Origin of the sequence: Pedobacter psychrodurus (genome assembly GCF_004331735.1) — a bacterium.
Taxonomy (GTDB): Bacteria; Bacteroidota; Bacteroidia; order Sphingobacteriales; family Sphingobacteriaceae; genus Pedobacter; species Pedobacter psychrodurus.
Genome location: NZ_SJSO01000011.1, coordinates 1 through 115,343, shown reverse-complemented (window position 1 = coordinate 115,343; position 115,343 = coordinate 1). Strand labels below are relative to the sequence as shown.

107 protein-coding genes and 5 tRNA genes (1 of these 112 running past the window's edge) are annotated in these 115,343 nt (G+C 38.4%); 69 read left to right on the top strand and 43 right to left on the bottom strand.

Features of this window, described 5'->3' with window-relative positions; all coding sequences use genetic code 11:
- Positions 1-278, top strand: partial view of a pyridoxal-phosphate dependent enzyme gene (locus tag EZ456_RS14645; RefSeq protein ID WP_131531318.1) — the final stretch only. Its footprint begins 1,084 nt before the window's first position; the window shows 278 of its 1,362 coding nt (coding positions 1,085-1,362); its start codon lies off the left edge, out of view; it ends in the stop codon at positions 276-278.
- Between the two features lie 274 nt (positions 279-552).
- Here the strand turns inward: EZ456_RS14645 and murA are convergent, their stop codons facing one another.
- The 6 genes from murA to EZ456_RS14615 all read right to left on the bottom strand — a co-directional run bounded on the left by murA (position 553) and on the right by EZ456_RS14615 (position 7,122).
- Positions 553-1,878: a UDP-N-acetylglucosamine 1-carboxyvinyltransferase gene (gene murA / locus EZ456_RS14640; RefSeq protein ID WP_131531315.1), complete on the bottom strand. Its 1,326-nt coding sequence runs from the start codon at positions 1,876-1,878 to the stop codon at positions 553-555.
- Positions 1,879-1,960: 82 nt separating this feature from the next.
- Positions 1,961-2,653, bottom strand: a complete 693-nt coding sequence (locus EZ456_RS14635) for a DUF4290 domain-containing protein (protein ID WP_131531313.1) — start codon at positions 2,651-2,653, stop codon at positions 1,961-1,963.
- Between the two features lie 408 nt (positions 2,654-3,061).
- Positions 3,062-3,559, bottom strand: a complete 498-nt coding sequence (locus tag EZ456_RS14630; RefSeq protein ID WP_131531310.1) for a SixA phosphatase family protein — start codon at positions 3,557-3,559, stop codon at positions 3,062-3,064.
- The gene (locus EZ456_RS14625) at positions 3,552-4,583 is read right to left on the bottom strand and encodes a glycosyltransferase family 9 protein (RefSeq protein ID WP_131531308.1); all 1,032 of its coding nucleotides are present in this window, start codon (positions 4,581-4,583) and stop codon (positions 3,552-3,554) included. The genes EZ456_RS14630 and EZ456_RS14625 overlap by 8 nt, the downstream gene beginning before the upstream one ends.
- Before the next feature lie 110 nt (positions 4,584-4,693).
- Positions 4,694-5,296: a DUF4254 domain-containing protein gene (locus EZ456_RS14620; RefSeq protein WP_131531306.1), complete on the bottom strand. Its 603-nt coding sequence runs from the start codon at positions 5,294-5,296 to the stop codon at positions 4,694-4,696.
- A gap of 149 nt (positions 5,297-5,445) precedes the next feature.
- Entirely contained in the window at positions 5,446-7,122 is a 1,677-nt protein-coding gene (locus EZ456_RS14615; protein ID WP_131531304.1) for a helix-hairpin-helix domain-containing protein, read from the bottom strand.
- 90 nt (positions 7,123-7,212) lie between these two features.
- Here EZ456_RS14615 and EZ456_RS14610 point away from each other — a divergent pair, with 90 nt between their 5' ends.
- Entirely contained in the window at positions 7,213-7,842 is a 630-nt protein-coding gene (locus tag EZ456_RS14610; RefSeq protein WP_131531302.1) for a hypothetical protein, read from the top strand.
- Positions 7,843-8,019: 177 nt separating this feature from the next.
- Here EZ456_RS14610 and sppA read toward each other — a convergent pair whose 3' ends face one another.
- Positions 8,020-9,786 carry a signal peptide peptidase SppA gene (gene sppA / locus EZ456_RS14605; protein WP_131531300.1) on the bottom strand — a complete coding sequence of 589 codons (1,767 nt, stop codon included), beginning with the start codon at positions 9,784-9,786 and terminating at the stop codon, positions 8,020-8,022.
- 40 nt (positions 9,787-9,826) lie between these two features.
- Between sppA and folK the strand changes: the two genes are divergently transcribed.
- On the top strand, positions 9,827-10,333 hold the full coding sequence (folK, locus tag EZ456_RS14600; RefSeq protein ID WP_131531298.1) for a 2-amino-4-hydroxy-6-hydroxymethyldihydropteridine diphosphokinase: 507 nt from the start codon (positions 9,827-9,829) through the stop codon (positions 10,331-10,333).
- A gap of 330 nt (positions 10,334-10,663) precedes the next feature.
- Here the strand turns inward: folK and pssA are convergent, their stop codons facing one another.
- Both pssA and rho read right to left on the bottom strand, forming a co-directional pair.
- The gene (gene pssA / locus EZ456_RS14595; protein ID WP_131531296.1) at positions 10,664-11,359 is read right to left on the bottom strand and encodes a CDP-diacylglycerol--serine O-phosphatidyltransferase; all 696 of its coding nucleotides are present in this window, start codon (positions 11,357-11,359) and stop codon (positions 10,664-10,666) included.
- Positions 11,360-11,448: 89 nt separating this feature from the next.
- On the bottom strand, positions 11,449-13,191 hold the full coding sequence (gene rho, locus EZ456_RS14590; RefSeq protein ID WP_131531294.1) for a transcription termination factor Rho: 1,743 nt from the start codon (positions 13,189-13,191) through the stop codon (positions 11,449-11,451).
- 425 nt (positions 13,192-13,616) lie between these two features.
- Here rho and pyrF point away from each other — a divergent pair, with 425 nt between their 5' ends.
- From pyrF to EZ456_RS14555, 7 genes are all read left to right on the top strand, one after another.
- Entirely contained in the window at positions 13,617-14,456 is an 840-nt protein-coding gene (gene pyrF / locus EZ456_RS14585; protein WP_131531292.1) for an orotidine-5'-phosphate decarboxylase, read from the top strand.
- A 65-nt stretch (positions 14,457-14,521) separates the two neighbouring features.
- On the top strand, positions 14,522-14,899 hold the full coding sequence (locus EZ456_RS14580; RefSeq protein ID WP_131531290.1) for a GxxExxY protein: 378 nt from the start codon (positions 14,522-14,524) through the stop codon (positions 14,897-14,899).
- 48 nt (positions 14,900-14,947) lie between these two features.
- Positions 14,948-15,856 carry a DMT family transporter gene (locus tag EZ456_RS14575; RefSeq protein ID WP_131531288.1) on the top strand — a complete coding sequence of 303 codons (909 nt, stop codon included), beginning with the start codon at positions 14,948-14,950 and terminating at the stop codon, positions 15,854-15,856.
- 32 nt (positions 15,857-15,888) lie between these two features.
- Positions 15,889-16,137 carry a hypothetical protein gene (locus tag EZ456_RS14570; protein WP_131531286.1) on the top strand — a complete coding sequence of 83 codons (249 nt, stop codon included), beginning with the start codon at positions 15,889-15,891 and terminating at the stop codon, positions 16,135-16,137.
- 344 nt (positions 16,138-16,481) lie between these two features.
- Entirely contained in the window at positions 16,482-17,765 is a 1,284-nt protein-coding gene (locus EZ456_RS14565) for a DUF2851 family protein (protein ID WP_131531284.1), read from the top strand.
- A gap of 52 nt (positions 17,766-17,817) precedes the next feature.
- Positions 17,818-18,033 carry a hypothetical protein gene (locus EZ456_RS14560; RefSeq protein WP_131531282.1) on the top strand — a complete coding sequence of 72 codons (216 nt, stop codon included), beginning with the start codon at positions 17,818-17,820 and terminating at the stop codon, positions 18,031-18,033.
- Positions 18,034-18,168: 135 nt separating this feature from the next.
- Complete coding sequence (locus EZ456_RS14555; protein ID WP_047799560.1) at positions 18,169-18,387, top strand: PspC domain-containing protein; 219 nt, start codon at positions 18,169-18,171, stop codon at positions 18,385-18,387.
- 57 nt (positions 18,388-18,444) lie between these two features.
- Here EZ456_RS14555 and EZ456_RS14550 read toward each other — a convergent pair whose 3' ends face one another.
- Positions 18,445-19,101 (bottom strand): ankyrin repeat domain-containing protein, encoded by a 657-nt coding sequence (locus EZ456_RS14550; protein WP_131531280.1) that lies wholly within the window; start codon positions 19,099-19,101, stop codon positions 18,445-18,447.
- Positions 19,102-19,439: 338 nt separating this feature from the next.
- Here EZ456_RS14550 and EZ456_RS25340 point away from each other — a divergent pair, with 338 nt between their 5' ends.
- The 9 genes from EZ456_RS25340 (at position 19,440) to EZ456_RS14505 (ending at position 28,899) form a co-directional block, all read left to right on the top strand.
- Positions 19,440-19,676: a hypothetical protein gene (locus EZ456_RS25340; RefSeq protein WP_205945098.1), complete on the top strand. Its 237-nt coding sequence runs from the start codon at positions 19,440-19,442 to the stop codon at positions 19,674-19,676.
- 971 nt (positions 19,677-20,647) lie between these two features.
- The gene (locus tag EZ456_RS14545; RefSeq protein ID WP_131531278.1) at positions 20,648-23,239 is read left to right on the top strand and encodes an FtsK/SpoIIIE family DNA translocase; all 2,592 of its coding nucleotides are present in this window, start codon (positions 20,648-20,650) and stop codon (positions 23,237-23,239) included.
- 61 nt (positions 23,240-23,300) lie between these two features.
- Entirely contained in the window at positions 23,301-23,951 is a 651-nt protein-coding gene (locus tag EZ456_RS14540; protein ID WP_131531276.1) for a LolA family protein, read from the top strand.
- 890 nt (positions 23,952-24,841) lie between these two features.
- The gene (locus EZ456_RS14535; RefSeq protein ID WP_131531274.1) at positions 24,842-25,114 is read left to right on the top strand and encodes a hypothetical protein; all 273 of its coding nucleotides are present in this window, start codon (positions 24,842-24,844) and stop codon (positions 25,112-25,114) included.
- 49 nt (positions 25,115-25,163) lie between these two features.
- Entirely contained in the window at positions 25,164-25,928 is a 765-nt protein-coding gene (locus EZ456_RS14530; protein ID WP_131531272.1) for an MBL fold metallo-hydrolase, read from the top strand.
- A gap of 45 nt (positions 25,929-25,973) precedes the next feature.
- Positions 25,974-26,057, top strand: a tRNA-Leu gene (locus EZ456_RS14525).
- Between the two features lie 41 nt (positions 26,058-26,098).
- Positions 26,099-26,383, top strand: coding sequence for a GIY-YIG nuclease family protein (locus tag EZ456_RS25825; RefSeq protein WP_131531270.1), 285 nt, complete (start codon positions 26,099-26,101; stop codon positions 26,381-26,383).
- A 1,083-nt stretch (positions 26,384-27,466) separates the two neighbouring features.
- Positions 27,467-28,066, top strand: a complete 600-nt coding sequence (locus tag EZ456_RS14510; RefSeq protein ID WP_131531268.1) for a HEAT repeat domain-containing protein — start codon at positions 27,467-27,469, stop codon at positions 28,064-28,066.
- A gap of 653 nt (positions 28,067-28,719) precedes the next feature.
- A complete protein-coding gene (locus EZ456_RS14505; RefSeq protein ID WP_131531266.1) occupies positions 28,720-28,899 on the top strand; it encodes a hypothetical protein in 180 nt (59 codons plus the stop codon).
- Positions 28,900-29,625: 726 nt separating this feature from the next.
- Here EZ456_RS14505 and EZ456_RS14500 read toward each other — a convergent pair.
- The 6 genes from EZ456_RS14500 to EZ456_RS14475 form a co-directional block, all read right to left on the bottom strand.
- Complete coding sequence (locus EZ456_RS14500) at positions 29,626-30,783, bottom strand: NADH-dependent flavin oxidoreductase (protein WP_131531263.1); 1,158 nt, start codon at positions 30,781-30,783, stop codon at positions 29,626-29,628.
- Between the two features lie 251 nt (positions 30,784-31,034).
- Entirely contained in the window at positions 31,035-31,595 is a 561-nt protein-coding gene (locus EZ456_RS14495; RefSeq protein WP_165501327.1) for a nuclear transport factor 2 family protein, read from the bottom strand.
- Between the two features lie 276 nt (positions 31,596-31,871).
- On the bottom strand, positions 31,872-32,507 hold the full coding sequence (locus tag EZ456_RS14490) for an SDR family oxidoreductase (protein ID WP_131531259.1): 636 nt from the start codon (positions 32,505-32,507) through the stop codon (positions 31,872-31,874).
- 19 nt (positions 32,508-32,526) lie between these two features.
- Positions 32,527-33,390: an AraC family transcriptional regulator gene (locus tag EZ456_RS14485; protein ID WP_131531257.1), complete on the bottom strand. Its 864-nt coding sequence runs from the start codon at positions 33,388-33,390 to the stop codon at positions 32,527-32,529.
- Between the two features lie 388 nt (positions 33,391-33,778).
- On the bottom strand, positions 33,779-34,678 hold the full coding sequence (locus tag EZ456_RS14480) for a DMT family transporter (protein ID WP_131531255.1): 900 nt from the start codon (positions 34,676-34,678) through the stop codon (positions 33,779-33,781).
- Positions 34,678-35,223: a GNAT family N-acetyltransferase gene (locus EZ456_RS14475; protein ID WP_131531253.1), complete on the bottom strand. Its 546-nt coding sequence runs from the start codon at positions 35,221-35,223 to the stop codon at positions 34,678-34,680. The genes EZ456_RS14480 and EZ456_RS14475 overlap by 1 nt, the downstream gene beginning before the upstream one ends.
- A 72-nt stretch (positions 35,224-35,295) precedes the next feature.
- Here EZ456_RS14475 and EZ456_RS14470 point away from each other — a divergent pair, with 72 nt between their 5' ends.
- The 4 genes from EZ456_RS14470 to EZ456_RS14455 all read left to right on the top strand — a co-directional run bounded on the left by EZ456_RS14470 (position 35,296) and on the right by EZ456_RS14455 (position 39,785).
- Positions 35,296-36,162, top strand: a complete 867-nt coding sequence (locus EZ456_RS14470) for a LysR family transcriptional regulator (RefSeq protein ID WP_131531251.1) — start codon at positions 35,296-35,298, stop codon at positions 36,160-36,162.
- 197 nt (positions 36,163-36,359) lie between these two features.
- Positions 36,360-36,914, top strand: coding sequence for a YciE/YciF ferroxidase family protein (locus EZ456_RS14465; RefSeq protein ID WP_131531249.1), 555 nt, complete (start codon positions 36,360-36,362; stop codon positions 36,912-36,914).
- Between the two features lie 13 nt (positions 36,915-36,927).
- Positions 36,928-39,120: a catalase gene (locus tag EZ456_RS14460; RefSeq protein ID WP_131531247.1), complete on the top strand. Its 2,193-nt coding sequence runs from the start codon at positions 36,928-36,930 to the stop codon at positions 39,118-39,120.
- A gap of 56 nt (positions 39,121-39,176) precedes the next feature.
- Positions 39,177-39,785, top strand: a complete 609-nt coding sequence (locus tag EZ456_RS14455; RefSeq protein WP_131531245.1) for a hypothetical protein — start codon at positions 39,177-39,179, stop codon at positions 39,783-39,785.
- Here the strand turns inward: EZ456_RS14455 and EZ456_RS14450 are convergent.
- Positions 39,763-40,269, bottom strand: coding sequence for an ankyrin repeat domain-containing protein (locus EZ456_RS14450; RefSeq protein WP_131531243.1), 507 nt, complete (start codon positions 40,267-40,269; stop codon positions 39,763-39,765). The two genes, EZ456_RS14455 and EZ456_RS14450, sit on opposite strands and share 23 nt — an antisense overlap.
- Positions 40,270-40,436: 167 nt before the next feature.
- Here EZ456_RS14450 and EZ456_RS14445 point away from each other — a divergent pair, with 167 nt between their 5' ends.
- Genes EZ456_RS14445 through EZ456_RS14415 form a run of 7 tightly spaced genes read left to right on the top strand, consistent with a single transcriptional unit; the run spans position 40,437 to position 47,354 of the window.
- On the top strand, positions 40,437-40,817 hold the full coding sequence (locus EZ456_RS14445; protein WP_131531241.1) for a transmembrane 220 family protein: 381 nt from the start codon (positions 40,437-40,439) through the stop codon (positions 40,815-40,817).
- A 19-nt stretch (positions 40,818-40,836) separates the two neighbouring features.
- The gene (locus EZ456_RS14440; protein ID WP_131531239.1) at positions 40,837-41,694 is read left to right on the top strand and encodes an EboA domain-containing protein; all 858 of its coding nucleotides are present in this window, start codon (positions 40,837-40,839) and stop codon (positions 41,692-41,694) included.
- A gap of 26 nt (positions 41,695-41,720) precedes the next feature.
- Positions 41,721-42,707, top strand: a complete 987-nt coding sequence (locus EZ456_RS14435; RefSeq protein WP_131531238.1) for a TatD family hydrolase — start codon at positions 41,721-41,723, stop codon at positions 42,705-42,707.
- A gap of 4 nt (positions 42,708-42,711) precedes the next feature.
- The gene (eboC, locus tag EZ456_RS14430; protein ID WP_225876550.1) at positions 42,712-43,596 is read left to right on the top strand and encodes a UbiA-like protein EboC; all 885 of its coding nucleotides are present in this window, start codon (positions 42,712-42,714) and stop codon (positions 43,594-43,596) included.
- 27 nt (positions 43,597-43,623) lie between these two features.
- The gene (locus EZ456_RS14425; RefSeq protein WP_131531236.1) at positions 43,624-44,787 is read left to right on the top strand and encodes a 3-dehydroquinate synthase; all 1,164 of its coding nucleotides are present in this window, start codon (positions 43,624-43,626) and stop codon (positions 44,785-44,787) included.
- Positions 44,788-44,790: 3 nt separating this feature from the next.
- Entirely contained in the window at positions 44,791-45,996 is a 1,206-nt protein-coding gene (gene eboE, locus EZ456_RS14420; protein ID WP_131531235.1) for a metabolite traffic protein EboE, read from the top strand.
- Positions 45,997-46,004: 8 nt separating this feature from the next.
- Positions 46,005-47,354 (top strand): alkaline phosphatase family protein, encoded by a 1,350-nt coding sequence (locus EZ456_RS14415; protein ID WP_131531234.1) that lies wholly within the window; start codon positions 46,005-46,007, stop codon positions 47,352-47,354.
- 380 nt (positions 47,355-47,734) lie between these two features.
- Here the strand turns inward: EZ456_RS14415 and EZ456_RS14410 are convergent, their stop codons facing one another.
- The 3 genes from EZ456_RS14410 to fucP all read right to left on the bottom strand — a co-directional run bounded on the left by EZ456_RS14410 (position 47,735) and on the right by fucP (position 51,627).
- Positions 47,735-48,517 carry an L-fucose dehydrogenase gene (locus EZ456_RS14410; RefSeq protein ID WP_131531233.1) on the bottom strand — a complete coding sequence of 261 codons (783 nt, stop codon included), beginning with the start codon at positions 48,515-48,517 and terminating at the stop codon, positions 47,735-47,737.
- Between the two features lie 153 nt (positions 48,518-48,670).
- On the bottom strand, positions 48,671-50,308 hold the full coding sequence (locus EZ456_RS14405) for a UxaA family hydrolase (RefSeq protein ID WP_131531232.1): 1,638 nt from the start codon (positions 50,306-50,308) through the stop codon (positions 48,671-48,673).
- Positions 50,309-50,316: 8 nt separating this feature from the next.
- Positions 50,317-51,627 (bottom strand): L-fucose:H+ symporter permease, encoded by a 1,311-nt coding sequence (gene fucP, locus EZ456_RS14400; RefSeq protein WP_131531231.1) that lies wholly within the window; start codon positions 51,625-51,627, stop codon positions 50,317-50,319.
- Positions 51,628-51,841: 214 nt separating this feature from the next.
- Between fucP and EZ456_RS14395 the strand changes: the two genes are divergently transcribed.
- Positions 51,842-52,711, top strand: coding sequence for an AraC family transcriptional regulator (locus tag EZ456_RS14395; RefSeq protein WP_131531230.1), 870 nt, complete (start codon positions 51,842-51,844; stop codon positions 52,709-52,711).
- 507 nt (positions 52,712-53,218) lie between these two features.
- On the opposite strand, the gene EZ456_RS14390 is transcribed toward EZ456_RS14395, so the two are convergent.
- Entirely contained in the window at positions 53,219-54,178 is a 960-nt protein-coding gene (locus tag EZ456_RS14390; protein ID WP_131531228.1) for a GlxA family transcriptional regulator, read from the bottom strand.
- Positions 54,179-54,313: 135 nt separating this feature from the next.
- Here EZ456_RS14390 and EZ456_RS14385 point away from each other — a divergent pair, with 135 nt between their 5' ends.
- From EZ456_RS14385 to EZ456_RS14320, 14 genes are all read left to right on the top strand, one after another.
- Complete coding sequence (locus tag EZ456_RS14385) at positions 54,314-54,805, top strand: DinB family protein (protein ID WP_131531227.1); 492 nt, start codon at positions 54,314-54,316, stop codon at positions 54,803-54,805.
- A 3-nt stretch (positions 54,806-54,808) separates the two neighbouring features.
- Positions 54,809-55,315 carry a DinB family protein gene (locus EZ456_RS14380; RefSeq protein WP_131531225.1) on the top strand — a complete coding sequence of 169 codons (507 nt, stop codon included), beginning with the start codon at positions 54,809-54,811 and terminating at the stop codon, positions 55,313-55,315.
- A 14-nt stretch (positions 55,316-55,329) separates the two neighbouring features.
- On the top strand, positions 55,330-55,749 hold the full coding sequence (locus EZ456_RS14375) for a hypothetical protein (RefSeq protein WP_131531223.1): 420 nt from the start codon (positions 55,330-55,332) through the stop codon (positions 55,747-55,749).
- Positions 55,739-56,125 carry a DUF1801 domain-containing protein gene (locus tag EZ456_RS14370; protein ID WP_131531221.1) on the top strand — a complete coding sequence of 129 codons (387 nt, stop codon included), beginning with the start codon at positions 55,739-55,741 and terminating at the stop codon, positions 56,123-56,125. The genes EZ456_RS14375 and EZ456_RS14370 overlap by 11 nt, the downstream gene beginning before the upstream one ends.
- 373 nt (positions 56,126-56,498) lie before the next feature.
- A complete protein-coding gene (locus EZ456_RS14365; protein WP_086545469.1) occupies positions 56,499-56,876 on the top strand; it encodes a DoxX family membrane protein in 378 nt (125 codons plus the stop codon).
- 100 nt (positions 56,877-56,976) lie between these two features.
- Positions 56,977-57,408, top strand: coding sequence for a DUF2147 domain-containing protein (locus EZ456_RS14360; protein ID WP_131531219.1), 432 nt, complete (start codon positions 56,977-56,979; stop codon positions 57,406-57,408).
- 7 nt (positions 57,409-57,415) lie between these two features.
- Entirely contained in the window at positions 57,416-58,435 is a 1,020-nt protein-coding gene (locus EZ456_RS14355; RefSeq protein WP_131531217.1) for a WD40/YVTN/BNR-like repeat-containing protein, read from the top strand.
- A 152-nt stretch (positions 58,436-58,587) separates the two neighbouring features.
- Positions 58,588-59,403: a TerC family protein gene (locus tag EZ456_RS14350; RefSeq protein ID WP_131531215.1), complete on the top strand. Its 816-nt coding sequence runs from the start codon at positions 58,588-58,590 to the stop codon at positions 59,401-59,403.
- 104 nt (positions 59,404-59,507) lie between these two features.
- Entirely contained in the window at positions 59,508-60,212 is a 705-nt protein-coding gene (locus EZ456_RS14345) for an HAD family hydrolase (RefSeq protein WP_131531213.1), read from the top strand.
- On the top strand, positions 60,199-61,035 hold the full coding sequence (locus EZ456_RS14340; RefSeq protein ID WP_131531211.1) for a phosphoribosyltransferase family protein: 837 nt from the start codon (positions 60,199-60,201) through the stop codon (positions 61,033-61,035). Before EZ456_RS14345 ends, EZ456_RS14340 begins: the two co-directional genes overlap by 14 nt.
- Positions 61,036-61,037: 2 nt before the next feature.
- A complete protein-coding gene (locus EZ456_RS14335; RefSeq protein WP_131531209.1) occupies positions 61,038-61,592 on the top strand; it encodes a TerD family protein in 555 nt (184 codons plus the stop codon).
- A 4-nt stretch (positions 61,593-61,596) separates the two neighbouring features.
- Positions 61,597-62,211, top strand: a complete 615-nt coding sequence (locus EZ456_RS14330; RefSeq protein ID WP_131531207.1) for a TerD family protein — start codon at positions 61,597-61,599, stop codon at positions 62,209-62,211.
- Between the two features lie 27 nt (positions 62,212-62,238).
- Positions 62,239-63,336, top strand: a complete 1,098-nt coding sequence (locus EZ456_RS14325) for a toxic anion resistance protein (RefSeq protein ID WP_131531205.1) — start codon at positions 62,239-62,241, stop codon at positions 63,334-63,336.
- Between the two features lie 7 nt (positions 63,337-63,343).
- Positions 63,344-64,306, top strand: a complete 963-nt coding sequence (locus EZ456_RS14320) for a hypothetical protein (RefSeq protein ID WP_131531203.1) — start codon at positions 63,344-63,346, stop codon at positions 64,304-64,306.
- Positions 64,307-64,894: 588 nt separating this feature from the next.
- On the opposite strand, the gene EZ456_RS14315 is transcribed toward EZ456_RS14320, so the two are convergent.
- Together EZ456_RS14315 and EZ456_RS14310 are read right to left on the bottom strand one after the other, a co-directional pair.
- Positions 64,895-65,758 (bottom strand): dienelactone hydrolase family protein, encoded by an 864-nt coding sequence (locus tag EZ456_RS14315; RefSeq protein WP_131531201.1) that lies wholly within the window; start codon positions 65,756-65,758, stop codon positions 64,895-64,897.
- A 62-nt stretch (positions 65,759-65,820) separates the two neighbouring features.
- Complete coding sequence (locus EZ456_RS14310) at positions 65,821-66,825, bottom strand: phosphotransferase enzyme family protein (protein WP_131531199.1); 1,005 nt, start codon at positions 66,823-66,825, stop codon at positions 65,821-65,823.
- 108 nt (positions 66,826-66,933) lie between these two features.
- Here EZ456_RS14310 and EZ456_RS14305 point away from each other — a divergent pair, with 108 nt between their 5' ends.
- Entirely contained in the window at positions 66,934-67,524 is a 591-nt protein-coding gene (locus tag EZ456_RS14305) for a 2OG-Fe(II) oxygenase (RefSeq protein WP_225876549.1), read from the top strand.
- Positions 67,525-67,997: 473 nt separating this feature from the next.
- Here EZ456_RS14305 and EZ456_RS14300 read toward each other — a convergent pair whose 3' ends face one another.
- From EZ456_RS14300 to EZ456_RS14270, 7 genes are all read right to left on the bottom strand, one after another.
- Positions 67,998-68,939, bottom strand: a complete 942-nt coding sequence (locus EZ456_RS14300) for a helix-turn-helix domain-containing protein (RefSeq protein WP_131531197.1) — start codon at positions 68,937-68,939, stop codon at positions 67,998-68,000.
- 25 nt (positions 68,940-68,964) lie between these two features.
- Positions 68,965-70,065: an efflux RND transporter periplasmic adaptor subunit gene (locus EZ456_RS14295; protein ID WP_131531195.1), complete on the bottom strand. Its 1,101-nt coding sequence runs from the start codon at positions 70,063-70,065 to the stop codon at positions 68,965-68,967.
- Positions 70,066-70,078: 13 nt separating this feature from the next.
- Positions 70,079-73,363, bottom strand: a complete 3,285-nt coding sequence (locus tag EZ456_RS14290) for an efflux RND transporter permease subunit (protein ID WP_131531193.1) — start codon at positions 73,361-73,363, stop codon at positions 70,079-70,081.
- Between the two features lie 13 nt (positions 73,364-73,376).
- Complete coding sequence (locus EZ456_RS14285) at positions 73,377-74,768, bottom strand: TolC family protein (RefSeq protein ID WP_131531191.1); 1,392 nt, start codon at positions 74,766-74,768, stop codon at positions 73,377-73,379.
- 574 nt (positions 74,769-75,342) lie between these two features.
- On the bottom strand, positions 75,343-75,762 hold the full coding sequence (locus tag EZ456_RS14280; RefSeq protein WP_131531189.1) for an SRPBCC family protein: 420 nt from the start codon (positions 75,760-75,762) through the stop codon (positions 75,343-75,345).
- 131 nt (positions 75,763-75,893) lie between these two features.
- A complete protein-coding gene (locus EZ456_RS14275; protein WP_131531187.1) occupies positions 75,894-76,415 on the bottom strand; it encodes a protease in 522 nt (173 codons plus the stop codon).
- A gap of 304 nt (positions 76,416-76,719) precedes the next feature.
- Positions 76,720-77,913 (bottom strand): SGNH/GDSL hydrolase family protein, encoded by a 1,194-nt coding sequence (locus EZ456_RS14270; RefSeq protein ID WP_131531185.1) that lies wholly within the window; start codon positions 77,911-77,913, stop codon positions 76,720-76,722.
- Positions 77,914-78,055: 142 nt separating this feature from the next.
- Between EZ456_RS14270 and EZ456_RS14265 the strand changes: the two genes are divergently transcribed.
- A complete protein-coding gene (locus EZ456_RS14265; protein WP_225876548.1) occupies positions 78,056-78,586 on the top strand; it encodes a peroxiredoxin in 531 nt (176 codons plus the stop codon).
- A gap of 341 nt (positions 78,587-78,927) precedes the next feature.
- On the opposite strand, the gene EZ456_RS14260 is transcribed toward EZ456_RS14265, so the two are convergent.
- Positions 78,928-80,019: an AI-2E family transporter gene (locus tag EZ456_RS14260; RefSeq protein ID WP_131531183.1), complete on the bottom strand. Its 1,092-nt coding sequence runs from the start codon at positions 80,017-80,019 to the stop codon at positions 78,928-78,930.
- Between the two features lie 184 nt (positions 80,020-80,203).
- Here EZ456_RS14260 and EZ456_RS14255 point away from each other — a divergent pair, with 184 nt between their 5' ends.
- Positions 80,204-81,022, top strand: coding sequence for an alpha/beta hydrolase (locus EZ456_RS14255; RefSeq protein WP_131531181.1), 819 nt, complete (start codon positions 80,204-80,206; stop codon positions 81,020-81,022).
- Positions 81,023-81,347: 325 nt separating this feature from the next.
- Positions 81,348-81,602: a hypothetical protein gene (locus EZ456_RS14250; RefSeq protein ID WP_131531179.1), complete on the top strand. Its 255-nt coding sequence runs from the start codon at positions 81,348-81,350 to the stop codon at positions 81,600-81,602.
- A gap of 396 nt (positions 81,603-81,998) precedes the next feature.
- Here the strand turns inward: EZ456_RS14250 and EZ456_RS14245 are convergent, their stop codons facing one another.
- The gene (locus EZ456_RS14245) at positions 81,999-82,703 is read right to left on the bottom strand and encodes a FadR/GntR family transcriptional regulator (protein WP_131531177.1); all 705 of its coding nucleotides are present in this window, start codon (positions 82,701-82,703) and stop codon (positions 81,999-82,001) included.
- Positions 82,704-82,878: 175 nt separating this feature from the next.
- On the opposite strand from EZ456_RS14245, the gene EZ456_RS14240 reads away from it, so the two are divergent.
- The 8 genes from EZ456_RS14240 to EZ456_RS14205 all read left to right on the top strand — a co-directional run bounded on the left by EZ456_RS14240 (position 82,879) and on the right by EZ456_RS14205 (position 96,023).
- The gene (locus tag EZ456_RS14240; protein WP_131531175.1) at positions 82,879-86,157 is read left to right on the top strand and encodes a SusC/RagA family TonB-linked outer membrane protein; all 3,279 of its coding nucleotides are present in this window, start codon (positions 82,879-82,881) and stop codon (positions 86,155-86,157) included.
- Positions 86,158-86,174: 17 nt separating this feature from the next.
- On the top strand, positions 86,175-87,716 hold the full coding sequence (gene nanU, locus EZ456_RS14235; protein ID WP_131531173.1) for a SusD family outer membrane lipoprotein NanU: 1,542 nt from the start codon (positions 86,175-86,177) through the stop codon (positions 87,714-87,716).
- A gap of 72 nt (positions 87,717-87,788) precedes the next feature.
- On the top strand, positions 87,789-88,736 hold the full coding sequence (locus EZ456_RS14230; RefSeq protein WP_131531172.1) for a dihydrodipicolinate synthase family protein: 948 nt from the start codon (positions 87,789-87,791) through the stop codon (positions 88,734-88,736).
- Between the two features lie 69 nt (positions 88,737-88,805).
- Positions 88,806-89,963 (top strand): hypothetical protein, encoded by a 1,158-nt coding sequence (locus EZ456_RS14225; RefSeq protein WP_131531171.1) that lies wholly within the window; start codon positions 88,806-88,808, stop codon positions 89,961-89,963.
- Entirely contained in the window at positions 89,960-91,189 is a 1,230-nt protein-coding gene (locus EZ456_RS14220) for an MFS transporter (protein WP_131531169.1), read from the top strand. Before EZ456_RS14225 ends, EZ456_RS14220 begins: the two co-directional genes overlap by 4 nt.
- Before the next feature lie 14 nt (positions 91,190-91,203).
- Positions 91,204-92,757 carry a sialidase family protein gene (locus tag EZ456_RS14215; protein ID WP_131531168.1) on the top strand — a complete coding sequence of 518 codons (1,554 nt, stop codon included), beginning with the start codon at positions 91,204-91,206 and terminating at the stop codon, positions 92,755-92,757.
- 5 nt (positions 92,758-92,762) lie between these two features.
- Complete coding sequence (locus EZ456_RS14210; RefSeq protein WP_131531167.1) at positions 92,763-94,835, top strand: GDSL-type esterase/lipase family protein; 2,073 nt, start codon at positions 92,763-92,765, stop codon at positions 94,833-94,835.
- A 6-nt stretch (positions 94,836-94,841) separates the two neighbouring features.
- The gene (locus EZ456_RS14205) at positions 94,842-96,023 is read left to right on the top strand and encodes an AGE family epimerase/isomerase (protein ID WP_131531166.1); all 1,182 of its coding nucleotides are present in this window, start codon (positions 94,842-94,844) and stop codon (positions 96,021-96,023) included.
- Positions 96,024-96,076: 53 nt separating this feature from the next.
- On the opposite strand, the gene EZ456_RS14200 is transcribed toward EZ456_RS14205, so the two are convergent.
- Both EZ456_RS14200 and EZ456_RS14195 read right to left on the bottom strand, forming a co-directional pair.
- Positions 96,077-96,160 (bottom strand) — tRNA-Leu (locus EZ456_RS14200).
- 70 nt (positions 96,161-96,230) lie between these two features.
- Positions 96,231-96,303 (bottom strand) — tRNA-Gly (locus EZ456_RS14195).
- Between the two features lie 615 nt (positions 96,304-96,918).
- On the opposite strand from EZ456_RS14195, the gene EZ456_RS14190 reads away from it, so the two are divergent.
- Positions 96,919-97,299, top strand: coding sequence for a pentapeptide repeat-containing protein (locus EZ456_RS14190; protein ID WP_131531165.1), 381 nt, complete (start codon positions 96,919-96,921; stop codon positions 97,297-97,299).
- Between the two features lie 107 nt (positions 97,300-97,406).
- On the opposite strand, the gene EZ456_RS14185 is transcribed toward EZ456_RS14190, so the two are convergent.
- From EZ456_RS14185 to EZ456_RS14175, 3 genes are all read right to left on the bottom strand, one after another.
- Positions 97,407-97,490, bottom strand: a tRNA-Leu gene (locus EZ456_RS14185).
- A 68-nt stretch (positions 97,491-97,558) separates the two neighbouring features.
- Positions 97,559-97,634 (bottom strand) — tRNA-Gly (locus EZ456_RS14180).
- A 94-nt stretch (positions 97,635-97,728) separates the two neighbouring features.
- The gene (locus EZ456_RS14175; protein WP_131531164.1) at positions 97,729-98,217 is read right to left on the bottom strand and encodes a regulatory protein RecX; all 489 of its coding nucleotides are present in this window, start codon (positions 98,215-98,217) and stop codon (positions 97,729-97,731) included.
- Positions 98,218-98,278: 61 nt separating this feature from the next.
- Here EZ456_RS14175 and EZ456_RS14170 point away from each other — a divergent pair, with 61 nt between their 5' ends.
- From EZ456_RS14170 to arsC, 3 genes are all read left to right on the top strand, one after another.
- On the top strand, positions 98,279-100,738 hold the full coding sequence (locus tag EZ456_RS14170) for a bifunctional UDP-N-acetylmuramoyl-tripeptide:D-alanyl-D-alanine ligase/alanine racemase (RefSeq protein WP_131531163.1): 2,460 nt from the start codon (positions 98,279-98,281) through the stop codon (positions 100,736-100,738).
- Positions 100,739-100,862: 124 nt separating this feature from the next.
- The gene (locus tag EZ456_RS14165; protein ID WP_205945096.1) at positions 100,863-101,453 is read left to right on the top strand and encodes a DUF502 domain-containing protein; all 591 of its coding nucleotides are present in this window, start codon (positions 100,863-100,865) and stop codon (positions 101,451-101,453) included.
- Between the two features lie 10 nt (positions 101,454-101,463).
- Complete coding sequence (gene arsC, locus EZ456_RS14160; RefSeq protein WP_131531160.1) at positions 101,464-101,808, top strand: arsenate reductase (glutaredoxin); 345 nt, start codon at positions 101,464-101,466, stop codon at positions 101,806-101,808.
- Positions 101,809-102,065: 257 nt separating this feature from the next.
- Here arsC and EZ456_RS14155 read toward each other — a convergent pair whose 3' ends face one another.
- The 4 genes from EZ456_RS14155 to EZ456_RS14140 form a co-directional block, all read right to left on the bottom strand.
- Complete coding sequence (locus tag EZ456_RS14155; protein WP_131531158.1) at positions 102,066-102,560, bottom strand: hypothetical protein; 495 nt, start codon at positions 102,558-102,560, stop codon at positions 102,066-102,068.
- A 25-nt stretch (positions 102,561-102,585) separates the two neighbouring features.
- On the bottom strand, positions 102,586-103,086 hold the full coding sequence (locus EZ456_RS14150) for a hypothetical protein (protein WP_131531156.1): 501 nt from the start codon (positions 103,084-103,086) through the stop codon (positions 102,586-102,588).
- 196 nt (positions 103,087-103,282) lie between these two features.
- On the bottom strand, positions 103,283-103,990 hold the full coding sequence (locus EZ456_RS14145) for an LOG family protein (protein ID WP_086545514.1): 708 nt from the start codon (positions 103,988-103,990) through the stop codon (positions 103,283-103,285).
- A gap of 18 nt (positions 103,991-104,008) precedes the next feature.
- A complete protein-coding gene (locus EZ456_RS14140) occupies positions 104,009-105,517 on the bottom strand; it encodes a sodium:solute symporter (protein WP_131531154.1) in 1,509 nt (502 codons plus the stop codon).
- A gap of 228 nt (positions 105,518-105,745) precedes the next feature.
- Here EZ456_RS14140 and recR point away from each other — a divergent pair, with 228 nt between their 5' ends.
- The 4 genes from recR to EZ456_RS14120 all read left to right on the top strand — a co-directional run bounded on the left by recR (position 105,746) and on the right by EZ456_RS14120 (position 109,061).
- Positions 105,746-106,363 (top strand): recombination mediator RecR, encoded by a 618-nt coding sequence (gene recR / locus EZ456_RS14135; protein WP_131531152.1) that lies wholly within the window; start codon positions 105,746-105,748, stop codon positions 106,361-106,363.
- Positions 106,363-107,103, top strand: coding sequence for a PI-PLC domain-containing protein (locus EZ456_RS14130; protein WP_131531150.1), 741 nt, complete (start codon positions 106,363-106,365; stop codon positions 107,101-107,103). The genes recR and EZ456_RS14130 overlap by 1 nt, the downstream gene beginning before the upstream one ends.
- Before the next feature lie 55 nt (positions 107,104-107,158).
- Positions 107,159-107,977, top strand: coding sequence for an SDR family oxidoreductase (locus EZ456_RS14125; RefSeq protein WP_131531148.1), 819 nt, complete (start codon positions 107,159-107,161; stop codon positions 107,975-107,977).
- A 223-nt stretch (positions 107,978-108,200) separates the two neighbouring features.
- Complete coding sequence (locus tag EZ456_RS14120; protein ID WP_131531146.1) at positions 108,201-109,061, top strand: alpha/beta hydrolase; 861 nt, start codon at positions 108,201-108,203, stop codon at positions 109,059-109,061.
- A gap of 583 nt (positions 109,062-109,644) precedes the next feature.
- On the opposite strand, the gene EZ456_RS14115 is transcribed toward EZ456_RS14120, so the two are convergent.
- Positions 109,645-110,586: an ion channel gene (locus EZ456_RS14115; protein ID WP_131531144.1), complete on the bottom strand. Its 942-nt coding sequence runs from the start codon at positions 110,584-110,586 to the stop codon at positions 109,645-109,647.
- A gap of 342 nt (positions 110,587-110,928) precedes the next feature.
- Between EZ456_RS14115 and trpD the strand changes: the two genes are divergently transcribed.
- The 4 genes from trpD to trpA all read left to right on the top strand — a co-directional run bounded on the left by trpD (position 110,929) and on the right by trpA (position 114,820).
- Complete coding sequence (trpD, locus tag EZ456_RS14110) at positions 110,929-111,918, top strand: anthranilate phosphoribosyltransferase (protein ID WP_131531142.1); 990 nt, start codon at positions 110,929-110,931, stop codon at positions 111,916-111,918.
- Positions 111,912-112,544 carry a phosphoribosylanthranilate isomerase gene (locus EZ456_RS14105; protein WP_225876547.1) on the top strand — a complete coding sequence of 211 codons (633 nt, stop codon included), beginning with the start codon at positions 111,912-111,914 and terminating at the stop codon, positions 112,542-112,544. Before trpD ends, EZ456_RS14105 begins: the two co-directional genes overlap by 7 nt.
- Before the next feature lie 165 nt (positions 112,545-112,709).
- Positions 112,710-113,891 (top strand): tryptophan synthase subunit beta, encoded by a 1,182-nt coding sequence (trpB, locus tag EZ456_RS14100; RefSeq protein WP_205945095.1) that lies wholly within the window; start codon positions 112,710-112,712, stop codon positions 113,889-113,891.
- 161 nt (positions 113,892-114,052) lie between these two features.
- Entirely contained in the window at positions 114,053-114,820 is a 768-nt protein-coding gene (gene trpA, locus EZ456_RS14095) for a tryptophan synthase subunit alpha (protein WP_131531141.1), read from the top strand.
- 257 nt (positions 114,821-115,077) lie between these two features.
- Here trpA and EZ456_RS25335 read toward each other — a convergent pair.
- On the bottom strand, positions 115,078-115,343 hold a 266-nt coding region (locus EZ456_RS25335; protein WP_205945094.1), incomplete at its 5' end, for a hypothetical protein.

Below are 115,343 nucleotides of genomic sequence, written 5' to 3'. Positions count from 1 at the left end.
TGAATATCTCTCAAATTCCGGTAACACAGCAAGGAATGATTGTGGGTAAAATTGCAGAAAGTGATATATTAAGTGCACTGCTTGAAAATCCAGGCTTAAAATCGGCCGCAATTTCAGAAATCATGACGGCTACTTTCCCATTTGTTGATTTGAATACCTCAATTGATAAAATTTCTTCATTGATCAATAAAGAAAATTCTGCTGTATTGGTTGAAGATGAATCAGGTAAGATCGAAATTATCACACAGTACGATATTATTAACGCAATATCGGGGTAGGAAATAGATGTAAGATGGGGAATGTGGGATGGATTAGGGGGGACTAGATTAATCGTCATTTCGAGCGTAGCTGAGAAATCTATTCGCAAAAATATAGTTTAAAGATCTCTCTCCCGAATGTTCGGGACTGTGCTCCATCCGATAGCTATCTGATCGAGACGGCAATCAAATAGTAATAAGGAAAAGTCATAAAAATGCCCAAGTAAAATTTTTACTCAGGCGTTTTTATGTTATGTATTTTCACTTTAAGCTTTAGTCTTTCTGCTCTTTAAGCTTAATGACTCGGTGCATCTGCATTAACACGCTTAATCTGCGCACCTAAGGCACGTAAACGGGTGTCGATGTCCTGGTAACCACGTTCAATCTGCTCGATGTTATAGATGGTCGATTTACCTTCAGCAGATAAAGCTGCAATTAGCAGTGAAACTCCGGCTCTGATATCAGGAGAAGTCATGCTGATTCCACGAAGTTTATATTTTTTATCGATACCGTTAACCGTTGCGCGGTGTGGATCACATAAGATAATTTGAGCACCCATATCAATTAGTTTATCCACAAAGAATAAACGGCTTTCGAACATTTTCTGGTGGATTAAAACGTTTCCTTTTGCTTGTGTAGCTACAACCAAAACAATACTCAATAAATCAGGCGTAAAACCTGGCCAAGGAGAATCGGCAATGGTTAAAATCGAGCCATCGATAAAAGTATCGATTTCGTAATGTTTTTGAGAAGGAACATAAATGTCATCGCCACGACGTTCTAATTTAATTCCGAGTTTTTTGAAAACCTCTGGAATTACACCCAATTCATCATAACAAACGTTTTTGATGGTGATTTCAGATTCTGTCATCGCTGCCATGCCAATAAAAGAGCCAATTTCGATCATATCCGGCAGCATTCTATGTTCAGTTCCACCTAAAACACTAACACCTTCGATGGTTAATAAGTTAGAGCCAATACCCGATATTTTTGCGCCCATGCGGTTAAGCATTTTGCAAAGTTGCTGTAAATAGGGTTCGCAGGCGGCATTATAAATGGTGGTAGTGCCTTTAGCTAAAACAGCTGCCATCACAATATTTGCCGTTCCGGTTACCGATGCTTCATCTAACAAAATGTAAGCACCCTGTAAATTGGTTGCATCTACGTTAAAGAAAGCTTTTTTGCTATCGTATACGAATTTTGCTCCTAATTTTTCGAAACCGATAAAGTGTGTGTCCAATCTTCTACGGCCAATTTTATCACCGCCCGGTTTAGGGATTGCTGCTCTACCAAAACGCGCCAACAATGGCCCAACTATCATAATCGAACCACGTAAACCACCACCTTTGGCTTTAAAAGTATCAGATTCAAAGAAATTCAAATCAATATTTTTAGCTTCAAAAGTATAGGTATCTTTATTAATCCGCTCAACGGTAACACCTAAATCGCCAAGTAATTCAATCAGTTTGTTTACATCCTTAATATCAGGAATATTGCTGACGGTTACTTTCTTTTCGGTAAGCAATACAGCCGATAAAATCTGTAAAGCTTCATTTTTGGCTCCCTGAGGGGTGATTTCGCCTTTTAATTTAATTCCGCCTGTTATTTCAAATGCGTTCATATATTTTTTTATTTAGTATCAGGTATCAAGTATATTAGTGTCGGGCTTTAACCTTCCACCTTCTACCTTTTACACTTCACCTTTAATATTTAGGTTTATTGTTGTTGTTCGGCCTGCGGTTATTGTTGTTATTATTTTGACGGTTTTTTCCGTTGTTGTTATTATTGTTGTTGCTTCTTCCGCGGTTATTGTTGTTGCTATTGCTTTGACGTGGATTTTGCGCCCTAAATTCAACTTTAGCAAGGTTAACACCCTCGTCAAGAGATAACAATCCGCCAGAAAGATATTTTAAATCCTTAATAATGGTATCATCACTTACATTATCCTTATTCCAGGTAACATAAGCCATTTTCATAAAGTTCGCGATTCCCTGAACCATTGCTTTTTTCTGCTCTGGATTTTCTTCACGCATGGCTTTCTCAATCAGATTTTCAACCGTTTTACCATAGTGTTTGTAGGTAATTCTTTGTTGAGGATAGGCTAGTGGCTCCGGTTTAATGTAAGCGTTCTCAATTAATGGTTTTGGGTATGGACTATCTACATCAATCTGGTAGCCAGAAATAATGTGCAGGTGATCCCAAAGTTTATGCTTGAAATCGGCAACATCACGCAAATGTGGTTGCAAAAAACCCATCAGGTCGATAACGGCCTGGGCATATTTATTACGTTCTTCAATGGTTGGTAATTCGCAGATATACTTCACCATGTTTTGTACGTTACGGCCATATTCAGATAAAATTAAATGGCTACGCGTAGTATTATAATCAAAATTCATGTACAGATAAATTAATGGATAAATTTTCTGGCGATACGAATTATGAAATAACCAGAAGAGTTTAGGTTATGAATTCACCGAAATGTCTATTGCCAGATTTTCGTTTTATATATTCAAAGATAATAAAAATATTTTATTTCGGGTATTCTTACCTGATTTGTTATATTTTAAATGGGCGCATTTTTTTTTGGAAATGTTCGTCAGTACTTCTTGGCTTATTCAGCCCTGCTATCCCTACTGCCGAAGAAGGATCGGCATTCGTCCCATCGGGTTTGTTTAACAGTGGATTATGCTTGTCGGGAAAAACCTTTCTAACGCCAATTTCCGTGTAATCTGTGCTTCCGTGGCAAGTTATTGACTGGTTATTAGCCTTAATGATCTTAATCCCTTAATGATGAAAAATCAACTTTAAACTTCATCACTATTTTTCGGGTAATCAAAAAACACCAATTCTCCTGTTCCTTTGCTTACCATTTGCCACGAATCAAAAGGAAAAGAGATTAATACCATACCTGCAGTAGGGATGTTGTAAATATCGGCATCGCATAACTCATTCGCAAAATCTGTAAAACCTGGGTTATGACCAAACATCACTACTTTTTCGGCCGCATCATCCAAGCCATTAAGCACTTTAAACAGAGCAGAGGTATTGGCCTCGTAAATAGATTCTTCGAACTGGATCTGATCAATATTGTAGGCTTCTGCAAAATATTTGGCTGTAGATTTGGCTCTTTTCGCCAGACTACTTACCATTAAATCTATTTTGAAACCTTTATTAACCAGTCTTTCAGCCATTTCCGGTGCATTTTCTTTGCCACGTTTGTTTAGCGGCCGGTCGAAATCTTTTAAATCTAAATTTCCCCAATCCGATTTGCCGTGACGAACTAAAAGTAATTGCTTAGCCATTTAATTTCTCTTTAATTTTATCTACAATTGTTTCAGGTTTAATTAAGTCTATGCAGTTTTCAACACCACAAAGGCAGGGTTTGTTTCCATAAATTGAATTAGGTCTACTAGGATGATCAATCTGGATACAATCGCTCTCCAATTGTCCGTACCCTAAAAAGCCCGCATAGGGATGTGTTGGCCCCCAAATAGATACTACAGGTACACCAACAAGCGATGCCATGTGCATGCCAGATGAGTCCATACTTAACATTACATCTAAGTTCGAGATCATGGCAAGCTCCTCTGTTAAGTTAAAATTACCGATTAAATTATAAACGTTTTTATACGTTTTAGTCCAGTTTTCGGCAACTATTTGTTCTGTTTTACCACCACCAAATATGAAAAGTTCGTAGCCCAGTCTGTTTAATGAGGCAATTACCTCTTCCATTTTTTCAAAAGCATATACTTTATAAACGTGCTGCGCGAAGGGAGATATGCCTACTTTTTTGGTGGTTTTATTAGCAAATAAATGATGTGCCTTTACTGGAATTTCTTGCGGAGCGTTATTTAATTTATGACTGAGTTTAACATTAAATCCTAATTCGCGAAATACATCAGCATAACGCTCTACGGTTTTTCTGATGGGCTTAAAAACTTTGTTATTGTTACGTGTTAATCTTTTTTTCTCTGCTCTTCCTTTATCTATCCGCCTAATTTTTGTGCCCGTTAGCCTAAAAAAAGTAGAAATTGCTCTACTTCTTAAATTGTCGTGTAAATCGGCTATCGCGTTTGGCTTATAGCTGCGGAGCTCCTGATAGAGTTTGTATAGGCCGTCAATTCCTTTGTGGATGGTTTTAGGCTGGATAGGGTGGAAGATCAGATTAGGTATGCCGTCGAAAAATGGCTTAAAAGCAGGTCTACTCACCATGATGATTTCTGCAGATGGGTTTTGCTCAGAAAATTCGCGTAAAACAGAGGCTACCATGGCCACATCGCCCATAGCCGAAAAGCGTAAAACAATAATTTTTTGGGTTGCGGCCATAATGTTTTACCACGAAGGCACAAAGAGCACCAAGGCATTCTTTGTGTTTTTCGTGTCTTTGCGAGTGATTAATTTTTATACTTTTCGCTTTAGCCTTTCAGCTTTAGTCTTTAACCTTTATTATACAACACCGGATTTAAACTCGGGTCGTTATACATTTTCATTTGTTTATATACTTTCATGTATTTTTTACCTGCCTCAATATCGGCCAATAATTCGTCGATACTGTTTGATAAATCCTCGCGTTGCGATAACAATACATTTAATTTAGTCTGGCATTGTTCACGGTGCTCAGCTGATGCACTTTCGCGTTCAGCCTCTTCCTGCATATGGTAAATTTTTAGTGCCAGTATAGAAAGCCTGTCTATTGCCCATGCAGGACTTTCTGTATTGATTTTTGCATCTGGCAAAGCTGAAATTCCCTGGTAAAGGTTTAAGAAATAACCATCAATAAATTCAACCATATCGGTTCTTACCTGGTTTTGTGCATCTATGCGCCTTTTCCAGCTCAAGCCTTCAACAGGATCAATCTGCGGATTGCGTACTACATCTTCCATGTGCCACTGGGCGGTATCGATCCAGTTTTTAACGTAAAAAAGATGCTCTAAACTTTCGGCATCGTATGGGTTTTCAACCGGATGGTCAATATCATCAAACTTATGGTAGTCTGTAATTACTTGATTAAATATGCGGTTGGCAATTTCACTTATCATGGGGCAAAGATATTAAAAGATTAAATAGATTTTCCTTTCGGTTTGATTACACAGATTTAGATATTACACAGATTTCTTTTTAGTAAAATTTAAAACAAGATAATTTAAGACCTGTTTTTCGCTAACCGCTAACCGCTAACCGCTAACCGCTAACCCTTCTTCGCATTAAAATACGCGGTTATCTCTTCTAATGAAAAAGCATTCAAACATTTTTCAGCACTTAAACCACCTTTACGGGCCACTAAAATACCGTACTGCATATCGTGGAAACCTTCGGTACGGTGGGCATCTGGATTTACGGAAAGTAAAACGCCTTTTTCTAAAGCATAACGGTGCCAGCGCCAATCTAAATCCAAGCGTAAAGGATTTGCATTGATTTCGATCACTACCTTGTTTGCTGCACAAGCATCAATAATTTTTTTATAATCTATCGGGTATCCGGCTCTGCTTAATAATAAACGGCCAGTCGGGTGTCCTAAAATGGTGGTATATGGGTTTTCGATAGCTTTTAACAAACGTGCAGTCGCTTTGGCTTCTTCCATGCGTAAATTGCTGTGAACAGACGCTACAACAAAATCGAATGTTTTTAAAATATCATCCGAATAATCCAATGAGCCATCACTTAAAATGTCGCTCTCGATGCCTTTGAAAATTTTAAAAGGAGCCAATTTTTTATTTAGTTCATCAATTTCCTGGTGTTGACCAAAAACACGTTGCTCGTTTAAACCTTTTGCATACACAGCGGTTTTAGAGTGATCGCAGATGCCTAAATATTGAAGATTTAAGTTCTCTTTACAATATACGGCCATTTGTTCTAAAGTATGTACGCCATCGCTCCAGGTAGAGTGATTGTGCAAACTGCCTTTCAAGTCTTCATATTGGATTAAAGTTGGAAGTTTATTTGCTTTTGCTAGTTCAAGTTCGTCGAAATCTTCACGAAGCTCAGGTTCGATAAAAGATAGGCCAGCTTTGCTGTAAATTTCTTCTTCATTTGCAAAGGGTCCTTCACCAGCTAATGTTAGCACTTTTTCTACATGTTCGGTATTTCCTGTTAATTTAAACCATTGCCAATAGAATTCAGCTTTTTTAACAACATGGATTTTTATCCTAAATCCTGCTTCAGTGGTGCAGATAAAAGAATTTTTGGCTTCTATGAGCGAAAGTGGCTCGAACGTAGGTAGGTTCTGTTTAACAGCATCGATTTGTGCTGTACCAACTACAATTTCCAATTCATCAATAATCTCACATGCACGGCGGTACTGACCGGCGAAACCCAAAAGTGCATCAGTATCAATTTTTGCAGTCCAATCAGAAAGCTGGGTAAATAAGGTTTTAGCAAACCCTTCAACCTGGGCATATAAAAAGCGTCCGTTGGCAGCCAATTTAAATTCGATGGCATTTTTAATTTCTTCCTGCGTTTTTAAACCAAAACCTTTGGCTTCAATTAAACGGTTCTCGTTGCAGGCGTAATATAGTTCACCAATGCTTTCAATCCCGAGATTATGCCAAATAATAGAAATCTTTTTCGGACCGATGCCTTTAATCGCCAGCATTTCTACTACACCTTCTGGCGTTTTCTGGATGATCTCGTTAAGTTCTTTCAGTTCTCCGGTTTGAAGAAGCTCTATGATTTTGGAAGCCAGTCCTTTACCAATACCTTCAATTTTATCCAGGTCATCTAAGGGTTTGTCTTTTAATGCAAAAGGCAGTTTATCTACTTTAAAATAGGCATTTGCAACAGATTTAATTTTGAAAGGATTTTCATCATGCAGTTCCATAAGCTGCGATAACAGGCGTAAGGTGCGGGCGATGGTTTTGTTTTCCATAAGGAGGTAAAATTAGGAAATAATGCCTCAAATCTTTACCGCGCTCCTAAAATTATAAACACAATTTTATTAAAGCGTTGTTTTACACTGATGAAATCTATAAAATTTGCGCTTTTGGGATTAAGTATAAGCCTGGTGGCTTGTCAATCTGCCAATAAAACAGATCAGAACAAAACAGATTCTATAAGTAATTTAACATCGGTCACAATGCAACCTGTTGATGAAAGATTTTTGATTGTGGCTGGTCGTTCAGTGGGCGAAATTACACTTGGAGAAGACATGGAGCAGGTTGGGATAAAATTGGGCAGGCCAAATGCAGGTGATGCCGCAATGGGAAAAGCCTGGGGGATTTGGTATAGCGACGATTCGACTGGGAAGCATCCCAACGAAATTGCCGTATATTCTTCTTATCGCGATACAAGTATGCTTATAAAAGATGTGAAAGAGATCAGAATTACCTCCAATAAGTTTAAAACGCAAGATGGTTTGGCAACAGGTATTACTTTGGAAGATACAAAACTAAAATTTCCGTCTATCAAAAAGCTTTCTTCCTATTTAAATGAAGATAAAGATACTGTAACTGTTTACGATGCCCAAAAAGATGGGATTGGATTTGAATTTTTAAAGGGGAAAAGCATTTCTTTAACCGTTCATCGGGCAAATACTTCGGTTAATGCAACTTATTTAACGCTGCACCCTGAGTGGAAACTGATTGAGTAGGGATGATGTGAGATGTGAAATAGAAGAGGTAAGATGAATGGTTACTTGGATCATGGTTTGATGGTTCATGGTTAATTGCTTATGAGGGTAACCTCCATGACTATTAACTATTTAACTATGAACCATCAATCCTTTTATATAAATCCTATTATTCCATCATCCATTTTCCATCTTACATTATTTAATTACTGCTTCAAATGGCATTCTGGCCTGAATGCCAGAGCTTGCAATTACCTTTTTCATTTGTTGGTAAAGCATATAATTATCGCCAAGTTCTTGTTTGGTGTAATAGGTTTTAATTCTATCTGTACCTTCATCCATTAACGATTTCCAAGGGTCAATTACATCTGGATATTCTACAACCTTATAATTCTTTAATTTAGCTTTTTTAGCAGCCGCTTTAATTGCATCGTTAAAACTTCCGATTCTATCGGCCAAGCCAATTTGAACGGCATCTGTTCCAATCCAAACGTGGCCACCGCCTATGCTATCGATGTAAGCTTTGCTTTTCTTTCTGCCATCGGCTACACGACTTACAAAACCGCTGTAAATCCTGTTTAATTCATTTTGAATGATGAATCTTTCACCTGCAGTCATAGGGCGATTAGTAGCCATAATATCGGCATACTTTCCAGTTTTAACGCCATCAAATGTAATTCCCAGTTTGTTGGTCATTAAATTTTGGAAGTTCGGGATAATACCGAATACACCGATAGAACCCGTAATGGTATTCGGCTGAACAAAAATACTGTCAGCAGCACAACCAATATAATAACCGCCTGATGCCGCAACATCGCCAAAGGATGCAATTACCGGCTTTTCTTTTTTGGTTAATACAATTTCTCTCCAGATCACGTCCGAAGCCAATGCGCTACCTCCCGGAGAGTTTACGCGTAAAACCACCGCTTTAATATCGTCGTCCAAACGTGCTTTTCTGATTGCTCTCGAAATACGTTCCGAACCAATCTGGTTGTCAGAACCTTCGCCACCATTAATTTCACCATTGGCATAAATTACTGCCACTTTATCTTTTCCTTCGCCAGTATCTGTATTGTTTTTGGCGTAATCGTTAATCGTAACCGAACGGATATTTTCACCTCTGGTTCTTCCAGATAATCCTTTCAATTCTTCTAAAATCTGATCTTTATATTTTAAGGCATCGATCATTTTAAAGTTTACCGCATCTTGTGGCTGTTGTACTTTGTAATTATCGGCAATGTTATAAAGACTGTCTTTTTGAATATTTCTGCTTTGTGCAATATCGGTTAAGAAAGTATTGTATAAACCGCCAACATAAGCGGTAACCTGTTTGCGGTTATAATCACTCATTTTATCTAAAATAAAAGGCTCAACAGCACTTTTGTAGTTTCCTACGCGAATGACCTGCATTTCTACACCAACTTTTTCTAACGTTCCTTTAAAGAAAGTTAATTCAGAGCTAAAACCTTTAAATTCTAAAGCGCCTTCGGGATTTAAATATACTTTATCGGCCACAGAAGCTAAATAATAAGCACCTTGCGTGTATACTTCGCTGTAGGCAATAATTTTTTTGTGAGATTTTTTAAAATCTATCAGTGCATTTCTAACCTCGCGCAAAGTTGCAAAACCAGCATTCGGACTGCTCACATTCAGGTAGATACATTTAATATTATCATCTGTTTTGGCTTTTTGTATTGCTTTCAAAAAATCGTTTAAGCCTATACCATCTTTTTCTTCACCACCAACAATAGGTAGGTTTCCAAATGGATTTCTGGGTGTACGTTCAGTAATCGCTTGGTCTAAATTTAGAAACAGTACCGAATTGTTAGACACAACAACTGTTTTATCACTATCAATGGATGATATTGCACCTACAACAATTAAGAAGCAGATGATAAATATAATTACCATCGATAAGAAAAAGCCCAACATAGAGGCAAATAAATACTTAAAGAATTCTCTCATTTAAATGTTTTAATTTTGTGTTGTAAAGATATAAAAATACATGATGCTTAATAAAGCTTTAGAGTACAGCACTGCTTATTTGTTACTGGGTGGGAATTTGGGCGATAGGAAGGCGAATTTGAAAAAAGCCATCGAACTATTGAACGATAAAATTGGTAAGGTAATAGCCATCTCATCTCTTTATGAGACCGCTGCATGGGGTAAAACTAACCAGCCTGCTTTTTTGAACCAGGCCGTAGGTTTACAAACTAATTTAAGTGCTGTAGCAGTTTTAGATCTTGCACTAAGTATTGAACAGGAGTTGGGCAGGGTGAGGAAAGATAAATGGGGAGCGCGCTTAATTGATATCGATCTTATCCTTTTTGGAGATCAAATCATCAATATTCCAGACAAACTTCAGGTGCCGCACCCACACATGCAAAGCAGGAAATTTGTCATGGAACCATTAGCAGAGATTGCGCCAGAGGTGGTACATCCTGTACTGGGAGAAACGATGCTCAATATTTGCAGAAATATTAAAGATCCGCTTGAGGTTAAAAAGCTTTAACGGTATCAAATTTTGACTGAATGCTTGCCGGCCAACACCCTTTTAATTTTTCTTGCCTTATGGAAATGATCAAACATTTTTATATTATCCATCTACTAGGCTATTAATGACAGATTCCAAAGAGCGGTCGTCATTCCCACGCAGGTGGGAATCTTAAAAGCTCCGGGCAAATCTCGCCAAAGCATTACGATTCCCAATCAAGTTGGGAATGACGCTACGGTACGTAAATGTCCTCTACACTCCAATTTCCTGAACAACTGATTCCTTTTGATGATATTTTTTATGGATTTTCTACTGAGTAAATATCATTCCTGTTCACTCGAAACATAATTAAATTTTATTATTCGCGGTAGCCCCTCTAAAATGCAATACCGATAAAGCAATATATAATACCAAAACAAAAGGTATTGCCGCAAATTTTAGAAAAGCAATTAATATAGCTGATAGGATGAGGAAGATAAACTTGATTTTATTTTTCGCCCAGCTTAAATCGCTGAATTTTAAGGAGAATATTTTTATTTCGCTCACTAATAAGAAACTTGTAATTGCTATAATGGCAATCAATAAAATACTAGAGGAAATGATCTGAGGATAATCAGCAGCAATAAAAGGCAACGAACAGATAAACAAAGTATTCATCGGTGTATTTAAACCGATAAAATCTTCAGTTTGCCTTGCATCGTTGTTAAATTTGGCCAATCTAAGTGCAGAAAAAATAGTAATGATAAATCCGAGATAGGGAAGGTACTCAGATGAATAATCGCTTGCCTTTAAAAGTTGAAACATGATTACACCTGGTAAGAACCCAAAACTTACCATATCAGCCAAAGAATCAAGATCTTTTCCAATAGCCGATTTTACATTTAATAAACGCGCAACCATGCCATCAAAAAAATCGAAAATTCCAGATAGAATAACGAAATAAGCTGCGGTTTCTAGATTGCCTTTAAATGCAAAAACGATTCCGATACAACCAGAAAAAAGGTTTGCACAGGTAATCGCATTAGGGATGTTTTTTTTTAGCATGGCGTCTAAGGTGTAGGGTTTAAGGTGTAAGGTTTAAGCATCCGAACAGGAAACCTTTAACCTTACACCTTTTACCTTTAAGCTTTATCTTAGCTGTTCATCGAAATTAAGAACTCTTCGTTACTTTTTGTTCCTTTTATTTGAGATTGAACAAATTCCATCGCCTCTTGACTATTCATATCAGCAAGGTGATTACGTAAAATCCATACACGCTGCAGAATATCTCTATCTAGTAATAAATCATCGCGGCGGGTACTTGATGCCGTAATATCGATAGCAGGGAAAATACGTTTGTTAGATAATTTACGATCTAGCTGAAGTTCCATGTTACCCGTTCCTTTAAATTCTTCGAAGATCACCTCATCCATTTTAGAACCTGTATCGGTTAAAGCAGTAGCTAGAATAGTTAGTGAACCACCATTTTCGATGTTACGTGCCGCTCCGAAGAAACGTTTTGGTTTGTGTAAGGCATTCGCATCAACACCACCTGATAATATTTTACCCGATGCCGGTGCAGTGGTATTATATGCTCTGGCCAAACGTGTAATCGAATCTAATAGGATTACCACATCATGGCCACTTTCTACCAAACGTTTTGCTTTTTCTAAAACAATGTTAGCAATTTTAACATGGCGCTCAGCCGGCTCATCAAAAGTAGAGGCAATTACCTCAGCCCTTACACTACGTGCCATATCGGTAACCTCTTCCGGGCGCTCATCAATTAATAAAATAATTAAATAAACTTCCGGGTGGTTTTTGGCAATCGCATTGGCAACTTCTTTCAATAAATTGGTTTTACCTGTTTTTGGTTGAGCTACAATTAAACCACGTTGTCCTTTACCAATTGGCGTAAATAAATCCATAATACGGGTAGAGTAGTTACTGTTATCCGTAAATAAATTTAATTTTTCTGTTGGGAAAAGTGGCGTTAAATAATCGAAAGGAACACGGTCGCGAACCTCAGCAGGGATTCGGCCATTAATAGTTTCTACGCGAACCAGGGGGAAATATTTTTCACCTTCTTTTGGCGGACGGATGCTACCTTTTACAGTATCACCAGTTTTTAAGCCAAAAAGTTTTATTTGAGACTGAGATACATAAATATCATCAGGAGAAGTTAAGTAGTTATAATCCGCAGAACGCAAGAAACCATAACCATCAGGCATAATTTCTAAAACACCCTCATTGGTAATTACGTTATCGAAATCCAAGTTAGAGTAACTGTTTTCGTTTTTGTGGTGATTGCCACCGCCCGGTTGTTTTTGCTGGCGGTTTTCGTCACGTTGCGGTTTTTCCTGCTTTTCTTTAGGCTCTTGTTTTTGTTTCGGAGCAACTGGAAGTACTTCTGCACTTTCTTCTATTAAAGCTGAGATTGGTTTTACACTTTCTTCAGATTCAATAATTCTGTCTGGCTGCCTTTCTGGCTGTTGTTGATGTTGAGGCTCGTCAAATAAAGTTACGGAATCTCTTCTTCTTTCAATTGGCGCAGCAGGCTCATCTTTCGTTAACCTTGCTCTTTTTTTAACAGGCTTGTCGGCTGTAGTCGCAGCAGGTTTATCGGCTACCACTGTAGGAGCAGCGGCTGCAGCTGCGGCCGCAACTTTTGGTACTTTTGCAGCTTTGGTTTTAGGCGCAGGAGTAGCTGCAATAGGTTCGATTTCGCTATAAGGATCTGCACCAGCTTTAGCGGCATTTATAATTTCTTGTTGGTGTAAAAGTACTTCAACAAGATCGATTTTTCTTAGGGAGTCGGCACCTTCAATGCCATAGCTTTTTGCTAGCTCACGTAATTCTGTTGTGAGCTTATCATTTAATTCTGTTTTACTAAACATTCTAAATATATATGTTTCAAGAAATTTTTCATTTGTTTATAACGGATGTTTTCTGTTATAAATCTACACAGGCTTAAAAATATTTGTGTTAACCTAGGCCCTGTAGTTTCATTGTGTATAAATTCTTAAGGCTATAAAACATTAAATGAGTTCATTATGGAAAATGCTCAAATTGTTTCATAATTGTTTATAAGCTGAATAAAAAGCCAAATGGGCCTTTAAAAAATGGTAACAAAAAACAAGTCTTGATAAATTTTTCTGGGATATTCAGATAAACGATTGAGAAATTATGTTGCAATGGTATGTATTTGAAACGTAATCTGCAAGCAAAAGTTTAAAATGTTTATAAAAATAATTAATGTGAGCATTATTTTGTCGCTCAGAAAACTTAAAAATCTTCATATTTGCAGCAAATAAGCCCATATATGACTAAGCAACAACTTTTCGAGCAGATACAAAAAAAACGTTCATTTTTATGTGTCGGATTAGATTCTTCGTTAGATAAGATACCAAAACACCTGTTAAAGTATGAAAATCCAATTCTGGAATTCAATAAACAGATTATTGATGCCACGAAAGATTTGTGTGTAGCTTATAAACCGAATACTGCTTTTTATGAGTGTTACGGTAAAAAAGGTTGGGAAACCTTAATCGAAACCTGGAAATATATTCCGCAGGATATTTTTTCTATTGCCGATGCCAAACGTGGTGATATTGGCAATACTTCTGCCATGTATGCCGAAACCTTTTTCAATGCTGCATCGTCTGAGATGAGTTTCGATTCGGTTACTGTTGCGCCTTATATGGGAAGTGATTCGGTAACTCCTTTTTTAACTTTTAAAGATAAATGGGTAATTCTATTGGCTTTAACTTCGAATGCCGGTCATGCTGATTTTCAATTGCAGGAAATTGGGGAAGATAAACTTTTCGAAAAGGTACTTAAAACATCGCAAACCTGGGCTACAGATGAGCAGATGATGTATGTGGTAGGTGCAACCCGCGGCGCCGCTTTTGGCGATGTACGTAAATTAGCGCCAGATCACTTTCTTTTGGTGCCAGGTGTTGGCGCACAGGGTGGAGATTTAAACGAAGTGTGTAAGTATGGCTTAAATTCGCAGTGCGGATTGCTGATTAATTCTTCAAGAGGAATTATCTATGCCAGCCAGGGAGAAGACTTTGCAGAAAAGGCCAGGGAAGAAGCGTTGAAACTTCAAAAAGAAATGGAGCAGATTCTTATTGCTGCTGAATTAATTAACCACAGATAAAAAAGATAACCACAGATTTGGGTTTTTCAACACTTGTGTCGAAATATTTTTTATAAATTGGTTTCATGGATAATCTAAATGAAATCACTGAAAAAATAATTGGAGCTGCATATAAAGTTTCAAATACTTTAGGTAGTGGTTTTTTAGAAAAAGTGTATGAAAATGCATTATTCATTGAAATTAAAAAAGCTGGATTAACCGTCACAAAACAACACGCATTACAGGTTTTCTATGATGATCAAGTTGTAGGAGATTATTTTGTCGACTTATTTATTGAAAATGAAGTTGTTGTTGAACGAAAAACGGCTAAAGCAATAACCGATATCCATCAAGCACAATTAATGAACTATTTGATCGCTTGTAACAGACGCTGTGGTTTAATCATAAATTTTGGTAAGCCAAGAGTTGAAATAAAAAGAATGCTCAACGGCTATAATCTCTAAAACATCTGTGTTTATCCGTGGTCATCTGTGGTTAAACATATATCAATCATGAAATCAAAAATAGATCTTAAACTCATACTCGCCCTATTTGGTGTGGCACTGATATGGGGCACAACATATTTAGGAATACGTGTGGCCGTAGAAAGTATTCCGGCTTGGTATGTAACAGCCATCCGTCAGGCTGTTGCCTCCTTAATTATATTGATCCTCTTAGTTAAGCAGAAAGAATTAAAATGGATTGGGTGGTCTAGCTTTAAACGGCAGATTCTTTTGTCGATATTAATGGTGGTAATTGCCAATGGGATGACGACAGTGGCCGAAAAAACTATTCCAAGTGGATTGGCCTCCTTAATTAATGCTACCTCGCCATTACTTGTATTTATTGGCTGTGTGTTTCTGGGGATTCAAAAAGCAAGTTTAAAAGGTTTTGTTGGTGTATTTATTGGCTTTTTGGGGATTGTGTTTATTTTTAGGGATGGCTTGAACGATTTGCTCGAGCCTGGTTACCGCAATGGCATTATATCTTTGATAATTGCCGTTTCTGGTTGGACGATCGGTACCATCTATTCGAAAAAACACAGTGGCAAACCACAGTACATCTTTTTAAACCTCTTTTATCAATTTGTATTTTCGGCTATTATTCAGTTGGGCTTAGCTAAGGTGTTTTCTGGCGAAGCTGATGTGAGTTCCTGGAAGACAGAAAGTATATTAGCCACGGTTTATTTAGCAGTTTTTGGTTCCGTTTTGGGCTATTTCTGTTATCATTATGCACTAAAAAAGGTTTCAGCTTCTGAAGTTTCCATCTTAACCTATTTCAATACCATTATTGCGATATTTTTAGGCTGGTTGATTTTAAACGAGGAGGTTGGTTTAGATTTGATTGTTGCAACCGTTTTAATTATTGCAGGCGTTTTTATTACCAATTATAAAAAGAAGGCTGAAGTTAAAGTGACCTAAAATTATTATCTTTAAATATTAAGATAACAGTTATGAAAGATTCATCAGGAAAAATAAGCTTTGAGAGATTAACTGAACTGGTTAGGGCATTAACAATGGAAGAAAAACAAAAACTGATCAATACCTTAAAGGAAGAAAAGCAATTTGTTGTTGAAGAGGCTGCTGTTGCTTATGTAAAGAAAGATCAAGTATCATTTGATGAAAAATGGGCTCAAAGTATTTCTGCAGAAGAATTTGAGAAATCCGCCCATGAGAACATACAAAAACTACCTTGGAAATAGCTGTAAATTTTCATCCTTCGGTGCTCTTGTATTTTAATCAACTAATTGATAATTGTTTCATGAGAGATACTTTTCCCATAAAGAAAGTGCCTTAAACTATGTTTCAAAAATAATTTATAATGTTGAAAGAACCATTCATAACAAAAAACATTATACCTCTCCCAATTCACTTCTAAAATTTGGGAAACATTATATTCATTTCAATATGAACCCAAATACAACCTGGTATTTTGTATTTGAAAAAAGTAAGAATAGGTATTTAATTACATACGTGTTTAATAATTATTCTACAGAAGCGAAAGATTTAAACTACAGATTTTAAAAATAATTTACTATCTTGAAGAATGAATTTTCCAGAAGAATTTCTTCATTACGTATGGCAGTTCAGGTCGTTTGATTATAACGGGCTGCAAACTGCTACTGGAGAAAGCTTGAAAATTATCAATCCAGGTTTGCTTAATAAAAATGCTGGTCCGGATTTTTTTAATGCAAAAATCGAAATTGGCGATACCATATGGGCAGGCAATGTGGAAATCCATCTCAAATCTTCCGATTGGTTAAAGCATAATCATCAAATTAATACAGCATACGAAAATGTGATCCTACATGTTGTTTATGAGCATGATGTGGAAATAAAAAGAATAAATAATTCCGTTTTGCCTGTCTTGAAGCTAAAAAACAGGATTTCTGCCGATCTCATCAAAAAATACGAAAATTTATTTCTCACCTTAACCGATTTTCCTTGCATTGCGCAAATAGGAAGGGTAGATGAAATAATTGTAAATTCTTTTTTATCAAGGACCTTAATTGAACGTTTTGAGCAAAAAACAGCTCCTGTTACCGAAACCTTAAACGAACTGAATGGGAATTGGGATGAAACTTTTTACCGTTTCATGGCGCGTAATTTTGGTTTCAAAGTAAACGCGCTGCCCTTCGAACTGTTTGCCAAGGCCGTTCCACAAAATATTTATGCCAAGCATAAAAACAATCCGCATCAAATAGAAGCATTGGTTTTTGGTGCTGCAGGATTTTTGAACGATCATTTTGAAGAAGAATATCCCCGAAAGTTAAAAACCGAATTTCAGTTTCTCCAAAAGAAATATAAAATTACACCAGTTGAAGTTTCGATGTGGAAATTTATGCGGATGCGCCCTCAGAACTTTCCCACGGTTCGTTTGGCGCAATTTGCAGCACTAATTGTAAAAGCTAACCATCTTTTTTCTAAAATTATGGAAATAAAGAATGTGGCTGAGCTGCGTAACTTATTTGAAAACCTGCCGGTAAATGACTACTGGAAAACACATTATCATTTTAAGAAAGTAGCCTCCTCAGTAAATATCCAGATCGGGAAAACATCTGTAGATAATGTCCTGTTAAATACGGTAGCCTTGTTTTTATTTGCCTATGGCAAGCACACGGCTACGCAGTTTTATATCAATCGTGCAATAAAGTTGCTCGAAAGCTTGCCGGCTGAGCAAAATGCAATTACCGATAAATTTACAGAAGCGGGAGTGAAGATAGCGAACGCATTTGCCTCTCAGGGGATTTTGCAGCTAAAAAAGCAATATTGTGATGAGAAAAAATGCCTATCTTGTGGTATTGGAATTAAAATTTTAAAGCAGGCCTAACCAGATTCTGATTTCTAATAAAACTTTCTACCCTAAAATCTGTTTTTATATTATGGAATTTCCACACGAACTAAAAGAACTATATCCTAATCAGATTATTGAGGTTAGGGGTAATGCCGATGCCTTAACTGTTATTTTAAACGGAGATGTCGATATCCATAAATTTAAGGCAGAACTGATTAAAAAGTTTTCAGGACTGGAAGAACAACAAACGCTTTTTATTAAACACGAAGATAAACAGGATTTCGAAAAATTGGTTTTGGAATAATAGAGATCGGATATGCTATTGAAAATTTAACCGATTATTATTGCTAAATTAGAGTTTGGAAATCAAATTATGATTTCGGTTTCTAATGATCTTATCTTGTGGTATTGTTATTAAGATTTTTAAAATAAGCTTAAAATGTTCCAAAGAATTATAACTTATTTCGAACAGCAGAGTTTTGGGGTTTCTACTTATTTGGCCAATAAGCTGAATATGAGTACAGCTAAAGTCCGTCTGTTTTTTATTTATTCGTCGTTTTTAGCGGTGGGTTTTCCAATATTATTTTATTTTTTGGCAGCCGTTGTGCTCGATATCAGGACGTACATGAAAAGAATGCGGTCGAGGATATGGGAATAAAATGTAAACGGTAGTATGGATGATGGTCGCTAAATCAGACTCTTGACTCCAGACTAATTAATCGTCGTCTCTTAAAATCGCTGCAATTTCGTTGAAGCCTTTTTCTGCGGCTAAATCTGCAGGTAGTTTTCCGCCTTCCATACGCAGAGAAACTTCTGCGCCGTGTTCTAACAATAAAATAATCAATTCTATATTTCCTAATTGTGCGGCAGTATGTAAAGGCGCTAACCCTGCTTTCTGACAAACATTCGGATATGCGCCCGCATCTAACAGCATTTTAGTGATGTTGAAATTATTGGCTGCAACTGCCGAGTGGATTGGAAATACATTAAAGCCATTTTTTGATGCCAGATTAACCTCCGCGCCTTTTAAAACCAGAAAACGGGCTAAGTCTTCATGTCCGAAATAGCAGGCTAAACCAAGCGGTGTAAAGCCATCTTCAGAAAATTCGTTTATACTCTCCGGGTTTTGAAAAATCAATAAGGTAGCGGCGTCGAATTTACCAACTGCACAGGCTTCAAATAAGGTTAAATTATCTACAAACTCAGCAATTAAGTCGGCTATTTCTTGCTTTTTGTAATAACAAGCCAATAATAGCGGCGAAATGTGGTGGGAGGTATCAACATTTGCCAATTTTGGATTTTCAACCAAAATTTCTTTTACTGCTTGTAAATTTCCAGCCTCAATTTGTTCTTCGAGTTGCGCTATGCCCATAATATTGTTTCAAAAATCGCTTTAAATTAACTAAAATTAAGGAATTGTAAACTTTAATGCCTAAATATATATAGTGTAAAGCAAATTAGCAAAAATCAGAGCTTGCGAGTTCTTTAAAAGGGTTGTTAGCCAAAAATTGCCACTATTAATTAATAAGGGCGTTACCCAAGCTACGCAGGGGGCGGGCTTTGCAGGGCTGCGCTTCGCTCCGGTATCGATGAAGGATCGGTACTGAACCCTTACAGTCCCTAATGCAAAACCTACTGTTAATCAGGGGGATGCCTCACAAATGTAGAATTGTCATCCTGAGGTTAATTAATTGTTTAAAATCAATATGAATGACATACAATTGTTTTCTTTTGTCTTACGGCGCGGTCTTGCCTCGACTCACCGCCGCCGAAGGGCTCTTTCTTTTTGGCATCAAAAAGAAACAAAAAATGCCGGCTGAAAATTTTTCTTTTGAAGGCAGTTGTGCGGCTAGAACGGTGCAGCCCGAAAAATTTGTTAGGCCGGATTTAAGTAGAACGTGGATACCGTGCTATGGCTTAGCTGGATGGAAATGCGAAAGTAGTTAGATGCTGATTAGTAATAATTAAAATAACGTCAATGGTAGCTTGTCGAAGGACCTGTTTTTAAATGCCTTACAGGCGTTTCGACAGGCTCGACGTGACAAATTAAAAGCGAATACAATTTATGATACAGTCTCTTAATCGCAGTTAGTCTTAAAGCCTAAGTATTACAGACCTGAGTTAAATAAACCTGATAGAACGAAAAGCCCGGAACGAGGTATCCCGATTCATCGGGAAGGACTTGAAGTGATAGCGGGACTATCGCAACCGAAGTACACAGAACCCTGCTTTTCAAAATAAGATGAACCACCTAAGTCACCTATTAGGTCTGGGTTCGATATATAATATACCTTTAAAGATCTCCTGTAGATATTTTTAACTCTTTGTCGTCACCCTGACCTGTAGCGCAGCGGAAAGCTACGCAGTAAACCGAGCTTTAAGCGAGCTCACCGAAGGTAATTTATTTCAGGGTCTATCTAGCAGGAAAGATGCTGACCACGAAGTAGCTATTAGGCCTTTAAAGCTATAAAAACTACTAATAAAACAAGTTCAGCAGGACGATCGCGTCAGGAAAATGAGGCTAAAAATTGGTTGCTATGAATAAAAATTAATAGAGCTGAAGTTAGAAGGTCTTTAAATAAAAATCCCGTTTAACCTCTCCAGGCAAAACGGGATAAAACCTAAAACAAAATCCGTTTCATTTGACAAAACGTAACAACTTGTGTGTTGTTAAAATAATAGACAACAATTTCTGTTTAAGGTTTAATGCCTGATGAATATTTTTATTTAATTTAAGGCAGATTATAAAACCAATAGATAGAGGTGCAAATTTAGCTCTTCTTGAAAATAGCGAGTGGTATGATAAAAAGCCCTAATAGCAATGCTTACAATTTGTGATTATTTTTTTTGTTAGGCTTTCGTTAATGCTGCGCAGTTTTATCTAAGTTTGTTCAATATTAAATTATTTAGGATAGAAAATGTCGGTAAGGGGTAACCAGTTTAAAACCAATACATTCAGAGATAAAGGTGCAGAAAGTGCACCCGGCAGATCATCATCAGGTCGGCAGCCGAAAGAAAAAAGAGATTTTTTGCCAAGCTTCGATTTGGCAGATGGCCGTGCAGTTAAAATTGTAGGTCTGTTTTTTGTGATATTGTCATTATACTTTTTAATTGCTTTTACTTCGTATTTATTTACATGGCAAGATGATCAGAGTTATGTAATCGACGCAAATGGTGGTTGGGGCAATCTTTTTAAAACTACAGAAGAACTAAAAGAAGCTGGCGTTTCCATACCTGTAGTTCAAAACTGGTTAGGTAAGTTTGGCGCCTTGTTATCGCACCAGTTTATTTACGAATGGTTCGGTATTGCATCTTTCTTGTTTGTTTTGGCCTTTTTTATTATCGGTTACCGTTTGTTGTTTAAAGTTAAAATCCTTTCTATCTCTAAAACATTAGGTTATAGCTTTTTCTTTTTATTGTTTATTTCCTTAACCTTAGGTTTTACACATAGTTTTTGGTCGGAATCGCCACATTATTTAGAAGGTGAGTTTGGGTATTGGAGTAATAAATTATTAGGTGCCCAAATTGGCGCTGCCGGGGTTGCCGGATTAATCGCTTTTGCCGGATTAACCATATTAATCATCGCGTACAATATCGATTTTAAGTTTCCTGAACGTAAAGAGAAAGAAGTTTACCTGGATAACGAAACCCCAGATTATGTAAACGACATTAGAGCGCAATCAGTAAAAAACAATACTTTCGACGAACCTTCAGCGCCCATTGAATTTCCGGTACGTGATAAGCCAGTAGGTAACGAACGTAAACAACAAAATGTGGTATTACAGCCAAGCCGTTTCGAAGAAAAAGAAGAGGAAGAAACTGTAGCACCTGTAGTATTATCTCCGTTGGCTACTAATTTGCCTCTTGCTACTGCTGCGGCAACAACGCTTCCATTAACGGTAGAGCCACCAATTGAGGCTGAAAAGGAACCTGCTTTTACGATCGAAAAAACTGAAGAAGAAAAAAAATCGGATGATCTGGTTGAACAGTTTGGTAATTATGATGAAAAACTAGATTTATCTGGTTATAAGTATCCAACAATTGATTTGCTCGAAAATTACGGTACCAATAAAATTTCGGTAAATGCTGAAGAATTAGAAGCCAATAAAAATAAAATTGTCGAAACCCTTAATCATTACAATATTGAAATTGATAAGATTAAGGCAACCATTGGCCCAACGGTTACCCTTTACGAAATTATTCCGGCCCCTGGGGTAAGGATTTCGAAAATTAAGAATCTTGAAGATGATATTGCGCTTTCGTTAGCAGCCTTAGGTATCCGTATTATCGCACCAATGCCAGGTAAAGGTACAATTGGTATTGAGGTACCCAATCAACACCCAGAAATGGTGCCCATGCGCAGTATTCTAAATACCGAAAAATGGAGCCAAACCACTATGGATTTGCCTATTGCATTAGGTAAAACCATTAGCAATGAGGTTTTTATAGCCGATTTAGCTAAAATGCCCCACTTATTGGTAGCAGGAGCAACTGGCCAGGGTAAATCGGTAGGTATTAACGCCATTCTGGTTTCCCTGTTGTTTAAGAAACACCCTGCGCAACTGAAATTTGTACTGGTCGATCCGAAAAAAGTAGAATTAACTTTATTTAATAGAATTGAAAGACACTTTTTAGCTAAACTGCCTGGAGAGGCCGATGCAATTATTACCGATACCAAAAAGGTAGTAAATACTTTAAATTCACTTTGTATCGAAATGGATCAGCGTTACGATTTATTGAAAGATGCACAGGTTAGGAATTTAAAAGAATACAACGATAAGTTTGTGAAGCGCAAGCTTAATCCAAATAACGGTCACCGCTTTTTACCTTTCATTGTTTTGGTAGTAGATGAGTTTGCCGATTTAATGATGACTGCAGGTAAGGAGGTGGAGGCGCCAATTGCACGTTTGGCTCAATTAGCCAGGGCAATCGGTATTCACCTTGTTCTGGCTACGCAGCGTCCATCGGTAAATATTATTACAGGTACCATTAAAGCCAATTTCCCAGCCAGGTTAGCCTTTAGGGTGTTATCGAAAATCGATTCGAGAACCATTTTGGATAGTGGTGGCGCCGATCAGTTAATTGGTCGTGGTGATATGCTTTTATCTACAGGGAGCGACTTAATCAGGCTACAGTGTGCTTTCGTTGATACACCTGAGGTAGATCGCATTTCTGAATATATTGGTAACCAACGTGGTTATGCCGAGGCTTATCAACTACCAGAATATATAGATGAAGCAGGAGAGGGAAGTAAGGCCGATTTTGATCCTAACGAACGTGATAAGTTCTTTGAAGATGCGGCCAGACTGATTGTGATGCATCAGCAGGGTTCTACCTCATTAATACAGCGTAAACTAAAATTAGGCTACAATAGGGCCGGTAGAATTATCGATCAGCTAGAGGCTGCCGGAATTGTTGGTCCATTTGAAGGAAGTAAGGCCCGCGAAGTTTTATACCCTGACGAGTATTCTTTGGAACAGTTCTTGAATAGTATGAATAACAAAGATTAGATTAAACCAATACCAAAAAATCTACTCTAACGTTTCAAAGGAAAAACTTAAAAAAGAAAAGATGAAGAAATTAATTTCAGCATTAATCGTTGTAGTTGCTTTTACAACTTCAACTTATGCTCAAACTGATGCGAAAGCTAAAGCAATTTTAGCTGAGGTAAGTAAAAAATACAAATCGTATAATATTGTAAAAACAGATTTTACCTTCACTTTGGATAATCCAAAAGCAAAAGTAAAAGAAACCCAACAAGGCACTTTGTATGTTAAAGCCAATTCTAATAAGTATAAAGTAGCCATGACTAACCAAGAGCTATTTAGCGATGGTAAAAGCCAGTGGACTTATTTGAAAAAAGACAAAGAGGTGCAAGTGAGCAATGTAGATAATAGTGGCGATGCCATTAATCCAGCTAAGATTTTTACGGTTTACGAAAAAGGATTTAAATATGCATACACTGGTGAACAAAAAGCGGGTACCAAAACTTACCAAATGATTGATTTAACACCTGTTGACGCTAAAAAATCGATTTTTAAAGTACGTTTAAGTATCGATAAAGCAGCTAAACAAATCGCCAATGTGGTGTTGTTCGATAAAAACGGTAACAAATACACTTACAACGTAAAAACTTTTTCGCCAAACGTAAATGTACCGGAAACTACTTTTGCTTTCGATGCCAAAAAATATCCTGGTGTTGAGGTAGTAGATTTAAGATAATTGTTATTTCCGCCTAGGCGGGATGAAACCTGAAAGGTTCAGTTGGAAACAGCTGAACCTTTTTTGTTTTTATTGAATTTACATTGTTAGATGTATTGTCATGCTGATCCGATAGCTATCGGATTTATTTTATTAGCAGTTTTATTGTTTTAAAGGCCTAATAGCTACTTCATGAGCAGCATCCTTCCTTCTATTAATTGATTCCTTACGAAACAATAGTTTGCGCACAAATTGTTTTTTACCGCTCTATGCCGCGGGGCATGCTACTTTGGAGCGCCAAAGTAGCCAAAGCGCATTGTCAATCCAGCAATGTGGCTCCTCACCGCCCGCGCTCATCAAAAAAACAGCGGCACTTTGTTTTGTGTTCAATATCCTTTTAACCTGTAACGCAGCGCGTAAGAACACAAAACCACTGCGTTTCAGGCTTGGTAGTGCTACTTATTCTTTTCTACACCTGTTTTTTTGATTCTTCTGCCACTTGGGATTGACGAGCGTGCTTGGGTAAATCCTGTGGCTTTTTTAAAGCAGGCTAGCATGATGCCTAACCACTCTTAAAAAAGATTGTCATGACTGTAGAACTTAAAGTCGTGCTCTGCCGCTGTTGTCGAGCTTATTGGCACGTGCATTTTAAAAAACAATTGTTTCTTACCAACAGTTAAAAAGAGGTAAAATTCTTTAGGATAGTAAGGTTAACCCAAATTCAATAAACCTGACAGGAGCGAACACGATTCCCGACATTGGTCGGGATGAGTAAAACGGATGGCAGGGCTTTCGTAACCGATTGATGCAGCACCCTGATTTTCTAAATGTTTAGAAGTGAATACAGTGGTTGATAAATTTTTTACCGGGTATTTATGAATGCTGCGCAGATTTATCTAAGTTTGTTTCCAATGTCATTGCCACTAACAAACCATACCTTAGAGAAATTAGAAGCCCTGCTTTTTGCTATGGGTTATAAGGTTCGTTACGAGAAAGGGAACTTTAAAACGGGTTCTTGCCTGCTCGAGCACAATAAGGTTGTTGTAGTAAATAAGTTTTCGAATCTGGAAGGAAAAATTGCGGCATTAGTTGCCCTGGTTAAACAAACCAAACCTGACGAAAACCTGTTGGAAGAAAAACAACGACAATTTTATCTATCCTTACAACAAACCGAATTATTTTAATGGAGATAAAAAACTGGAATTACATCCACAGAAAAGAAAGTTTAAGCAGATGAAAGTTACTTTTTTAGGCACTGGTACATCACAAGGCGTTCCTGTAATTGCGTGTAATTGCGAAGTTTGTTTATCTGCTGATAGAAGAGATAATCGGTTAAGGACGTCGATTTTAATACAAACAGCTGATAAAACCATTGTTGTAGATAGTGGCCCTGATTTCCGTTACCAGCTTTTGCGCGAAAAGGTAAAAGACCTGGATGCCGTAATGTTTACACACGAACATAAAGATCATATTGCCGGCTTAGATGACATCAGGCCATTTAATTACCTGCTGCATAAGGTAATTGATGTTTATGCGACTGATAGGGTGCAAACGGCATTGAAAAGAGAGTTTTATTACATCTTTGCTGAAACCAAGTACCATGGTTTGCCTCAGATTAATCTTCATACTGTAACTAATGGCCAAGATTTTAAAATTGGCGAAAGCACGATTGTGCCATTTGAAGTGATGCACCATTTATTACCCATTACAGGCTACCGGATTGGCGATTTTACTTACATCACCGATGCCAAAACCATATCGGAACCAAGTTTTGAGAAAATAAAGGGAACAAAAATATTGGTTCTGAATGCTTTGCAGAAAGAACCGCATATTTCTCATTTTACTTTAAGCGAGGCCATTGCCTTTGCGGAAAGGGTAGGTGCTGAAACCACTTATCTTACGCATATCAGCCATAATTTGGGCTTACACGCGGCAGTAGAAAAAGAATTGCCGGCAAACATCAGGCTTGCATATGATGGTTTAAAAATAGAATTGTAAATCATTGTTTCGGAAATCCAAAATTAAATTATATTTGCAGCACAAACCCAGGTGGCGAAATTGGTAGACGCACCAGCTTGAGGGGCTGGCGCCTGTATGGGTGTGGGAGTTCGAATCTCCTCTTGGGTACGCTAAAAGCTTCGGTAGTACCGAAGCTTTTTTGTTTGTTTATGGCTTCAGTTTATATCCTTTTTTCTGAAAAATTAAATCGTTTTTACACCGGAAGTTGTCTGGATTTGCTACAGCGATTACAATCGCATAAGGATAAAAGTTTTACAGGTAGTTTCACATCTAAGACTGAAGATTGGGAACTATTTTTCACTATAAATGACCTTGATTACAAACAGTCTCGATTGATCGAATTACATATCAAAAAAATGAAAAGTGTAATTTATATTAAAAACTTAAAGCAATATCCTGAGCTGTTAGCTAAACTTATTGAGCGATATCGTTAAAGGCGACCCCGATAGCTATCGGGGTGGTAGACGCACCAGCTTGAGGGGCTGGCGCCTGTATGGGTGTGGGAGTTCGATCCGATAACTATCGGATCTCCTCTTGGGTACAGTTCTAAGTATGCATGCTTAGGGCATAAACCGTACTTTGAACACTTCAAAGTACGGTTTGTTTTTAAAAATCGAACTTTAATGCTATCTCAGCCTTGTTCAAAGTATTCCTGCTAAAGGAGTTTACAATTACGGGGGATTAGAAGACTACGTTTGAACTCTCAACTGATTGGTTTAGTTCACCTCGGACTCCGTTGATGTAATTTTGTTGAAATTATAAGGGTTTCCTAGGGCAACGGCTAGCATTTTCGACGCAATAATGTGCAAATCGACAGGATTGCCACAGTTTCTAAGAATGAATATCGGCAAAATCTCATGTGATAGATAGGTGGCATGAGCTCCCTCCCAATTAATCAGAGGTTTCTGGTTCGAGCCCAGGAGAGACACGGATACTCTCATTGGACAGCACAGCCTTAACGATTCTCTATGATAACAGATTCTCAATCAAATCGGATATTTCTGGAGCGAAAAAAATCCTTGATATTGACTGAAATTTGCCTTTAACTATAAACCTTTTGACAACATAGGTATTCATTTGTATTGGTGCTTACCTTTATTATTAATCTGGTCACGACCTTATCCTATGCGGTTAGGATCGTGGGCATCCATACCGGCCGGTGGCAATATCCTTTGCACTGTTTAATATTCTCGTACTGGTTTCCGGGACAGCCAAGTATAAACTAAAAAGCGGACAAGGCCAATTGTCAACTTATAGGCGGATGAGGCCCTATAGGGATAAGTTTTAATATTGTATTTATTAGAAAGCGGCAGTAATTTACGTTATATACAAGAATTGTTAGGTTATGCCAACGGTAAAATTACTTAACTTTATAAGCATGTAAATACGAAAAATCTGCACCGAATTTTAAAGCCTCTTAGATGCTTTATGAAATATTTTTGATACTTTAGGACAACAAATAGGGATGACGATGTTAGCCCCATACACAGGCTATATAAAAACAAAGATAACGAACAATGAAAGCACTACGATTTCTATTCTTTCCATTGACGATTATTCTGATTGTTGGCTGCAATGTTAATTTAAGACAGACTAATAAGTCGAAAAACGTTACAGTAACAAATACTAGTACAAATTCGGACTCAATTTCGTATACAGCTAGTTTAACAGATAAAGACCCAGAGGTTCGGAAAATAACAGTTAGCAAAATGTCATTTGGTCCAATTTTGACTGAAATTGCAAAAACAGATAAGGATCCAGAGGTTAGGAAAATAGCAGTTAGCAAAATGTCATTTGGTCCAAGTCTTACTGAAATTGCCAAAACGGACAAGGACGCAGAAGTTCGGAAAATAGCAGTTAGCAAAATTACTTTTGGACCAAGTTTGACGGAAATAGCAAAAACAGACAAAGATCCAGAGGTTAGGAAAATAGCAGTTAGCAAAATGTCATTCAGTCCAAGTCTTACTGAAATTGCGAAAACGGATAAGGACGCAGGAATAAGAAAAATGGCAGTTAGCAAAATTACTTATGGACCAAGTTTGACGGAAATAGCAAAAACAGATAAAAACCCAGAAGTAAGAAAATTAGCGTCTGAAAGACTAAGACAATTGGATTAGAAATTTCGTAGCATAAATGTATATAATTCAAAAAGGCTTCAGAAATTTTAGAGTGTTTTTGCTTTAGCTCACAAAAATTGCTACTAAAAACAAGCAGGAGTAGAATTGATGACACAGTTTAAGAACTCTTTGGGAAAATATCCGAGGCGGAGCTCCTGATTCTGGATGATTTCGGACATCATCATCCTGTAAGGCAGAAGGAATGGATATGATAGGAATATACAACATAGGAATATTGCCTCAAGAGCAACTTTACTTGAATTTATATAATAATAAAATTGGATTATCACCTTTTTTATTGAATCTTTTTTGATATTAAAATACTGTTCAATTTTTTAGCTTCCTCAGTGGTCAAATTTTTGTCCTCCAAAACATTTTTCAATTTAGCGGCATCTATTTGTGATACTACAAATCCTTCATATGTTGTATAGAGTGGGAGCTCAAAATGTTCAAAAGGATTTTACATTGCCAAAATAAATATCATTCCCATTTTCGATTACAGAATATCTTTCTTTATCATACATAAAGTATTTAAAATAACGGCTATTGCTAGCTTTTGATCCTAGAAAGGGGCGGTAGCGGGTTTAGGAAAAAAGGACAAACCAGGTTAATGGTAGCCCCAATCTAAATCGACATGCTTTCACTTTCACAGGATGTCCCCTGAAAATCAAACGTATTTGGAAGACAGCTTTTACGGACGGATAGATCAGATAAACATTCCTGATAACCTAGTGGTTCAGGTGATTAACGAGAGCCGTAAATGGGGCGACGAAAATAAGAAGCCTGATACAAGGGGTTTTTCCGAGCTGATCCGCGATTTAATGAGACCTTAGAAATCAAACAGTCTGATAGCTTCCACTGGGACAATCTGATGGGAAACAGGCTACCTTTGGAGCCAGTGAGTATCGCCATTTCGGTCGTGCTGGTGAAACGCGGGATGCAGGTCTATTCTCCTGATGAGTTGTTCGAACGATTGGATATTGACGGATCGCAACGTATTATTTTGCAGATTGTCAGTGAGCTGGTTGGCAGTGTATCGGGGTACTAGGAACTCATCTAGTATTATGATAGTTTCATCTATTTGCTTTTTCAAATAATGATATGTTCTAGTAAAAACGCAAAACTACTCTCATTCACATTTGCCAACTTTTTTGTTCTATTATAATCTGGTCAAGGTGATCGATTCTAAAATCACCTTGATTTTTAACCCCTGACTAAATGAATTTTTTTCTCTCCAAATCCTCGATAATAGGCTCAATAAGCAATAAAAAGCGATTTAAATGTTCAAAGTATTCCTGCTGATCGGTACAACCGCACTTTGAACATTTTAAAGTGCGGTTTTTTTATGCCAAATCGGTGTTTCAACGTGTCTTAGCATTGTTCAAAGTATTCCTGCTTAGGGTTCAGTCTGGTAAAGGGGGATTAGAAGATTAGCTTTGAACGCTCAGCAGTCTGATGAATATTTAAGTGCTCCGTTATAAGTTATATATGCTATTTTCATTAGTGATCAAATTAGTATGCCAGTCCTAAACCTTTTTACCACAATCTAAGCAACTTTCTCATTTGCTGACTTGCCCCTCTTTATCTTCCATCGGCACCCAGCCTTTTAGTGCTTCAAATATGGCCATTAATTTTGATGGAATTTTTTTGTCTTCTACTGTATCAAGTTCAAGAACTGAAGCAATTTTTTCCTCTTCGCCATTCAGCGTTAATTCTACCCAATCAGGGTTGATTATCAAAGTTCTGCCTATTGCCGCCATAGAAACACCATAGTCTAAAACCTGATTAGCCATCTGTGGTGTTGTAATGCCTCCGGCAACAAGAACAGGAACCCTATTGTTGACATAATTGTTTAGTACAACCGATATTGGCTCTTCTGAATGTTCTGGATCAATTGGTTTTTGATTGACGGCATCCAGCAGAGAGAAATGCAAATAATCGATCTTTTCTTCAATCAACTTATCCATCAGAATGAATGTTTCTGGAAGTCCATAAGTCTGTTGTGGAAATTCTTCTGGTGAAATTCTATACCCTATCAGAAAAGGACGATCAGCATATTTTGAAACTACATTTTTTACTTCTCTTAAAATTTCAAGGCTAAATCGCAAACGGTTTTCAAGAGAACCTCCCCATTGGTCATTTCTTGTATTAAAAAAGGGCGATATAAAATTCTGAAGCAAAAATCCGTGGGCTCCGTGAATTTCAACACCATCAAAACCGGCTTCAATTGCTCTTCTGGTGGTTTCGCCAAATGCTTTGATGATATCTAGAATTTCATTCGCACTTAATTCTTTCGGAAGATTTTCTTTTTCAAAAAGCACTATAGGGCCGCTTGAAACGGCACTAGCGCTTACCACTTCGCCATTTGGGATGAGAGCAGGAATTGCTTTGTTCCCTGCATGAAACATTTGTAGAATTGCTGGTGCTCCGCCACTTTTAGCCGCATCCGCCAGCTTCTTAAGGCTTGGGAGAAAAGTATCGTCATATCCTGCAAATTCGTGTGTAAAGCCGATGCCATTTGCTGTAACATGTGTACATCCTGTGATTACCAATCCTACACCATTTACTCTTTTGTGATAATATTCGACTTCTTCGTCTGATATAGTAAAGTCTTCATTAGATGCCCAGGTGGTCATGGGTGACATCACAATTCTGTTTTTCAAACCAATTCCGTTACTAAATAATAAGGGCGTAAATAGCTTATTGTATTTATTCATTTATAAGTTTTTTAAACGCAAAGCTCTACTAGAAGTAATATTATGCCCCTAGTAAAAACTTCAACGTAATGATTTTTGATTATTTAGCGTACAGATGAAAAAGTTTAGCAATACCTTTCCATTCTCCATTAATTTTGATCAATGAATGGAAATAGGTGAAATCTTCATCTGCAGCATCATGCCTCATTTCAACTTAGACAATTGCTGTAGTGGGTGTTTTGTATTTTGATATTTGGTGCTGAGCCAAATTTCTATTTTGTTACCTGATAAATTTTACTAATGATTTTCCAGTCGCTACCGTCTTTTACCAATGTAAACATATCTGCATATTTGTCAGGTCCAAATTGCGATTCAATTCTCACTATTGCAGCATCACCTTCTACATCCAAAGTAGTGAGTTTATAACTCGCTTCCATTGGCTCTAAAGCCGAAAATCCATCGATTAGTACTTGGATAGGAACACTCTTCAATTCTCCATTTTCTGACCATGACATCGTTGCAGTTGACGAAAATGCTGGTTTTGCAATATTACCGTCGCCTTTTCTTCCTGCTTCAACATATAAATCTATTGCTTTCAGGATGCCATTTTTTTGTTCTTGATTGTTTTGCATAACTTCTTTTTTATTATTTTGATTAATACTATTTTGACATGAAATTAATAAGCTTCCAAAAGTTAAGGCTGATAGTAATAATACTGTTGGTACTGAGGGAAACACTTTTTTTGCTATATTTCTACTATTTTCTCGTAATCCATTAATTTTTACGTCTGCAGAGTGAGAGATAGTGCCTTTTTGGTCGTTATTGTTTTGCATAATCATCTTGTTTAATTTGTTATTATTGAGACTAATACACTGCTTATTAATGACAGAATTATTAAGCTCTTTTTCTATAACAAAGGTACAATGACGAGAATTTGATGGTTTTTCTAATTAGCTCAAAGATTTTGTCTAATTAGTCCTTTTTGAGAATTGAAAATAGTGAAATACAATATGGAAGTTGCCGTAACAGGATTTAGCTATAAGGTTTTTTTAATTGCTAAATTAAAACTGTTTGGAAAACTGTGACTCAAATAATTGAATACTTGAATTTTATCGAAGTTGATTTAGTGCTACATCAATCGGAGTATCGCCGTCGTGCATCAAAATGACCTTGCCAAAAGTTAAATCATTCTCTAAAATTGAATCAAGGGTATCCACCACATTAGCAATGGAGTTAGATCCGGGGTTGGTGACATTAATTTCTATTTTTCCAGTGCCAGATTCTTCTTTTAGCGCTCCGGGTTGCAAAATTGTGTAATCGAGTTGGGTTTGAGTAGTAAGATAGAGGTCAGCATAATGCTTGGCAATATTATAATCTGTTAAGTTACTTAGGAAAGATTCTTTCCAGTGTTCCGGTTGTAGAGCAAAAACAGAACTTAGCATTATATAACGTTTAACTCCGGCTTTCTCTGCGGCTTGCATCGTTTTTATCGCTCCATGTAAATCAATCTGTAAAAGGTTTTTTCCTCTCGATCCGGAAACAAAATAAACGGCATCAAGGCTGTTCATACTTTTTGAAATGGCATCAACATCGCTAAGCAAATCAATATAAACATGCTCAATATTATCCGAATTATTTTCTGGCTTTGGATTTCTTGAACCAGCTAAAACCTGATGTTTAGCAGCTAATTTATTAACTAAAAGGGACCCAACTCTACCATTTCCTCCGATCACTAATATTTTCATAAGTTTATATTTTGATAACCTAATGCCGAAAGATACTTGGTGCCTGTCCATGAAATTCTTTGTATATCCTTGAAAAGTGAGATATATTTTCAAATCCTAAAGTGTAACCAATCTCTGAAACAGACATCATTGTGGTTTCCAGCATTTCTTTTGCTTTTTCCAATCTCTTTTCTCTTATCCATGTTGCAGGTGCAATATTGTAGATATTTTGAAAATCTCTTTTAAAACTTGACAAACTTCTACCAGAGAGGTATGCCAATTCTGAAACCGATACCGGAGATGCATAATGCTGTTCAACCACGTTGCGGATATCAGTCCTTACAGGCTCATGTAACTGAAGAATCTGTAAAAACATATTTCGATTGCATTCTGCAACATCATACAATAATTCCATGATTTTTATACGAAGCTGTCCAGGATGAACCACAGAATCATCAAAAAAATATGGCTTTAAAGATTGAGCAAATGCAACCAGACATTCGTTCATGGGATAAACGCCTGTTTTTATCTCTCCTTCAGGTTTTGATATTTTAATTTCTGAGGTAGACAAGAATGATTTCAGGAGATCATCTTTTATGCTGAACATTAAACTGTCATAAATATTATCATTTTCAGCATTTCCGAATTTATGATATTTTACAGCGGTTGCTTTTTTCAGCAAAATCATATCGTTCTTACCAAGTGTATATTCCTGTTTTCCATAATTAAGAATTACCGAACCTTCGAGGACGATGAGAAGTAAATGCTGTTCGAGGTACATTATTCCTTTAACTTCTGTACTGTGTATGCACTGCTCAATTACAGAGCAACCATCCAACATTAGGAAATTCTGTGGTGCATCGCAACCAATCAATGAAGTTGGAACTTTAATCATTTTTTTCATTTACATAGTTTTTTATGTAATACGACATTAAACAATCGACAGGGCCTGATTAATATGAATTATATTGTATCGATTACAATGCAAATCTATAATTATTTTAAACGCGTACATGTTCTTTTAAGTTCAAATATTTATACTAAATAGTCCATGTTGAACTTATCTCGTGAGATAATTATGGTTTAGATATATTTCTCCCTCTCAAATTACGTGCATTTTAAATGCAAAAGTACTCCCTTTCACATCTTCCAAATTTTTCATTCAATTATAATCTGCTCAAGGTGACCTAATCAAAAATCACCTTAATTTTTGACACCCTAATTAAATGAGAATTTTCCTCTGCAGATCCTCAATTATAGGCTCAATAAGCAATTAAGAGAGATTTAAGTGTTCAAATATTCCTTTTAAATAGCCTTAGCTCCGCCATCTGCTTTGGCATTCTCCATTTAAGTTCTGAGATCAATGTTGCCAAAAATATCATCCCGCCACCAATCAATAGTCTGGATGTAATTTCTTCTCCCAAAATAAAGTGTGCTGCAAAAGCACCAAAAATGGGTTCAAAAAGATAGATGATAGATACCCTTTCGGCGCTAATGTACTTTTGAGAAATATTAGATATGGTGTACATATATGCCGTTGAAAATAATGCGCAAAAAACAATACCAATCCAAAATGTTTCTTGCTGGGGGATCCAGGTGAGGTTTCCCTGAATAAAGGTTAATAGGAAAGTTAATATGGTACAAGTGGCAAACATGGGCACAATGGTAGGAATAATATCGCCCGCCATCGATTCCTTTTCAATCTGGATGAGATATATGGCAAAGCAAAAAGCGCCAATAATGGTATATAAATCGCCGGTTCCAATGCTAAATTGATCAGTAATCGATATTACAAACAGGCCAATTAGCGCCGTGAATGCGGCAATCCATATTTTTAGGGCTGCAGATTTTCGATAAATAAAAAGTTTAATTACCGGGATCATTACAACCGTTATTCCTGCCACAAATGAACATTGTGATGCCGATGTGTGGGTGATGCCCAGTGTTTGTAAATAAATGCCCAATACCAGCGGAATAGCCAAACTGGCGCCAGTTTTAATTGCTGTTGAATCTAATTTCTTCACCTGTTTCCAGAAAATAACCGATAAAACCATTGTAGCGAGTAAAAAGCGGTAGAATAAAAACAGAACTGGCTGATGCTGGCCAATAGCAAGCTTGGTCACTGAAAAGGAAATTCCCCAGAAAGCAGTACCGAGTATCAATAAAATTAAAAAGAGATTTCTTCTTTCCATCAGGATACTTTTAATTCTTTTTCGTTAACCAATACTTTTTTCATCATCAAATCTGTTTGCTCATCATCGCCAAGCCAGAACTTATGTTTATCGAAAGCTATAAAACCATTTTTTTCGTAGAACTTTAAAGCCCTGTAGTTTTCTTCCCATACACCTAGCCACACATAACTCGCTTGTATTTCATGGGCGAGGTCAATGGCTTTTTGGTAAAGTAGCTGACCAACTTTTTTGCCATAAAATGCTTTCAGGAGGTAAATCCGCTCAATTTCAAGTGCATCAAGATTTAGTTTTTCGGTTTGTGCCTGCCCAACGTTTATTTTTAAATAGCCAATCACTTTTCCATCAAGCAGTGCAAAATAAAATTGGGAAGCTGCATTACGGAGCTCCGCTTTCAGTTTTTCTTCTGAAAAGCCGTTTTCGAGGTACTCTTTCATGTTTTCCTCACTATTTACAGCTGCAAAAGCTTCAGAAAATGTTGTTCTCCCGATCTCCTGTAATTTTTTGAGATCTGCTATTGTTGCCCTTTCGATTGTGATATGCTCCATGGCACGAATGTAGCAACTCTTTAAATGTGATAAAATGCTATTTTTTCATTTATTAATGCGTATTTTGCATTAATGGATCTTCAGCGAATCAAGTATTTTCTGGCCCTGTCAGAACAGCTTCATTATTGGAAAACGGCAGAAAAGGTAAATATCACGCAATCTGCCCTTAGTCGCCAGATTCAGTCGCTCGAAAATGAATTGGGTTTGCAGCTCTTTGAGCGTAATAAACGTAATGTGAAGCTCACTCCAGCGGGGAAATTTTTAAAAGAAAAGTGGGAAGTAGAGCTAAATGAACTTGAGTATATCCATCAGTTTGCCAAGCAGATCCATTTAGGCGAACGCGGAACAATTACCATTGCACATCCCGATTCCATATCAGCTTCTATCATGCCCGATATTTTGGCGAAGATTACGCAGGCATTTCCACAGCTTCAAATTAAATTGGTGCAGGTTTTATATGAAAATCAGCTTGATTTTCTAAAAAATTATAAGATTGATCTGGCCATTACCAGGGATATTACCAGCGAGCAAGGCATTAAATCGAAAAAAATATATTCCGATCACCTGGCTTTGGTGGTTCCATTAGATCATGCTTTCAAAAGCTTCGAAGATTTATCTAAGGAAAGCCTTAGCGCGCAAAAATTTATCCTACCCACTAAGGATGAGGGTAGTAGCTATAGCGAGATTATTCAGGCACTTTTCAAATCTTATGATTTAGTTCCGGATGTATTCCTGCATTCAGAGTTTGGATCAACAATTATTGCACTCGTGCGGAAAGGATTGGGAATAGCCATTCTGCCCGATTCTTATATGCATCACCAAAGTCCTGGGTTGCGGTTTATCCCACTGCCTTTTAAAACCGATATATTGATCAATTGGCGGGCCGATGATCATAATCCGGTATTATCGAATATTTTAAGCCTTGTTTTCGACTGTTAAATTCCGAAAGTGTAAAACGTGTAAAGGTCTCATCTATAAGCTAAACCTGTGTGAGTCATCAATTTATTAAGTCGAATCTTAATTTTCGCATCTATCTCTTATTCGCATTAATTTTCTTCGCTTTTTAGTAAAATAATCAAAACCTATTGGCAAAAACTAGGGTTGTATGATCACTACAGAACATATAATCCTTATCTATGAAAACAAAAGAAACTGGCAGCGATCCTAAATTCGCTACAAAAACCACATCGGGAGAATCTCCAGCTTTAAATGCGCTCTTCAAAGATTCGATAGCAGATTTATATTGGGCAGAAAACCATTTGGTTAAATCGCTCCCAAAAATGATTTCGGCTGCTACAGCTCCGGAGTTAAAAAATGCCATCGAATCGCATCTTGCAGAGACCAAGGGACATGTTTCCAGGCTTGAGCAGGTTTTTGAACTTTTGGGAGAAAAGGCTATTGCAAAGAAATGCGATGCAATGGAAGGATTGACTAAAGAAGCCGAGGGGATTGTAGAAGAAACAGCGCCTGGAACTTCAACTCGAGATGTTGGAATTATTCTGGCCTCGCAAAAGGTAGAACATTATGAAATTGCCAGCTATGGTGGTTTACATCGGTTGGCTACCAGTTTGGGCCTAACGGATATTGCTGATATTCTGGAACAAACGCTTGCTGAAGAAAAACTGGCCGATAGCAAACTAACCGATATTGCTGAGAACGAAATTAATTATAAAGCTGCCAAAGAGGCTTAAAGGGAAATTAATTATGGCTAAGAAAACACCTGAAAAGAAAAGTATACCTGCTCAGCAGGAAAATGATAAAACGACTAAACTGGAATCTTTTGTTGCCGATTCGACTGGCGAATTTTTGACGACCAATCATGGTCTTCGAATTAACGATGACCAGAACTCTCTTAAAGCAGGAGAAAGGGGAGCAACACTATTGGAGGATTTTATCCTAAGGGAAAAGATTACCCATTTCGATCATGAACGTATTCCTGAACGTATTGTTCATGCACGTGGTTCCGCTGCACATGGTGTGTTTAAAGTTTATGAAGACATGTCGGAGCTTACCAGGGCTGCATTTTTATGCGATCCTGGTGCAGAAACCCCTGTTTTTGTCCGCTTTTCTACAGTTGCAGGTTCTCGTGGCTCTAGTGATCTGGCGCGGGATGTACGTGGTTTTGCCGTAAAATTTTATACCCAGGAGGGAAATTTTGATCTTGTTGGCAATAACATGCCTGTGTTTTTTATTCAAGATGCAGTTAAATTTCCCGATTTAGTGCATGCGGTAAAACCCGAGCCCGACAATGAAATGCCTCAGGCGGCATCGGCGCACGATACTTTTTGGGATTTTATTTCCCAGATGCCAGAATCATCGCACATGATTATGTGGGCTATGAGCGATCGTGCATTACCGAGAAGCTACCGAATGATGGAAGGATTTGGTGTGCACACCTTTAGGTTTGTGAATGCCAAGGGGGTTGCCAGTTTTGTAAAGTTTCATTGGAAGCCGCTTTTGGGCGTGCATTCGGTGGCATGGGACGAAGCACAGAACATTTCGGGCAAAGATCCCGATTTTCACCGTCGCGACCTTTGGGATGCGATTGAAGCAGGGGCTTTCCCAGAATGGGAGCTGGGTGTGCAGATTGTTCCCGAATCGGATGAATTTAAGTTCGAATTCGATCTTCTGGATCCAACTAAACTGATCCCCGAAGAATTGGTTCCTGTGCAACGGATTGGTAAAATGATACTCAACAGAAACCCCGATAACTTTTTTGCTGAAACTGAACAAGTGGCTTTTCATGTGGGGCATGTAGTACCCGGAATCGATTTTACCAACGATCCATTATTGCAGGGCAGGTTATTTTCTTATACAGATACGCAGCTGATCCGTTTGGGTGGACCTAATTTTCATGAAATACCGATTAACAGGCCAGTTGTTCCTGTACATAATAACCAGCGCGATGGACACATGCGCCAAACCATTAACAGAGGAAAAACCAGCTACGGACCCAATGCTATTGCAGCGAACGACCCTCAGCAGGCCAAAGTAGCAGATGGTGGTTTTGTCAGTTATAATGAGCGTATTGATGCTAAAAAAATCAGGGCCAGGAGCAGAAGCTTCTTTGATCACTTTTCTCAGGCACGCTTATTTTTTAACTCGCAGAGCGATCCGGAAAAGAACCATATTATTGATGCCTTAAGCTTTGAACTGGGGAAGGTTAAAGCCATCGAAATCCGTGAGCGTATGCTTGCCGTACTTGCTCAAATTGATAAAGGCCTGGCTACAGAAGTAGCTTATGCATTGGGATTACACATTCCGGAAATTCCATTGGCAGAATTGAATAACAGTATTCCGGCTGACGGGGAAAGGGCTGATTATGCTTCTACCAACCCAGAAAGCAGTTTGGCAAAATCGGATGCCCTTAGCATGGCGGGAACGATAAAAGATACCATAAAAACCAGAAAAATTGCCATTTTAGCCGCTGACGGGGTAGAGGAGAAATCGCTAAGTAAAGTAAAAGACACATTGGTTGCCGAAGGTGCAGTGGTGCATATTATTGCGCCAAAATTGGGCGAAATCATTTCAAAAGGTGATAAAAAGATTACGGTTGATGAAAGTTTTCTTACAGCCGCATCGGTTCTTTACGATGCTGTTTATGTTCCTGGCGGAGTAAACTCGGTAGCAACATTAGAGGCCGAAGCCAATGCCATCCACTTTTTAAATGAAGCCTTTAAGCACTGCAAGGCAATTGCGGCTGATGAAGGTGCCCTTCAAGTATTAGAATCTACCTATTTCTTTAAAAAACTTACTGCAGAATATACAGAAGAAACAGTATTGCGAGAAGGTGTTATTGTTTCTGCAGATGTTAATTTGCTAACCGATACTTTTGTGAAAATGATTGCCATGCACCGTTTCTGGGAACGTGAAAATCCCAGGAAAATACCTGCATAATACAATAGTTAATAAGTGAAAGCCCTAAAAAAGCTTTCACTTTTATCTGAAATAACATGGAAGAAAAAAATGATTTTTTAGATACTGTACCTGCGCAACATTCGGGCAGCCAGATGGATGCCGTAGAAAAACGCAAGGTTAATACCGAGTCGGAAGCTTTAGCGCTTTTTGAATCTGCATGTTTAAGGCTGCTCTCGGTAAACGATTGGGGTAATTACGCCGGAATATCTGCTTTTCAGTTAATAGATTCTCGTGGTGTCCGTGCAGAAAGAAAGGCAGCCGTAAATGATTATATTCGCATTGATATTCCTGGCCCTGGTACCCACATTGGGATGGGTTATGATTGGGTTAGCATTGAAGATATTGTACAGGTTAATGATGAAAAAACACAGCTACTTTCGATGACGGTGAGGCCTTGCGCACATCCCGTTTCTAAAACAGATGAGATAGCACATTTTTTCAAAAGTGAAGCTACTTCAACTTTTATGATCAAACGTATTGGGCTTTGTGTTTCTGCCGAAGAACATGGGCGCAATGAAATCCCCAATACTAGTGATGGCAGTTTTTATGATAAAAGCAGGAACTTTATGGTGGGGCTTGCGGCTAAACTTGGTCTTTCATATCCTCAATGGAAAAATCTGGTTAATGGGCTTTTGAAAGATTAGCTGATGCACTATACTTCTGCAACAGTTCAACGCCCGTTTCATTGCCCTGTAATGCTGCAAGATCTAAAGCATTTTGACCTTTAACATCTACAATTCCGGCATCAGCACCGCTCTCCAAAAGGATTTGTAGTACATCATTTCGGCCAAACATGGCTGCAAACATGAGTGCAGTGCCACCATTCCCATGCTGGAGATTAAGTGCTGCACCACTTTCGATCAGTAATTTAGCAATAGCTACATAACCTTTAAATGATACCCCCATCAAGGCTGTATTTCCGCCATAATCGGCAGCATTAAGGCCAGCTCCTGCTTCAATTAAAAGTTTTGCTGCTTCCAGTTGATTATTATAGCAGGCAATAATTAAAGGAGTATATCCTTTTTCATCCTGATGATTGATATTCACACCCCTACGAATCAGTTCCTTTAATACCTCGATTTCGCCTTTTCTGGCTGCGGGGATAATAAGTTCTACCATGTTCTCCATGGCTATACAACATAGGTAGATTAAAAAGGTTTCGGTATTTAATTATTAAATTGCAGTATATAATTTACATATTTTAAGCAAAAAAAGCATTCAGTTTAAATAACTTTGTTTTTTAATGAAAAGAATCGGGAAATCGATTTACCTTGTTTTAAACCAAATAATTTAAAATGCTTTTAATTATTCTCAACATTATTTTTTGCATCTCGTTTTTAGGCTTTGCCTATGTAAATTTAAATGATAACGATGCTTTTCTTTGGGTGTCTATCTACTTAAGCGCTGCAATTTGCTGCGGATTGGCTGCTGCAGGTAAAATTTACCCTTTCGCTTATCTGTTTTTAACTGCTTTCTATTTAATTTATGCTGTTATCCTGTTCTTTGCTAAAGATGGTGTACGAGATTGGATGATGAAATATAAGCGACCAAGTCTGGTTGAAAGTATGCAGGCAACAAAACCTTATATCGAACAAACCAGGGAGTTTTTTGGCCTATTGATTATTGCAGGGGCATTGTTAATCAATTATTTTGTTTCGGCGGGTATCACCAGCTAATTGATTAACCAGATACTTTATGAAACGTGATGATACGATGGCTATCCAGAAAGCTTTATTATCTATTGTAAAAAGCAATGTAAGTGCAGATAGCCAGAACTGGTTGGAGAGTATAATAGAATCGGCTGATCAAAGCAATAAGATTAGTCAGGCATTTGTGATGGTGCCGCGTAAAACAGGGAAATCGATTATTCAACTTAACAATGATCAAAAGGTTTTATTGGAAGAGGCTGGGATCAGCTATATCAGTAACTGGACCATCGATAGGCTTTGCCGCGTTTGGCTGTTAAACACTTTAAATTCAGAAGATCGGGAGAAACTTTACGCAACCGTTGAGCGCTTATTTCTTTCCGCAGAAATGAATGAGGCGGTGGCCTTGTATTCGGCATTGCCATTTTTAGCTCATCCTGAAATTTGGGTAAAACGTTGTGCTGAAGGGATCAGGAGCAATATCGGGTCCGTTTTGGAAGCGATTATAGAAAACAATCCTTATCCTTCAGAAAATTTAGATGCCGCCGCCTGGAACCAATTGGTGCTAAAAGCTTTTTTTACCGAAAAAAATATCAAGCTCATCGTTGGTTTAGATAAACGAGCCAACCTGGAACTTGCCTTAACTTTGATCGATTATGCAAAAGAACGCTGGGCTGCCGGACGAAAGGTACACCCACAGCTTTGGCGTTTGGTTGGTAAATTTATCAATGCAGAAATTTTTGAGCATCTTAAAGTTGGTTTGCAGCATTACGACCAGATTGAACAACGCGCCATTGCACTTGCTGTTTCTCAGTCCGATTATCAACCGGCAAAAGATTATATTAACACTTTTCCTGAACTTAAGTTGGCCCGCTCAGCAGGGAACTTAAACTGGGATTCATTTTAACCATTAGAAATTCAAAACAGAAATATATGTGTTGCAGTAGTTCAATTGAAAGAGATAAAGCATTGATGGGGGAGCCTGAAGCGTTCGATATCAGTGCTGTAAAGGGAATGAAATTCTTCGACCCACATGTTCACATGACATCGAGAACAACAGACGATTACCAGGCGATGGCTGATGCGGGAGTTGTTGCTTTGATAGAACCTGCATTTTGGCTGGGGCAGCCGCGTACCGGATTGGATAGCTTTAGAGATTACTATAGTAGTCTGATTGGTTGGGAGCGTTTCCGTTCTTCGCAGTTTGGCATTAAACATTATTGCACCATTGGCTTAAACTCGAGGGAGGCCAATAACGAAAGCCTGGCAGAACAGGTAATGGAAATATTGCCTTTGTTTATTTATAAAGAAGGTGTAGTGGGAATAGGGGAAATCGGTTTTGATGACCAGACTGCAGCTGAAGAAAAATATTACAGATTACAACTTCAGCTTGCTAAAGAAGCAGGCTTGCCTGTACAGGTGCATACGCCACACCGCGATAAGAAAAAAGGTACACAACGCAGTATGGATATTGCTTTGGAGCACGGCCTTGATCCGTATAGTATAATTATTGATCACAATAACGAAGAGACTGTAAAAGAGGTATTGGATAGAGGCTTTTGGGCTGCTTTTACCATTTATCCGTTTACCAAGATGGGTAACGAGCGCATGGTAGAAATTGTAAAACAATATGGCCCAGAGCGTATTATGGTAAATTCTGCTGCCGATTGGGGCATCAGCGATCCTTTGGCGGTACCAAAAACCGCTGCTTTAATGAAAATGCGTGGTTTAAGCGATCAGGATATTGAACTGGTTACTTACCGCAATGCGATTACTGCATTTGCACAGAGCGGACAAATTGATGAAGCCGATTTCAATGCGCAAAAAAATGTAGACCTCACTGAAAAATTTGAAGGTAACACCATTTTGCGTGGCGGACAGCAGCCAAGAACAGATAAATCGTCTATAATCATCAGCTAGAGTATTGAAAAAAATAATTGTCTACCTGCGCATGATGCGCCCTGCCAATATTGTTACTTCAGTAGCCGATATTTTAGCGGGAATTGCCATTTCTGGCGTTTTAAGCAGTGGATTTTCCATTCCATGGTTATCGATTGTATTTTTGGCTACATCAACAGCCTGTTTATATGGAGGAGGAATCGTTTATAACGATGTTTTTGATGCCGATCTGGATAAAATAGAACGTCCGGAGCGGGCCATTCCGAGTGGTTTGATCAGTTTACAAAATGCAACCATTTTAGGAAGTCTGTTGCTCTTTGCCGGAATTGCTTTGGCGGCGCTAAATAGTTTAACATCGGGATTATTGGCCCTTTTGGTGGCCGTTTTCGCTTTGCTTTATAATAAATTTGGTAAACACCATTCTTTTTTCGGACCATTGAATATGGGCTTATGCCGAGGGTTTAACTTGCTGCTGGGTTTGAGTATTTTGCCAGAAATGCTTTGCAGCCATTATTATTTGGCCATTATTCCTGTAGTTTATATTTTCTCCATCACCATGACCAGCCGAGGTGAAGTTCACGGAGGTCATGCTAAAAACTTATACATCGCAGCTTTTTTATATACAATTGTGATCTGCGCGATTGCTTATTTTGCTTTTGTAAACGATAGGTTGCTGTGGTCGCTATTGTTTCTGGTTCCTTTTACCTTTATGATTTTCAGGCCACTTTTAAAAGCAATAAAGCAGCCCATCGGTAAAAATATCGGCGGGGCAGTAAAAGCTGGTGTAATTTCACTTATTTTGATGGATGCGGCCTGGGCCGTAACTTTCGATGCCTTGATTTTGGCTTTTATAATTGCAGCTTTATTGCCATTATCCATGTGGCTCTCTAAATTATTCGCCGTTACTTAACCATCAAACACACATTACCAAATTGATATGGAACATTTACATCAATCCTTCACGGTACAATATAATTATAATGTTTTCTTTACCTCATCACTCTTTTTGCCTGAAAACGAACTGTTGAACAGTTTTTTAGTTAACCTAAATCCGGCTGTTGCAGTAAAGAAGATCTTATTTGTAATAGATGAGGGGGTAGCAAATGCACACAAAGAGCTTAATAACCAGATTAAAGCATACTTTGCAAAATACCCTCAAACGCAGTTAGTTCAGGATCTTCTGATCATCCCTGGAGGAGAACAGGTTAAAAACGACACTAAATATTTTGATCAGGTATTGGAAGCCATCAATATTCATGGTATCGACAGGCATTCGTTTGTTGCGGCCATTGGTGGTGGCGCTGTACTCGATATGGTGGGCTATGCGGCTACGGTCGCGCACCGCGGTATCAAACATATCAGGATTCCGAGTACCGTACTTTCGCAAAATGATTCGGGCGTCGGGGTAAAAAACGGAATTAATTATTTCAATAAAAAGAACTTTTTAGGCACTTTTTCACCTCCAGTTGCTGTTTTTAACGATGAAGTATTTTTAAGCACTTTATCCGATCGCGATTGGCGTTCAGGTATTGCCGAAGCGATTAAGGTGGCACTGATTAAAGACCGTGAATTTTTTGAATGGTTAGAAGCGAATGCTACTGCACTTGCACAACGAGATATCACAGCCATGAACTACCAGATCTGGAAATGCGCAAAACTCCATCTGGAGCATATCCGCAGTGCCGATCCTTTCGAAAACGGTTCGGCCCGCCCATTGGATTTTGGTCATTGGAGTGCCCATAAACTCGAATACCTGACCAATTTTGAAGTGAGGCATGGCGAGGCTGTTGCCATGGGTATTGCTTTAGATGCCGTATATTCCAACTTATCGGGCAGGATTAGTGCCGATGATGCACAAAGGGTAATCACTCTGATCCAGCAACTTGGTTTCGAATTAACACATCCCTTGTTACAGGTTACCGAAGGTAATAGCCCAATTTTGCAGGGGCTGGAAGAATTTAGGGAGCATCTTGGTGGCGAACTCACCATTACTTTGCTTACGGGCCTGGGTAGTGGAGAGGAAGTTCATGAAATTGATGCGAATATTTTAAAACAAGCTGCCGAAATTTTAAATAACCAAACCGCTATTATTCAACATTAAGCTATGAAATTAACTTCCGGACATTTAACCTTCTGTACCAATATTTATGCAGGCGAAAACTGGATGGCACATTTTGCCGTGTTGAAAGATAGCTTTCCGATATTAAAAGCCCAACTGTCGCCCAATGCGCTTATGGGCATTGGTTTACGCCTTTCCAATCTCGCCAGTATCGAATTGCTGGAAGAAAATCACCTGGAAACATTTAAACAATGGCTTAAGCGCGAAGGTGGATATGTTTTTACCATGAACGGATTTCCCTATGGCGGTTTTCATCATACCAGGGTTAAAGATCAGGTACATGCACCCGATTGGACGACAAGAGATCGCGTTGACTATACACTCCGTTTAGCGGAAATTCTTTCGCTATTACTCCCAGAAGATATAGATGGTGGCATTTCGACTTCGCCACTGAGCTATAAACCTTGGTTTAAGAATACTATAGAAAAGGAAAGAGCTACAGTTACTGCAAGCATACATGTTTTGGAAGTTGCTGAAGGTTTAGCAAAAATCTATAAGCAAACAGATAAAATCATCCACCTCGATATTGAACCAGAACCAGATGGTTTTCTCGAATCTGGTCCGGAATTTATCAACTGGTTTGAAAATGAACTTTTACCAACAGGAAAAACATATTTGGCGGAGCGATCGGGCTTAAATGCTACTAAAGCAGAAAATCTGATCAAGATGCACATTCGTTTGTGTTATGATGTTTGTCATTTTGCAATCGGTTATGAACCACATACCGCCATCATTAATGAGCTGCAGGAGAAAGGCATTAAAATTGGGAAAATCCAAATCAGTGCGGCATTGAAAGCAAAATTACCGGCATCAGTTTCAGAGAGAACAGCCGTATTAGATCAGCTGGGCCGCTTTGATGAGCCTACTTATCTCCACCAGGTAATAGCCAGAAAAAATGATGGCAGTTTGGTCCGCTATCCTGATCTTAATGATGCCTTGGCAGAAGGAGAAGACCTAACAGTAGCCGAATGGCGCGCACATTTCCACGTACCCATTTTTGTTGAAGATATGGGTTTGATCCAATCTACGCAGTCAGACATTGCCGAGGTGCTAAACTTGCAGAAAAACAGCCCCTTTACTTCGCATTTAGAAGTAGAAACCTATACCTGGGAAGTTTTGCCAGCAGCTTTAAAAGCGCCTTTAAATGATTCAATCATTAGGGAACTAGCTTGGGTTAAAAATTTATTATAAATAAGAACATGCACAAAACCGTTGTTATCGATATCGTAGCCTTATCTGCTTCCGTAATTGGAGCACATACACCTTTTCTTAAGCAATATATTGCAGAGCACCACATAACTACTATAGAACCTTTATTGCCGGCAGTTACCACAGCGGTACAGTCGAGTTATCTAACAGGTAAGTATCCTTCAGAAAATGGTATTGTGGGTAATGGATGGTACGATCATGCGGATAATGAAATTAAATTCTGGAAGCAGTCTAATAAACTGGTGAATGCCGAAAAAATATGGGATCAGGCTAAAAAGGAAGATCCGAATTTTACCTGTGCCAATATGTTCTGGTGGTACAACATGTATTCGACAGCCGATTTTTCGGTAACACCACGACCAAATTACCTTGCCGATGGCCGTAAATTGCCCGACTGTTATTCGCAACCGGCCGAACTGCGCGACCATTTACAAAATAAACTGGGGCAGTTCCCTTTATTTCAGTTCTGGGGGCCAGGCGCAAATATTAAATCAACGAGATGGATTGCAGATGCCTCCATGGAAACCGAAAAGCTGCATAATCCTACGCTTACCTTAATTTATTTGCCCCATTTAGATTATTGTCTGCAAAAGTTTGGCCCTGAGCTCGATAAAATCAGTACAGAACTGAAAGAAATCGATCAGGTAGTAGAAGAATTGGTGCGTTTTTACGAAAGCAGGGGCGCACGCATCATTCTGCTTTCTGAATATGGTATTGCGCCTGTAAATAACCCGATCCACCTTAACCGTTTGTTCAGGGAAAACGGTTTAATTCAGATTCGCGAAGAAAGAGGGTTGGAGTTACTCGATCCTGGTGCTTCTAAAGCATTTGTAGTGGCTGATCATCAGGTTGCACATGTGTACATTAATGATAAAAGTGTAACTGAGCAGGTGAAGGCTTTATTGAAAAATGTCCCTGAGATTGAATTGGTACTTGATAAGGTAGAACAGGAGAAACACCACATTAACCACGAGCGTTCTGGCGATTTGGTCCTTACTGCAAAAGAAAACAGCTGGTTTACCTATTATTTTTGGCTTGATGATGCTAAAGCGCCAGATTATGCGCGGGTAGTTGATATCCATAAAAAACCAGGTTACGATCCTGTAGAAATGTTCATGACCTCTAAATTAAGAGCAGGATACAAACTTTTAAGGAAAAAAGCTGGTTTCCGTTATGTGATGGATGTAATTCCACTTGATGCTACGCTGATTAAAGGATCGCATGGTAGCATTAATGTAGCCGATAAATTTAAACCTGTTCTGGTTACCTCAAAAGCAATTGATAAAACCTTATATGCACCGGATGTTTATCAGGTTATCTGGGATAGTTTAGCAGATTAAGTATTTTGCTTCTTAATTTCGTCATTGCGAACTGAAGAGAGGGACTTGCGTAGGAGTGAAGCACCTGCGAAGCAAGCTTGAATACCATTAAAAGATTAAACTACAAATGAAAAATCTTTTTTGATAAGAAATACATAATAGATTGCTTTACCGATGAATCGGTACAGGCTGGCTCGCTCATATCCAGCCTCGCAATGACACGATATTTTTAAGTTTTTTGTGTTTCGGTCTGTAAGGACACAGACCGAGGCGTTAGCATTACGTCATTCCCAAACCGATAGCTATCGGTTTGATTGGGGATCTTAATGCCAAATACTGGACGCTTTAAGATTCCCGCCTGCGCGGGAATGACGTGTCTGGTAGAATTGAGGATAAATAGTTTACAAAAGCGCCCTATCCAAGTGTACATAACCACCATCTACATGAATCAATTGGCCTGTAGTATGACTAGATTTATCTGATAATAAGAATACAGCCATGTTGGCAATCTCATCCACACTGGTCATCCTGTTTTCGAAAGGGATTTTATCGGTAATATTTTTAAGTTTTTCATCACGATCTTCAAAAGAGTTAATCCATTTCTCATATAGCGGAGTCCAGGCTTCAGCAACAATAATCGCATTAACACGGATGCTGAAGGGCAATAATTCTACTGCCCACTCGCGAGTTAAGGCATTTCTGGCACCGTTCGATGCCGCATAGCCAGATGTTCCACCTTGTCCGGTTTCTGCAGTTTTGCTACCGATATTTAAAATCGAACCTTTACTCTGTTTAAGAGCAGGTAGGGCGTGTTTGGCTAAAAGGTAATAATGCACTACGTTTTTGTGTAGCGATTCCATAAAACCTTCGTAAGTGCCGCTTTCGAGGCCAACACCATCGTTAACACCTGCATTATTTACTAAGCCATCTATTCTGCCGTATTTTGCTACTATTGCATCAACAATGGTTTTGCAGCTGTCTGGCACTGTGAGTTCTGCCGTGAAATAATCTGCTTTTAAGCCTAAATCTGTTATTTCCTGAAGCATTTTCAGGTTATCATCTTCATTTCTGCCAATAATAATGGGGAAAGCATTTTCAATGGCCAAAGCCTTCACAATTGCTGCGCCAATGCCTTTTGCACCACCACTTACCAAGATTATTTTGCCGTCTAAATTTAAATTCATATTTGGTTAATATTTTTGTTTGAATTAATTCATTACCAATTCGATAGCTATCGGATTGGTAATCTTGATAATGGGTGCTTTAAGATTCCCGCCTGCGCGGGAATGACGGATTTACGCTAGGACTTTCATTTTACCTTATCCATCTTCCCTCATTTAAAGGCTTACACCTCTTTTCCAAGGGATAAAGTCATCCTGATTGAGCTGTACAGCTTTAGGGATTTCGTCACCGCTGGCTACTTTAATACAGTATTCCAATATATCTTCGCCCATTTCGTTAATGGTTTTTTCGCCATTAATCACTGCTCCAGTGTCGATATCGATAATATCACTCATGCGTTTAGCCAAAATCGAGTTGGTAGCCACTTTAATGGTTAGGCAAACCGGATTTCCTGTTGGCGTGCCCAAACCAGTAGTGAATAAAATTAAAGTTGCTCCGGCAGCGGCTTTACCTGTGGTTGCTTCTACATCATTCCCTGGGGTACATACCAAACTTAAGCCAGGTTTAGTGGCAGGTTCTGTATAATCTAAAACATCTACAACAGGAGAGGAACCCGCTTTACGTGCAGCACCTGCCGACTTAATCGCATCTGTAATTAAACCATCTTTAATATTGCCTGGAGAAGGATTCATGTAGAAGCCAGAACCAACTTTATGTGCCAAATCATCATATTCTGTCATTAAACGGATGAATTTTTCGGCAGTTGGCTGATCAACAGATCTATCGATCATTTCTTGTTCTACACCACAAAGCTCGGGGAACTCGGCCAATAAGACCTTGGCTCCTAAGGCCACCAATAAATCGGCACAATAACCAACAGCTGGATTGGCTGAAATACCACTAAAACCATCGCTACCACCACATTTTACACCCACACACATTTTGCTTAGCGGCGCTGCTGCACGTTCTTGTTTATTAATAAACATCAATCCTTCAAAAGTACTGCGGATTGAATTTTGGATCAATTGCTCTTCGCTTTGTGCTTTTTGCTGCTCGAAAATTAAAAGTGGTTTATCAAAATCAGGATCAAGTGCAAACAAGTCGCGTTTAAAATCTTCTACCTGCAAATGCTGACAGCCTAAACTTAAAACCGTAATACCAGCCACATTGGGATGATGGGCATAAGCCGCTAATAACTTGCTCAGCGTATCAGAATCCTGACGTGTTCCGCCACAACCACCATTATGCGTGAGGAATTTAATCCCATCCACATTTTTAAAAGTGCGGCTAGCTTTATCTACTTTAGGTTCAAAACTTATACTATTGATGTCTTCTCCATTTTCGTAGGCCTGAACCAGTTTGTGGGTATACGATTTATATTTATCATCTACCGCATAACCCAACTCACTATAAAGCGATTCTTTAATGATATCCAGATTTCTGTTTTCGCAAAACACAGTTGGGATAAACAACCAGTAGTTTGCGGTGCCCACTGCGCCGTTTTTACGATGATAACCATTAAAACTGCGGTTGGCATATTTACTTACATCAGGTGCCTCCCATTTGTAATTAACATTGCGATAGGTAAATGGCTCTGCCGCATGTTTGGTATTCTCTACATTCATCCGCATGCCAGCTTTTACATCAAATTGTACCTTTCCAACTAAAACGCCATACATCATTACCTCATCGCCTGCTTTCATATCCTGCATAAAAAATTTATGCTTGGCAGGGATTTCATCAACAGTAACGTAGGTATTTCCTTCATGCAGTATTTTGGTGTCTTTAGGTAAATCTTGTAACGCAACCAAAACGTTATCAGCATTGTTAATCTTGATGACTAATTTCTTCATTGTCAATTTTATACTTCTAAACTAATTTCTTTTTCAATGTGATTGGGTTTCCATCCTTTCCAACCAAAGTAGAAAACCACTAAAAAGCATACAAAAGGTACTAAATATCCATATTGTATATTATGGGTTGCGTCTGATATTAAACCTAATATCGGTGGTAAAAAAGCGCCACCAACAATAGACATCACAATTAACGACGAACCCAATTTTGTATCTTTACCCAAACCTGCTATACCCAATGAGAATATGGTTGGGAACATGATCGACATAAAAAAGGCGACACCGATTAATGCATAAACGGTAATCATTCCGCTTGCAAAAATAGATACGAGGGTAAGAAGAGCACTGATTAATGCATAAAGCATTAACAATTTATGTGGAGCCACATATCTCATAAAAAATGTTCCTGCAAACCTGCCCAGCATAAAAGCTAAACCTGCTGCACCCGAATACCACGCTGCTTGATCCTGACTGATACCTGCAGATGAGGTGACGAAACTGATAAATAAACTCAATACACAAACCTGTGCACCAACATAAAAAAACTGCCCAATTATGGCCCAGCGCAAATGGCTATGGCCTAATACATGACCAAAACTGCTTTTTTCTTTTGAGTTTTCGTCTTCTTTAATGTCGGGTAGTTTGGTGAAAATAAACAAGATGGCTACTACAATAATTAAAATACCCAGGATTAGATAGGGCGCTTTAACCGTTGATGCTTCTTCGAGTATGTAAGCTTGTTTTTCTAAAGGAAGTAACTTTGCCAGTTGGGCATCTGTATACTTAGCTTCGGTAAAAATAAATTTACCGCCCAGTACTGGTGCGATAAAAGCCGCGAATCCATTAAACGATTGAGAAAAATTTAAACGTTGGGTAGCTGTTTCTGGCGGTCCGAGTACAGTAACGTACGGATTTGCAGCGGTTTCTAAAAAAGTTAAACCACAGGCGATAATGAAAAGTGCACCTAAGAAAAATATATATTGTGCGGTATTGGCTGCTGGGATAAACAATAAACAGCCGATGGCAAATAAAACAAGGCCCAAAATGATCCCGCTTTTATAACCATACTTGCGCATGATGTAGCCCGCAGGTAGCGCTAATAAAAAATAAGCGATAAAGACAGAAGAATCGACCAAGGTAGATTCGAAAACGTTTAACTGAAAAGCTTTGCGTAAATGCGGAATTAATACAGGATCGAGATTGTGGACAAAGCCCCAGAAGAAAAATAGACTGGTGACCAAAATTAATGGGAGTAAGTATCCCTTGCCATTTTTTGGCGTATCGGATACCTGAAAGTTCGTTGATGGAGTGTGGCTCATGTTTTATTTGGTTATAAATGGTTTAGGCAGGTTCTGCTAAAATAAAAATAGTTAAACTTCTGGCGCCAATGTTTTTGGTTAGTTGTTGCTTTACAAATTAAACCGTTAAGCGTTAATAAAAATTTAACTTTATGATCTAATTATTAAATGATATTGGCTCAATTTTTTACATTGCAAAATAATTTTGCATATTAGATTGATTTTTTAAGATTTTATGAAACCGCATTTACTTAATGTATCTACTAATTCGGTAGATTCTTTTAGCGCTCGAAGAGATATTATGCCCGATATAAACAACCGTTGGCATTACCACGCTGCATTAGAATTAATCTACGTTAGAAAAGGCAGAGGAACGCAGTTTATTGGCGATAGTATTAAAAATTTTAAGGATGGCGATGTTGTTTTACTTGGAAGCAATTTGCCCCACTACTGGCGCTTTGACCCTGAATTTTTTGATGAAACCGCAGGTGAACCAGTTGATGTTTATGCGATTCATTTTAAGGAGGATTTTCTGGGTAAGGATTTTCTCGACCTTCCCGAAAATCAGGAGATCAAAAAAGTCTTGCTGCAATCGCGGCAGGGCATTCAGCTACAAGGAACTTCAAAAGAGAGAATTGCTGATTTAATGCCACAGATTATTGAGGCTACGGGTACGATGAGGATTATAAAAATACTCGAGGTATTAACTGAAATAGCCAATTGCGAAGAAAAAAACATATTGGTTTCGCTAGGGTTTAAACCAAACTTTTTGGAGAACGAAAAAGACAGGATCCAATCTATTTATAACTATACCATCAGCAATTACAAAAATAAAATAGAGCTAAAGGAAATTGCTGCGGTAGCTAAAATTAGTCCCAATTCGTTCTGTAAATTCTTTAAAACTAAAAGTAGAAAAACTTATACACAGTTTCTGAACGAGATTAGGGTAGGGCAGGCTTGTAAATTATTGATCGAAAACGATCTAACCGTGAAAGAAATCTGCTACGACTGTGGGTTTTACAATTTTACCAGTTTCCATAAATATTTTAGGGAGATAACTGGCAAAACGCCATTGAAATACCAGCAAGCATTTTCGAAGCAATAATATTTTTGATGTTTAGTGCAACTAACAACCATTCATAGCCCCGATTGCACGGAAAGCCCGGAGCGAAGCATGAGTAAGGACTTGGAGTAAAAGCGGGACAGCTGCTTACTAAGAACCACAGGCTTTGCGCTTCAAATAGCCAAGAAGGTTGTATCATAAATATTGAATTGTCATCCTGAGAGGTTAGTTTTTGACAAAAACGTTGGAGTGATAAAGAAATTATGCGATGAATCGTCATTCCCAACTCGATTGGGAATCGTAATGCTTTTATAGGATTTGTAGGTTGCATTAAGATTAGCTTCGCTGAGCACTTCGTGGTTCCCGTCTGTGCGGGAATGACGCCTACCTTACTATAGCCTTTCATTTGTAGCGCAGCGAAGAATCTACTGCTTTTAACTATATCCTTTAAGAACAAGTATTGACTTTGATCATAGCTTTTAGAAGTATTTTTTTACTGGTTAAAGATTCTTCATTACATTCAGAATGACAACCATATTTGGTTCAAATCTACCTCACCTGAAATTTATCCCTATACTGCGTTGGTGTCATCCCGACTGATTTTCTGAATACTTTTCTAAATGCTTTTGCATCGTTGTAACCGGAGTTATAAATTACCTCTGTCATTTGCTGCGCAGTTTGCTCTAATAATTTTTTAGCGGCTTCGATGCGGGTTTGTTGAAGATACTCGATAGGCGTAATACCGATTACCTGTTTAAAGCGACGCACAATATTTCTTCTACTGGAAGGAATATCTTTAATCATTTCTTCAATGGTGGCCACATCCTGGTAATTGTTTTCAATTTTTTCTTGCGCAGAGGCAACAATATCATCATTGTGGTGGCGGATAGGCTGGAAGGTGCTAAAGTAAGATTGGTTTACGCGGTCCATATCGATAGCAAAAATCTTGGCTACCTTAACGGCCATATCTTTTCCGCAATGAAGCTGTAAAAGGTGCAGCAATAAATGAAAGGTAGAGGTTGCACCTCCACTTGTAAATAATTTTCCGTCTTGTGTTACCGTTTTATCAGCCTTTAAATGAACCAACGGGAATGCAGTAGAAAATGCAGAGCATGCATCAACATGTGTGGTAGCAGCTTTACCATCCAACAGTCCTGATGCTGCAAGTAAAAATGCACCAGTACAAAAGGTAGCAATTTCTGCTCCTGCCGTATGCTGTTTGTTTAACCATGGGATATAGCCCCTGTTGGCTCCGATGCAATCTTTAATATCGTTGGTTGCAAATGATGGAACTAAAATCAGTTCGAACTGTCCGGCTTCTTGTAATGACACGCAAGGATGCGTACTAAAATTATAATTTTTATCGTCGAGGGTAATTAAACTAATGTTAAATGGTGTTTCAAGCGCATCTTTTCTGTAAAAACCATTAACAGTATCAAATACGTCTAAAATAGCCGCTATGCTTAATAATCTGAAGTTTTGGGGCAGTAAAACACCTACTTGTATCATTTGATTAAAAATTAAGGTATCGTAAATATATAAAAATTGTCTGAAATGCCCCTTAAGATTGACTTTTACGGCAATGGTGTTCATCTGAATTAACAACTAACTTTATTCTAGTTAATTACCTAATCAATAAACGATATGAAAACCACACCAACGAGTAGCAGGATGTACGGCTTTATAGTGCTTTACGAAATGCAAACAGATTTTTTAATAAGGGCCTTGGATGGCATAGACCAAAAGGATGCCCAAAAAAGATTAGAAAAAGCAAATCATATTGCATGGATTACAGGTAGTGTTGTACATGGCCGCTATTTTTTAGCGAAATCATTCGGTATCGATATTCCCTCTATAACCGACGAACTCTTTGCCAATAACAAAGGAATTATTGATGATGCCACTTATCCATCATTGGCAGATTTTATAAAGGACTGGGCAGCAATTTCTCCAAAGTTACAAGAAGCTTTAACTCAGGCTACCGATGAGAAATTGGAAGAGAAACTCAGTATGCCCGGAATGGAGATCACGCTGTTTGAAATGATCAGCTTTAGCAGTTACCGCGAAGCGAACTGTATCGGGCAAATTGCATTGTGGCGGAGATTATTAGGATACCCTGGAATGAATTACATGTAAGCTATGGAAAAGATAATAAAAGAAGCCAACGAAACTTTGTCGGCATTAGAAAACACTTTATCAAAATTTAATACTGCGCACGTTAATGCAGTACCTTTTAAAGGAAGCTGGACAGCCGGCCAATTGGCAGAACATATGATTTTGTCTAATTCCGGTTTTCTGCAGGTAATTAATGGGCCAGTAACAGAAACTGATAAACCAGCCGATTTAATGGTAAAGGAAATTAGAAAAGATTTTTTGAATTTCAATGTGAAGTACGATTCACCTAAGGAGATTTACCCTGAAGACAGGACGTATAACCAGCCTGAATTATTGAAAAGTTTAAAGGAGATCAGGGAAGGGATATCAAATGCGGTAACTGGCTTAGATTTAACTAAAACCTGTACTGCTTATGAGCTGCCTGGGTATGGCTTTCTAACTAGGTTAGAGGCAATTTATTTCGTCATTTATCATACACAACGACACGTACATCAATTGAAAAATATTTATAACGAGCTGGATAGCAATTGATTTTAGCTAAATTTATGAGAAACAACAGGCTTAATCTACTAAATCCCTATATCGGTAAATGGAAAACAGAAGGTTTAACAAAATCGGGTGATATAATCGCTGGAACAGATACCTACGAGTGGGTTGATGGTGGTTTTTTCTTAACGCATCAGGTAGATGTAGTGCTCTGTGATAAAAAGATCCGATCGTTAGAAATTACACATTATGATGATATGGAGGATGTTTTTAGGTCGCAATCGTTCGATAATGAAGGCAATATTTCAATATCTACCCTTAAAATTTACGATGATATCATTTTAATATTTGCCGATACTGAAAGATTTAAAGGGAATTTTAAAGCCAATACCATTGAAGGAATATGGGAACAATTTGATGGTAAAAACTGGGTGCATTGGATGGATATCAAATTAACAAAACTTGCAAATGAGCAATAAGGAACGCATGCAGAAAGCAGATCAGGTTGATGATTATATGGAAAAACTCGAGCATCCTTTTAAACAGGAAATCGAACGGTTACGGAGTATCATCCTGAATTCAAATTCTAAACTACAAGAAAGAGTGAAGTGGAATTCGCCAAGTTTTTACTATATAAAGGATTTGGCTGCGTTTAATCTTCGGGCTAATGGATATGTGCAGATCATTTTTATTTTTTACGATGGAAATATGATCGAAGATTCATCTCTATTGCAAGGCAATTGGAAAGATAGGCGCGAAGCAAGGTTTTCCAGTATGGTTGATGTTGAAGCGAAACAGCCTGCGCTTGAGCAGTTTGTAAATAATTGGATTAAACTAATTGAAAACAAATCATAATTAACTATCCCCGAAGGGAGAAAACGATAAATTTGGCATTCAATGGATGGTGAATTACGATTATAATACGAAATAGTCTGGAGTCAGCAGTCTTGAGTCAATAGTCCACGGTTCATAGCCTGGCAATAATCTAAATCTCAGGTGCGATAATATAAATCCCGGGTGTGGTAATATAATAAGCGAATAGACAACATAGATGATCTTTGGCTCATGGTTGATAAGATTATGGCTATTGAGCATAAAACTATAGGCCATCAACCAAAGCGATTAACCGATTATTACACCAATGAACTAATGGCTAATTAACTAATTAACCAATAAGAACCAATAACATTTATTATTTTTAAATATAGAAACCAAAAATTAAACCACTATGAAAATTGCAGTTATTATTGTACGCGTGCTTCTGGCCGCCATGTATCTTTTTGCTTCTGTGAGCTATTTTCTTAATATCATGCCAAAGGCTCCGGAAATGACAGCGGCACAAACGAGCTTTATGACAGGCTTAATGGCCTCTGTGTACCTTTTTCCATTGATTAAAATAACCGAACTGGTTGGAGGTATACTCTTGCTTATTGGCCGTACAGCACCTTTAGCTGCACTGGTAATTTTTCCGGTTACTTTAAATATTTTTCTTTACCATGCATTTTTAGGCCCGAAAGATTTACCTATGGTTGCAGTAATGCTGCTGTTTAATTTATTCCTGTTTTATGCTTATCGGGCTAAGTACCTGCCGATCGTTTCAAAGTAAATTTTATAGTTTTTAAACTTTCTCATACTTTTTCTCTTTATTTAGTGTTTCGATATAAGGTGTAATTATTATCTTTAAAAACTAACTAGAAATAAAAAATATGAGGAAGTTACCATTTTTAATGTTGCTTTTTGTTGCTGTATCGTTTTCTGCATTTGCACAGAACAAAGATGCTGTTGTGGGCAAATGGCTTAATCCTTCAGGAGAAGGGCAAATAGAGATTTATAAAAAAGGCGATAAATATTATGGGAAATTAGCCTGGATGAAGGAACCGAATATAAATGGTAAACCTAAATTAGACGTAAAAAACCCTGACGAAAAGCTACACAAGCGTGCCTTGTTGAATCTGGAAATATTGAAAGATTTTGTTTACGATGATGGTAAGTGGACTGATGGAACGATTTACGATCCTAAAAGCGGAAAAACGTATAGCTGTAACCTATCTTTAAAAAGTAACGATGTGTTAAACATTCGTGGTTATGTTGGCATTTCACTTTTAGGACGATCAGAAACTTTTAGACGAGTAAAATAATTAATAGATGAAAAAAATTTTATGGTGCCTTTTATTGGCACCTTTTTTTTGCGCTGCGCAATCGTATTCCATTAAACCATTGAATGAAAATACCAAAACCAGTTTACGCGGGTTAAGTGTAGTATCTGATCGGGTTACCTGGGTAAGTGGGAGTAATGGATCTGTAGGAAAAACTACTGATGGTGGTATAACCTGGAAATGGTTAAAACCTAAAGGATACGAAAAAATCGATTTCAGGGATATCGAAGCTTTCGATGATAAGCAGGCCATTATTGTGGGCATTGCATCGCCGGCGTATATTCTGAAAACCGTAGATGGTGGCGAAACCTGGACAGAAAATTATAAAAATGTAGATTCTGCAATATTTTTAGATGGGGTAAGTTTTTGGGATAAAAATAAAGGGCTCATTTTTGGCGATCCTATAAATGATAAAATGCAGCTACTTAAAACCGTAGATGCTGGTAAAACCTGGCAGGATATATCTGCAAACCTTACAACTAAATTAACAAAAGGTGAAGCGAGTTTTGCAGCCAGTGGTACAACCATTAAAGCACTGCCTGGTGGCAAAACCTGGATTGCATCTGGTGGAACAGTATCCAACATTTACTTTTCACCAGATTATGGACAAACCTGGCAAGTATTTAAATGCCCGATTTTACAGGGCGAAGGCAGTACTGGTCCTTTCTCAATCGATTTTTTTAACAAAAAAACAGGTGTAACCGTTGGTGGTAACTACCTAAAAGATAAAGAAAATTCGAATAATGTACTTTTAACGAGTGATGGAGGCAAAACCTGGCAAAAGCCAAGCACACCTGTTTTAGGCTTCCGATCGGGTGTAACCTATATTAATGCTAAAACCTTAGTTGCTACGGGTACTTCAGGAGCAGATATTTCTACTGATGGTGGCCAAAACTGGAAACACATTTCTGATAAAAGCTTTAATGCTGTTCAAAAAGCTAAAAAAGGTAAACAGGTTATTCTGGCTGGGGAAAAAGGTAATATCTATCAATTGGAGATTACTAAATAAAATTTCAGTCCGATTACGTAACAGTTGTATTGATAAAGTATCTAATCAGTAAAACGATTCAATAAATAAAAAAGATTGAAGCATGGGGATTGATAAAATTTTGTTTCTTTGCTGTCAACTAAAACTTTAATTTAAACATACACACTCACTCAATGGATTTTTTGCACACGATTTTAGGTGACGATATACAGGCCGGATTATTAATTATTTTAAATTTAATTGTGATCGAAAGTTTGCTTTCGGTTGATAATGCTGCTGTTTTGGCAACCATGGTAATGGATTTGCCAAAATCGCAAAGGGAAAAAGCACTTAAATATGGTATTATTGGTGCCTATGTTTTTAGAGGTATCTGTTTGTTCCTGGCGGCATGGTTGGTACAAATCTGGTGGCTAAAACCACTTGGCGGTTTATACCTGCTATACCTGGCTTTCGATTATTTTAGAAAAAAGAATAATAAAGGCAAGGAAGAAGAAGAGGAAGTAGACAAAAGCAAAAGCTGGATTTATAAATCTACTGTTGGCTTAATGGGTAATTTTTGGGCAACTGTTGCTTTAGTAGAGGTAATGGATTTGGCTTTCTCTATCGATAATGTTTTTGCTGCTGTGGCTTTTACCGATCACATCTGGTTAATCTATATCGGCGTTTTTATCGGGATTTTGGCTATGCGTTTTGTAGCACAGGCATTTGTGAAACTGATGGAGAAATTTACCTTTTTAGAAACGATAGCATTCATCGTAATTGGTGTTTTAGGAATTAAACTTACTTCATCGTTAGTGACGCATTTCTATCCGGAATCGCCTATTTCTCATGCTATTGAAAGTGAAAAAACAGATCTTTTTGTGTCTATTTTTACAGTAGCAATTTTCATCATACCAGTAGTAACATCCATATTGTTTAACTATCCAAAAAAACACAAAAGCGATATCATAATTTCGGATGATGCCGAAAAGGTATTGGATAAATCTTAAGTTGTAAGGCTTATCTGTGATAAATCTTACAATCAAACGTTATTAATATTACAATCAAATTTGTAATATTAGAATTTATAAAACAGATTAGGAAACAGGGTGCAATGGCTTTTTACAAACATTACTCATTCGATCTTTGGTTAACGTTGATTAAATCTAATCCAGCATTTAAACAGGAGAGAACACAATATTTTTATCAAAAATTTAATACCAAGCATAAAAGTATAGCAGAAGTTGCTGTAATTTTTCGCCAGGTAGATTTAATGGTTAATGCCATTAACGAGAAAACCGGGAAAAATGTAGATGCCGATGAAATGTATTTAATGGTTATTGGCATGATCAACGATTACGATTTTAATTTTCACGATATCGACCTGGACCAGCTTTATATTGAAATGGAAGCACTCATATTTATGTACATGCCTTTGTTGTATTGCAGCGATTGCTTGGATGTGCTGGCTAAAATTAAAGAATCAGACAAAAGCTCTACAAATATTTTAAGCAATACCGGTTTTATAAAAGGTAAAACGCTTAAAAAAGTAGTCAAGCACTTGGAGATCGATCAATTTATAGATTTTCAACTGTATTCTGATGAAGTTCGGATGTCTAAACCCAATGCCGGATTTTTTCAGTTGATGCTGGATACCATCGACAGAACAAGACACCCTGGATTATTATTAAAAGAGGTGATCCACGTTGGCGATAACCCCCATGCTGATGTTCGCGGGGCAGAAGCAATGGGAATTAACAGCATGCTCATCAATTCCAATCACCTATCTATCTCAAACCTACTCTATGATACCGTATAGTTATTCACTCCATAAAATAGACAATACAGCCAATTTTGGCTTTAGTGCCGACGAGTACAGCCGTTTTAAATTTGGCGATGATCTGGTAGCCAGATCTTTCGGAAAAGATTTAGCCGATGGCTTTATCCGCTATTATTTGGCTGATAATGTAATAACCGATCAGATTGTGGTTATTTCTAGTCCTTATAGTTTTATTCCAACGGCAACCTTTGCCATGAAAAACTATTTCGTTTGCCAGCTTAACCGTTGGTTAGTCGAAAATGGTGGTTTGGCTGTACAGGAAACCAAAGTGCACAGAACCATTACCTATAAAGAAGATTATGGGGAGTTAAGTGCTGAAGAAAGGCTTTCGCTCATCGGTAACGATTCATTCCATATTGATAAAGATTTTCTGGTAGGTAAAACCCTGTTGTTTCTGGATGATATTAAAATTACCGGAAGCCACGAGCGGATGATCTTAAAAATGGCAAAGGAATATGGTTTAAAGAACGAAATGCATATGCTTTATTTTGCCGAACTGGTGAATAAAAACATCCATCCCAATGTAGAAAATTTTCTGAATTACCATCAGATAAAATCTATTTTTGATCTGGAAGAGATTATTGATAGCGGCAATTTTAGGTTTAACACCCGTATTGTGAAATACATTTTAAATACTACTTCGAGCAGTTTTAATCTGTTTTTAGAACGCCGAAGTACCGATTTTATCAACCAGCTTTACGATCTATCTTTAGGGAATAATTACCATACCATAGAGGCGTATTCGAAAAATTTACATCTTATAAAAGACTATATCAAAAACAACAATTATAAATTAATTTAAATATGGCTATTAATTTGCAAAAGGGGCAAAGAGAAAATATCGATGCTCCTAAATTTACAATAGGTTTAGGTTGGGACACCAACAGCTCTTCAACAGGTTCTGCATTCGATTTAGATGCTTCTATTTTTTTACTGAACGATCAAAAAAAACTAATTTCTGACGAAAACTTTGTGTTCTATAACAATTTGGTTTCTCCAGATGGTTCGGTTGAACACACAGGTGATAACTTAACCGGTGATGGCGATGGCGATGATGAGCAGATCAAAATAGATTTAACCAAAGCTGATGCTAAAGTAAACGAAATCTGTATTGTGGTAACCATTCATGATGCTGATAACAGAAGACAAAATTTTGGTCAGGTTAGAAATTCCTTCATCCGTATTTTTGATGCTGTAACCAATGAGGTGATCTTAAAATATGAATTAGAAGAGGATTTCTCTATCGAAACAGCAGTAGAATTTGGAAGGATTTACAAACGCGAAGGCAAATGGAAATTTGAAGCCGTTGGCGTAGGTATGAAAGGTGGCTTACAGGATTATATAAACAAATATCAATAATATTATGGCAATCAATCTTCAAAAAGGACAGCGTATCAGTCTAGAAAAAAGCAACGGTAGCAAACTTCAAAATGTTTGCGTTGGTATTAACTGGGGCGCAATTGAAAAGAAAGGCATGTTCGGTTTCGGATCATCAAAAGAAGCTGTAGATTTAGATGGAAGCTGCGCATTATATAATGAAAACAAACAACTTTTAGAGGTAGTTTATTTTGGTAACCTAAAATCTAAAAACGGTTCTGTAAAACACAGTGGAGATGATTTAACAGGCGACATGGGCGGCGATGATGGCTTAGACAACGAGATTATCACACTTGATTTCTCTCAGTTAGATGCTAGTGTAAACTATGTTGCCTTTGTTTTGAACAGCTTTAGAGGTCACGATTTTGGCACAATTCCTTTTGCTTCAATCCGCATTTATGAAGGAACAACGAAACGTGTTAACGAGGTTTTTGCTAAATTCGATATTGCTAACGGATCTAACTTTGCTGGTCACGTATCGATGGTAATGGGTGTTTTTTACAAGAAAAACGGTGAATGGAAATTTAACGCTATTGGTGAACCAACAAAGGATAAAAAACTGGAAGATACCGTTAAAACCGTAACTCAAAACTATTTATAAGCCTTAAAGCTGGTAATTGATCAAACTATGGAAACCAACCCAAACGTTACCCAAGCCCTTACTCCGGTTAAGCTGGATAAAGATGGCAATGTGGATCTCGAGAAAATAACCTCCGAGGAAACGCTTAAATACAATGAGATTGGAAAATCGTTAGAACCATCAGACGTAAATTCTATCTTGAATTACGGAAGCGATGCCCAAAACTCAATGGAAAAATACAGTAACGAGTTTTTATCGTCTGTACGGACTTATAACAGCGGCGAAGTTGGCGGTTTAATTAACGAACTGCTTACCGAACTGAACTATATAGATGTTTCAGAATTGGAACAGAGTGCATTTAAGAACTTCATTTCTAAAATCCCGTTTTTAAAGAGCCTTGTTGTTGATGTAAAGAAACTTTTCCAGAAGTATGATGTAGTGGTGAATAATATTGATAAAATCACCAACAAAATTAAAGCTGGTAGGTTAAACTCCATTAAAGACAACAGTTCGCTGCAAACCATGTTCGATAGCAATGTTGGTTATATCCATCAAATGGAAGAACTGATTATTGCCGGACAGATGAAATATAACGAGCTGAACATCAAGCTTGCTGAAATGGAAGGCCGACCTGCCGATTATCAGGATTATGAAATTGCCGATTTAAGGGATTTCATTAGCCGTTTGGATAAAAGACTGGCCGATATGAAGATTGTTCGTTTCATTATGCTGCAATCTTTAGCGCAGATCCGTGTGGTGCAGAACAACAATACCTCAATTGCAGAAAAAGCACAGTCGATTGTGTCTACAACCATTCCGGTGTGGAAAAATCAATTGACTATTGCTGTTGCTTTACAAAGGCAAAAAGCCAATGTAGAGATGCAGAAGAAAATTTCGGATACTACAAATACCATTTTGCAGAAAAATGCGGAGATGCTGAAACAAAACAGTATTGATGTAGCCAGAGAGAATGAAAAAACAGTAGTATCTTTGGAAACATTAAAACAAACTACTTCATCGTTGATTGAAACGCTTAATGAGGTTAAACAGATCCATGAAGCGGGTGCACAGAGCAGAAGGGTGTTAGATGGCGAACTTAAAACTTTGGAAACAGAGTTGAAAAAGAACGTTACGAGGGTGAGTTAATTAAAATATGGATGAATACCGCTTAAATATTATCAAAAAATCAAGTGCAGAGATCAACCGTTTACAGTTGCTCTCTGTATTTTTTGATGATGAAGTGATTTATAAAATTTACTTAAGAAGCCAGGTTATTCATCAACTTTTTGCCAACAACGAAGAACTGGAGATCGAAAAATTAGATCTTTTCCATCTTCAGTTTACCGATAGTGTGATTGAGCTGCTCAAAAAGATTAAAAAGAGCAATGAAAAAAACGTATCACTCATCTACGATGAAATTGATCTGAACGAAGAGCTTATCGATCGCATGGCAAGTGCGCTTGTCGGTCAGAAAGGTTTTCAGCAGGATAAACAAAAACAATCGCTTAAAGTCAACTTATCGCTGCGCAAGTTGTTCAGTGTATTGTCTGAGCTCAGTGCCGACTTCCCCTTTTCTAAAAATATCAACGTTTTTAGTTCTAAATACGCCAACGATTTTTATTTCGATCTCACTACTGATCAATTTGCTAAACTGATTGATTTTCAGCGTAAACAGGTATATACCAATGTTTATGCAACCATCGAGAAAAAGCTGATGGGCAAGTTGTGTAAATACGATTTTAGGACCGAATTTTACATTGGTTTAAAATCGGGCGAACTGGTAATTGAAGTATATAAATTTTTAGATATAGACAGTTATTACCTGTTTTTTCCCAGCAGAAACCTGTTCTTATTCTGCGATTTAACCATTTTGAAAGATTTGGATATGTCTAATAACCTTTCTGAGCGTGAGCGGATTGTACAAGAACTACAATATAAAAACGACAAGTTAAAAAGTAACGCTGCGGTTTTAAAAACGGCAATTCCTAATGAGGTTGTTAATTTATTAGAAGATAGTTACGGTAAAATATCAGATATCAATTTCTTAAACCACCTCAATAATTTCGATGTTCAATCGAATATTTTGAAGACCATGCTGAAGACAGATTTGTTTTAAATATAATTGTTCGTCATTGCGAGGAGGAACGACGAAGCAATCTTACAGCTAAGGGTTTATACAAGGTTAGTTAAGTTTTTGGAAATCAGTTACAGTGCTTTTCGGTATTGGCAGTCCCGCTTTTTATGCCAAGTCCTCGCTCGTGCCTCGCTGTGGGCTTTACATTGCAATCGGGTTTAAGGAGCAGAGTTAGTGGTACTATTAACGATATTCTACCTGCCAACTTTTGTTAAATAAACCCGACAGAGCGGAATAGCCCGCAGCGCAGCGAGGACTATGAGCGATGGCGGGGCCACAGCACCTATGAAACACTGAACACATGTTTACAAAATAGAGAAGTCGTCATTGCGAAGAGGAACAACAGCCTGCCCCGATTTTTCGGGGAAGCAATCTTACAAAACTCGCTAATTGATCTGATACATTCAGATTGCTTCGTCAGCCGAAAAAGCCTTCTCGCATCCGATAGCTATCGGATGAAGATTCATCAGGGAAATCTCCAATGTGAGACATAATTTGTTCAATAATAGGCTAATAGCCAAAGAAGTCAAGTTTTTAAAACTTGACTTCTTTTTTATAATTGTCTAATTACTATCTCGTTAATATTGACAGTTTCTGTTTAAACAAATCAATTGTTCTGCTCCAGGCAAGTTTTGCTGCGGTTTCGTTGTATCTCGTTGGTGAGGTATTGTTGTTAAAGGCGTGGTTTACACCATCGTAGATGTAAATTTTGTAATCAATTTTATTGTCTTTTAAAGCCTGTTCATAAGCTGGGATTCCTGCATTGATGCGTTCATCCAAACCGCCGTAATGGAGCATTAAACTCGCTTTAATTTTAGGAACATCAACTACGTTGGCCTGTGCGCCATAATAAGCAACTGCAGCCTGTAGTTTAGGATCGTTAACCGCTAACTTGTTTGCCATTCCACCGCCCCAACAAAAACCAACACAACCCACCTTACCATTTCCATCTTTCCTGTTGCGTAAATATTCCAGCCCTTTTAAATAGTTCTGTAAATTCTTTTCAGGATCTAATTTGCCGATCAACTCGCGCCCCTTATCTTCGTCTGTCGGGGTTCCACCAAGCGGCGAAAGGGCATCAACACCAAGCGCAAGGAAACCTTCGGCGGCAACACGTTTGGTTACATCAATAATATGTGGGTTTAAACCTCGGTTTTCATGAATAACCAGTACACAGCCCAAATTCTTTTTGCCCTTTGGTTTAGCCAGTACAGCTTTCATATCACCATCAGCGCCAGGATAAGTAATATTCTCAACTTCGATGTCATCACTGCTAAAATCTGCAGCAGCAGCGTAGTTATTCTCGAGCATAGGCAGAATAGTGATGGCCAATGCTGTACTACCAGCCAGGATAGCCAATTTTCTCATAAAATCTTTTCTGCTTACCTGGCTGTGGGTATACTCATCGTACAGGTTAATTATTTTCTGGTCCATCTTATTGATTTAGAATTACTATACAAGATAGAAAAGGATGTCGAGATTTGAGGCAGCATTGCCTAAAAGTTACAATACATTTCTTCCCATTTTTTAATCAACATTACACGGTGTTTGGTATATCTAGGTGTTAAAAAAGCATTCGACCAATCGTCGTAATTATCATAAAAGAATTTCAAGAAGAAGATATGAAAGGTAATACCCAGATAAGGAATAGCTTTTAATTCATCATCAGTTAATGGACGCACTTGTTGGTAAGCGTTTAGAAAGGTATCGAAATCCTTTTCTGCCTGTTCTTTGGAGATTAGGTTATTCAATTGGTGGAAGAAATAATGGTTAAGGAACGACATTAAATCGTTGATCAGGTAACCCTCGCCTGCAAAATCGAAATCAAAGAAGGTAATTTTTCCCTGCTCATTAAAATGGAAATTTTTAGGGAAAAAATCATAGTGGCAATAGCCATAACTGAATTTTGAGGTGTCAAACGCTTCGAATTTTTTTACTACTTTATCTGCGATGTTTGTCAGATAGTCAAATTCCTCAGGCATTTCTGAGAAATGTGGCTTCAAATCTCTCAATGGATCATATAAGGTGGTTTCAAAGCTGAATACAGGTCGAGGGTTATTGAGCTTTAACGAAGAAGTAGTTTGATGCAGTTTGGCCATATCACGGCCTAATTGCGTGAGGTGTGTATTTTCGAGGTCCAGAATTACTTTTCCCTCTGCGAAAGAAAACAGTATGCCGTTTCTTATACCCTCTATGGCATTAAATTGTTGGATCTGTTTTCCTTCCACATCAGTAATTGGGTAGGAAACCGAATTTCCATTTGCTTTAAGAATGTTGAGCAACTCTACTTCAGCTTCAATTTCGTTGCGTTTACGATGTGCATAGCGGTAGATTTTGAAGATATATTTCTGGTTCAGATTTTTCAGCACATAAGTATCGCTTACATTTCTGATGAGTAATCGGCATATTGTAGATGGATCTAACTGATAAGCTTCAATTAAATAATCTTTTAAAGCAGCGGCTGATAAGGTGGAGTATTGCGCGGGGAAGATATTCTGCATACGATGGCGTTGGGATTTCAAATATAAATTTTCAAAACGACATCTTAGCGATTAATTAAGACTACCTTACTCATCTTAGGCATGCTGTTTTAAGATTAAACCAATCTGTTGGAGAAAATATTTAATTGCCTTATCGATAGTTTTATCGAAGATAAAGTAGGGATTGCCGAGAACTTTTTAAGTGTTTCTTTAGCGGCACACCTTAAAGATAACCTGATGGGGTTATTCGAGAACAAAAAATTTCTAAATGCTGGTGTGGGTAACGATGCAGTAGTGAATCAGGATAAACTGATCAGGAGCGATGTAATTTACTGGCTCGATAGAAAACACCAAAACCAATACGAAAATGATTTCTTCGATTTGATCGACGAATTTGTTGCATACTTAAACCGTACCTGCTACACCAGTATCACTGGTTACGAGTTTCATTATACGCTTTATGAATCGGGTACATTTTACAAAAAACATATCGATCAGTTTCAGAATAATGGAAGTAGGCAATACTCGATGATTATGTATTTAAACGCAGATTGGAAAGTAGCAGATGGGGGAGAACTGCGCATTTATCATGTTGATGAAGAGCAGAATATCTCGCCTAATAATGGTAAAAGTGTTTTCTTTAAGAGTTCTGATCTGGCACACGAAGTACTCCTTACCCATAAACAAAGAATGAGTATTACAGGATGGCTTAAAATTTAATCTTCAATATCGACAACTGTTAGATGTATTGGAAGCTAGTAAAAGTGATCAGGTAGCTGTGGTAGCGTAAAAAAGGAACTGCTTATACAAGAGATTTCCATCCAAAGATGCGTCCTGCTGAACTTGTTTCAGCATCTATTTTTGAAATCGTTATTGATAAGGAGACTGTATCATAAGTATAGAATTGTCATCCTGTCCAAAGGACTCCTACGGAGAGCCTGTCGAAGGACCTGTTTATATCTCGAAAGGCGTTTCGACTACTTGTCCCGATTTTTCGGGAAGCTCAACGTGACAAATTCGAATGGAACTATAACTTATGATACAGCCTGAACGATCCTCTCCATAGCTTCCAGGTTTGGTTATACTCCACTCGAAATGACGCATGACTAGGTGATGAAATAAAAAAGCGCCATTTCCTCATTTCAGGATTGGCGCTTCGCATATTTAAACGACTAGGTTTAATACGATTATCATCAATTTGCACGGAAACCTTTTGGTGTGCATTGCATCTGACGTTTAAAAAATATGTTAAAATTGGCCGGGTATTCGAAACCCAAGCAATAGGCTATCTGTGCAATATTCCATTCGGTATGTTTTAGCAAGGCCACCGCTTCGGTTGCTATCCTTCTCGAAATATGCTCAGAGGTAGTTTTGCCCGTTACTTCTTTTACGGCATGGTTTAAATGATTTACATGTACCAACAAGCGGCAGGCAAAATCGTGGGCCGTTTTTAACTCCAAAATATGCTCTGTAGAACCAATAGGAAACTGCCTTTCCAATAACTCGATAAATAATGAAGTTAAACGTGCCGATGCATTATTTTGCTTAAAAATAATATCCTGAGGTTTAACTTTTAGCGCTTCGTGAACAATAAGCTGCACATAATTTCTTAGCAAATCATATTTATGGATGTAATCGCCATCCATTTCTTTCATCATTTTAGAGAAGATATCCGTTAATATTACTTCCTGTTCTTCGTTAATGTGGATTACCGGACTATCATTTATGCGCCATAATAAAGAATCGCGAAGGGTTTCGTTACGGTTATAGATAAAATTCTCCGTAAATAAACAGAAAAACCCAGCGGGTTTTGGGGAAGTACTTTCCCAGGAATACGGGATATTTGGATTGGTAAACAGCAATGCCCGGCCTTTGATTTCGATCTGCGCATCAGGGTAATGCAAAATACCTTTGCCAATGATTAGTGAAATCTTATAAAAATCTCTGCGGCTAAAAACAGATGGTACATTGCTGCAAACGGTAGTCCTGTTAAAAACATTAAAGTGCCCGATATCATTGATCATCCCTAAGCTCGGTGTAGGAATTTCTGGACGCGTGATTTTTAATTTATTATAAAAATCTTCTAATGTTTCTTTTTTTTGAAGGGTAGAAAGCTCTTGATTTTTTGATAACATATTTTAAGTGCTTAATACAGTAAAGTTAGGGTTTAATCGTCATTCCTTCGTGCATTTCCTCGGTTGGTTCTGCCACTAATTTGTCACCTTCTGTTAAATCGCCAAAAACTTCTACCTTATCGTCGGTTTCTCTACCTTTTTTTACCCCCACTTTAACCGCCTTGTTATCGGCTACTTTTAACACGAATAATCCTTCACTGGTATCCAACAAAGCTTTTTTAGAAATAATAAAGGTACTGGCGTTGGCCGGCAGGGGAATGTTCACCTCTGCAACCATGCCCGGCAATAAAATTTTTGAAGCATTTGGCACATCCATTTCAATGCGTTCAGCGCGTAAGCGTAAATCTAAGGCACCTGATAAACGCTTCACTTTAGCTATAAAGGTTTGGCTGGGTAAAGATTTAACTGTAAAACTGATCTCATCACCAGCCTTTAAATATCCGGTATACACCTCAGGAATAGAAACCGCCAAACGTAAGTTTTTCTGATCCTGCAAAGTAAACAACGGCAAATCAGATCCTTTACCTGTTGGACCCACATATGCACCTAAATTTACATTTCTGGCTGATATAATTCCGCTGAACGGTGCCCTGATGGTTAAATAATCCTGAACCGAACCTACCTCTTTATAGGCCGCTTTTGCAGCTTCGAGCTGTGCCAGGTCTGCGTTCTTTTTTGCCATCGCCTGATCGAGATCATTGGTGGAAATGGTACCAGGGGTTTTACTGGTTTCATACAAACGGTTGTAATTGGCTTTGCTGGCAGTATAAATCGCTTCCTGTGCTTTTATCCTCGACTGTGTTGCCGCCAACTGCGAAGTCATTTCTGGAGCTTCCAAAGTCATTAATAATTGGCCTTTGCTTACTTCTGAGCCGATATCAACCTTTAAGGTTTTCACAAAACTGCTTACTTTGGCATATAAATCAACTTGCTGCAAAGCAATTAATTCGCCTGGTAAATTCAGTTTGGTTGATAGTTTCTCTTTTTTAAGCTCGAAGGTGGCTATTGTTGCTTCTTTTTCTTTCTTGGCTGTTACTTTCGATTCGGAGTGCCCACAGCCATATATGGCCGTTAGCATTAAAAATCCTGTACTTAATAATCCTGTTGAAAATATCTTCCTATTCATTTGTAATGATGATTTATGCGTTTTCTTGTAAACCTTTAATGTAATGGATGCTTTCTTCGTCTTCCGGATCAAGCGATATCGAATCGGTAGTCTGTTTTCCCTGAACCCATGCAAATACCAACGGCAATATAATGAGTACGGCGAATGTTGAAGCCAATAAACCACCAATAACTGCTCTGCCCAGTGGTGAAACTGCTCCACCACCTTCGCCATGTCCAATGGCCATTGGCAACATCCCTGCAATCATCGCAATACTTGTCATAATGATTGGGCGTAAACGTAAAGCTGCTGCTTCGCGTGCCGATTCGAGTGCATTGCCGTTGTGCTTCCTTAATTGCTCAGCATTGGTGATGAGCAATACCGCATTGGCGATAGATACCCCAACCGACATGATAATCCCCATATACGATTGAAGGTTCAAGGTTGATCCGGTAAGGGTTAATAACAATAGTGAGCCTAAAATAACCGCTGGCACAGTGGCTAAAATAACCAATGGAACTTTAAAAGACTGGAAATTAGCTGCCAGCATCAAGAAAATTACCACAATGGCCACAAATAAACCTGATTGTAAGCTATCTAAAGTATCTGTTAACACTTTACTTAAACCAATGGCAGTAACATTTAACCCCCTTGGCAGTTCACCAATGGCTGCAATGGCTTTTTCTACATCTTTTGATGCTGTTCCCAAATCGGTATGGTAAAGGTTTGCCGTTACCGATAAGAAAGGCATCGCGCCAATGTTATCATTTTCACCAGCAGTAGTATCGGGAGTGATTTTGGCTACGTCGCTTAAAACTGGTCGGGCTGAGTTTTTTAACAAAGGTATTTCGCCAATATCATCTTTGCTGGTCATCTGGTTAAGTGGCACCTGAACCTGAACACTATAAGGCAAAGCCGCTTTTTCATCCAACCAGATGTTTTTATCGGTATAACGGGATGATGAAGTTGAGGCAATTAATGATCTCGAAATATCAGCCATGTCTACCCCAATCTGTGCTGCACGTGTCCTGTCGATATCGATATTTAAAGATGGATATTTAATGGGTTGTGCTAGCTGAACATCCCTCATGTATGGGATTTCTTTTAATTCCGCCAGGATTTTATTCGCATACTTTTCATTCAGTTTTTTGTTTTTACCTGCAATACGCACTTCAACAGGAGTGGGAGAGCCTTGGCTTAATACTTTATCTGTTAGTTCTATAGGCTCGAAAGAAAGTTTAACATCAGGTAAAAGTGTTTTGATTTTTTCTCTGAACTGATCCTTGAAATCGTCCATGTCTTCTTCGTAATCTTTTAAACTTACCTGGAAAACGGCCTCATGCGGACCAGCCATAAACTGATAAATCGGATTTACCGAAAATTGGGCGGGGTGCTGACCAACATAAACGGAAGAAATACCCATGTGTTCTTCGCCAACCATTTTTTTCAACTCAGCCAAAACCACATTTGCTTTTTCTTCGGTACGTTCTAAACGTGTTCCATCGGGTGCGCGTAAACGTAATTGAAACTGACTTGAGTTCACCCTTGGCAAAACATCTCGGCCAATATTAGCCAACAAGAGGGCGGCCAAACCAATAATCACCACCAGATAAAGTAGCACAACTGGTTTTCGGTAAGGCAGTATCCGATCAAGGAAACGCATAAAACGGTTCCGGAACTTATCAAAGAAACCAATTTTACCATTGCCACTAAAATCTTCACGTTCTACCAGTACTCTTTTCTGGTTCAAGGTATCTTTCTCCGATTCGAGTGTAATGCCGGTTGCTGCAAAATCAGCCTCATCCTGTGTAATCCCTGGATGATTTTTATTTCCTTTTTTAGGGTGTGCAACCATCAGCCAGTTGGCCATAATCGGTACGAAAGTTTGCGATAACAGAAATGAAACCACCATCGAAAAGCCGATGGCCAGTGCCAAGGGTAAGAATAAGGCCCCTGGAATGCCTGTCATGGTAAAGGCAGGCGCAAATACGGCAAGGATACAGAATAGAATCAAAAGTTTCGGGAAAGCGATTTCCTTACAGGCATCCCAAATGGCCAGTGCCTTGGGCTTGCCCATATCAAAATGCTGGTGGATGTTTTCTATCGTTACAGTCGATTCATCTACCAAGATACCAATGGCTAAAGCCAATCCGCTCAGCGTCATGATATTGATCGTTTGTCCGAATAATTTCAGGAACAAAACACCAGCGATAATAGAGGTAGGAATGGTGAGGATTACGATCAATGCCGCACGTTTATCACCAAGGAAGAGTAAAACCATCAACCCCGTTAATATCGCACCTATTGCCCCCTCACTGATCAGACTTTTTACGGCGTTGATTACATAAACAGACTGGTCGAACTCGTAAGAAAGCTTAACGTCTTCCGGTAAGGTATTCTGGATGTTCGGTAGGTTTTTCTTTAAATTTTTAACCACATCCCAGGTAGAGGCATCTCCGGATTTAGCAATACTTAAATATACGGAGCGTTTGCCGTTGATTAAAGCATAACCCGCTACTAAATCGGCTCCATCTTTAACAGTAGCCACATCGCGAAGCTGTAAATTCTGCACACTGCCTTTAAATAAAGGAATGGTTTCAAAATCTTTAACTTTTTTAATGGTATAATTGGTAGGAGTGATATAGTTTTTATCGCCAATCCTCACATTTCCTGAAGGTGCGGTCTGATTATTTAGCCTGATGGCTTCAACCACTTGGTCTACTGTTAGGTTATGTGAACGCAAAAGTGATGGATTCACATTGATTTCTATTGTTCTTGGACTACCGCCAAAGGGAGCAGGAGAAAGTAAGCCCGGAATAGCGGAGAAACTAGGGCGCACATAGGTGTTGGCCAAATCTTGCAGTTCATTATTGGTGCGAATAGGGCTGCTCAATACCAATTGTCCAACCGGAAGCGACGAAGCATCAAAACGGATAACGAATGGTGGTTGCGAACCTGGTGGGAAAATGGCTTGTGCTCTGGTAGATAGGGCGCTTAGCTCTGCTGCTGCCTGAGCCATGTTGGTGCCTTCGTAATAAGTAAGTTTCATTAACATTAAACCCTGCGTATTTTTGGTTTCGATACTTTTAATACCGTTTGCAAAAAGAAGGATATTAACGTACTGTTTACCAAAGTAAGCCTCCATCTGGTCGGGTGTGTAACCGCCAAATGGGTGAGCAATATAAATTACCGGAAGGTTCATCTGCGGAAGGATATCAACCTTGATCTGGTTGATGGCCCCAATACCGAAAAAGAACAATCCAGCCACTAAAACTAAGATGGATATGGGTTTGCGGAGTGCGAAACGTATTAAATTCATTTATATAGCCAGATTAAAATTCGTTGATAAATAGGTCGTAATTGCCAAGTGCTGCCGATTTTAACAACAAAGCCTGCCAAACATTGGTAAAGGCAATATCCCGATCGGTTTCGGCTCGGTTTAATGTGAAAAGTGCCTGGGTAAGATCTACCAATGTGGTGAGCCCGTTTTTGTAAAGCGTATTTTTCTGCAGATAAGCATCCGATGCAGCTTTTACCTGGATAGGTGCTTCTCTATAATTGGCCAAAGCATTGGTCAATTTGGTTTCAGCTAGTGCCAATTGCGCTTTCAACTGTTGATCAACAAGGTTATATTCTTCCTTTAAACCCTGGCTAATGTATTCTTGTGCACGTACCTGTGGACGGTTTTTAAGTAAAGTTGACAGGTTCCAGGTCATTCCTATGCCAATCAAATAGTTTCCGCGGGTAGGATTTATACCATCTGTATAACTGGTAGAATAAGCAGTTTGGTCTAAGGCATATCCTGGACTAAAACCCGAACCGCGGCCTTGCATTACACCAAAAAAACTAAAGGTTGGATAATATAATTTTTTAAAATAATTAACCTGTTGCTGGCTAACATCTACGCGGTTTTGGTAAAACTTTAAAAGTGGGTGTGAGTTTTTGATCACTGTATCTTCCAGCAGATTGCCAGGGATACGCGTAATCGAAGCGGTATCCAGATCGTATGAGGTTGCTGTTAATCCCATTAAAACGCCCAGGCGGTTGGCCTGTTCCTGTTCCAGATCTTTAGCTTTTGTTAAAGCAATTTTGGCGCTAGATACTTCGGCTTTTGCGAAAGAAGAATCTACCCCTGCAATTAATCCGTTTTTAGCCCTGATTACGGCAGTATTTTTAAACGTAACAGCCCGATCGAGATTTTTCTGTTGTGATTTGCTTAACCTTTGCGCAGCAAGCAAATTTAAATAAGCTGCAGAAACACGAATTTCCTGCTGGAATTTTTCCTGTTCCAGGTCGTTTTTGTCTCTTTGGTAAGCGGCATCGGCAATTTTAATGCGTTCTCTGATTTTTCCAAAAGTGAAGAAATCCCAGTTTACGTTGGCCAGATAAAGCCCGCCAAATGCGGCATTCCAGTTCTGTTTTTCTAAAGAAGGACCAGAGGAAGCTGTTCCCAGGCCACCAAGACCATATTGTGGTCCGTTTTGGCCGTTAATGGTTCCATAATCTTGTTGTGCACTTAAGCTGAAGTTTGGCAAATACTCTCTTTTTGCCTGTTGGATAGAAGATTTTGATGCATTTGCATAATTATCTTTTGCCTTTATGGTGCCATAATTGCTTAACGCGGTATTAACAGCTTGCTTAAGACTAAGCGTTTGCGCATTTACGCTGATGGATAGATTAATAAATGATAATAGCGAAAAATAAAATAAAGATGTACGAGACATAGTGTATAATTTACACGGCAAATGTAAATTATGATCGCAATATCAAAGTATTCGGTTCAAATCAAAAATTATGCGAATCAAATAATAATCGAATTGTTACTTAAGGGTTGATAAGGGGCAATTTATACTGCTAAAAACAACAAGGAGGCTGTATCATAAACTGTCTTGAAGTATCGTCATCTCGACCGTAGTGTTCCAAAGGAGTTCCTTTGGAACATTATGCGTTGCTCCGGTTGAGATGATGCCGATTTTTAGAATCTATAAATGGTACCCTGTCGAAGAACTTGCTTAAATATCTGGGAAGACGTTTCGACTATTGTTCCGATTCTTCCTATCGTGTGGACACAATTCCATTCATCATACGTCATTCCCGTGAAAACGGGAATCTTAAAGCTTTAGACATTGCTCATTAATCTTTCTTGTTGCATTAAGATTGCCAGTCAAGCTGGCAATGACGGTCAATGCTAAGGATATTGCAAAAGGTGTGTCCACAAGGTAGGGTTCTTCGGGAAGTTCAATGTTACAAATTCAGATGGAATTCCAAATATGATACAGCCTGTTATTAACAACGAGTTTAGGATTCCTCTGTATAACTTTTAAAATTATCCAGAATGGCTTGCCAGCCAACACGTTGCATTTCGATAGGGTTGGTAGATTCTGCATCGAAAGTTTCGGTTATCCTGGTTTGTTCACTTAATGCATCAAAAACAATGCTTACGGTTCTGCCATCTTCCATGGTATATTCGATTTTTTTGTTTTGATCAACCGTGGTGTAAGTTCCTCCGAAATCAAAACTCATGCTGCCATCTTTTGCAGCCATGGTGCTTTTAAATTTGCCACCAACTTTTAAATCGTTTTCTGAATAAGGGGTATGCCAATCGGGTGAGGCAAAACTCCATTTGGTGATGTGATCCGGATTATTCCAAAATTCCCAAACTTTTTCTACCGGTGCATTTACTGTAGTTTCTACGGTGATTGATGTGCTATTTTCCATTTTTTCTTGGTTTAAAATTGTTAAATAAAGTTATAGGAACTTTTGAAGCCTAGAAAGTGTAAATGCGACAAATTAAGGGGTGAAATGCCCCTTAATTTTTTCTGTTAGTACCGGTTAAAAATGTTATTTTGTTAATGTATATCGGTATAAATAAAGGTAACAGTATCTTTTGATACCAATCCGCTCATATTCCCACCTGTGTAAACTGCTTTATAACTTGATCCTTTTTTTAGATCGTAAGCCTTAAGCAGATCAGCATTGGCAACTAAACTATCGCCTGGATTTACCTTGGTATAACTCGATGCGGGAGGTGGCATCATTCTTTTGGCCATTGCACCTTTGTACTGCGCTTCTTCTCCTTTTTCATCGATAATGCTTAAATAGCTACTCATTAACGGTTCAAATGGTGTGTGCCAGATACAGAAACTTTTTGCAGTATCAGTGTTATTGTACACCACAAACCTTAACAATAACGGATCGCCAGAGGCTACGTTACCATTTATTTTTATTTTGACTTCCAGCGAATCGGTTTTGTTTGTAGTACCTGTTTGCGCTGTGCTTTCGCTCTTGCTGTTAGCCGTATTTCTTGTGGCCTCACTACAGGCCGAAAATAATACTAAAAGAGCAGGGATAATTAATTTGATGTTTTTCATGAGGGTTTTAGTTTATAAGCAATCGAAAATCAATATTGTTTGAATGAATCAAACTAAATCGATTAAGTATTGGCAAATATAGAATACTTATTTACAGATAAGAAATCTGTTTTTGATAGATCTCGAAAGATAATTCTGTTTGCAACGGGAATAGCGGGTTTTGCATTTGTAATGCGAAATAGGAAGTCTAATGGCGATAAAATCGCTCTTCTCGCCCATCCCCGTTACAAACGGGGGACGATATTGGGTCTCCGTGGCAAAAAACTAAAGTCTTAGCGTGATGCTAAACTAGGTGATTGGAAAACTAATTCGCATTTACTAAAAAGTGAGCGATACGGCAGGCATAACCTGTTGATTTTGGGTTGTGCTGATCGCTGATACGTACACTTAATTTATGCGTGCCGTTAGTTAGTTGATCGCCCAGGAGCAGGTACCATGGTAAATGTAAGCTCGAACTCCACTGTGTGTACAGATCAATCATTTTTTCTTCTCCATTATCTATGCGGTAATGAAGCGCTCCAGCATCCGGACCCGATAAAATAGCAATCCCCACGGCATTGCCTTTAAATATTAAATCGAAGGTACTGTTCCTTGTGCTGCTTTCGAGCACTGGGATATTAACAAAACCTGGCCTTCCTTCCAGCCCGTGGGTTGGCTTCCAGTTTTTAGTTATGCTAAAAGTATTTAAGTTTTCGGCAGAAGTAATACTGATGTATTGTCCTTTTGCATAAGCAAATTTATCAATGATTTTAGGGAGGTTACCCGTCGGTTTCTTGTTTGCATTTTTCTGATTTTCTTCCAGATAAGTTTTAATGGTATTGAAATAAAGTTGCTGGCCAAAAGGTGATGGGTGCAGGTCTTTAAAATCACTTTTCCAGGTAAATTCTCTATTGGCAATACGTTTATCAACTTCTAAAGCGATGTTAATAAATGGCAAATGGTAATATTCGGCTAAATCGCTGTGTACCTTTACTTCAGTTGGGATTTTGCCTTTATTAAAATCATCATTTTTATCTTCATCAGCAAAAGCCATCATCACGATATCCGTTTTTGGGTTTTTATTTAACGTGTGTCTGATAATGCCTTCCAAAGCACGGTGCTGGGTTTGTTCTGCCGTTTGGTTTACATGGTCATTTACAGCCGATTCTATAAATAACAGGTCTATTTTTCCACTATCGAGTACATCGCGCTGAAGCCGGAAGGCGTGTGGTAAACTGCCCAATGATGGAATACCTGCGTTGATGAATTTAAATTTAATTTGCGGATAAGTTTTGTTTAGATAATTACGCACCAATCCACGCCAGCCTTCCATATTGGTAATCGATCCGCCTAAAAAGGCAACCGTTACAGGCTCGTTTTTTCCTAACTTTTCAGCTGTATTACTACTAAAGCCATTAAACGTAATGAAAGAAGAAGATTGAAGCTTGTTTTGGGCGAAGCTTTTAGAAATTAATGTGGTTACCAATATGGTTAGGCAAAGAAAAGAGGTCAGTTTCATATGGATTAACGTAAATCAAAAGTAGCAAAATTTAGTACTGATCGGCAATGCTTTAGCGAAAATACTTAAGTAATCAAAACCAGATTTTTCATCCGTTTGCTTAAATTCAACGTATGTAGGTGTAAATCCTAAATATAAAATGATGAAAAGAAAGATGATTTGCCTTGCTGTTATACTTTTGAGTGTAATAAATCTCAATATTTACGCCCAGGAAACCAAAAACCACCGTATTGAGGTAGGAAGTAAAGTGCCTGATTTTAGTCTGAAAGACGATAATGGTAAAGATTTTAAGGTGAGTGATTATTTGGGAAAGAAAAAAATGGTCATTTATTTCTATCCAAAAGATGAGAGCAGTGTTTGTACCAAAGAAGCCTGTGCATTTAGAGATAGTTACCAAGAATTTAAATCAACCGATGCCATAATTATCGGTATCAACTCTGGAACGGTACAGAGCCATGCCGATTTCAAGAAACATCATAATCTGCCTTTTACGCTTTTAAGCGATCCGGATAATAAGGTATTAAAAATGTTCGGGGTGAAGGATGTGATGTTTTTAACAGGGCGCGAAACCTTTCTTGTTGATCTGGATGGAAAAGTAGTGTTTAAATTTAAAGGTATGCTAAAGGGCGATGAACATGCCAGCAGTGTATTGGCCTTTTTGAAAAAGAAATAGTTTTTTCGATTAATTAAAGCCAGTTTGCATGGCGGCCATTTTCTTATTCCCAAAGCTTTTAATGATAAATGTGAGAGCAGTTTGGTACAACTATTATTGTTTCTCCCGCTTTCTATTTTGCTTCGCGTCCACTCCATCCGATAGCTATCGGATCGGGGCTAGGTGGCGCTGTCTGTACTAAAATGATAGGCTGGACGTTTATGCGCCAATTTCTACAGTCCTTTGTTCAATAAACCCGGTAGTAGCGGTTCCGATTCTTCATCGGAATTAGCGAATAACGGGACTGCTGTTACCGAAGAACTACTGCATTTTCGTTTTCAGAAAATAAAAGGAATATTAAATTAGCTTGTCGCCAACGTTTTCTTCCTTCTAAACCTTTTCACCTGCCCCATATGTTCAGTCGGGATATTATCTCCCAACAATTTCCCCCACGGTTTAAGTCCATCAATCCGATCAAAGATGATTTTCATTACCGCAATAAACGGAATGGAAAGGAACATGCCTGGGACGCCCCAAAGTGCAGCGCCCATTAATACAATTACGATAGAAATAAGTGCATTGATCTGCACTTTGCTTGAAACAATGCGTGGCACAAGGATATTATTATCTATAAATTGGATTAACGCATAAGCACCTATAATTAACAGTTGGGTAGTAAAACCATCCATAGTTAAAGTAGCCATTAACACCGGCAAAGCAATAGCGATAATGCCGCCAATATAAGGCAGCAAGTTTAATATTGCCCCTATAACACCAATAAGGATGGCATTTTGTACACCGAGTATAAGCAGGGCGGCAGAGTTCATTATTGCAACAATAGAAGTTTCGATCAATAAACCGATAATATAACTTTGTATCGCTGCTTTCGTTTCGCCCAAAATCTCGGCAACTTTTTGTTTGTTCTCCTCCGAAAATACTTCATAAATGAAATTAAGGATCAATGTTTTGTACAGTAAGATCAGAAAGGTATAAACGGGGATGAGGAAAACAACACTTAATATACCCATTAATCCGCTAAGGGTTTGGCCAATTAAGGCTTTACTTCCATTTGCAGCATCGTTAACCATTTGCATCTGTTTTTGAGAGGAGATGCCAAAGGTAGTTTGTAGCCAATTTCTGATATCTTCCAGCAGTTGTGATAATTTGTGTTTAATGCTTTCTAAATCGTCAAAAAAGTGAGCAACCTGCGAGGATAGAAAATAGAGTATGGCAATTACAACCACAATACCGATAATCATAGCGAGCATAATACTTACTATTTTGGGCATTTTTCTTTCGAAACGATTGGTAAGTGGATTAAGTAATATCGCAATCAGGGCTGCAAAAGCAAGTGGCACAAGAATATCTCTTAGCACACTCATCATAAATACTGTAATTACTAATCCTAAAAGAATTACAGGAGCTTTGATGTAAAATGGGTAGGTTTTAAGCATTTTTAGATAGGTTCACCGTTCAACAACCATAAGGTAACAAAATTGTTTTAAAGTTTTTTAGCTGTTTAAGGAATAGATGACTGTAGCATAATTATTTTTTGATTTCAATTCGCAGAAATGGCAAACACTACCTGGTTATTTTATAAATTTAGCACCATATTGTATTAATAATTAAAAACTACTAATGAGAAATAGCTTTCTAATAACCATCTGTTTGTTTTTGTTTAGCCATCTTTTAAGTGCTGCTGAAGTAGATACCGCTTTAACTTATAGCAAATCGATGAAAAAAAATATTAAAGCGGTAGTAATTAAGCCCGATAGCTATACAACAGGAAAATCTTTTCCGGTAGTTTACCTGCTCCACGGTGCTGGCGGCAACTATGCTGAATGGGCCAAAAAAGTACCGGGGATTAAAAACCTGGCCGATCAATATCAATTCATAATTGTATGCCCTGATGGCAATGTAACCAGCTGGTATTTCGATAGTCCTGTAGATTCTGAATGGAAATATGAAACCTATGTGGCTAAAGAGTTGGTTAGCTATATCGATGAACATTATAAAACCATTGCCGGGAAAAAGGGTAGGGCCATTACTGGTTTGAGTATGGGCGGCCATGGTGCATTATACCTGGCTATTAAACATCAGGATGTTTATGGTGCTGTGGGCAGTATGAGTGGCGGTGTAGATCTTAAACCTTTTCCAAATGGGTGGAATATATCAAAAAGGTTAGGTACACAGGATGAATTTCCAGAACGGTGGAAACAGAACAGTGTGATTGACATGATCTACCAGATTAAACCTGGAGCACTTGCTATTGCCATCGAATGTGGTACCGAAGATTTTTTCTATAAAATGAATATACGCTTGCATGATGAACTCTCGTATAACAATATTCCCCACGATTTTACCGCCAGGCCTGGTGTACATAACTGGGATTATTGGGCCAATGCCATTAAGTTTCAGAGCGTGTTCTTAAGTAATTATTTTAACGCAAAACCTTAAATACCCTTTAAGCTGTGCGTTTTCACTAATCCGCTGGATAAAATGATTTGTATTCAGTATTATTCTTCACCAGTAATTTGTTTAGCCTTGTTTCAGTTGAGCATTCGCTGGTAAACGATGGGGCAACCCATTAATTGGGATTAAAATAAAATAATTAAGCCGCTTTTTCTTTTATGCGGGTAACCATACGGCTCGCATTAAAATTAAGGCATCATTTTATGTAAAAAATTAACTTTTAGATTACATACAAAATAAAGACTTACCATATTTTTGACCGTTCTCGAAATCTTATTTATATAACAGGAAACGAAGATTTAAAACCAAAATGAAATACTTAGTCAAAGAAATCAGTGAGGGAAACTGCGATATTACGTTATTGCCGGAAAACCTGAATGATAGAAATCTTTTAGCCGAAACAACGAAAAACCTTCAGCGCGATTATCAAGAAACTATCCAATCGCATTATGAACATGCATTGAAAAATGAAGTTCATGGTAATGCGGCATTTGTTTCCTTAAACAATGAGGAAAGTAATTATCCGAAAAGAGTAAATGTAAACTACCAGATTATCCTAAGTTAAGCGGATAATTTTCTGGCAAAGGCTTTCTTTATGGCGAAGAAAGCCTTTTTTGTTTTAGGACCGTTTTATTGTTCAAAACTAACTGGATTAAAATTAAGGGATATCAATTCATGATATAGATACTTTGTTAGAGTTGATCCACAGGAAAAAAAATGATGTTTCAGCAGCGAATCCAGCTATCATTGAGAAAATGAATGATGTTATGGCGAAGAAACATGTGGAGCATAAAAAATTTCCTTTTACTAAATCGAAGTAATTCAGGTAACAAAATTAATTTAATCCTGACCATTAAGGCATTAAGGGCATTAAGTTTGGTTATGGCTATAAGATTGCTTCGCCGAAAATCAGAATCGCAATAACAACTGTCGTATGAACTAATGATCAGTAAATCAATAATTATTCCTCTGAAAATAAACGGTTAAAATGATTTTCGAGGTGATTTCTCATCGCGTTGCGGAAAAGCTCAGGCGACCCGTTTTCTAAAATATCAACCAAACCTTTGTGCGATACAAACTTATGCAGTTGTCCTTGCTTTTTTAGTAAGCCACTATTATGTACAAAATCGAATATTGGTAATAGCATGCTCTGAAATTTTCTCAAAGTTTCGTTTCCGGTGATATCATAAAGCTTTCCGTGAAAAGCAATCTCATGTTCGATATTAAACAAATGATCTTGGGAAGCCTCAGGCTCATTATCTACAATGGTTCTCAATTCTTTCAGATCTTCGTTGGTGATGCGCTGAAAAAGAAAATCAGCCATTCCAATTTCGAGCACCAACCTGATTTCGAATATTTCTTTCAGGGTTCCCTGATCTAAAATATGTGGATTCATACTTTTAGAAAGAATGCCAAATAAATCTGGACTGGTAATCACCGCACCTTTTTTCTTTTTCGATTCGATCAATCCCATCATCCGTAATCTCAACATGGCTTCGCGAACAACTGTTCTGCTTACACCCAAGGCGGCACAAAGCTCGAGCTCGGTAGGGATGCTATCTCCAACCTTAAGCTTGCGCTCCTGCAAAAGTTGAACAAGCTTATCTTCTACACGATCTACCAACGAACTGGTATCCACTTGTTTAAAATTACTAATGCTCTCCATTATTATGTATAATTTATTTTCTTAAAATATGTCTTTAAATAGCTCTATGAGCAAATATAAAGTTAAGCAGCTAAATATTCGCGCAAAATTTATCAAAACCATTTGCAAATAACTAAAATAAATCGGTACTTAGTATTATTATGTATAACATAATACAAAACAAGATAACCAAATTATGAAAGAAATTTACATTAAACTCATGAAGCAGTGTATGCCATTGGTGTTGTTGTTTGCAACAATCCCGGCATTTGCGCAACAAACCATTAGTGGGAAAGTTACCGATGCAAGCGGACAGGGTATCCCAAGTTCAACCGTTATGGTTAAGGGTACAAAAAACGGAACTTCTACCAATCCATCCGGAGTTTATAACATCAAAGCCAATAAAGGTGATGTTTTAGTCTTCAGTTTTACCGGATACCTATCACAGGAAATTACCATCCAGGATCAGAGCTCGATTAATGTGAAACTTTTAGAAGATAGCAAAGGTTTAGATGAAATAGTGGTAGTAGGTTATGGTACTCAAAGCAGACGTAGTATTACCAGTTCGATTTCTAAATTAGATAAGGATGTATTGGCCAGTACGCCAAGATCGAATGCAGCATCCGCATTACAAGGAACAGTACCTGGTTTGCAGGTTGTAACTGCCTCTGGACAACCAGGAGCGGCACCTGCTATACTACTTCGTGGTGGAGCATCGATCAACAGTCCTGGTGCACCTTTGGTGATTGTTGATGGGGTAATCCGATCGCTAAACGATATTTCTTCTGAAAACATCGAATCGATAGAAACCTTAAAGGATGCCTCTGCAACAGCTATTTATGGCGCCAGGGCAAACAATGGGGTAATATTGGTCACCACCAAAACCGGTAAAGCAGGCAGTGCGCAGATTTCGTACAAATTTACTGGTGGTTATAATCAGGAGCGTAAAGGCTACCAGTACATGGGGGCTGGAGATTATATCTATTATACTCGTTTGGGTTATTTAAACGCCGGAAGAACTTTGGCACAGGCCAATGGTTCAAGAGGTTTGGGACTTTCTACCAACGCTGCCGATCTGGCGAGTTTCGATATCAAAACTTATATTGCGGGCACTACCGTATTGCCAAGTGGCTGGCAATTGGTAAACGATCCTTACGGAGGTCAGATTATGTATAAAGACCACGGCGGGGAAGTTGAAGATCTGGTTTTCCAGAATACCTATACCAAAGATCATTATGTAAGTGCCAGTGGTGGGAACGATAAAGGGAAATATTTTGCTGCTTTTGATGCTTACAACGAAGATGGTGTAATTGTAGGTTCGAAATATAAAAGATATACCGGTGATATCAACGGATCGTATAAAATTAAACCAAATGTTGAAATCAGCTCGGGTGTAACTTTATCCACTTCTTCACAATTGGGAACAATTGGCGGCGAGGTAAATACCCTGTACAGAAGTTTAGCCATCTGGCCAACATTTAATCCATGGATTGATGAGGCAAAAACAGTAGCCAATCCAGGTAACAGTACCAGTGATGGTAACCCATTATATTGGTTGGGCCGACTGGATAGGTCAAATGAGGTAAACAGGATCATAGCTAATGCAGCTGTGAAATGGGATATTATTCCAGGGCTTTATTTCAAAGCAACGGGTAATGCCTATCTTTTCGAAACATTGGATCAGTCTTTTCAAAAATCGACACAAACTTATGCGCAGATTTTTGCCAATTCGGGCAGTAGTACTACCAGAAGTTCTGCAAATGCATTTAGCAGGGATTTTCAAACGCAATACAATGGTATATTAAACTATACCAAAAGTTTTGGCAAACACAATTTTAACTTAATGGGCGGTGGAGAGTATTTCGATGTAAAATCTTATGCTTCTCAGGTATTGGGGCAGAATGCACCAACAGATGATATTCCAACAGCAAATGCCTCTACAACTTTTGCTGCAGGTAGTAATTTTACAACTCGTACAGAATATAAAATTTTATCGGCCTTTAGTCGTTTTGCCTACGATTTCGATCAGAAATATCTTTTTACTGCTGTATTTAGATTGGATGGGGCATCTAGTTTAGCAAGTGAAAATAGAAATGGCATTTTTCCCGGAGTTTCTGCAGGATGGAATGTACACCGTGAAGAATTTTTCAAAAACTCAAAGATTAGTCAGATCATTTCGAGCCTTAAACCAAGGATCAGTTATGGTCAGAATGGAAATATTGCTGGTTTAGGCCGATACGAAACCCAGGGTGTTTACAGCTTGCAGGGAAATTACAATGGTAGTGCCGGTTTCTTGAATACTGGAATTATCAACAGTGATTTAAGATGGGAAAAAAGTAAAACCACAGATCTAGGTTTGGATATGGGTTTATTAAATGACCGCATTACGGTGATTTTTGATTATTACGACCGTAAAACCAGTGATCTTTTAACCAATCTCGATCTGCCAAGTTATACCGGGTTCTCGAGTTTTAGAACCAACCTTGGTACATTTCAAAACAAAGGTGTAGAAATCGGTATTGATGCAAAAATCATTGATAAAGGCGGTTTCAAATTTAATGCAGGAGCCAATGCATCATTTGTGAAAAACAAAATCCTGAAATTACCTTTCAATGGAAATGAGAACAACAGACAAGGCGGTTTACAGATTTACGATCCCGCATCTGGTAAGGTAATCTGGGTTGGTGGTTTACAGGAAGGACAGCCATTGGGCAACATGTACGGTTACAGACAGGTTTCAATTTTTAAAGATGCGGCCGAAGTTGCTGCCGTTGCAGGCAACAGAACCGACGCTATTGCTGGTATAACCGGTCCTAATTTAGCTACTGGAGCCAACGGAAGAATTACCGCTGGTGATGTAAACTGGGAGGATGTAAACAGCGATAATATTATCGACTCGAGAGATCAGGTTTATTTAGGCAATATTTATCCAAAATGGACCGGTGGTTTTAATTTTAATGCGAGCTATAAAGGCTTTGGCCTTTACAATAGATGGGATTTTGCTTTAGGACACACCATTTACAATGATTTAGTGGCCCGTACATTGGGTAATTATCAGGGTACATTCAATTATATCGATCTACAGGCACAGGCATGGTCGCCAACTAACACTGATACCGATATTCCGAAGGTTTATTATGCCGATCAGGTTGCAGGTTCTAAACAAAACTATACCCGTGCCAACAATGGAAATGCGGTATTGAATGGGAACAACTCACGTTTTTATGAAAAAGGCGATTACTTATGCTTAAGAGAGATTACCCTTTCTTACGATCTGCCTAAAGGACTTTTACAAAAATCGAAATTCTTTAACAATGCAAGGATTTACTTAACGGGAAGCAACCTATTGTACATCACCAAATTTTCTGGCCCATCGCCAGAGCCACCAGTATCTGGAACTACCATTACGGGGATTTATTCGGGAACATACCCAACGCCACGTACATTTATTATGGGACTTCAGCTAGGTTTTTAACAACAAAATGATCAAAGATGAAAACGATATTTAGAAATATAGTGGTAATGTTAAGCCTGTTTGGCTTGATCTTTACCGGATGTAAAAATGAGCTGGACTTAAGTCCGGTGAGCAGTTTAAGCGATGCGAGTTATTGGCAGACCGCAGATCAGTTTGATGCTTTTGTGAACGGGGTATATACCCGTTTTAGAAGTCATAATTCTAACTTCCAATATTTGGGAGAGTTACGGTCGGATATTTTCGGTACCGATCCTGGCTCTACGGCCACTTTTACAGGAGAGGCAACGCAAGGTTTAGAACGGATGTGGTTACAAACACTCGATGCCGACAACTCGGGAGTAAGTGGTTTTGGTGGTTTCTATACCAACATCAATCAGATCAATCTGCTGATTCATAAATTGAACGAAAGTAACATATTGCCAGATACCAAAAAGAAAAATTATCTGGGTATGGCCTATGGTTTACGTGCTTTTTATTATTTCCAGATGTACCGAACCTGGGGTAAAACCATTATCCAGACAGCGCCTACCACTTCGGTTGATGTATCCAACCTGGCCAAAGCCGCCTCAAGCGAAACTGATGTAATGGCGCTGATCAAGGCCGATATTGATCTTTCCAATTCAAATTTTGGAACGGCTTATGCATTTGATGCCAAAAACAAAAAAGGATTTTGGTCTAAAGCAGCAACCCAGATGTTAAAAGCAGAAGTTTACTTGTGGAACGCGCACAGGAGCGGTGGTATTGCTGATGCTACAACCGCTAAAACAGCATTAACAGACATTCAGGCAAATGTTACGCTGTCGCTATTGCCGAATTTTGCAGATGTTTTCTCGACCACCAATAAGGATAACAACGAAATTATATTCTCATCTAAAAACAAATTAGACGAGGCGACATTGGGTTTTATTGGTAATTATGTGCCTCAAACAGGCTTAATTGTTAACTTTTACGATTCAGTAGGCAACCGTAAATTTGATGTGGCAACCGATAATTATGGTGGCTTGTTAAGGGCACCTACTAAAATTGCCACTTACCGTAAGTTTAATAACCTAGATCTTCGAAAAAACCTATCCATTCAGGCCGCCTATACAAAAAATACGGCTGGTGCTTATGTAATTGCAGGTGCTTTCCTTAAGAAATATCAAGGTGAGCAAAATGCAGGTAACAGGGCTTATACCAACGATTACATCATTTACAGATATTCAGACTTATTGCTTTTACTGGCAGAGGCGAAAGTAATATTAGGTGAAAGTCCGGTTGCCGAAATCAACCTGGTTAGGGCAAGAGGATATGGTGCAAATTACAATGTGGCTACTCTGGGTTATCCAAACCAAACAGTAGATGTAAACAGCAACGAAGCCATTTTAAAAGAACGTTTTCTCGAATTTATAGGAGAAGGAAAACGTTGGTATGATTTAAGGCGCATGGGCGATAATTTTGTTTATGAATATACACCGGTTACCGTGGCAACTTCTTACAAATTGTTGTGGCCCTTAGATCGGAGTACGCTTACCAATAATAGGGCTTTGGTGCAAAACCCGGGTTATCCGGCTTTTTAAATAAAAAGCGCGGGTATTTAGGGCAACTGTCTGGAAATACCTGCGCACAACGTAAATAATAAGATACACAATATGTTAAATACTAAATTACAAGGGCTTATCGCTGCTCCATTCACGCCATTTGATCCATCAGGAAAATTAAATTTATCAATAATACAAGCATACTACCAGTTTCTTAAGTCGAACGGTGTTACGGGAGCATTTATATGTGGTTCAACAGGAGAAGGTGTTTCACTTACCCGTGAAGAAAAAATGGAAGTTGCCGAAGCCTGGGCAACAGCCACCAAAAATGATCAAGATTTTAAGGTAATGACTTTGCTTGGTGGTACCTGTCTGGCCGATTGTAAAGTATTGGCAAAACATGCAGCCGAAATCGGCCTATATGGTATATCCTTTACAGCACCTTCTTATTTCAAACCTTCAAATGTTTGGGTTTTGGCAGAAATGTGTGCTGAAATTGCTTCAGAAGTGCCAGAAATGCCTTTTTATTATTACCACATTCCGGTATTAACAGGAGCAAACCTCAATATGATTGATTTATTGGAAGCTGTTGATGGTAAAATACCAAATTTCGCAGGCGTGAAATACACACACGAGGATTTTATGGACTTTCTTTCCTGCATGAGTTTCAGAAACAACAAATACGATATGCTTTGGGGGCGCGACGAAAATATGCTTTCTGCATTGGTTCTAGGCGCAAAGGGTGCCGTGGGCAGTACATTTAACTATTTAACCCCTCTATACAGCAGATTAATTGAAGCTTTTGAACAAAACGATCTGAAAACCGCCGTTGCTCTACAGCAGAAATCGATCGATTTTATTCGTTTATTGGGTAAATACGGTGGAATTGCAACAGGTAAAGCTTATATGAAAATGATCGGTTTAGATTGTGGCGAATTCAGGCTACCCGTTAAAAATATGGATGCAGCTGCATTCGAACGCTTCAAAACGGATGTTGAAAATTTAGACTTTGAGGGTTTTAAATCAACAGCTGAACTAAATAAAATTGAAAAGGTTTAGAGCTTAACTACATTGCCCTCAATTATCATTAAGCAATGGTTATCTTTATTTAATCCCTATTTCGTATTCATGAAAAAGATCATTTTATACCTTACTTTCTTGCTTACATCTATCACATCATCAGAATTATCGGCACAGTACCAGCATGTTAAACATATTGACTGGACCATAGCCGCCCAAATACCTCAAGCTCCTAAACAAAAAGCTGCAATTGGCTTGGCTGGTGCTATATCAGGTACCAATCATAATATTCTACTTGTTGCAGGAGGAACAAATTTCCCTAACGAAATGCCGTGGAATGGAGGCAAAAAGAAATATTATGATGATGTTTTTCTATACCAGAAAACCAGCCCCGGTTTGCTTCTAATGTCTGCTAAGAAAGAGTTGAAATTGCCGTTTAATCTGGCATACTGTGCAGTTTGCAGCACTTCGCAGGGAATTGTTGTTGTTGGTGGTGAAAATGAAAATGGACTGAGCAAAAAAGTATTAATCCTGAACTGGGAAGCAAATAAATTGCAGATCAGCTTTCTTCCGGATTTACCAAATGGGTTAACCAATGGTGCTTTAACTGCAATTGGAGATGTTGTTTACCTGGCTGGTGGCGAGGTAGAAAATGGAGCAACAGATCAATTTTTATCGTTGAATTTAACAAAACAAGAGGAAGGGTGGAAAAAAATGATCAATCTCCCTCATGCCGTTTCACATATGGTATTGTTGCATCCTGAAAAAAGCAGGGAAATTTTCCTGATTGGGGGTAGAAAAAGAAATCAGGGCGATACCAGTACGCTATATAAAAATGTATTTGCCTATAATATCGACAAGCAAATCTGGACCATAAAAGAATCATTACCTTATCCCTTATCTGCTGCTTCGGGCGTTGCAACCGAGAAAGATTTATTGATATTTAGTGGCGATCAGGGCGAGATCTTTCATCAGGCAGAAAAACTAATTGCCGAAATAGATTGGGAGAAAGATCCTTTGAAAAAAGAAAGTTTAAATCAACAGAAAATTAAACTTCAATCTAATCACCCTGGTTTCAGTAAGTCGGTGCTAAAATATGATATAAAACAGAATACCTGGCTCCGCCTGAAGGGTTTATTACCTTATGGTACAGTGACAACCAATGCAGTGCTTTTAGATCACGAAGTGGTTATCCCTGGCGGAGAAATTAAAGCGGGGGTAAGAACGCCTAATATTTTAATGGGGAAATTAAAACCAAACAAATGAGAGAGAACAGATACGCTTGGGTTGTAGTTGCACTGCTTTGGTTTGTAGCCTTGTTGAATTACATGGACCGCCAAATGCTTTCGACCATGAAACCAGCCATGCAAATGGATATTGCCGAGCTAAAATCGGCCACTAATTTTGGCTATTTGATGGCTATTTTTTTGTGGATTTATGGTTTAATGAGCCCTATTTCGGGAATTATTGCCGATAAGTTAAACCGTAAATGGTTAATTGTTGGTAGTTTAATGGTTTGGTCGCTGGTTACTTTTTTAATGGGTTATGCCACTACCTTTAATCAGATTTATTGGCTAAGGGCATTAATGGGCGTTAGTGAAGCACTTTATATCCCTGCAGGCTTGTCGCTGATTGCCGATTACCACAGTTCGAAAACAAGATCGGTTGCCATTGGTATACATATGACGGGGCTTTACATGGGGCAGGCTTTAGGTGGTTTTGGTGCAACTATAGCTTCCAAATTCTCTTGGCAGGCTACCTTTCATTCTTTCGGCTTTGTAGGTATTGTATATTCACTGATCCTGATGTTCTTTTTAAGAGAGAAAAAACATGTTGGACTACAGGGTGCCGAATCGATCCGGATTAAACAGCCACTGTTTAAAGGATTGGCGCTTTTATTTAGCAATATTTCTTTTTGGGTAATTCTGATCTATTTTGCTGTTCCGAGTTTGCCCGGGTGGGCAACCAAAAACTGGCTTCCTACTTTATTCGCTAATAATTTAGGCATAGATATGGCCCAGGCTGGACCCATTTCGACCATTACCATTGCAGCATCCTCATTCTTAGGAGTAATTTTCGGAGGTATTTTATCCGATAGGTGGGTACAGAAAAATATTAAAGGGCGTATTTATACCAGTGCCATTGGCTTGGCTTTAACCATTCCCTCACTATTGCTCATTGGTTTTGGACACTCTTTGTTCAATATCGTTGGTGCTGCTTTTTGTTTCGGTTTCGGTTATGGGATGTTCGATGCCAATAATATGCCTATACTTTGTCAGTTTGTTTCCTCAAAATACAGGGCCACAGCTTACGGGGTGATGAATATGACTGGTGTTTTTGCCGGGGCTTTCATTACCGATTTATTGGGCAAATCAACAGATTCGGGCAGTTTGGGTAAAGATTTCGCCATGCTTTCTATCATTGTTTTTATCGCCTTAATGATTCAACTTTATTTCCTGCGTCCGAAATTTAATGATTTTGAAGATGCTTAATTCAACAGAAAAATATGAAACTTATTAAAATAGGTGCAGCATTCAGTTTGCTGCTCATTCTTACCGCATTCACATTACAAGCTTCCCCATTGAAAGGGCTAAGCATTACAGCCTCTTCACCTGTGGTTCCTGTTTTAAAAGGGATGGATTCAAATCCACTTTTGAGGGTATTGATTTATATCCCTGCTGGTGAAAAAGAAATTACATTTAAAAAAATAGCTGGCAAGCTCAATCCCGCAGGGCTTCAGTCTATAGAAAAGATTGATGTTTATTTCACGGATCAGGAACCACTTTTTTCAACAAAAAATAAACTGACTACCATCAATCCGACCGCTGTAAATATGGGATTTGAGCTGAACATTAACCTTAAGCCAGGTATGCATTACATTTGGTTTAGTGCTAAACTGAAAGATCAGGCCGATATCGATTCGAAAATTGAATTTCATGTGAATCAGATTGAAGATGCGAATGCTAAAAAAAATACCGTAATGGAAGAGGGACAAGGTTTTGTTAAAAGATTGGGTATTGCAGTAAAAAAGGCAGGTGAAAACGGCATCAATACCTTTCGTATTCCGGGGATAGCTACAACAAACAAAGGTTCGTTAATTACCGTGTACGATATCCGTTATAAAAACTCAGGAGATCTGCCTGGAAATATCGACGTGGGCATGAGCAGAAGTACCGATGGCGGTAAAAGCTGGGAACCCATGAAGGTAATTATGGATATGGGCGAGCCGAATGAAAATAATGGAGTGGGCGATCCAGCGGTTCTTTTTGATCCCATTACTAAAAAAATCTGGGTAGCAGCACTGTGGAGCAAGGGAAACCGGTCAATAGCTGGATCAAAGCCAGGCTTATCAGAAGATATAACCGGGCAATTGGTACTGGTGAGTAGTGATGATGATGGATTGACTTGGGCAGCACCAATAAGTATCACCAAAAATGTTAAAGATCCGGCCTGGAACTTGTTTTTTAACGGTCCGGGTAGCGGTATCGCCATGGCAGATGGTAAATTGGTTTTTGCTGCGCAGTATTGGGATGAGCATGCTATGCCACATTCCACATTGCTATATAGCGCAGATCATGGCCTGAGCTGGAAAACCGAAGATGGGCCCAAACCCAATACTACTGAAAGCCAGATTATAGAAACCACGCCAGGTATTTTAATGCTGAATATGCGCGATAACCGTGGTAGCTTTAGAAGTGTAGCCACAACAGCTGATATGGGTAAAACCTGGGTAGAACACCATACTTCGTACAATGCGTTGCCTGATCCCATTTGCATGGCCAGTTTTATCAAAGCAAAGGTGATGTTAAAAGGCAAGGAAAAAGAAGTGGTATTTTTTGGGAACGACAATACGCAGGCCAACCGCTACAACTTAACTGTAAAAGCAAGTTTAGATCTGGGTGAGAGTTGGAACAAAAGAAATGAGCTCTTGGTAGATGATCGAAAGTTTTATGGTTATTCCTCATTAACAAAGATTGATGATCAAACGATTGGCTTTTTCTACGAAGGCTTAAAAGATTTATATTTTGTCCGTATTCCGGTGAGTGAAATCGTAAAATAAACCTTATGAAAACTTTTTTTGGGTTAATAATAGGACTGGTCTTTTTGATCAGCAGCAACGCTTATGCGCAAAAAATAAAGATTGCCTGTATCGGGAATTCCGTAACAGCAGGTTATTCATTAGCCAACCCACAGCAAGAATCTTACCCGGCCAAATTACAGCAGCTTTTGGACAATCAATATTTGGTGGGCAATTTTGGCCATAGCGGCGCTACCTTGTTGAAAAAAGGCCATAATCCTTATTTTAAAACCAAAGAATTTAGTGAGGCATTAAAATTCCGTGCCGATATTGCCATTATTCATCTTGGTTTAAATGATACCGATCCACGGAACTGGCCAAATTATAAAAGCGATTTCCAAGCTGATTACCAATGGCTGATAGATAGTCTGAAAAAAGGAAACCCAAAGCTTAAAATTTATATCTGCAAACTAAGTCCAATTTTTAGTGGCCATCCAAGATTTAAATCAGGAACACGCGATTGGTATTGGCAGATCCAGGATAAAATTGAACAGGTTGCAAAAGTAAATGGATTTGAACTAATCGACCTCAATACTGCATTAAATAACCGCCCGGAGCTTTTTGCCGATAACTTACACCCTGATGTTAAGGGTGCAGATATTATTGCGAAAACGGTTTATGCACATATTACCGGAGATTTTGGAGGTTTTAAATTAAATAAACTATTTGCCGACCACATGGTTTTGCAGCGCGACCAGCCGATCCAGATTTATGGAACGGCCAATGCAGGTGATTTGATTGAAGTTCAGTTTAACCATATTACCCAGCGAGTAATAACAGATCGCCATGGCAATTGGAAAGTGTTTTTTAAACCGATGAAATTTGGTGGACCTTATGCGCTTAAAGTTGAGGCAGATCGACATACCATTTTGTTAAAAGATATTATGATTGGCGACGTATGGTTATGTTCAGGTCAATCAAATATGGCCTTTCCGTTAAAATCATCAGCTACCGCTGGGGCTACTTTAAGCCATTTAAACAAAAATCTGCCCATTAGATTGCTAAAGTATGATCTATTGGCCGAAACAGATAATGTCGCCTGGGAGGAAAAAACTTTAAACCAGATAAGCCAACTAGACTATTTCTCTGGAAGCTGGGCGAAACCAGATGAAAATACCATCGGCAATTTTTCGGCAGTTGCTTATTATTTTGGAGAAAAAGTTGTGTCAAATACGCAAATCCCAATTGGGCTAATTCAAATGGCGGTTGGTGGTTCAACGCTCGAATCGTGGATGGACCGAAAAACATTGGAGCACGACGATCTGCTGGTTGATCTGTTAGGTAACTGGCGGAAATCGGATTTTATCCAAGATTGGGCACGTGGCAGGGCCGATGTAAACCTCAAAAATGCAGTTAACCCGAAACAGCGCCATCCATACGAACCGGCCTATAATTATGAAGCCGGGATTTCAAATTTAATTGGCTTTCCAATAAAAGGTGTGATTTGGTATCAGGGAGAGAGCAATGCGCATAATGTTGAGCTCTATAACCACGAGTTTCCACTATTGGTTAAAAGCTGGCGCGAAAAATGGAATTATAATTTTCCTTTTTATGATGTTCAACTCTCATCTATCGATCGCCCTTCCTGGCCCTCTTTTAGAGATGCACAGCGGAAATTGCAGGCTGTTATACCCAATTCGGGCATGGCAGTGAGCTCCGATCTTGGCGATTCGTTAAATGTTCATCCTACCCATAAAAAAGAAATCGGCGAACGATTGGCTTTACTGGCCCTCAAAAATACTTATCATAAAAATATTTCAGCAAATGGTCCTGTGGCAATAAAAGCCATACAACAGCAAAATATCATAATTGTCACCTTTAGTCATGCTAAAAAGCTGATGTCTGGCGCTGGCTCGGTTTTAAAAGGTTTTGAGGTAGAGGATTCTAAAGGGAACCACTACCCTGTTAAGGCGACTATCTTTAAAAACGAGGTGCATTTAACTGTTCCTGCGCAACTCAAAATAATACAGGTTTTGTATGCCTGGCAACCTTTTACCAGGGCAAATTTAATTAACGAAGACAAACTGCCAGCTTCGACATTTTCTATTCCCATAAATTAAACCAACATGAGTTATACTACCGAAGAATTACAAAAACTTGCTACATTTTATAAAAACCAGTTGTTAAACAATACCGTTCCATTTTGGTTTCCAAGATCGATTGATGACGAACATGGCGGTTATCTGCTCATGCGCGATCGTGATGGAGGTTTGATCGATGATGATAAAGCCGTATGGATTCAAGGGCGTGCCGCATGGTTGCTATCTACCCTTTACAATACCATTGAGCCTAAACAAGAGTGGCTTAATGCGGCAAAATCTGGAATAGATTTCTTAAATAACTATTGTTTTGATAACGATGGACAGATGTTTTTTCATGTAACCCGTGATGGGCAGCCGATTCGTAAAAGGCGCTATTATTTTTCTGAAACTTTCGCGGTGATTGCAAATGCTGCCTATGCAAAAGCCAGCGGTGATGAAGCTGCGGCTGAAAAAGCGAGATATTTGTTTGGGAAATGTATCGAATATGCCACTACGCCAGGGTTATTGCCTGCAAAATTTACAGGAACACGTCCGGCGAAGGGCATAGGTGTGCCCATGATTATGATGAATACCGCACAGCAGTTGAGGGAGACCATTGGCGACCCACGTTGTGATAAGTGGATTTCGACCTGGATTGAAGAGATCAGGAACGATTTTGTGAAGGATGATATTCAGTGTGTGATGGAACAAGTGGCGCCAGATGGTTCGATAATCGATCATATTGATGGAAGAACTTTAAATCCGGGTCATGCTATAGAAGGCGCCTGGTTTATTTTGCACGAAGCAAAATACCGTAATAACGATCCCGAATTGATTAAATTGGGCTGTAAAATGCTCGATTATATGTGGGCGCGTGGCTGGGATAAGGAGCACGGAGGAATTTTATACTTTAAAGATGTATACAACAAACCTGTTCAGGAGTATTGGCAGGATATGAAATTCTGGTGGCCACAAAACGAAACCATTATCGCTACATTATTGGCTTATACCTTAACCGGTGATGAAAAGTACGCCCGTTGGCATAAAATGGTTCATGACTACGCTTATGATAAATTCCATGATCAAGAACATGGCGAATGGTTTGGTTATCTGCACCGCGATGGTACATTGGCGCAAACCGCAAAGGGCAATCTGTTTAAAGGACCATTTCATTTGCCAAGGCAAGAATGGTATTGTGCGCTGTTATTACAGGAAATGGGTTACTAAATAAAACAAAAAACCTTTCATTTCTGAAAGGTTTTCATTCGATTTTTTGTGTGTACTCGGGGCGGGAATCGAACCCGCACGCCTTTGAAAGCACAGGATTTTAAGTCCTGCGTGTCTACCAGTTCCACCACCCGAGCATTAGCCTGTTCCGAAATCCTTCGGTAGGTTAACTTTAAAATAAATGCCTTCTGGTAGGAAGGCATTTAGAGCGAAAGACGAGATTCGAACTCGCGACCCCGACCTTGGCAAGGTCGTGCTCTACCAACTGAGCTACTTTCGCAAATTAATACATTGTGTTGTATTCCTTTGGGGTTGCAAATATAGAAATTAAACTTTCCGAATCAAAAAAAATAAATAAAATTTTTAATAAAAATTATTACAGTCTCAAAATCAGTATAATAAAATTATTTTTCACTCATAATTTAAGCTATCGGTAACATTATGGTTGAATAAATGGTTGCTGATAATTTCTTTAGAGTAGACTTATGAGCATGTTTGAATTGCTTAAAATACATAAATTGACGTTATTGATTGTTTTTAATAAGCAAAGATATCCATATCTACCAGGGTGCTGTCAAACTTTAAGGCGATAAATGAAACACAGTGTCTTCTTTTCCACTCTCTCAATAATTACTATTAAGTGTTACGCTCAAACAAAAGGATGGTATAGAAATTAAACAAGCAGTACTTGACTACATTGAGTCGCAACAAAAGCCAGATCCATCGTCTTTAATATGCAATACTGAGAAGTTTATGAGTTATAAATAAAGTGCAGTTTCGTATATTTAAGAATTATATGTCAGCTTTGATGAATAGGAATGATGTATAACTAGTCACATAATAAAATGATGTCAGATAAGAGGCGTCTGAATATTTGAACAGTAAAGTTAAGTATATGACAACACCGGCAAGTATAGGAGAATTACTTGATAGATATAGTGAAGGGGAAAGAACTTTTGCAAACTGCGATTTTGAATTTCATGAATATATAAATAATATGATACTCGATAACTGCATCTTAGATTGTGCAAGGTTTAATGCTGCGAAATTTTACAAACTTAGCTTTTGTGGTGCTAGTTTAAAGGCTTGTGTGTTTAAGAATTGCTATTTCCAGAATGTAGATTTTCGGAATGCAAATTTAATCAATTCAGATTTCACCGGTGCTAGCTTTAAAGACTGTCGATTTGAGGATGCCATAGTTGATAGCGTTAAATATTTCAGCAATACTCTTAATACTGAAGACTTTATTAAATATTTATCAAATACACATAGATAAATACATTGGATTCAGTTATAACGGTGTCGTATAACGGCGGTTTGTAAAGTTTTCCTCAACAAAAAAACCTTTCATTTCTGAAAGGTTTTCATTCGATTTTTTGTGTGTACTCGGGGCGGGAATCGAACCCGCACGCCTTTGAAAGCACAGGATTTTAAGTCCTGCGTGTCTACCAGTTCCACCACCCGAGCATTAGCCTGTTCCGAAATCCTTCGGTAGGTTAACTTTAAAATAAATGCCTTCTGGTAGGAAGGCATTTTGGAGCGAAAGACGAGATTCGAACTCGCGACCCCGACCTTGGCAAGGTCGTGCTCTACCAACTGAGCTACTTTCGCATGAACAAAACTGATATTGTTGTTTCGTTTTGGTGATGCAAATATAGGCAGATTTATATTTCTGTCAAGAGATTTCTTGTTAAAAATTTAATATTTAATTTAAATTGCTGGCTTTCAGTACAAGTAAAATTAAATCAGTTTCAAAACCTTTTGCCTGAAGGTAGCTCATCAGCTTATTTTTTCTTTTAAATGGGTCATTTTCATTCAAAGTCGATGCTTTCTTTGAAGCTAATTTTTCGATGGTCTGTAGATAATCATCATCATTGATGCTGTAAATTGCCTTTTGCAAGATTTTATCGGGTACGCCCTTTAATTTCAAACCCTGTTTAATTTTAACACGGCCCCAATGTTTGATGTTAAATTTGCCCGATGCATAACTTTTAGCAAACCGCTCTTCATTTAAAAAGTTATTCAAAATCAGTTCGCTTATAATTTCTTCCAGTTCGTCACCTCGCATTCCCCATTCTACCAGCTTGTACCGCACTTCCTTTTGCGAACGCTCCTGGTAAACACAAAAATGTTCAGCTTTTACCTGCGCTTGTTTTTTATCTAATAATACTGTCTCTTGTTTACCGCTTTTCATAATTATTTACTGAAATTCGTAAAAATAATAGCGATTACCGTATTTTTCTGAATATAATAGCATGCAAAATCCAATATATACCATTGCCAAAATAGCCGAAATTTTAAATGCCGATGCCAAATTAGTTGATGAACAGGTGATTGTTCAATATTTGGTGATCGATAGCCGTTCGGTTTTGGTTCCTGAAAATTCTATGTTTTTTGCCCTGTCTTCGCATCGTGATGGACATGAGTTTATTAAAGATGCTTATATAAAGGAAATCAGAAATTTTGTAATTACTGAAGCGAAATACATTAACGAATACCCTGACTGCAATTTTTTACTGGTAGATGATGCTTTGATAGCGCTGCAAAAACTAAGTACTTATCATCGAAATCAGTTCGATTTAAAAACAATAGGTATTACCGGCAGCAACGGGAAAACGATTGTTAAAGAATGGTTATATCAACTTTTGGCAACCGACTTTAATATTGTTAAAAGTCCTAAAAGTTATAATTCACAAATTGGAGTGCCACTTTCGGTATGGCAGATTGAGACCGATCACACCCTGGGCATTTTTGAAGCAGGTATTTCTGCGGTTAACGAAATGCAGCTTTTAGCTGAAATCATTCGTCCTGAAATTGGAATATTAACCAATATTGGTGAAGCACATGCTGAAGGATTCGGTTCTAAAAAGGAAAAACTGACCGAGAAACTGAAACTTTTTGCAGCATCTGATTTGTTTATTTATTCACCCGAATATGTAACCGAAATCAGCGCAAAAGAACTTCCTGGTAAAAAACATTTTAGCTGGAGTAGTAAACAAGCGGCAGATCTTCAGGTTATTGCGGTTGAACCCATCAAAGCAAATTCCAATTTACGGGCCATTTATCAAAACAGAGAAATTGAATGCATTTTGCCTTTTAAAGATAAAGCTTCGATAGAAAATGGAATAATCTGCTGGGCAACCTTATTGGCTTTAGATTATACGCCAGAGCAGGCCAATTTACGTTTGGAAAAACTGAGTCATGTGAGCATGCGTTTAGAATTGAAAAATGGTATTAACCAATGTTCCATTATCGACGATTCTTACAGTGCAGATATCTCTTCACTAGCCATTGCCCTTGATTTTTTAAATCAACAGAATCAGCACGCAAAGAAAACCGTTATCCTTTCCGAATTATTTGAAACGGGGAGAGATGATTTGGATTTGTACACAGAGATCGCCGAATTGCTTTTGCAGAAGAAAGTAAACAGACTGATTGGAATTGGGACTCATATTTCAAAATATGCTGATCTTTTTAAGTTTGAAACTCAGTTTTTCGACGATACGAATGCTTTTATCGATGCTTTCCCAGGTTTACAGTTTAACCATGAAACCATACTGGTAAAAGGGGCCAGACGGTTCGAATTTGGCCGGATCAGTAAACTCCTTACCCAGAAAATACACGATACGGTTTTAGAAATCGATCTGAATGCCATGGTTAGTAATCTGCAATTTTACCGTTCTAAAATCAAACCTGGCGTTAAAATAATGGCCATGGTTAAAGCCTTTTCGTATGGGAGCGGGAGTTTTGAAATTGCCAATTTATTGCAATTCCATAAGGTAGATTATTTGGCCGTTGCTTATGCCGATGAAGGTATTGCCTTGCGTAAAGCGGGCATCACTTTACCCATTATGGTCATGAGTCCAGAGGAATCTGCTTTCGAAGCCATCATTAAACATAAACTCGAACCCGAAATTTATAGTGTAGAAATCCTGAATAGTTTTTTAAATGCACTGTCTGATTATGATTTCGATTATCCGATCCATATTAAAATAGATAGTGGAATGCACCGTTTAGGCTTTGATCAGTCAGAAATTGATACATTGTCTAATCTGCTTAAAGATTCGGCTAAGGTAAAAGTTCAAAGTATTTTTTCTCACCTGGTGGCAAGTGATGCTGCAGAACACGATGGATTTACACAACAACAAATTGAAAGGTTTAAAATCATCGCCAATCAGCTGGTCGAAGTTTTAAGTTATAAACCGCTGCTTCATATATCCAATACTTCAGGCATTTCGCGTTGGCCCGAAGGGCAAATGGATATGGTACGTTTAGGCATAGGTTTGTATGGTTTTGACTCTGCTTTGGCCAATAACCGAGGTCTGCAGACCGTAATGACACTTAAAACTACAGTAACCCAGGTGAAGACTTTAGCTCCAGGCGAAACTGTAGGTTACAGCAGGAAGGGTGTAATGCCAAGTGGAGGAAAAATAGCAACTGTGAAAATTGGCTATGCAGACGGATACACCCGGTATTTTGGTAACGGCGTTGGCAAAATGCTCATCAATGGCCATTTGGTGCCTACAATTGGCTCGATCTGCATGGATATGACCATGTTGGATATCACAGGTATTGATGTGAAACCTGGCGATGAAGCTATTGTTTTCAATAAGGAGCACACCATTATGCAGCTGGCGAAAGATATTGGTACTATTCCGTATGAAATTTTAACCAATATCTCACAAAGGGTTAAACGCGTTTATTTCTACGAATAAGAAAAGTGCTAAATTGTTTAATTGATATGTTGTTGGTCACACAGCTAAAAGATTGGTAATAATCTAGCCATTAAACAATATAACAATCCTAACCATTTAACCATATTTTTCCTAAGTTTGCATCATGAATAAAGTCGGGAAAGCTATTTTAAACTATTTGATCAAAGGTTTATTAATTGTTGTGCCCATTGCCGTGAGTATTTTTATTGTGGTTTGGGCAGTTACCACTGTTGATAGCTGGTTAAATGTAAACAATATTTTAGGCGTAAATCCAAATACAGGCGAGAGCAGGAACATCCCTGGCTTAGGTTTGTTGACGGTTTTAGCGCTCATTTTGCTTGCCGGTATCTTTGTAACCAATTTGGTAACAGAACCAATGTATAATTGGTTTCAGCGGATCATGCAGCGGCTACCCTTACTTAATTTTATCTATTCTTCTATAAAAGATTTAACAGAGGCTTTTGTTGGCGATGAGAAGAAATTTAATCACCCGGTGCTGGTAGAAGTGGAGGGCGGCCTAAAAAAGATTGGATTTTTAACCCAAAACGATCTACATAAACTCAAGCTCCCGGATGAAGTTGCCGTATATTTTCCACTTTCTTATTCTTTTGCAGGTCAGCTTTGCATTGTAAGAAGAGATAAGGTAACCGATTTGCAGATGACAGCGGCTGATGCCATGAAACTGGTGGTAAGCGGCGGCGTAAGCGGACTTTAAACATTTCTAAATGATTACGATATACCATAATAACAGATGCACTAAAAGCCGTTGTGCTTTAGCGGAATTAGAAATCAGTGGAAAGGCTTTTGAGGTGGTTTATTATTTAGAGACTCCGCCTAATAAAAGCGAACTTGAAGAAATTATTCGAAAACTGGACATTAAACCCTTGGAATTGATCCGCAAGGGGGAAAAGGTTTTTACTGAAAATTATAAGGGAAAGGTCTTAACTGATGAAGAATGGATTGATGTAATGGTTATGCATCCGATATTAATTGAAAGACCAATTATTATTTCAGGAGATCAAGCAGTTATCGCCAGACCAACCGAAAAGATAAAAGAGATTCTGGGATAATCCAATCGTCATTTCGAGCGGAGTGCAACGCAGTCGAGAAATCTATCTCGAGAGTGCTTTGGGATGTAGATCTCTCTCCCGAAAGTTCGGGACTGCGCTTCAGTCGAGATGACGGATCTTTTATATAATTAAAAAATGCTAACTCTAGTCGTAGCGTTTCGCTACGAGATAAAATGGTTCTATAAAGGTGAGATTAATATTTTTTAGCGTTTTAGCGAGACGCTAAGACCAGATTGCGACCAGATTATTAGTTTAAACTAAAAAATATTCTTGAAGCTAAACAGGATGAACATAAAAATAATAAAACCAACAACCAGCCTCGAATAGTATTCCCTGATAAAAAGTCCACATAAAATCAGCATATCATCATCTACATTGGTATGTACCAATCCATTTCCGGTTGATGCATTAAATAGAATCTGTTTATCCTGGTGGTTGTTTAACGACCATCTACTTAACCAGCTGTTTTGAAAGCTCCAGTCAAAAGTATCGCCAGATGCAAATACAATTTTTGCTTTAAAACGAAGCCAGTCGTAAGTAATTACAGCCAGAACCTTATTGTGGTTGTCGAGAATTTTAGTTTCAGGTTTAGAAAATCCTTCACTTTTTAATAGATAAATACCTGCCTGTGTGGTGGCTATTGCCGAATTTTTCCACGAACTAAAATTTAGCGAAAATTTTAGCAGTGCCTTGTTAAATACCTGATAATTGCTATCAAATAAACCTTTTCTCCAATTTAATACCTGTTCCATCTCACAAAAGGATTTTAATTTGTTACTAATTACGAAGTGTTGATATCGTAATGATCGGCATGAAGCATGCAATAAGCACAATTGCCTGTTTGTTATAAATCTGTTTAATAAATAAGCCTGCTATAATTAATAATTCATTGTCAGTATCAGACGATAATGCACCACTGCTGCTGCTGGCGCTATAGGTAATTTGCTCATCTTTATAATTGCTTACCGTCCATTGCGAACGCCATAAGTTTGTCGATTTCCATTCGTACTGTTCGCCCGATTTTAAGCTGATTACCGCTTTAGATTTCCAGGTGTCGTAAGTAATCATGGCCACCATTTCATTTGTTTTTCTGTCGATTACCTTTGTGCTCGATTGCCAAAATCCCTCATTTGAGAAGAAATAGTTTTTATCTTCGAACATGCTTTCCGCATCACTTTTCCATGATCCAAAAGTAATTACTCCTTTTTGTACACCATCTGCAAAGAGTTGAAAGTTTCCACTAAACCAATTGTTTTTCCAGCTGATAAATTTCGACATTTTAGATACGTTTTATTTTAGATGGCAGTTTTCTTTAGTTGTTACATAAAAAAAGTGCTTATTGTTTGTAAGCACTTTTTTGAATGATCAATGACCAATGTCCAATTATCAATGACCAAGAATCAATGTTCAATAATCAAAAAACAATGACCAGTTATCAATTTAAACAATTAACCACCTGCAACTGACTAATCTGCTAGAAATTTGGTTTAAGTACATATTTGTCGTAGAAACGGAAAATATGCTCTGCGGCTTCTTCAGCGGTATCTACTAATCTGAAAAGATTCAAATCTTCTTCGTGGATATTGTGTTCTTTTTGGAGCATGGTGCCTTTAATCCAATCAATTAATCCTCCCCAATAATCGATACCAACCAATACAATTGGGAAACGGGCGATTTTGCCTGTTTGGATGAGGGTTAAGGCTTCAAATAGCTCATCCATAGTGCCAAAACCACCTGGCAAAACCACAAAACCCTGGCTATATTTCATGAACATTACCTTGCGTACAAAGAAATAATCAAACTCCAATAATTTATTATGATCGATATATTTATTGTGGAATTGCTCAAACGGTAACTCAATGTTTAAACCTACCGATTTACCACCGTTGGTATGCGCACCCTTGTTACCAGCCTCCATAATGCCCGGGCCACCGCCGGTAATTACACCATAACCACGATCAGTTAATAATTTACCGCACTGCTCTGCCAATTGGTAATATCTGTGTGTTTGGGCAGTACGCGCCGAACCGTAAATGGTAACGCACGGACCAATTTTAGCCAGTTTTTCAAAGCCGTCTACAAATTCGGCCATGATTTTAAAAATTTGCCAGGAGTCTGTTACTTTAATTTCTTGCCAGTCTTTGTTTTCGAAAGCACTTCTAATTTTTTCTTCACTCGTCATATAAGTTAATGCTAAATATTAAAATTTGGTTTGCGCATCAGTCTTTTTGCTAATGAACAACAAGCCTATAAATGTGATTAAACCGTTAATCAAAATCAGTTCAACACTAAAAACGTAACCGCCCAATAAAGTGGTCGAGTACGTGGCAAGCAAGTAACATAAAAAAGGTGATAATAAGCAAACTATTGGGACTAATTTATCGTGAAGACCACGTTTTTTTACAAATAATCCAAAACTATATAGGCCTAAAAGCGGCCCGTAGGTGTAAGAGGCGATGGTAAAAATCAAGCTGACTACCGATGAACTGTTAAATGCATTGATTACGATGATCACGAGGAACATCAAAATTGAAAAGGCCACGTGTACGGTATGGCGTTTTTTTACGGCATCTTTTGCATTTAAGTTTTCTGCTTTAGCCATGCCTAAAAAATCGACACAGAACGATGTGGTTAGGGCCGTAAGTGCCGAGTCGGTGGTTGCAAATGTTGCTGCAGTTAAGCCCAGCATAAATATAATTGCGGGTACCGCACCCAGGTTATTTAAAGCAATTTCGGGGAACAATAAATCTGTTCTCGGTTTTCCGGTAATATGATCTAATGGAATATCGATGCCGTTTTTCGCTGCAAAAATGTATAACAATGCGCCCACACTTAAAAAGAAAACATTTAAAATAACAAATACCCCTGTAAAAGTGAACATGTTTTTTTGTGCCTCTTTGATGGTGCTCATACTGAGGTTTTTCTGCATCAGATCCTGATCTAAGCCTGTCATGGCAATGGTAACGAAAATACCACCGATAAACTGTTTACTGAAGTAGAATTTATTGGTCAGGAAATCATTTAAAAAGAATATTTTCGAATAACTGCTGGTTTTTATGGTTTCGAATGCCTGTGGTATATTGAAATCAAGACTGTTGCAAATAAAATAAATAGTTAGAAAAACCGAAAGTACCAGGAAAAAAGTCTGCAGCGTATCGGTAATGATGATGGTTTTTAATCCGCCCTTAAATGTGTACGACCAGATCAGTGCTAACGAAATTAAAACCGTTAACCAGAATGGAACGCCATAATTATCGAATATAAAACGCTGTAAAACAATTACTACGAGGTATAACCTTGTTGCTGATCCCAATGTGCGGCTCAACAAAAATATCGATGCAGCTGTTTTATAGCTATAGTGGCCTAATCTCTTTTCGATATAGCTATAAATAGATGTTAAGTTCATCCGGTAATAAAGTGGAAGCAAAACCGTGGCTATAATGATAAAGCCAACCGCATTGCCCAGAACGAACTGGAAATATTGAAACTGGTTTCCACTGGGTGCGCCAACTTCTCCGGGTACCGAAATAAAAGTAACGCCCGAAAGTGCGGTTCCGATCATCCCAAAGGCAACTAAATACCATTTAGAATTTCGATTGGCGATAAAGAAAGTGGAATTATCGGATGAATTTTTTGAGGTTACGAATGAAATAATAATCAGCAGTAAAAAATAACCGATCAGAAAACATAAGAGGATGGTTGGAGACATAGTTTTGTGTTAAGCTGATAAATGTAAAGAAAACTATTAAATCAAGCAATACATTAAGTCCGAAGTCGGGAGTCCGGAGTCCGGAGTCAAATCGTCTAATTAACCAATATGCAGTTACTAACCAATGACTATGAACCAGACTAAGTTGGGAGCTGGGCGTTTGGAGTCAGTTAACCGATTAACCCAATGCCTATTGAACTAACAAACCATTTTACCTATTTTTGCAATATGAATTTTTCATCCAAGCTGCTTGAAGATGCGGTAAACGAATTCTCAAAACTTCCTGGTGTGGGGCAAAAAACAGCTTTACGTTTGGTACTACATCTTTTAAACAAAGAGCAGGAGGAGGTAAACCAGTTTGGTAATACTTTTATAAAACTTAAGCAGCAGATTAAACATTGCAGCACCTGCCATAACATTTCCGACTATGCGGTATGTGAGATCTGTACTTCGCCAAAACGTGATAAAGAAACCATTTGTGTGGTAGAAGATACCCGAGATGTAATGGCGATTGAAAATACCGGTCAATATTTTGGGGTTTACCATGTTTTGGGCGGATTAATTTCTCCGATGGATGGCGTTGGCCCTTCCGATCTGTTTATTGATGGATTAGTAGTCAGAATGGCAGCAGGAGGAATTAAAGAGGTGATTTTAGCATTGAGCCCGAATATGGAAGGCGATACCACATTGTTTTACCTGTACAAAAGATTAAAGGAATTTAATGTTCCGGTAACCACCATTGCCCGCGGAATTGCATTTGGCGGCGAGTTGGAATATACCGATGAAATTACGCTCGGCAGATCGATTGTAACCCGTGTGCCTTACGAAACTGCAATGATGAAATAATGGTAAAGCATCTTTTTGTTTTCTTAGCCCTGATTTTATCCGGGATGTTTGCCAAAGCACAGGTAAAGATCCACTCCCACAACGATTATACCCATCAAAAACCTTTCTTTGAAGCGATCAACAATAATGTTTTCTCTATAGAAGCCGATGTTTTTGTGGTTGGCGATTCGTTAATGGTGGCGCATAGTAAAAAAGAAATTAAAGCCGGCAACACTTTAGAACAATTGTATTTAAAACAGATTAAGGCCTTATCTGGTGAAAAGGAATATTATACTTTCCAATTAATGATTGATGTAAAAGGTGATTGGGATTCGACCTACCGCTTGTTGCAGAAAAATTTGAAAAAATACCAGAAATACTTTGGCCGGCAGGGGAGAAATACAATTGTTGTGATTAGTGGCAACCGACCTCCTGCAAATACATTTCATCAATATTTTCACTTATTTTTTGATGGCTTACCAAATGTAAGCTACAGCCAAGAAAACCTGAAAAAAATAACCATGATCAGCGATAATTTTGCCACTTATTCTAAATGGAAAGGTGTGGGGGAGATTTCAGAAACTGATAAAGCTAGATTGGCAGAACCGATTAATAATGCACATCAATTGGGTAAACCCTTCCGTTTTTGGGGTGCACCCGATAATGAAGCTTGCTGGAAGTTACTACATGAGTTAGGTGCAGATATTATTAATACCGACAAAGTTACCGAAGCAACAAACTACTTTAAAACAAACTCATAAAAACAGTATCCAGTCTTGGTTCTTGATACTCGCTACTTAATACTTGCAACTACAAATGGATCTAAAAGATAAAGTAATCATCATCACTGGCGCATCGAGCGGAATCGGAAAAGCTTGTGCGGAAGAATTTGCTAAACGTGGCGCTAATTTGGTTTTGGCCGCCCGTCAATATGTAACCCTTTGCGAAATTACTGCTGATCTGGAAAAAAAATATGACATCAGGGCTGTGGCTGTTCAGGCCGATGTAAGTAAAGAAGGAGATTGCGAACTGATTATCAAACAGGCTTTGGTTTCGTTTCAAAAGATTGATATTCTGGTAAACAATGCCGGATTATCGATGCGTGCACTGTTTAACGATTTAGATCTATCGGTACTTAAAAACCTGATGGATGTGAACTTTTGGGGAACCGTTTATTGTACCAAATATGCCTTGCCAGAGATTTTGAAAACCAAAGGAACAGTGGTGGGCATATCATCGATTGCAGGTTACCGGGGTTTGCCGGGCAGAACAGGTTATTCGGCTTCTAAATTTGCAATGAACGGATTTATGGAATCTTTACGTACCGAACTTTTAAAAACAGGTGTAAACGTGCTCTTGGCCTGCCCAGGTTTTACAGCGTCGAATATCCGTGTAACGGCCTTATCGAAAGATGGCGCCGCACATGGCGAAACCAGCATGGATGAAGGTAAAATGATGACATCAGAAGAAGTAGCGAGCATTATTGCCGACGGTATCGAAAAACGTAAACGTACGTTAATTATGACCGGACAAGGAAAACTGGCGGTCTGGATGAATAAACTTTTTCCAGCTTTTGTAGATAAAAAGGTTTTTGATCTGTTTGCGAAGGAAAAGAATCCCTTGATAAAAGGGTAGCGGTTAGGGTTTAGGGTTAGAATGTCTCGATACCTGGTACTTTCATCTTGATACTACTTAAGGTTGAGGGCAGAAGGTAAATTAGGGTAGCGTATAGCGGTTAGGGTTTATCCTTTTGATGGATTATGTCTCGATACTTGATACTCATTACTTGATACTATTCCAAAAATCCACCTTTACAACAATTTCGTTTATTTAACTATTGAGATGATAAACCTTTTTTATGTACAAATCCCTTGTTTTATTGATGCTCTTATTTCAAACGATACTTTCTTCGGCCCAGCTAAAAAAAGCTAAAAATATAAATTACGCGGGCAATGCTGATGAAGCCAATACGTTAAATATTTTTTATAAAAACGATAGTATAAAAGATAAACCTGTTCTGGTTTTTATTCATGGAGGTTCCTGGAGCAGCGGGAAGAAAGAAACTTATTGGTGGTTGGGCAGAAACTTCGCGCGTAAAGGTGTAGTTACCGTAATTATCAATTACCCTTTGGCGCCTAACGTTCAATATGAAAAAATGGGCGATGATTGTGCTTTGGCTGTAAAATGGGTACAAGAACATATTGCTGATTACACGGCCAGTCCGGAGAAGATTTTTGTGATGGGGCATTCGGCTGGCGCACATCTGGGCGAACTGATCAATGCCGATCCCAAATATTTTAAAAAAACTGGCATTAAAAACCCAATTAAAGGTATAATCCTTAACGATCCTTTCGGACTTGATATGCAGGAATATTTAACCACGGCCGAAAAAGACCATTTTTATTTCGATTTCATCAGAACTTTTACTGATCAACCTGCGGTTTGGAAAACGGCCTCACCGCTAGATTATGTAAACAATATCAAAAATCCACATTTGCTTTTTTATGGAAGCAAAACTTATGGTGCCATTAAACTGCAAACGCCGAGATTATATGAAAAGCTTAAGGCGAATCATATTCCGGTAGAAATAAAAGAAATCAAAGGTAAAAGCCATGTACCAATGATCAGCCAGATGATTTTTGGTGGAAATGATTTGTATAAGGATATTGTGGATTTTATACAAGAGGTATCGTCATTGCGAGGTACGAAGCAATCTTAATGCGGTAGCTGGGCTTTTCTTTGTTCGGTTGCAGCCCCTGATCACTAAACCTGGTAGTAGCGAAAATCCTTTTTGTTTGCAGCAACCTTAAATATCCTGCTATCTGCAGCTATGGAACAGATCCTTTCCCGAAATCGGGACAGGCAGTGCCTCAGGATGACAGCACCACCAAAAAAAAATATTTTGTCTTGGCCAGACGGGCTTTTTTCTTTTGACAACAAAAGAAACAAAATTGTCGGCTTAAAATTTATTGTTTGAAAGTTTGTGGTTTGGCTTGAGTAGTGCATGCCCAATCCCGATAGCTATCGGGATGTTAGGCCGATCTAAGTAGAACGGAGATGGGGTGCTGAGGCTTAGCTGGATGGAAATAACTAAAGCCAAACTCACCTAATACTTAAATTGTAGCATTAATGAAGTAACCTAAACCCGGTAGTAGCGAGCATCCCGATCCTTTGCCGATGATTCGGCACTAAATGAGCATCGGGATAAAGCGGATAACGGCACTACTGCAACCGACCAGCGCTGAAACCTGCTTTCCAAAAAAAACAAAAAAAAACTTTCTCAAAAAGGGAAAAGAAGCCCCTTACACCGTTCGTGTAACCTTATCCAGCTTACTATAATCCATTACCATTTTGCCTTCTTCGTTATGGTAGTACATTTTCTCAAACTTAGCATCCATTTCGATTTCTTCATCCTGATAACTGGTTCTGGTATGAATCGTCTGTGAGAAAGTATCGTCAAAAGCTTTAAGGATCACAAAAACTTCTACTTCGGCATGCTGAAGCTCGGTTAATGATTTTTCGAAAAACGGACTTTCTTCCGTAATGGGGTGTACCAAAGTCCAGTTTAAAGAGAGGATACCAATTTTATCACGTTCCAGTGTCAAAGGGTAAAACCTTCTCACATGTTTACCATCAACCGTTTCGTTGTACGACATTACCATTTGCACTTCAACTTCGATAAGCTGGTTACGGCGGAGGTTAACCAAACGACACATTAAACCATGGCCTTTCTCATAAGGTGCAATCACCATTTTTTTGCTAAAACTTACTTTAGAGGTTGGCCGACTGAAACGGCCATACAATAAGCCTGTAGCCAATGCAAAAGCTAACAGGCCCAGCATACTTTCGAAAGCCGCCAGGATACTGGTAATAAATCCCTGTGGCGAAATATGGCCATAACCCACAGTAGAAATGGTTTGGGCTGAGAAGAAAAATGCATCAAAAAACTGATCGCGAAGCGTTACACCTTTGGCACCATTTAAATTTTCAATACCCACAACATTGTATAAAACTGCAAAAATTGTATTTACAACAAGGTAGGCGAGGAGGATGACAAAGAAAAACCGCGGCCAGCTCATGGTAACCAGGCGGGTGTAGGTATCATCGAACTTAAACCAGGGTAGGCCGGTACGCTCAATATTTGCAGAACCATCAGGGTTAAGCATGCGCTGGTTTTTGGTTACGGGATTAGATCCGAAACCGAAATCATCATTAAACTGTACTTTTCTTTTAAAGAAAGCCATATATTTTTAGAAAGATTTTGGAATATTAAAAAACTATGTCAATATTTGCTTTATACAAACATGATCATTAAAAACTTAAATAACAATTGGTGGTGGCATAACGAAATTCGTTAGGCAAATTCTATTGTTATATATTTTAAAATATTTTATACACAATGAAAAGGATTGCCCAAAAAGCAATCCTTTTTTTATGCCTTCCCCTCCCGTGGAGGGGTGGCCGAAGGACGGGGTGGTTTAGAGAATTAGGTATTAACATCGCCCCGGTTCGTGTCTTCACGAACTGGAATAAACATAAATGGTTTGTGGAGACACAAACCATGGCGAGCAGATTGAACACAAAACATGAAAAAAATATTAAACCATTTATTCGAAAACAAGAGTTTTAGCAGGGAAGAGGCAAAGAACATTTTGATTTCAGTTTCCGAAGGGGCATTTAATTCTTCGCAAATTGCTGCTTTTATTACCGCTTATGCCATGCGCAACATTACCGTGCAGGAGCTGCAGGGCTTTCGTGATGCGATGCTTGATATGTGTGTTAAAGTAAATTTATCGGGTTACGACCTGATTGATCTTTGTGGTACCGGTGGTGACGGTAAAGACACTTTCAATATTTCAACCTTGTCTTCATTTGTAGTGGCAGGTGCTGGCCATCATGTGGCTAAACATGGTAATTACGGCGTTTCTTCGGGCTGTGGCTCTTCTAACGTAATGGAATATTTAGGTTATACTTTTACCAATAACGAAGATACTTTAAGACGCAATTTAGATACTGCAGGGATCTGTTTTTTACACGCCCCTTTGTTTAATCCTGCCATGAAAATTGTAGCGCCGATCCGTAAGGAACTTGGGGTAAAAACATTTTTTAATATGCTGGGGCCCATGGTTAACCCTGGGCAGCCAAAATACCAGATGGTAGGGGTTTTTAGTTTGGAGCTGGCCCGTTTATATGCTTATTTATACCAGGATACCGATAAAAGTTATACCATTGTACATGCATTAGAAGGTTATGACGAGGTTTCGTTAACCTGTGATGTGAAAACCTTTTCGAATAAGGGCGAACAGATTTTAACCCTTCAGGATATGGGTTTTGAAAAGGTGGATACCAATGCCATTAAGGGCGGCGATACCGTAGAATCATCAGCCAAAATATTTATGGATGTTTTAAATGGCGAAGCTACAGATGTACAGAACAATGTGGTGCTTTGTAATTCGGCATTGGCGATTAAAACCATAAAACCTACGCTATCTTTTGCCGATTGTTTTTACGAGGCAGAAGAATCTTTAATGAGCAAAAAAGCACTGGAGAGTTTCAAAAAACTATTGGCATGTTAAAGTTAAAAGTTTGTGGAATGCGTTTGGCAGCCAATATTGCTGCGGTTGCTAACTTGCAGCCAGATTATCTGGGCTTTATCTTCTATGAGAAATCACCCAGACTGATCAGCGATGTTTCTGCCGAACTGATTAAATACATCCCCTCAGAAATTAAAACCGCAGGTGTTTTTGTAAACGAAGACCTTGAAAAGGTAAAGGATAAAGTAAACTTATTAAAGCTAAAAGCTGTTCAGTTACATGGAAGCGAATTACCTGAATACTGTGAAGCGTTAAAATCAAGCTTTCCCCCTTTAGAAGTGATTAAAGCTTTTGGAATAGATGAAGATTTTGATTTTTCTGGTCTGGAGCCTTATTTAGGTGTGGCGGATTATTTCCTGTTTGATACCAAAACTAAAACACATGGTGGATCAGGAAAAACATTCAATTGGTCTGTTTTAGACCGATATACTTACAACAAACCTTACTTTTTAAGTGGCGGAATTGATTTAGAACATGCCCCCGCCATAAAAGATATACATGATGAGCGTTTATATGCTTTGGATATCAATAGCAGATTTGAAATTGAGCCAGGCTTAAAAGATGCGGAGAAGATTAAGGAATTTATTAAAGAAATGAGCACGAAATAATGTCATCCTGATTTAATTAAAATACAGTTAATCCGTCATTCCCAACCCGATAGCTATCGGGTCAATTGGGAATCATAATGCAATAAGCTTTAAGATTCCCGCCTGCGCGGGAATGACGATCTCTCCGTAAAATTTATTAATGTGACAGAAGTAGATAAAAATATTATGAAATACAAAGTAAACGAAAAAGGATATTATGGAGATTTTGGTGGCGCGTACATCCCCGAAATGCTTTATCCAAACGTAGAGGAATTGCGTCAAAACTATTTAAAGATTATTGATGATGCCGATTTTCAAAAGGAATTTCATCAATTATTGAAAGATTATGTTGGCCGTCCTTCGCCTTTATATCTTGCCAAAAGATATTCGGAAAGATATGGTGCCAATATTTTCTTGAAAAGGGAAGATTTAAACCATACCGGTGCCCATAAGATCAACAATACCATCGGACAGATTTTATTGGCCGAGAAGCTAGGCAAAAAAAGGATTATCGCCGAAACAGGCGCTGGTCAGCACGGGGTGGCTACGGCAACCGTATGTGCACTACGTAACCTGGAATGTGTAATTTACATGGGCGAGGTTGATATAGAACGCCAGGCACCAAACGTGGCCCGTATGAAAATGTTGGGCGCTAAGGTTGTTCCGGCAAGTTCAGGGAGTAAAACCCTAAAAGACGCCACTAACGAAGCGATGCGCGATTGGATTAATAATCCTGTTGATACACATTACATTATTGGTTCGGTAGTTGGTCCACATCCTTATCCTGATATGGTAGCGATTTTCCAATCGATTATCTCGGAGGAAACCAAAAAACAGTTATTAGCGCAAACGGGTAGCGACCAGCCAGATTATGTTTTGGCTTGCGTAGGTGGCGGCAGTAATGCCATGGGCATGTTCTATCATTTTATGGATGATGAAAATGTAAAACTGATTGCTGTTGAAGCAGCCGGAAAAGGGGTGTCGAGCGGGTTTTCTGCGGCAACCACTTATTTGGGTAAAGAAGGTGTGCTCCATGGAAGTAGAAGCATTTTAATGCAAACGCCAGATGGACAGGTAGTTGAGCCGCATTCGGTTTCGGCTGGATTGGATTATCCGGGTATTGGTCCACAGCATGCACATTTGTTTAAAACAGGCCGTGGCCAATATGTTTCCATAACTGATGAAGAAAGTTTAGATGCCGGATTATTACTGACTCAATTGGAAGGAATTATTCCTGCCATTGAAAGTGCACACGCATTGGCTTACTTAGAAAAAATGAAATTTAAGGGTGGCGAAAACGTAGTGGTTTGCCTTTCAGGTCGTGGCGACAAGGATCTGGATACCTATATTAAATATTTTAATCTTTAAGATAGATTTGAGACAATAGATATGATGAAATAGATGTGAGACAATAGATATGAGACATGAGACGATGGACTTTCTGATAAGCACCTAATCTCCAATCTCACATCTCACATCTCCAATCTCACATCTCCAATCTCACATCTCCAATCTCACATCTCAAAAACATGAACCGAATTAAACAACTCTTCCAAGAGAAGAAAAATATATTATCAATATACTATACTGCTGGTTATCCAAATACTGGCGATACCATTCAAATTGCCGAAGCACTAGAAAAATCAGGTGCCGACATGCTCGAGATAGGTTTTCCTTATTCCGATCCTGTTGCCGATGGACCTGTAATTCAGGCCAGCAGCAAACAGTCACTCGATCAGGGCATGACGCTTAACCTACTTTTCGAACAGTTGAAAGACTTGCGTAAAACCGTAACTATTCCCGTTTTATTAATGGGATATGTAAACCCTGTTTTGCAGTTTGGCGTAGAAAATTTCTGCGAAGCCTGTGCCGAAGTAGGGGTAGATGGTTGTATTGTTCCCGATTTGCCGATGGTAGAGTATGAGGAATTTTATAAAGATTGCTTTGAAAAACATAACCTGAGCAATGTGTTTTTAATCACACCTCAAACTGCTGAAGAACGTATCCATAAAATTGATGGTTTAACCAATGGATTTATCTATTTGTTATCATCGTCTGCCACAACGGGCAAAAACCTCGAAGTTGGTAATACCACTGAAGTTTATTTCAGCAGAATTAAAAACCTGAACCTGAAGAACCCAACGATGATCGGTTTCGGGATCAGCGATAAACAGACTTTTGATAAGGCTTGCTCTTATGCCAATGGTGCTATTATTGGTACTGCTTTCGTTAAAGCCATTGCTGATGGGAATTTAGAAGAAAGTGTAAGCAACTTTATGAAGAAGTTTAAAGCTTAGTTTTTTACCACTAAGTCACGAAGACACCAAGAAATTATTCGCTTTGTGTTCTTTGTGTCTTGGTGGTTAATCTTTTCTACGCTGCATCGTCATTCCCAACCCGATAGCTATCGGGTTGATTGGGAATCGTAATGCTTTGGTATGGGTTTGTAGGTTGCATTAAGATTAGCTTCGCTGAGCACTTCGTGGTTCCGGCCTGCGCCTATCGTGTGGACACATCTTGATGTGTGGGTTTTTAGGCGTTATGCTGGCCTGCTTTAATAATACACAGGTTTCACCGAAGAACGCCCGTCAATCCCAAGTGGCAGAAAATCAAAAAACAGATGCAGTATAGAACAAATAGCACTACCAAACCTAAAACGCAGTGGTTTTGTGTTCATAAGCGATGAGTTAAAGCTTTCACGAGAATTGAACACAAAACAAAGTGCTGCTGTTTTTTGATGAGCGTGGGTGGTGAGGAGCCACATTGCCGGATTGACAAAGCGCTTTGGGTACATTGCCGGATTGACAAAGCGCTTTGGGT

Bases quoted from the DNA above. Each gene is read 5' to 3' on its own strand.
- EZ456_RS14480 (WP_131531255.1), bottom strand. From the start codon at position 34,678: ATGGAAAGAAGAAATCTCTTTTTAATTTTATTGATACTCGGTACTGCT.
- pyrF (WP_131531292.1), top strand. From the start codon at position 13,617: ATGACTAAGCAACAACTTTTCGAGCAGATACAAAAAAAACGTTCATTT.
- EZ456_RS14365 (WP_086545469.1), top strand. From the start codon at position 56,499: ATGAAAATTGCAGTTATTATTGTACGCGTGCTTCTGGCCGCCATGTAT.
- EZ456_RS14140 (WP_131531154.1), bottom strand. From the start codon at position 105,517: ATGTCTCCAACCATCCTCTTATGTTTTCTGATCGGTTATTTTTTACTG.
- EZ456_RS14550 (WP_131531280.1), bottom strand. From the start codon at position 19,101: ATGGGCATAGCGCAACTCGAAGAACAAATTGAGGCTGGAAATTTACAA.
- EZ456_RS14465 (WP_131531249.1), top strand. From the start codon at position 36,360: ATGAAAACAAAAGAAACTGGCAGCGATCCTAAATTCGCTACAAAAACC.
- EZ456_RS14425 (WP_131531236.1), top strand. From the start codon at position 43,624: ATGGAACATTTACATCAATCCTTCACGGTACAATATAATTATAATGTT.
- EZ456_RS14175 (WP_131531164.1), bottom strand. From the start codon at position 98,217: ATGAAAAGCGGTAAACAAGAGACAGTATTATTAGATAAAAAACAAGCG.
- EZ456_RS14375 (WP_131531223.1), top strand. From the start codon at position 55,330: ATGAGAAACAACAGGCTTAATCTACTAAATCCCTATATCGGTAAATGG.
- EZ456_RS14555 (WP_047799560.1), top strand. From the start codon at position 18,169: ATGTTCCAAAGAATTATAACTTATTTCGAACAGCAGAGTTTTGGGGTT.
- folK (WP_131531298.1), top strand. From the start codon at position 9,827: ATGATGCTTAATAAAGCTTTAGAGTACAGCACTGCTTATTTGTTACTG.
- EZ456_RS14155 (WP_131531158.1), bottom strand. From the start codon at position 102,560: ATGGAACAGGTATTAAATTGGAGAAAAGGTTTATTTGATAGCAATTAT.
- eboE (WP_131531235.1), top strand. From the start codon at position 44,791: ATGAAATTAACTTCCGGACATTTAACCTTCTGTACCAATATTTATGCA.
- EZ456_RS14280 (WP_131531189.1), bottom strand. From the start codon at position 75,762: ATGGAAAATAGCACATCAATCACCGTAGAAACTACAGTAAATGCACCG.
- EZ456_RS14570 (WP_131531286.1), top strand. From the start codon at position 15,889: ATGAAAGATTCATCAGGAAAAATAAGCTTTGAGAGATTAACTGAACTG.
- EZ456_RS14530 (WP_131531272.1), top strand. From the start codon at position 25,164: ATGAAAGTTACTTTTTTAGGCACTGGTACATCACAAGGCGTTCCTGTA.
- EZ456_RS14460 (WP_131531247.1), top strand. From the start codon at position 36,928: ATGGCTAAGAAAACACCTGAAAAGAAAAGTATACCTGCTCAGCAGGAA.
- EZ456_RS14290 (WP_131531193.1), bottom strand. From the start codon at position 73,363: ATGAATTTAATACGTTTCGCACTCCGCAAACCCATATCCATCTTAGTT.
- EZ456_RS14405 (WP_131531232.1), bottom strand. From the start codon at position 50,308: ATGAAGAAATTAGTCATCAAGATTAACAATGCTGATAACGTTTTGGTT.
- EZ456_RS14415 (WP_131531234.1), top strand. From the start codon at position 46,005: ATGCACAAAACCGTTGTTATCGATATCGTAGCCTTATCTGCTTCCGTA.
- EZ456_RS14115 (WP_131531144.1), bottom strand. From the start codon at position 110,586: ATGGCTTTCTTTAAAAGAAAAGTACAGTTTAATGATGATTTCGGTTTC.
- EZ456_RS14120 (WP_131531146.1), top strand. From the start codon at position 108,201: ATGTACAAATCCCTTGTTTTATTGATGCTCTTATTTCAAACGATACTT.
- recR (WP_131531152.1), top strand. From the start codon at position 105,746: ATGAATTTTTCATCCAAGCTGCTTGAAGATGCGGTAAACGAATTCTCA.
- EZ456_RS14490 (WP_131531259.1), bottom strand. From the start codon at position 32,507: ATGAAAATATTAGTGATCGGAGGAAATGGTAGAGTTGGGTCCCTTTTA.
- EZ456_RS14300 (WP_131531197.1), bottom strand. From the start codon at position 68,939: ATGTTATCAAAAAATCAAGAGCTTTCTACCCTTCAAAAAAAAGAAACA.
- EZ456_RS14385 (WP_131531227.1), top strand. From the start codon at position 54,314: ATGAAAACCACACCAACGAGTAGCAGGATGTACGGCTTTATAGTGCTT.
- EZ456_RS14250 (WP_131531179.1), top strand. From the start codon at position 81,348: ATGAAATACTTAGTCAAAGAAATCAGTGAGGGAAACTGCGATATTACG.
- EZ456_RS25340 (WP_205945098.1), top strand. From the start codon at position 19,440: ATGACATACAATTGTTTTCTTTTGTCTTACGGCGCGGTCTTGCCTCGA.
- EZ456_RS14335 (WP_131531209.1), top strand. From the start codon at position 61,038: ATGGCTATTAATTTGCAAAAGGGGCAAAGAGAAAATATCGATGCTCCT.
- EZ456_RS14440 (WP_131531239.1), top strand. From the start codon at position 40,837: ATGAAACGTGATGATACGATGGCTATCCAGAAAGCTTTATTATCTATT.
- EZ456_RS14125 (WP_131531148.1), top strand. From the start codon at position 107,159: ATGGATCTAAAAGATAAAGTAATCATCATCACTGGCGCATCGAGCGGA.
- trpB (WP_205945095.1), top strand. From the start codon at position 112,710: ATGAAATACAAAGTAAACGAAAAAGGATATTATGGAGATTTTGGTGGC.
- EZ456_RS14475 (WP_131531253.1), bottom strand. From the start codon at position 35,223: ATGGAGCATATCACAATCGAAAGGGCAACAATAGCAGATCTCAAAAAA.
- sppA (WP_131531300.1), bottom strand. From the start codon at position 9,786: ATGAGAGAATTCTTTAAGTATTTATTTGCCTCTATGTTGGGCTTTTTC.
- EZ456_RS14355 (WP_131531217.1), top strand. From the start codon at position 57,416: ATGAAAAAAATTTTATGGTGCCTTTTATTGGCACCTTTTTTTTGCGCT.
- EZ456_RS14370 (WP_131531221.1), top strand. From the start codon at position 55,739: ATGAGCAATAAGGAACGCATGCAGAAAGCAGATCAGGTTGATGATTAT.
- EZ456_RS14610 (WP_131531302.1), top strand. From the start codon at position 7,213: ATGAAATCTATAAAATTTGCGCTTTTGGGATTAAGTATAAGCCTGGTG.
- EZ456_RS14620 (WP_131531306.1), bottom strand. From the start codon at position 5,296: ATGATAAGTGAAATTGCCAACCGCATATTTAATCAAGTAATTACAGAC.
- EZ456_RS14540 (WP_131531276.1), top strand. From the start codon at position 23,301: ATGAAGAAATTAATTTCAGCATTAATCGTTGTAGTTGCTTTTACAACT.
- EZ456_RS14325 (WP_131531205.1), top strand. From the start codon at position 62,239: ATGGAAACCAACCCAAACGTTACCCAAGCCCTTACTCCGGTTAAGCTG.
- EZ456_RS14265 (WP_225876548.1), top strand. From the start codon at position 78,056: ATGAAAAGAAAGATGATTTGCCTTGCTGTTATACTTTTGAGTGTAATA.
- pssA (WP_131531296.1), bottom strand. From the start codon at position 11,359: ATGCTAAAAAAAAACATCCCTAATGCGATTACCTGTGCAAACCTTTTT.
- EZ456_RS14615 (WP_131531304.1), bottom strand. From the start codon at position 7,122: ATGGAAAACAAAACCATCGCCCGCACCTTACGCCTGTTATCGCAGCTT.
- EZ456_RS14560 (WP_131531282.1), top strand. From the start codon at position 17,818: ATGGAATTTCCACACGAACTAAAAGAACTATATCCTAATCAGATTATT.
- EZ456_RS14320 (WP_131531203.1), top strand. From the start codon at position 63,344: ATGGATGAATACCGCTTAAATATTATCAAAAAATCAAGTGCAGAGATC.
- EZ456_RS14270 (WP_131531185.1), bottom strand. From the start codon at position 77,913: ATGAAACTGACCTCTTTTCTTTGCCTAACCATATTGGTAACCACATTA.
- EZ456_RS14170 (WP_131531163.1), top strand. From the start codon at position 98,279: ATGCAAAATCCAATATATACCATTGCCAAAATAGCCGAAATTTTAAAT.
- EZ456_RS25825 (WP_131531270.1), top strand. From the start codon at position 26,099: ATGGCTTCAGTTTATATCCTTTTTTCTGAAAAATTAAATCGTTTTTAC.
- trpA (WP_131531141.1), top strand. From the start codon at position 114,053: ATGAACCGAATTAAACAACTCTTCCAAGAGAAGAAAAATATATTATCA.
- EZ456_RS14435 (WP_131531238.1), top strand. From the start codon at position 41,721: ATGTGTTGCAGTAGTTCAATTGAAAGAGATAAAGCATTGATGGGGGAG.
- trpD (WP_131531142.1), top strand. From the start codon at position 110,929: ATGAAAAAAATATTAAACCATTTATTCGAAAACAAGAGTTTTAGCAGG.
- EZ456_RS14535 (WP_131531274.1), top strand. From the start codon at position 24,842: ATGTCATTGCCACTAACAAACCATACCTTAGAGAAATTAGAAGCCCTG.
- EZ456_RS14455 (WP_131531245.1), top strand. From the start codon at position 39,177: ATGGAAGAAAAAAATGATTTTTTAGATACTGTACCTGCGCAACATTCG.
- EZ456_RS14505 (WP_131531266.1), top strand. From the start codon at position 28,720: ATGTCCCCTGAAAATCAAACGTATTTGGAAGACAGCTTTTACGGACGG.
- EZ456_RS14495 (WP_165501327.1), bottom strand. From the start codon at position 31,595: ATGCAAAACAATAACGACCAAAAAGGCACTATCTCTCACTCTGCAGAC.
- EZ456_RS14630 (WP_131531310.1), bottom strand. From the start codon at position 3,559: ATGGCTAAGCAATTACTTTTAGTTCGTCACGGCAAATCGGATTGGGGA.
- EZ456_RS14190 (WP_131531165.1), top strand. From the start codon at position 96,919: ATGACAACACCGGCAAGTATAGGAGAATTACTTGATAGATATAGTGAA.
- EZ456_RS14275 (WP_131531187.1), bottom strand. From the start codon at position 76,415: ATGAAAAACATCAAATTAATTATCCCTGCTCTTTTAGTATTATTTTCG.
- EZ456_RS14205 (WP_131531166.1), top strand. From the start codon at position 94,842: ATGAGTTATACTACCGAAGAATTACAAAAACTTGCTACATTTTATAAA.
- EZ456_RS14580 (WP_131531290.1), top strand. From the start codon at position 14,522: ATGGATAATCTAAATGAAATCACTGAAAAAATAATTGGAGCTGCATAT.
- murA (WP_131531315.1), bottom strand. From the start codon at position 1,878: ATGAACGCATTTGAAATAACAGGCGGAATTAAATTAAAAGGCGAAATC.
- EZ456_RS14635 (WP_131531313.1), bottom strand. From the start codon at position 2,653: ATGAATTTTGATTATAATACTACGCGTAGCCATTTAATTTTATCTGAA.
- EZ456_RS14500 (WP_131531263.1), bottom strand. From the start codon at position 30,783: ATGAATAAATACAATAAGCTATTTACGCCCTTATTATTTAGTAACGGA.
- EZ456_RS14410 (WP_131531233.1), bottom strand. From the start codon at position 48,517: ATGAATTTAAATTTAGACGGCAAAATAATCTTGGTAAGTGGTGGTGCA.
- EZ456_RS14285 (WP_131531191.1), bottom strand. From the start codon at position 74,768: ATGTCTCGTACATCTTTATTTTATTTTTCGCTATTATCATTTATTAAT.
- EZ456_RS14350 (WP_131531215.1), top strand. From the start codon at position 58,588: ATGGATTTTTTGCACACGATTTTAGGTGACGATATACAGGCCGGATTA.
- EZ456_RS14330 (WP_131531207.1), top strand. From the start codon at position 61,597: ATGGCAATCAATCTTCAAAAAGGACAGCGTATCAGTCTAGAAAAAAGC.
- EZ456_RS14315 (WP_131531201.1), bottom strand. From the start codon at position 65,758: ATGGACCAGAAAATAATTAACCTGTACGATGAGTATACCCACAGCCAG.
- EZ456_RS14225 (WP_131531171.1), top strand. From the start codon at position 88,806: ATGAAAAAGATCATTTTATACCTTACTTTCTTGCTTACATCTATCACA.
- EZ456_RS14470 (WP_131531251.1), top strand. From the start codon at position 35,296: ATGGATCTTCAGCGAATCAAGTATTTTCTGGCCCTGTCAGAACAGCTT.
- EZ456_RS14340 (WP_131531211.1), top strand. From the start codon at position 60,199: ATGATACCGTATAGTTATTCACTCCATAAAATAGACAATACAGCCAAT.
- EZ456_RS14345 (WP_131531213.1), top strand. From the start codon at position 59,508: ATGGCTTTTTACAAACATTACTCATTCGATCTTTGGTTAACGTTGATT.
- EZ456_RS14260 (WP_131531183.1), bottom strand. From the start codon at position 80,019: ATGCTTAAAACCTACCCATTTTACATCAAAGCTCCTGTAATTCTTTTA.
- EZ456_RS14145 (WP_086545514.1), bottom strand. From the start codon at position 103,990: ATGACGAGTGAAGAAAAAATTAGAAGTGCTTTCGAAAACAAAGACTGG.
- EZ456_RS14625 (WP_131531308.1), bottom strand. From the start codon at position 4,583: ATGGCCGCAACCCAAAAAATTATTGTTTTACGCTTTTCGGCTATGGGC.
- arsC (WP_131531160.1), top strand. From the start codon at position 101,464: ATGATTACGATATACCATAATAACAGATGCACTAAAAGCCGTTGTGCT.
- EZ456_RS14510 (WP_131531268.1), top strand. From the start codon at position 27,467: ATGAAAGCACTACGATTTCTATTCTTTCCATTGACGATTATTCTGATT.
- EZ456_RS14380 (WP_131531225.1), top strand. From the start codon at position 54,809: ATGGAAAAGATAATAAAAGAAGCCAACGAAACTTTGTCGGCATTAGAA.
- EZ456_RS14230 (WP_131531172.1), top strand. From the start codon at position 87,789: ATGTTAAATACTAAATTACAAGGGCTTATCGCTGCTCCATTCACGCCA.
- EZ456_RS14545 (WP_131531278.1), top strand. From the start codon at position 20,648: ATGTCGGTAAGGGGTAACCAGTTTAAAACCAATACATTCAGAGATAAA.
- EZ456_RS14210 (WP_131531167.1), top strand. From the start codon at position 92,763: ATGAAAACTTTTTTTGGGTTAATAATAGGACTGGTCTTTTTGATCAGC.
- rho (WP_131531294.1), bottom strand. From the start codon at position 13,191: ATGTTTAGTAAAACAGAATTAAATGATAAGCTCACAACAGAATTACGT.
- EZ456_RS14485 (WP_131531257.1), bottom strand. From the start codon at position 33,390: ATGAAAAAAATGATTAAAGTTCCAACTTCATTGATTGGTTGCGATGCA.
- EZ456_RS14220 (WP_131531169.1), top strand. From the start codon at position 89,960: ATGAGAGAGAACAGATACGCTTGGGTTGTAGTTGCACTGCTTTGGTTT.
- EZ456_RS14360 (WP_131531219.1), top strand. From the start codon at position 56,977: ATGAGGAAGTTACCATTTTTAATGTTGCTTTTTGTTGCTGTATCGTTT.
- EZ456_RS14130 (WP_131531150.1), top strand. From the start codon at position 106,363: ATGGTAAAGCATCTTTTTGTTTTCTTAGCCCTGATTTTATCCGGGATG.
- EZ456_RS14450 (WP_131531243.1), bottom strand. From the start codon at position 40,269: ATGGAGAACATGGTAGAACTTATTATCCCCGCAGCCAGAAAAGGCGAA.
- EZ456_RS14390 (WP_131531228.1), bottom strand. From the start codon at position 54,178: ATGATACAAGTAGGTGTTTTACTGCCCCAAAACTTCAGATTATTAAGC.
- EZ456_RS14395 (WP_131531230.1), top strand. From the start codon at position 51,842: ATGAAACCGCATTTACTTAATGTATCTACTAATTCGGTAGATTCTTTT.
- EZ456_RS14105 (WP_225876547.1), top strand. From the start codon at position 111,912: ATGTTAAAGTTAAAAGTTTGTGGAATGCGTTTGGCAGCCAATATTGCT.
- EZ456_RS14255 (WP_131531181.1), top strand. From the start codon at position 80,204: ATGAGAAATAGCTTTCTAATAACCATCTGTTTGTTTTTGTTTAGCCAT.
- EZ456_RS14575 (WP_131531288.1), top strand. From the start codon at position 14,948: ATGAAATCAAAAATAGATCTTAAACTCATACTCGCCCTATTTGGTGTG.
- EZ456_RS14445 (WP_131531241.1), top strand. From the start codon at position 40,437: ATGCTTTTAATTATTCTCAACATTATTTTTTGCATCTCGTTTTTAGGC.
- EZ456_RS14240 (WP_131531175.1), top strand. From the start codon at position 82,879: ATGAAAGAAATTTACATTAAACTCATGAAGCAGTGTATGCCATTGGTG.
- EZ456_RS14215 (WP_131531168.1), top strand. From the start codon at position 91,204: ATGAAACTTATTAAAATAGGTGCAGCATTCAGTTTGCTGCTCATTCTT.
- EZ456_RS14295 (WP_131531195.1), bottom strand. From the start codon at position 70,065: ATGAATAGGAAGATATTTTCAACAGGATTATTAAGTACAGGATTTTTA.
- nanU (WP_131531173.1), top strand. From the start codon at position 86,175: ATGAAAACGATATTTAGAAATATAGTGGTAATGTTAAGCCTGTTTGGC.
- fucP (WP_131531231.1), bottom strand. From the start codon at position 51,627: ATGAGCCACACTCCATCAACGAACTTTCAGGTATCCGATACGCCAAAA.
- EZ456_RS14165 (WP_205945096.1), top strand. From the start codon at position 100,863: ATGAATAAAGTCGGGAAAGCTATTTTAAACTATTTGATCAAAGGTTTA.
- EZ456_RS14150 (WP_131531156.1), bottom strand. From the start codon at position 103,086: ATGTCGAAATTTATCAGCTGGAAAAACAATTGGTTTAGTGGAAACTTT.
- EZ456_RS14565 (WP_131531284.1), top strand. From the start codon at position 16,482: ATGAATTTTCCAGAAGAATTTCTTCATTACGTATGGCAGTTCAGGTCG.
- EZ456_RS14310 (WP_131531199.1), bottom strand. From the start codon at position 66,825: ATGCAGAATATCTTCCCCGCGCAATACTCCACCTTATCAGCCGCTGCT.
- EZ456_RS14245 (WP_131531177.1), bottom strand. From the start codon at position 82,703: ATGGAGAGCATTAGTAATTTTAAACAAGTGGATACCAGTTCGTTGGTA.